Annotated in this window: 108 protein-coding genes, 1 tRNA gene and 2 pseudogenes; 48 read left to right on the top strand and 63 right to left on the bottom strand. The window is 62.9% G+C overall.

Features of this window, described 5'->3' with window-relative positions; translation table 11 throughout:
- The 13 genes from IG122_RS22535 to IG122_RS22595 form a co-directional block, all read right to left on the bottom strand.
- Window positions 1-1,251 (bottom strand): phage major capsid protein (locus IG122_RS22535; RefSeq protein WP_193188826.1); only part of this gene is annotated, 1,251 nt, incomplete at its 3' end.
- A gap of 8 nt (window positions 1,252-1,259) precedes the next feature.
- Window positions 1,260-2,180: a head maturation protease, ClpP-related gene (locus IG122_RS22540; RefSeq protein WP_226893872.1), complete on the bottom strand. Its 921-nt coding sequence runs from the start codon at window positions 2,178-2,180 to the stop codon at window positions 1,260-1,262.
- 13 nt (window positions 2,181-2,193) lie between these two features.
- Complete coding sequence (locus IG122_RS22545; protein ID WP_193188827.1) at window positions 2,194-3,444, bottom strand: phage portal protein; 1,251 nt, start codon at window positions 3,442-3,444, stop codon at window positions 2,194-2,196.
- A complete protein-coding gene (locus IG122_RS22550) occupies window positions 3,444-3,626 on the bottom strand; it encodes a hypothetical protein (RefSeq protein ID WP_193188828.1) in 183 nt (60 codons plus the stop codon). The genes IG122_RS22545 and IG122_RS22550 overlap by 1 nt, the downstream gene beginning before the upstream one ends.
- Window positions 3,626-5,290 carry a terminase large subunit gene (locus IG122_RS22555; RefSeq protein ID WP_193188829.1) on the bottom strand — a complete coding sequence of 555 codons (1,665 nt, stop codon included), beginning with the start codon at window positions 5,288-5,290 and terminating at the stop codon, window positions 3,626-3,628. Before IG122_RS22555 ends, IG122_RS22550 begins: the two co-directional genes overlap by 1 nt.
- Window positions 5,287-5,676: a hypothetical protein gene (locus IG122_RS22560; protein WP_193188830.1), complete on the bottom strand. Its 390-nt coding sequence runs from the start codon at window positions 5,674-5,676 to the stop codon at window positions 5,287-5,289. Before IG122_RS22560 ends, IG122_RS22555 begins: the two co-directional genes overlap by 4 nt.
- Window positions 5,677-5,798: 122 nt before the next feature.
- On the bottom strand, window positions 5,799-6,128 hold the full coding sequence (locus IG122_RS24520; protein ID WP_319024955.1) for an HNH endonuclease signature motif containing protein: 330 nt from the start codon (window positions 6,126-6,128) through the stop codon (window positions 5,799-5,801).
- Complete coding sequence (locus tag IG122_RS22570; protein ID WP_193188831.1) at window positions 6,125-6,460, bottom strand: hypothetical protein; 336 nt, start codon at window positions 6,458-6,460, stop codon at window positions 6,125-6,127. Before IG122_RS22570 ends, IG122_RS24520 begins: the two co-directional genes overlap by 4 nt.
- Before the next feature lie 587 nt (window positions 6,461-7,047).
- The gene (locus IG122_RS22575) at window positions 7,048-7,245 is read right to left on the bottom strand and encodes a hypothetical protein (protein ID WP_193188832.1); all 198 of its coding nucleotides are present in this window, start codon (window positions 7,243-7,245) and stop codon (window positions 7,048-7,050) included.
- Entirely contained in the window at window positions 7,238-7,795 is a 558-nt protein-coding gene (locus IG122_RS22580; RefSeq protein ID WP_193188833.1) for a hypothetical protein, read from the bottom strand. The genes IG122_RS22575 and IG122_RS22580 overlap by 8 nt, the downstream gene beginning before the upstream one ends.
- Before the next feature lie 10 nt (window positions 7,796-7,805).
- Window positions 7,806-8,834 (bottom strand): DUF1376 domain-containing protein, encoded by a 1,029-nt coding sequence (locus IG122_RS22585; protein WP_193188834.1) that lies wholly within the window; start codon window positions 8,832-8,834, stop codon window positions 7,806-7,808.
- 30 nt (window positions 8,835-8,864) lie between these two features.
- Complete coding sequence (locus IG122_RS22590; RefSeq protein ID WP_193188835.1) at window positions 8,865-9,284, bottom strand: hypothetical protein; 420 nt, start codon at window positions 9,282-9,284, stop codon at window positions 8,865-8,867.
- Window positions 9,284-9,553: a hypothetical protein gene (locus IG122_RS22595; RefSeq protein WP_193188836.1), complete on the bottom strand. Its 270-nt coding sequence runs from the start codon at window positions 9,551-9,553 to the stop codon at window positions 9,284-9,286. The genes IG122_RS22590 and IG122_RS22595 overlap by 1 nt, the downstream gene beginning before the upstream one ends.
- Before the next feature lie 98 nt (window positions 9,554-9,651).
- Here IG122_RS22595 and IG122_RS22600 point away from each other — a divergent pair, with 98 nt between their 5' ends.
- Entirely contained in the window at window positions 9,652-9,918 is a 267-nt protein-coding gene (locus tag IG122_RS22600; RefSeq protein ID WP_193188837.1) for a hypothetical protein, read from the top strand.
- Between the two features lie 203 nt (window positions 9,919-10,121).
- On the opposite strand, the gene IG122_RS22605 is transcribed toward IG122_RS22600, so the two are convergent.
- The 18 genes from IG122_RS22605 to IG122_RS22690 all read right to left on the bottom strand — a co-directional run bounded on the left by IG122_RS22605 (window position 10,122) and on the right by IG122_RS22690 (window position 22,459).
- Window positions 10,122-11,156: a DNA cytosine methyltransferase gene (locus tag IG122_RS22605; RefSeq protein WP_193188838.1), complete on the bottom strand. Its 1,035-nt coding sequence runs from the start codon at window positions 11,154-11,156 to the stop codon at window positions 10,122-10,124.
- 65 nt (window positions 11,157-11,221) lie between these two features.
- On the bottom strand, window positions 11,222-11,608 hold the full coding sequence (locus IG122_RS22610) for a hypothetical protein (RefSeq protein ID WP_193188839.1): 387 nt from the start codon (window positions 11,606-11,608) through the stop codon (window positions 11,222-11,224).
- A 2-nt stretch (window positions 11,609-11,610) separates the two neighbouring features.
- Window positions 11,611-12,324, bottom strand: coding sequence for a methyltransferase (locus IG122_RS22615; RefSeq protein WP_193188840.1), 714 nt, complete (start codon window positions 12,322-12,324; stop codon window positions 11,611-11,613).
- Complete coding sequence (locus IG122_RS22620; protein ID WP_226893873.1) at window positions 12,321-15,104, bottom strand: DNA methyltransferase; 2,784 nt, start codon at window positions 15,102-15,104, stop codon at window positions 12,321-12,323. The genes IG122_RS22615 and IG122_RS22620 overlap by 4 nt, the downstream gene beginning before the upstream one ends.
- Window positions 15,101-15,511 (bottom strand): GcrA family cell cycle regulator, encoded by a 411-nt coding sequence (locus IG122_RS22625; RefSeq protein ID WP_193188841.1) that lies wholly within the window; start codon window positions 15,509-15,511, stop codon window positions 15,101-15,103. The genes IG122_RS22620 and IG122_RS22625 overlap by 4 nt, the downstream gene beginning before the upstream one ends.
- Entirely contained in the window at window positions 15,508-16,746 is a 1,239-nt protein-coding gene (locus tag IG122_RS22630) for a phage Gp37/Gp68 family protein (RefSeq protein ID WP_193188842.1), read from the bottom strand. Before IG122_RS22630 ends, IG122_RS22625 begins: the two co-directional genes overlap by 4 nt.
- The gene (locus IG122_RS22635) at window positions 16,743-17,105 is read right to left on the bottom strand and encodes a hypothetical protein (protein ID WP_193188843.1); all 363 of its coding nucleotides are present in this window, start codon (window positions 17,103-17,105) and stop codon (window positions 16,743-16,745) included. The genes IG122_RS22630 and IG122_RS22635 overlap by 4 nt, the downstream gene beginning before the upstream one ends.
- Window positions 17,102-17,338 carry a hypothetical protein gene (locus IG122_RS22640; protein WP_193188844.1) on the bottom strand — a complete coding sequence of 79 codons (237 nt, stop codon included), beginning with the start codon at window positions 17,336-17,338 and terminating at the stop codon, window positions 17,102-17,104. Before IG122_RS22640 ends, IG122_RS22635 begins: the two co-directional genes overlap by 4 nt.
- Window positions 17,335-18,279 (bottom strand): ATP-binding protein, encoded by a 945-nt coding sequence (locus IG122_RS22645; protein WP_193188845.1) that lies wholly within the window; start codon window positions 18,277-18,279, stop codon window positions 17,335-17,337. Before IG122_RS22645 ends, IG122_RS22640 begins: the two co-directional genes overlap by 4 nt.
- A complete protein-coding gene (locus IG122_RS24525) occupies window positions 18,279-18,944 on the bottom strand; it encodes a DUF2312 domain-containing protein (RefSeq protein WP_319024956.1) in 666 nt (221 codons plus the stop codon). Before IG122_RS24525 ends, IG122_RS22645 begins: the two co-directional genes overlap by 1 nt.
- Window positions 18,945-19,142: 198 nt before the next feature.
- Complete coding sequence (locus IG122_RS22655) at window positions 19,143-19,448, bottom strand: hypothetical protein (protein WP_193188846.1); 306 nt, start codon at window positions 19,446-19,448, stop codon at window positions 19,143-19,145.
- A gap of 112 nt (window positions 19,449-19,560) precedes the next feature.
- A complete protein-coding gene (locus IG122_RS22660) occupies window positions 19,561-20,034 on the bottom strand; it encodes a hypothetical protein (protein ID WP_226893874.1) in 474 nt (157 codons plus the stop codon).
- 140 nt (window positions 20,035-20,174) lie between these two features.
- Entirely contained in the window at window positions 20,175-20,474 is a 300-nt protein-coding gene (locus IG122_RS22665; RefSeq protein WP_193188847.1) for a hypothetical protein, read from the bottom strand.
- Between the two features lie 223 nt (window positions 20,475-20,697).
- Complete coding sequence (locus tag IG122_RS22670) at window positions 20,698-20,943, bottom strand: hypothetical protein (protein WP_193188848.1); 246 nt, start codon at window positions 20,941-20,943, stop codon at window positions 20,698-20,700.
- Complete coding sequence (locus tag IG122_RS22675; RefSeq protein WP_193188849.1) at window positions 20,940-21,353, bottom strand: ASCH domain-containing protein; 414 nt, start codon at window positions 21,351-21,353, stop codon at window positions 20,940-20,942. The genes IG122_RS22670 and IG122_RS22675 overlap by 4 nt, the downstream gene beginning before the upstream one ends.
- Window positions 21,350-21,793 (bottom strand): hypothetical protein, encoded by a 444-nt coding sequence (locus tag IG122_RS22680; RefSeq protein WP_193188850.1) that lies wholly within the window; start codon window positions 21,791-21,793, stop codon window positions 21,350-21,352. Before IG122_RS22680 ends, IG122_RS22675 begins: the two co-directional genes overlap by 4 nt.
- On the bottom strand, window positions 21,786-22,103 hold the full coding sequence (locus IG122_RS22685) for a hypothetical protein (protein ID WP_193188851.1): 318 nt from the start codon (window positions 22,101-22,103) through the stop codon (window positions 21,786-21,788). The genes IG122_RS22680 and IG122_RS22685 overlap by 8 nt, the downstream gene beginning before the upstream one ends.
- Window positions 22,103-22,459, bottom strand: a complete 357-nt coding sequence (locus tag IG122_RS22690) for a hypothetical protein (RefSeq protein WP_193188852.1) — start codon at window positions 22,457-22,459, stop codon at window positions 22,103-22,105. The genes IG122_RS22685 and IG122_RS22690 overlap by 1 nt, the downstream gene beginning before the upstream one ends.
- 77 nt (window positions 22,460-22,536) lie before the next feature.
- On the opposite strand from IG122_RS22690, the gene IG122_RS22695 reads away from it, so the two are divergent.
- A complete protein-coding gene (locus IG122_RS22695) occupies window positions 22,537-22,899 on the top strand; it encodes a hypothetical protein (protein WP_193188853.1) in 363 nt (120 codons plus the stop codon).
- Here IG122_RS22695 and IG122_RS22700 read toward each other — a convergent pair.
- The 3 genes from IG122_RS22700 to IG122_RS22710 are packed head-to-tail and all read right to left on the bottom strand — an operon-like array spanning window position 22,883 to window position 24,005.
- Window positions 22,883-23,470, bottom strand: a complete 588-nt coding sequence (locus IG122_RS22700; protein WP_193188854.1) for a hypothetical protein — start codon at window positions 23,468-23,470, stop codon at window positions 22,883-22,885. The genes IG122_RS22695 and IG122_RS22700 overlap by 17 nt on opposite strands.
- Window positions 23,471-23,510: 40 nt before the next feature.
- Window positions 23,511-23,750, bottom strand: coding sequence for a hypothetical protein (locus IG122_RS22705; protein ID WP_193188855.1), 240 nt, complete (start codon window positions 23,748-23,750; stop codon window positions 23,511-23,513).
- Window positions 23,751-23,789: 39 nt separating this feature from the next.
- Window positions 23,790-24,005: a hypothetical protein gene (locus IG122_RS22710; protein WP_193188856.1), complete on the bottom strand. Its 216-nt coding sequence runs from the start codon at window positions 24,003-24,005 to the stop codon at window positions 23,790-23,792.
- Window positions 24,006-24,067: 62 nt separating this feature from the next.
- Between IG122_RS22710 and IG122_RS22715 the strand changes: the two genes are divergently transcribed.
- Window positions 24,068-24,424, top strand: a complete 357-nt coding sequence (locus IG122_RS22715) for a helix-turn-helix domain-containing protein (protein WP_193188857.1) — start codon at window positions 24,068-24,070, stop codon at window positions 24,422-24,424.
- A gap of 49 nt (window positions 24,425-24,473) precedes the next feature.
- On the opposite strand, the gene IG122_RS22720 is transcribed toward IG122_RS22715, so the two are convergent.
- Window positions 24,474-24,614 (bottom strand): hypothetical protein, encoded by a 141-nt coding sequence (locus tag IG122_RS22720; RefSeq protein ID WP_193188858.1) that lies wholly within the window; start codon window positions 24,612-24,614, stop codon window positions 24,474-24,476.
- A 423-nt stretch (window positions 24,615-25,037) separates the two neighbouring features.
- Window positions 25,038-25,895, bottom strand: a complete 858-nt coding sequence (locus IG122_RS22725; protein WP_193188859.1) for a hypothetical protein — start codon at window positions 25,893-25,895, stop codon at window positions 25,038-25,040.
- A gap of 505 nt (window positions 25,896-26,400) precedes the next feature.
- On the opposite strand from IG122_RS22725, the gene IG122_RS22730 reads away from it, so the two are divergent.
- From IG122_RS22730 to IG122_RS22810, 17 genes and pseudogenes are all read left to right on the top strand, one after another.
- Window positions 26,401-26,625 (top strand): hypothetical protein, encoded by a 225-nt coding sequence (locus IG122_RS22730; RefSeq protein ID WP_193188860.1) that lies wholly within the window; start codon window positions 26,401-26,403, stop codon window positions 26,623-26,625.
- A complete protein-coding gene (locus tag IG122_RS22735) occupies window positions 26,622-26,957 on the top strand; it encodes a hypothetical protein (protein ID WP_193188861.1) in 336 nt (111 codons plus the stop codon). Before IG122_RS22730 ends, IG122_RS22735 begins: the two co-directional genes overlap by 4 nt.
- Window positions 26,957-27,241, top strand: coding sequence for a hypothetical protein (locus IG122_RS22740; RefSeq protein WP_193188862.1), 285 nt, complete (start codon window positions 26,957-26,959; stop codon window positions 27,239-27,241). Before IG122_RS22735 ends, IG122_RS22740 begins: the two co-directional genes overlap by 1 nt.
- A 1-nt stretch (window position 27,242) precedes the next feature.
- Window positions 27,243-27,491, top strand: a complete 249-nt coding sequence (locus IG122_RS22745; RefSeq protein WP_193188863.1) for a hypothetical protein — start codon at window positions 27,243-27,245, stop codon at window positions 27,489-27,491.
- Window positions 27,488-27,796 (top strand): hypothetical protein, encoded by a 309-nt coding sequence (locus IG122_RS22750; protein WP_193188864.1) that lies wholly within the window; start codon window positions 27,488-27,490, stop codon window positions 27,794-27,796. The genes IG122_RS22745 and IG122_RS22750 overlap by 4 nt, the downstream gene beginning before the upstream one ends.
- Window positions 27,790-28,149, top strand: a complete 360-nt coding sequence (locus IG122_RS22755; protein WP_193188865.1) for a GNAT family protein — start codon at window positions 27,790-27,792, stop codon at window positions 28,147-28,149. The genes IG122_RS22750 and IG122_RS22755 overlap by 7 nt, the downstream gene beginning before the upstream one ends.
- Window positions 28,150-28,158: 9 nt before the next feature.
- Entirely contained in the window at window positions 28,159-28,398 is a 240-nt protein-coding gene (locus IG122_RS22760; protein WP_193188866.1) for a hypothetical protein, read from the top strand.
- Window positions 28,395-28,976, top strand: coding sequence for a hypothetical protein (locus tag IG122_RS22765; RefSeq protein ID WP_193188867.1), 582 nt, complete (start codon window positions 28,395-28,397; stop codon window positions 28,974-28,976). The genes IG122_RS22760 and IG122_RS22765 overlap by 4 nt, the downstream gene beginning before the upstream one ends.
- The gene (locus IG122_RS22770; protein ID WP_193188868.1) at window positions 28,973-29,383 is read left to right on the top strand and encodes a hypothetical protein; all 411 of its coding nucleotides are present in this window, start codon (window positions 28,973-28,975) and stop codon (window positions 29,381-29,383) included. Before IG122_RS22765 ends, IG122_RS22770 begins: the two co-directional genes overlap by 4 nt.
- The gene (locus IG122_RS24220) at window positions 29,383-30,006 is read left to right on the top strand and encodes a hypothetical protein (RefSeq protein WP_226893875.1); all 624 of its coding nucleotides are present in this window, start codon (window positions 29,383-29,385) and stop codon (window positions 30,004-30,006) included. The genes IG122_RS22770 and IG122_RS24220 overlap by 1 nt, the downstream gene beginning before the upstream one ends.
- The gene (locus IG122_RS22780) at window positions 29,999-30,454 is read left to right on the top strand and encodes a hypothetical protein (RefSeq protein WP_193188869.1); all 456 of its coding nucleotides are present in this window, start codon (window positions 29,999-30,001) and stop codon (window positions 30,452-30,454) included. Before IG122_RS24220 ends, IG122_RS22780 begins: the two co-directional genes overlap by 8 nt.
- 27 nt (window positions 30,455-30,481) lie before the next feature.
- Window positions 30,482-30,787 (top strand): hypothetical protein, encoded by a 306-nt coding sequence (locus tag IG122_RS22785; protein ID WP_193188870.1) that lies wholly within the window; start codon window positions 30,482-30,484, stop codon window positions 30,785-30,787.
- Between the two features lie 187 nt (window positions 30,788-30,974).
- Window positions 30,975-31,421 carry a hypothetical protein gene (locus IG122_RS22790; protein WP_193188871.1) on the top strand — a complete coding sequence of 149 codons (447 nt, stop codon included), beginning with the start codon at window positions 30,975-30,977 and terminating at the stop codon, window positions 31,419-31,421.
- The gene (locus IG122_RS22795; RefSeq protein WP_193188872.1) at window positions 31,421-31,990 is read left to right on the top strand and encodes a DUF4326 domain-containing protein; all 570 of its coding nucleotides are present in this window, start codon (window positions 31,421-31,423) and stop codon (window positions 31,988-31,990) included. Before IG122_RS22790 ends, IG122_RS22795 begins: the two co-directional genes overlap by 1 nt.
- On the top strand, window positions 31,990-32,280 hold the full coding sequence (locus IG122_RS22800; RefSeq protein WP_193188873.1) for a DUF4031 domain-containing protein: 291 nt from the start codon (window positions 31,990-31,992) through the stop codon (window positions 32,278-32,280). Before IG122_RS22795 ends, IG122_RS22800 begins: the two co-directional genes overlap by 1 nt.
- A gap of 1,143 nt (window positions 32,281-33,423) precedes the next feature.
- Window positions 33,424-33,756: pseudogene (locus IG122_RS24580) on the top strand (hypothetical protein); the annotation flags it as partial.
- A gap of 151 nt (window positions 33,757-33,907) precedes the next feature.
- Window positions 33,908-34,007, top strand: a tRNA-Thr gene (locus IG122_RS22810).
- On the opposite strand, the gene IG122_RS24230 is transcribed toward IG122_RS22810, so the two are convergent.
- The 10 genes from IG122_RS24230 to IG122_RS22860 all read right to left on the bottom strand — a co-directional run bounded on the left by IG122_RS24230 (window position 33,986) and on the right by IG122_RS22860 (window position 47,134).
- The gene (locus IG122_RS24230; protein WP_319024959.1) at window positions 33,986-34,231 is read right to left on the bottom strand and encodes a mechanosensitive ion channel domain-containing protein; all 246 of its coding nucleotides are present in this window, start codon (window positions 34,229-34,231) and stop codon (window positions 33,986-33,988) included. The two genes, IG122_RS22810 and IG122_RS24230, sit on opposite strands and share 22 nt — an antisense overlap.
- Before the next feature lie 248 nt (window positions 34,232-34,479).
- Entirely contained in the window at window positions 34,480-34,905 is a 426-nt protein-coding gene (locus IG122_RS22820) for a universal stress protein (RefSeq protein WP_193188874.1), read from the bottom strand.
- A 12-nt stretch (window positions 34,906-34,917) separates the two neighbouring features.
- Window positions 34,918-37,530: a TRAP transporter permease gene (locus IG122_RS22825; RefSeq protein ID WP_193188875.1), complete on the bottom strand. Its 2,613-nt coding sequence runs from the start codon at window positions 37,528-37,530 to the stop codon at window positions 34,918-34,920.
- A 112-nt stretch (window positions 37,531-37,642) separates the two neighbouring features.
- Window positions 37,643-38,620, bottom strand: a complete 978-nt coding sequence (locus IG122_RS22830) for a TAXI family TRAP transporter solute-binding subunit (RefSeq protein WP_193188876.1) — start codon at window positions 38,618-38,620, stop codon at window positions 37,643-37,645.
- A gap of 122 nt (window positions 38,621-38,742) precedes the next feature.
- Window positions 38,743-39,726 (bottom strand): C45 family peptidase, encoded by a 984-nt coding sequence (locus IG122_RS22835; protein WP_319024957.1) that lies wholly within the window; start codon window positions 39,724-39,726, stop codon window positions 38,743-38,745.
- Between the two features lie 35 nt (window positions 39,727-39,761).
- The gene (locus IG122_RS22840; protein ID WP_193188877.1) at window positions 39,762-41,282 is read right to left on the bottom strand and encodes a biotin carboxylase; all 1,521 of its coding nucleotides are present in this window, start codon (window positions 41,280-41,282) and stop codon (window positions 39,762-39,764) included.
- A gap of 66 nt (window positions 41,283-41,348) precedes the next feature.
- A complete protein-coding gene (locus IG122_RS22845; protein WP_193188878.1) occupies window positions 41,349-44,090 on the bottom strand; it encodes an aminotransferase class I/II-fold pyridoxal phosphate-dependent enzyme in 2,742 nt (913 codons plus the stop codon).
- Between the two features lie 29 nt (window positions 44,091-44,119).
- The gene (locus IG122_RS22850; protein ID WP_193188879.1) at window positions 44,120-45,073 is read right to left on the bottom strand and encodes a carbon-nitrogen hydrolase family protein; all 954 of its coding nucleotides are present in this window, start codon (window positions 45,071-45,073) and stop codon (window positions 44,120-44,122) included.
- Between the two features lie 107 nt (window positions 45,074-45,180).
- A complete protein-coding gene (gene gabT / locus IG122_RS22855; RefSeq protein ID WP_193188880.1) occupies window positions 45,181-46,485 on the bottom strand; it encodes a 4-aminobutyrate--2-oxoglutarate transaminase in 1,305 nt (434 codons plus the stop codon).
- Window positions 46,486-46,567: 82 nt separating this feature from the next.
- The gene (locus IG122_RS22860; protein ID WP_193188881.1) at window positions 46,568-47,134 is read right to left on the bottom strand and encodes a VOC family protein; all 567 of its coding nucleotides are present in this window, start codon (window positions 47,132-47,134) and stop codon (window positions 46,568-46,570) included.
- Between the two features lie 171 nt (window positions 47,135-47,305).
- On the opposite strand from IG122_RS22860, the gene IG122_RS22865 reads away from it, so the two are divergent.
- Together IG122_RS22865 and IG122_RS22870 are read left to right on the top strand one after the other, a co-directional pair.
- A complete protein-coding gene (locus IG122_RS22865; protein WP_193188882.1) occupies window positions 47,306-47,737 on the top strand; it encodes a hypothetical protein in 432 nt (143 codons plus the stop codon).
- 349 nt (window positions 47,738-48,086) lie between these two features.
- Window positions 48,087-51,395 (top strand): transglutaminase family protein, encoded by a 3,309-nt coding sequence (locus tag IG122_RS22870; protein WP_193188883.1) that lies wholly within the window; start codon window positions 48,087-48,089, stop codon window positions 51,393-51,395.
- 25 nt (window positions 51,396-51,420) lie between these two features.
- On the opposite strand, the gene IG122_RS22875 is transcribed toward IG122_RS22870, so the two are convergent.
- Both IG122_RS22875 and IG122_RS24235 read right to left on the bottom strand, forming a co-directional pair.
- Window positions 51,421-52,209: a zinc-binding metallopeptidase family protein gene (locus IG122_RS22875; RefSeq protein ID WP_226893882.1), complete on the bottom strand. Its 789-nt coding sequence runs from the start codon at window positions 52,207-52,209 to the stop codon at window positions 51,421-51,423.
- 18 nt (window positions 52,210-52,227) lie between these two features.
- Window positions 52,228-52,470 (bottom strand): annotated as a pseudogene (locus IG122_RS24235) (zinc-ribbon domain-containing protein); the annotation flags it as partial.
- A gap of 638 nt (window positions 52,471-53,108) precedes the next feature.
- Between IG122_RS24235 and IG122_RS22880 the strand changes: the two are divergent.
- The 4 genes from IG122_RS22880 (at window position 53,109) to IG122_RS22895 (ending at window position 59,595) form a co-directional block, all read left to right on the top strand.
- Window positions 53,109-54,752 carry a Hint domain-containing protein gene (locus IG122_RS22880; RefSeq protein ID WP_193188885.1) on the top strand — a complete coding sequence of 548 codons (1,644 nt, stop codon included), beginning with the start codon at window positions 53,109-53,111 and terminating at the stop codon, window positions 54,750-54,752.
- 110 nt (window positions 54,753-54,862) lie between these two features.
- Window positions 54,863-57,259 (top strand): WD40/YVTN/BNR-like repeat-containing protein, encoded by a 2,397-nt coding sequence (locus IG122_RS22885; RefSeq protein WP_193188886.1) that lies wholly within the window; start codon window positions 54,863-54,865, stop codon window positions 57,257-57,259.
- Between the two features lie 95 nt (window positions 57,260-57,354).
- The gene (locus IG122_RS22890; protein WP_193188887.1) at window positions 57,355-58,521 is read left to right on the top strand and encodes an MFS transporter; all 1,167 of its coding nucleotides are present in this window, start codon (window positions 57,355-57,357) and stop codon (window positions 58,519-58,521) included.
- Window positions 58,522-58,536: 15 nt separating this feature from the next.
- Window positions 58,537-59,595, top strand: a complete 1,059-nt coding sequence (locus tag IG122_RS22895) for a TolB-like translocation protein (protein ID WP_193188888.1) — start codon at window positions 58,537-58,539, stop codon at window positions 59,593-59,595.
- A 45-nt stretch (window positions 59,596-59,640) separates the two neighbouring features.
- Here the strand turns inward: IG122_RS22895 and IG122_RS22900 are convergent, their stop codons facing one another.
- Window positions 59,641-61,731, bottom strand: a complete 2,091-nt coding sequence (locus tag IG122_RS22900) for an acetate--CoA ligase family protein (protein ID WP_193188889.1) — start codon at window positions 61,729-61,731, stop codon at window positions 59,641-59,643.
- Window positions 61,732-61,911: 180 nt separating this feature from the next.
- On the opposite strand from IG122_RS22900, the gene IG122_RS24530 reads away from it, so the two are divergent.
- From IG122_RS24530 to IG122_RS22940, 8 genes are all read left to right on the top strand, one after another.
- Entirely contained in the window at window positions 61,912-64,296 is a 2,385-nt protein-coding gene (locus tag IG122_RS24530) for an O-linked N-acetylglucosamine transferase family protein (RefSeq protein WP_193188890.1), read from the top strand.
- Between the two features lie 126 nt (window positions 64,297-64,422).
- Complete coding sequence (locus tag IG122_RS22910; RefSeq protein ID WP_193188891.1) at window positions 64,423-66,009, top strand: HD domain-containing phosphohydrolase; 1,587 nt, start codon at window positions 64,423-64,425, stop codon at window positions 66,007-66,009.
- Between the two features lie 56 nt (window positions 66,010-66,065).
- Window positions 66,066-69,173: a PAS domain-containing sensor histidine kinase gene (locus IG122_RS22915; RefSeq protein ID WP_193188892.1), complete on the top strand. Its 3,108-nt coding sequence runs from the start codon at window positions 66,066-66,068 to the stop codon at window positions 69,171-69,173.
- Between the two features lie 199 nt (window positions 69,174-69,372).
- Window positions 69,373-70,557: an ABC transporter substrate-binding protein gene (locus IG122_RS22920; protein ID WP_193188893.1), complete on the top strand. Its 1,185-nt coding sequence runs from the start codon at window positions 69,373-69,375 to the stop codon at window positions 70,555-70,557.
- Window positions 70,558-70,674: 117 nt separating this feature from the next.
- Window positions 70,675-71,598, top strand: coding sequence for a branched-chain amino acid ABC transporter permease (locus tag IG122_RS22925; protein ID WP_319024958.1), 924 nt, complete (start codon window positions 70,675-70,677; stop codon window positions 71,596-71,598).
- Between the two features lie 3 nt (window positions 71,599-71,601).
- The gene (locus tag IG122_RS22930; RefSeq protein WP_193188894.1) at window positions 71,602-72,576 is read left to right on the top strand and encodes a branched-chain amino acid ABC transporter permease; all 975 of its coding nucleotides are present in this window, start codon (window positions 71,602-71,604) and stop codon (window positions 72,574-72,576) included.
- A complete protein-coding gene (locus tag IG122_RS22935; protein WP_193188895.1) occupies window positions 72,573-73,325 on the top strand; it encodes an ABC transporter ATP-binding protein in 753 nt (250 codons plus the stop codon). Before IG122_RS22930 ends, IG122_RS22935 begins: the two co-directional genes overlap by 4 nt.
- Window positions 73,325-74,026 (top strand): ABC transporter ATP-binding protein, encoded by a 702-nt coding sequence (locus IG122_RS22940; protein WP_193188896.1) that lies wholly within the window; start codon window positions 73,325-73,327, stop codon window positions 74,024-74,026. The genes IG122_RS22935 and IG122_RS22940 overlap by 1 nt, the downstream gene beginning before the upstream one ends.
- A gap of 123 nt (window positions 74,027-74,149) precedes the next feature.
- Here IG122_RS22940 and hemA read toward each other — a convergent pair whose 3' ends face one another.
- Entirely contained in the window at window positions 74,150-75,361 is a 1,212-nt protein-coding gene (hemA, locus tag IG122_RS22945) for a 5-aminolevulinate synthase (RefSeq protein WP_193188897.1), read from the bottom strand.
- 399 nt (window positions 75,362-75,760) lie between these two features.
- On the opposite strand from hemA, the gene leuA reads away from it, so the two are divergent.
- Complete coding sequence (gene leuA, locus IG122_RS22950) at window positions 75,761-77,440, top strand: 2-isopropylmalate synthase (RefSeq protein ID WP_404924883.1); 1,680 nt, start codon at window positions 75,761-75,763, stop codon at window positions 77,438-77,440.
- Window positions 77,441-77,446: 6 nt separating this feature from the next.
- Here the strand turns inward: leuA and IG122_RS22955 are convergent, their stop codons facing one another.
- A complete protein-coding gene (locus tag IG122_RS22955) occupies window positions 77,447-78,829 on the bottom strand; it encodes an SLC13 family permease (RefSeq protein WP_193188898.1) in 1,383 nt (460 codons plus the stop codon).
- A gap of 37 nt (window positions 78,830-78,866) precedes the next feature.
- Here IG122_RS22955 and IG122_RS22960 point away from each other — a divergent pair, with 37 nt between their 5' ends.
- Window positions 78,867-79,757, top strand: coding sequence for a metallophosphoesterase (locus tag IG122_RS22960; protein ID WP_226893876.1), 891 nt, complete (start codon window positions 78,867-78,869; stop codon window positions 79,755-79,757).
- On the opposite strand, the gene IG122_RS24535 is transcribed toward IG122_RS22960, so the two are convergent.
- Complete coding sequence (locus IG122_RS24535; protein ID WP_193188900.1) at window positions 79,754-80,617, bottom strand: DMT family transporter; 864 nt, start codon at window positions 80,615-80,617, stop codon at window positions 79,754-79,756. The two genes, IG122_RS22960 and IG122_RS24535, sit on opposite strands and share 4 nt — an antisense overlap.
- 50 nt (window positions 80,618-80,667) lie before the next feature.
- On the bottom strand, window positions 80,668-81,279 hold the full coding sequence (locus IG122_RS22970; protein WP_193188901.1) for a LysE family translocator: 612 nt from the start codon (window positions 81,277-81,279) through the stop codon (window positions 80,668-80,670).
- 352 nt (window positions 81,280-81,631) lie between these two features.
- Between IG122_RS22970 and IG122_RS22975 the strand changes: the two genes are divergently transcribed.
- Complete coding sequence (locus IG122_RS22975; protein WP_193188902.1) at window positions 81,632-82,060, top strand: hypothetical protein; 429 nt, start codon at window positions 81,632-81,634, stop codon at window positions 82,058-82,060.
- Window positions 82,061-82,146: 86 nt separating this feature from the next.
- On the opposite strand, the gene IG122_RS22980 is transcribed toward IG122_RS22975, so the two are convergent.
- Both IG122_RS22980 and IG122_RS22985 read right to left on the bottom strand, forming a co-directional pair.
- Window positions 82,147-82,608, bottom strand: coding sequence for an Lrp/AsnC family transcriptional regulator (locus tag IG122_RS22980; RefSeq protein WP_193188903.1), 462 nt, complete (start codon window positions 82,606-82,608; stop codon window positions 82,147-82,149).
- Window positions 82,605-83,855, bottom strand: a complete 1,251-nt coding sequence (locus IG122_RS22985; protein WP_193188904.1) for an adenylate/guanylate cyclase domain-containing protein — start codon at window positions 83,853-83,855, stop codon at window positions 82,605-82,607. The genes IG122_RS22980 and IG122_RS22985 overlap by 4 nt, the downstream gene beginning before the upstream one ends.
- An 84-nt stretch (window positions 83,856-83,939) precedes the next feature.
- Here IG122_RS22985 and IG122_RS22990 point away from each other — a divergent pair, with 84 nt between their 5' ends.
- Complete coding sequence (locus tag IG122_RS22990; protein ID WP_193188905.1) at window positions 83,940-86,717, top strand: ATP-dependent DNA helicase; 2,778 nt, start codon at window positions 83,940-83,942, stop codon at window positions 86,715-86,717.
- A 5-nt stretch (window positions 86,718-86,722) separates the two neighbouring features.
- Here the strand turns inward: IG122_RS22990 and IG122_RS22995 are convergent, their stop codons facing one another.
- Entirely contained in the window at window positions 86,723-87,769 is a 1,047-nt protein-coding gene (locus IG122_RS22995) for a PIN domain-containing protein (protein ID WP_193188906.1), read from the bottom strand.
- Between the two features lie 389 nt (window positions 87,770-88,158).
- Between IG122_RS22995 and IG122_RS23000 the strand changes: the two genes are divergently transcribed.
- Entirely contained in the window at window positions 88,159-89,265 is a 1,107-nt protein-coding gene (locus tag IG122_RS23000; RefSeq protein ID WP_193188907.1) for an NAD(P)/FAD-dependent oxidoreductase, read from the top strand.
- A gap of 3 nt (window positions 89,266-89,268) precedes the next feature.
- Here the strand turns inward: IG122_RS23000 and IG122_RS23005 are convergent, their stop codons facing one another.
- The gene (locus IG122_RS23005; RefSeq protein WP_193188908.1) at window positions 89,269-90,480 is read right to left on the bottom strand and encodes a GTP-binding protein; all 1,212 of its coding nucleotides are present in this window, start codon (window positions 90,478-90,480) and stop codon (window positions 89,269-89,271) included.
- Window positions 90,481-90,643: 163 nt separating this feature from the next.
- On the opposite strand from IG122_RS23005, the gene IG122_RS23010 reads away from it, so the two are divergent.
- Window positions 90,644-92,395 carry a flavin-containing monooxygenase gene (locus tag IG122_RS23010; RefSeq protein WP_226893878.1) on the top strand — a complete coding sequence of 584 codons (1,752 nt, stop codon included), beginning with the start codon at window positions 90,644-90,646 and terminating at the stop codon, window positions 92,393-92,395.
- A gap of 58 nt (window positions 92,396-92,453) precedes the next feature.
- Here IG122_RS23010 and IG122_RS24585 read toward each other — a convergent pair whose 3' ends face one another.
- Window positions 92,454-92,594 carry a YHYH domain-containing protein gene (locus IG122_RS24585; protein WP_404924889.1) on the bottom strand — a complete coding sequence of 47 codons (141 nt, stop codon included), beginning with the start codon at window positions 92,592-92,594 and terminating at the stop codon, window positions 92,454-92,456.
- Window positions 92,595-92,904: 310 nt separating this feature from the next.
- On the opposite strand from IG122_RS24585, the gene IG122_RS23020 reads away from it, so the two are divergent.
- Entirely contained in the window at window positions 92,905-93,567 is a 663-nt protein-coding gene (locus IG122_RS23020) for an OmpW/AlkL family protein (RefSeq protein ID WP_193188909.1), read from the top strand.
- Between the two features lie 87 nt (window positions 93,568-93,654).
- On the opposite strand, the gene IG122_RS23025 is transcribed toward IG122_RS23020, so the two are convergent.
- Entirely contained in the window at window positions 93,655-95,259 is a 1,605-nt protein-coding gene (locus IG122_RS23025; RefSeq protein ID WP_193188910.1) for a lysine--tRNA ligase, read from the bottom strand.
- A gap of 203 nt (window positions 95,260-95,462) precedes the next feature.
- On the opposite strand from IG122_RS23025, the gene IG122_RS23030 reads away from it, so the two are divergent.
- Both IG122_RS23030 and IG122_RS23035 read left to right on the top strand, forming a co-directional pair.
- Window positions 95,463-95,990, top strand: a complete 528-nt coding sequence (locus IG122_RS23030; RefSeq protein ID WP_193188911.1) for a PAS domain-containing protein — start codon at window positions 95,463-95,465, stop codon at window positions 95,988-95,990.
- Between the two features lie 125 nt (window positions 95,991-96,115).
- A complete protein-coding gene (locus tag IG122_RS23035; protein ID WP_193188912.1) occupies window positions 96,116-97,294 on the top strand; it encodes a multidrug effflux MFS transporter in 1,179 nt (392 codons plus the stop codon).
- 12 nt (window positions 97,295-97,306) lie between these two features.
- On the opposite strand, the gene IG122_RS23040 is transcribed toward IG122_RS23035, so the two are convergent.
- Window positions 97,307-97,729 (bottom strand): hypothetical protein, encoded by a 423-nt coding sequence (locus IG122_RS23040; protein ID WP_193188913.1) that lies wholly within the window; start codon window positions 97,727-97,729, stop codon window positions 97,307-97,309.
- A 215-nt stretch (window positions 97,730-97,944) separates the two neighbouring features.
- Between IG122_RS23040 and rpmI the strand changes: the two genes are divergently transcribed.
- From rpmI to pheT, 4 genes are all read left to right on the top strand, one after another.
- A complete protein-coding gene (gene rpmI / locus IG122_RS23045) occupies window positions 97,945-98,142 on the top strand; it encodes a 50S ribosomal protein L35 (RefSeq protein WP_193188914.1) in 198 nt (65 codons plus the stop codon).
- Window positions 98,143-98,157: 15 nt separating this feature from the next.
- Window positions 98,158-98,523 carry a 50S ribosomal protein L20 gene (rplT, locus tag IG122_RS23050; RefSeq protein WP_193188915.1) on the top strand — a complete coding sequence of 122 codons (366 nt, stop codon included), beginning with the start codon at window positions 98,158-98,160 and terminating at the stop codon, window positions 98,521-98,523.
- A gap of 135 nt (window positions 98,524-98,658) precedes the next feature.
- The gene (pheS, locus tag IG122_RS23055) at window positions 98,659-99,735 is read left to right on the top strand and encodes a phenylalanine--tRNA ligase subunit alpha (RefSeq protein ID WP_193188916.1); all 1,077 of its coding nucleotides are present in this window, start codon (window positions 98,659-98,661) and stop codon (window positions 99,733-99,735) included.
- Window positions 99,732-102,128, top strand: a complete 2,397-nt coding sequence (gene pheT / locus IG122_RS23060) for a phenylalanine--tRNA ligase subunit beta (protein ID WP_193188917.1) — start codon at window positions 99,732-99,734, stop codon at window positions 102,126-102,128. The genes pheS and pheT overlap by 4 nt, the downstream gene beginning before the upstream one ends.
- Before the next feature lie 160 nt (window positions 102,129-102,288).
- Here the strand turns inward: pheT and IG122_RS23065 are convergent, their stop codons facing one another.
- The 3 genes from IG122_RS23065 to IG122_RS23075 form a co-directional block, all read right to left on the bottom strand.
- Entirely contained in the window at window positions 102,289-102,786 is a 498-nt protein-coding gene (locus tag IG122_RS23065) for a hypothetical protein (RefSeq protein WP_193188918.1), read from the bottom strand.
- 180 nt (window positions 102,787-102,966) lie between these two features.
- Window positions 102,967-103,491: a hypothetical protein gene (locus tag IG122_RS23070; RefSeq protein ID WP_226893879.1), complete on the bottom strand. Its 525-nt coding sequence runs from the start codon at window positions 103,489-103,491 to the stop codon at window positions 102,967-102,969.
- A gap of 317 nt (window positions 103,492-103,808) precedes the next feature.
- Window positions 103,809-104,414 (bottom strand): hypothetical protein, encoded by a 606-nt coding sequence (locus IG122_RS23075; RefSeq protein WP_193188920.1) that lies wholly within the window; start codon window positions 104,412-104,414, stop codon window positions 103,809-103,811.
- 439 nt (window positions 104,415-104,853) lie between these two features.
- Here IG122_RS23075 and IG122_RS23080 point away from each other — a divergent pair, with 439 nt between their 5' ends.
- On the top strand, window positions 104,854-105,759 hold the full coding sequence (locus IG122_RS23080) for a tyrosine-type recombinase/integrase (protein WP_193188921.1): 906 nt from the start codon (window positions 104,854-104,856) through the stop codon (window positions 105,757-105,759).
- Window positions 105,760-105,845 lie beyond the last annotated feature (86 nt).

Genomic DNA, 105,845 nt, shown 5'->3' on the forward strand with positions numbered 1-105,845 from the left:
CCCCAGAACGACATGGCTCCGACCCGCCTCCTGGGGGATGCCTCCCGGCGGAGGCCCCCCCCCGCGGGTGCGGCGGCGGCCGCGGAACACCACCAGGCCGTTGTCGGCGCCCGTGGTGTAGTCGACCTGGAACATGATCAGGACGCGGTCCACGATCACATATCCCTTGCGGAAGTCGCCGTAGGTGACGGGGAAAGTGTTGGCCGCGATGTCCGGCAGGTCGGGCATCTCGGCATAGGGCGAATCCAGAATGGTGTTCGGCTTTCCGGCGGCCAGGCCCGACTGCCAGAGATAGTTGTTGTCGGAGCCCTTCAGCTTGCGGATCGCGCCGAGTGTCTTCCTGTTCAGACCCCAAGTGGCGTTCCGGCTGTAACCGGTCTTGAGGTCGTAGCACATCGTGATAAGACCGTCGGCCGTGATCTGGGACGCGTGTCCGCCGGCGGTGAATGCAATGTCGGCGTTCGTGAGGATACCCTCGGCCTGATTGCTGCCGCCGGTGCCGGAAATGTACTCCGCGCCTTCCTTCACCGAGAACTGCTCCACGGCGTCTTCCCGGAGCTCGGCCAGCAGATCGTAGTCCTGATCCTCGAGCATCTGCTGCGCGATCTCGACGCGCGCGAAGAGCTCCGGCGCGTTGACCTCGAACATGCCGTAGCTCGGATCTCCGGTGTTGTTCCGCTGTTGGGTTTCACCCACACGCGTCGCGGATCCGTTACCGGTCTTCCGCGGCTGCTTCAGGCTGGACCCGCCGATGGTCCGAACCGTTGCCAGAGCCCGCATAGGAGTGGTCTCGATCAGGTCCTTGATGATCTCCTTCTGGAGGTCCGGCGGCGCCGCGAGATAGCCGGCCCCACTGTCATCGCTCTTCGTCAGCGCGTTCTTGCGCTTCTTCAGGGCCTCCCGGTCTTCCGGCGAGCGGTCATCATCCGGACGGCGAATTGCGCGGTCGAATGCCGCGCGATACTCCGCGTCGGCGTTGTCGTTCGCACCGCCCGGCATGCCGGGCCGGTTGGCCGCGGCTTCGATACGATCCATCTGTTCCTGAAAATCCTTGATTGCCTTGGCATTTGCCTCGGCAAGCGTAATCGCCTGGTTCAGACCTTCGTGCTTGTTGAGCGTCTCGTTGATGCGCTCGAGTTTCTCTTCGAGAAGCGCGTCCCGGCGCTTCTCGTTCGCGTCGTTGGCCGCGTGCAGTTCCTTGACCGCAGATTCGACCTCCTGGATGACTTCCTTCGGTGCTTTATCGGGCATTTCAAACCTCACTTGTTGAGCGTGGATCGGATGGTTGCAGCCAGCTGAGAAAGCCCTTCAAGGGCCTCTTGATCCTCTCCCTCGTCACGCAGGGTGTCGGTCGGCTGTTGGCCCGCACCGTCACGATGCGGGCCGGTGATGCGCATGACGGCGGACGCGAGCCGCTTCGCATGCGCGTTGGAGAAACCTTCCCCCTCTCGGAGAAGGCGCTCGATTTCACGGACGGCAGGATCCGATGCCCCTTCGGGCAGGAGTTCCTTGGGTGTCCGCTGAAAATAGGCGAGGAGGGCAGAGCCCGCGGCGGCCTTGGCCTTCTTTTTCGAAGGCACGAGGACGTCGGCAAATCCGTGATCTACGGCGTCCTTGCCCTTGAACCAGGTCTCGGCGGCAACCCACGCCTCGAGTTCTCCGCGGTCCTGTTCCGTGCGAGCCTCGTAAGTGTCGATGATCGCGGATTCCAACGTGTCGAGAATATCCGCCTCGAGCCGCATGGTATCGGAATCACCAATGACGCCAGACCACGGCTTGTGGATCATGATATGTGCGCTTTCGGCGATCCTGATCTCGTCGCCGGCCATAGCAATTACGGACGCGATAGAGGCGGCCAGGCTGTCGATGTGGACAATCACCTTGGCCTTGTGGCGAGCCAGCGCGTTGTAGATCGCGATACCGCCGAAAACGAGCCCGCCCGGGCTATTGATCCGGACATTGATCGTTTCAACGTCGAGCGCGGCGATTTCCTTCGCCAGCACCTCCGCGTCAACGCCGCCCCACCAGCCGCCGATATCGCCATAGATGTAGATTTCAGCGGAGTTTTCATCCTGCTCACCCTCGGCAAGCCGAATGATGCCCGGCCCGAGCGCTGCAGGCGCACGGTTTGCCGCCCGCCCCGCCATTGCCGGGGCGACTTCGATAAGTCGTTTCGCCATAGCTTTTTCCTGATCAGTTAGGGGAGGGCCGCCGCGGCGGCTCAACGCCCGGATCCTCGCCGCCGCTAAGGCTCTTGGAGCCTTTTTCGACTGCCATAGTGTTCGACGGAACCCGGTAGATGCTTCCTTCGTCATAGGGGTTGCGATCGAGCAGTTCCCGAACTTCGTTCGAGTTGATGGCGCCCATGGACCAGATCTTCCAGAGGAACTCGGCGCGGTCCTTCGCTGCGCCCCGCATCAGGCCGTCGGCGTTGAACTTTGTGTAGAAGCCCGCCTGCCGGTCTTCTTTGGTCAGAAGATTCACGTCAGCCGACTGCTCGATGCGTTCGTAATGCGGCGCCAAACCGTGAACGACATGTGCTATGAACATCTGTTCCGCCGACGCATAGGTTGCGGTCTTTTCTGTGACCCCTATCATCATCGGAATCACCCCCAGTCCCCGAGCCACCTCCTCGACCTGAAACCTCCGGGTCTCAAGGTGTTGAGCATCGACACCCGACATTGACTGTTGCAGCCACTTTGCCGCGTGATCGAGTACCAGAGGCGCACCGCGGTTTGGACCGCTGATGCTCTTCTTGATCCAGGCCTCGAGCTTCTTGTGCTGCTCTTCGTCAAGCGTACCGTCGACGGAATATGTCCCGGACGCCCATGCGCCGTTTGCATGCAGATCGGCGTGCGCGGCCTCGGTCGCGAGTGAAAGCCCAATTGCCTCACGGGCCAACTTGACCGCGTCCATTCCGAGCCAGCTATTCCAGGACGGCCCGCGGATATGCCAGATGGCCTCCTGCGGAAATTCTTCCTGTTTGCCGTCCGCGCCTTGAACCAGATATCGCAGGCGCCCTGAGACCTCGCGTTTCACCGTCACATTGCCGGGCTCTAACGGAATTAGTTCCATCAGTTTCCGATTGACGACGTTTTTGAACGAGTAGTGGTTTCCCGCCAGCAGCAGGTGCAACATGATCGTTTCACGGTACTCAAAGCTGGTCTGCCACTCGTTCGGGCGCCGGTGCAGCAGGTCAAAAACCGGATGGCCTGTCGCTTCTTTCCGCTCGTCGCCGCTTTTCTGAAACAGCTTGAACGGAACCTGCGCAACGCCGTTGCTGAGAACCCGGACACACGCCAGAACCGCCATTGTTTGAAGGGCGGTCTCGTGTGTCACAACCTGCCCGGATCGTGCGCGGCGGATGAAATCCGGCCAGAATTCCTCCTGAAACGCCACGTTCTTGCGAGCGGGCGAAAACAGCGATGAGAAAATCCCGCGCATCAGCTTGTCCGGCCGACCGAACCGAATAGGCCAAGGCCGGCCGCAAGTGCCCCGCCAACGATCCAACCGGCCGGCGCAAGGAGCTGCCAGGCGCCGAATGCGATCGCCGCGGCGCCTCCGAATACCAGAACGACGTCAAGAGCCCGCCCGGCCATCGAACCGTATCCGCTTTGCTCGTTCATCAGTCCTCACTATCCCAGAATGACCGGCCGCCGCGGGGCTCCGGGTTCATGCTCATGAGTGCGACCGCGTTGAAAGTCGCCATCAGAGGGTCGACCTTTCCCGCGCCGGATTTCTGTTTCGTGATCAGGATGGCGTTACCTTTCGGCTCCTGCCGCGCATTGCCGACGCACCAGTTCATCATTCGCATGCCGGCATGGAGCATGCCGCCGGCAGCGAGTTTCCGTTCCGTGGTCTTGATGGCTCCGGAAAGCTTCCAGCCTTGCGGAATTCCAACAATCTGCTTTTCGTCAAGGCCCAGATCCTCGAGCGCGTCGAGAATTGCCCCGATGCCGGCGGGGTCAACCCCGACCTCCGCCAGCTTTCCGGAGTCCTTCACCAGCGCAACGAGGTCGACAACGTCGGCCACGTCATCGCCGACCGCCTTAACGATGGTCAGGTCTCCGTCCTTCTCGAAGTCCTTGTAGCGCGGCGCTTCTCGCTGCCTTCGCTTGAGCGCCGATGGGTGGGCCCACGCATGGTTCCAGGCGAGCCAGTCGTTCGTCACGGCGCACCGGCCCAAGATGCAGAGACCTAAGAGGTCGTCCAGGCCGCCGCCGTCAATTCCGACCGTAATTACCCGGGCCCGCCGGATGATTTCGGTCAAAGTCAAACTCTGGTTTGCCGAGGCCTCCCAGAATTCCGCGCCGGGCCAGCGGTCCGACTGAAGCCCAAGCCCAATCTCGACATTCAGATGCTTGGCGAGAAAGACGCGGAGTTCTTCCTCCCCGTCGTTCTGAGCCTTGGCGAGTTCCCGCTCAAGAAAGGCCGTATCGACCGAAACGCCGAGGTTCGGGTTTGTGATCCCGAAATTCGCGGGGTCCAGGTGTGCGTCCGAGTCCAGCATCGCCTGCGGAAACTCGTAGATCACCGGCAAGCTGACCGGATCATCGATTTTCCCGTCCCGGACGTTACGGTGATAATCGAGCTTCTGCTTGAACACGCCCGCCGGCGGATCGTCCGACTGCGTCGACAGAAACATCAGGAAGCCTTCGGGCCGGGACGCCAGCCCGCCGGTTGCCTCTCTGAGCATCTTCGCCGCGGCGGCACGCTTGCCGAAGAGCCACAACTCGTCAACCAGGACGCCCGTTGCTTTCTTCCCGGAAACCGTCTCGCTGTCCGCTGCTACAACCTTCAACTGTGTCCCGGTTTGCCGGTGCGTGATCGTCCTGATGTGATCCTGCACGTGCATGATTTCGGCGAGCTCTTCATCGAGCGCCACCATGCCGCTTGCCGGGCTGAATGCGTTGTCCGCGACTTCCTTTGTCGGCGCCAGTATCAGGAACTCGGCGAACATTCGCCAATTGCGAATGATGGCCGTCATCATGATGCCGGCCGCCAGGGTCGACTTGATGTTCTTCTTCGAGACCAGGAGGAAGAACTCTTGGATCTTGCGTCGACCGGTCTCTGCGTCGTACGCCCCGAAAATCGCCGCTACCAGGTCAAACACCCAAGGCTTGCACGCTTCACCGAAAGTCGGCTGCCCGGGGGCGTCGGCGATCCTCAGGGACTTGAACACCTTGAGCGCCTCTTCCGCCTCGTTCGGGAAAAGCGGCTCAATTGGAACGAGCGAACGCCCCTCCCGGATCCTCGTTTCCCAATCGGGGCAGGCCGTGGACCACTTCACCCGGTGTTATCCACGACTTTGCGGAGCCCCGGCGGGCCGGCGGGAACGGCAAAACGTCCGGAACTGGACGCCGCGTTCGCCCTGTCCGCGGCCTGTTGTTTCTTGCCCGGCTTGTTGTCCGCCGTACGGGTATGGACGAAAGGTGCCGCGGCGATCGCCGCCCGCATTTTCTGGTCCGCGTTCGCGCTCGGGTCGTTGATGACCTTAATCAGGTAGTCGACAGGCATCAGCTGCTCGTCGGTCGCTTCCGTTTCCGGCGCAGCCGTCGGCTTCTCCGAAGGCTTGTTTGGCTTGGTCGATTTCGCCTTCTTCGCAGCTTTCTTTTCCGGCGAGGTGCGGGAGCCTTTGGGGCGCCCGGCCCCCGGCCTGTAACCGCCTCTAGCCATTGAAGTTTTCACCCCTCGGTTTGATTTCCGGAAATCAAAGAAAAAATCAAACGCAGAAATTTTTTCTGCGCGTGAGACCCCTAGCGGTAACGACCCCCAAAAACCGTAGAGATTTACCCCCCTTACCCCTTCATCCGGGCCGCGCGGGCCTTGATGGTCTTCCTCGTGTGGCAGCGCCCGCAGCGCAGCATCACGTTTGCCTTGTCGAGCGGAGCGCCGCCGTCCTTCAGTTCAACGATGTGATCGCCGAACACCCGGACTCGACCGCCCGCCTCGTCAAGTGTCCGCCCGCATTCCTCGCACTTCCGGCCGCGCTCGCGGATGATCGCGGCCATCAGCCGCCGCCATTCCGGCGACGCGTAGAAAGGATCCGCCTTCTTGGGCTCCGGAGCGGCGGTACGGCGAAGGTCGCGCGTTGTTACCCGCTCCCGAAGCCGAGCGAGCCGGCTCACAGGCGCGTGTCGCCGTCGCCCTCCGGCTCCGGAACGTCATCGCGGGAAAGCCCGGCAGCCGGAACCGGCAGCCCGGCCCGGATCAAGCGTTTGATCTCCTCGATGTCTTCTTTCGTGACGAAACCTTCGATTTCGAGCAGTTCGGCGACTTCGGCGTTGAAGAACGGCGCCAAACTGTTGCCGGCGACCTCGAGGTCGAGCGTCTCGCCGTCCCGGTCGACAGGATGGATATCGAACCGCACCTCGCCGCCCGGGCCGCGCTGTAACCGCAGGCGATGGTCAATGCAGCCGTTGCGCTCGGCATCGGTCAGATAGGTCTCGAAGGTCTTCATGGCGTGTCCTTTCGCGCCTATGCCGCCGTGTCAACCAGCAGCGTTTCCATCACCGTTTCGATAAACGCCTGTGCTTGCGGCCCGACGAGCGCGTTGCCGTAGCCTCTGAGCATCCCCGCGCGGGACTTTCCTTCATAGGGGCTGCCCGATCCCAGGCGGAAGTCAGCCCCATCAACCAGCGGCTGTGAGCCGGGCCCTCCGGAGGGAAGGCGGGGCCGGTTATCCGTTGAGCGGTGCCGCCGCTCGGCTTTGGGTGCGCTAACACCCGGGCCCCCGCCGGCGGGGGATTCTATAGGGGGGATACGCGCGAAGCGGAGGCAACCCGCGTTTGACCTAACGGACGGTGTGGGATTCCAACCCACGGACCCCGCACCATTGCCGCCTGCGCCAGCGGTGAGAGGCCTTGCGTCAGGTCACCGTTCAGCCACTCCGGCAACCGTCCGCTAGGTCAAAGAAGCGAACAAAAAAACCCGCCTCTGGAGCCCGGGCGGGTTTTCTCTCACACTTCGCGACAGTGCTTTTTTTGTACCGAACGACTTTATGATGCGCAAGTTATTTTTACGCCCACAATATGTTGAAACGGCGGGCTACCAGGAGTGTTTCGCGACAATGTGCCGGTGATGGCAGCGCGGCTGAAGGCGGGCGATAAGAGCCTGATCGGCAAGATGACGGTCTAAAGCCTCGCGAATGACCGCCTCGCCCCACGCGTTGACGATCTCGTCAAAGAACCGATCCAACAGTATCTCATGCTTCCGAAGTGCTTCGTCCAGATCCGCGTCATTCATCGTTTCGCTCTTTCGGAAGCCCCCAATAGTCCGCCGCCTTGTTCAGAGCCCCCCTGAGTTCGCTCAACGCGTGCCCGCCGGAAACGCGTATGCCTTCCTTCTCGAAAGCGACCCCGGCGAAATCCCCGTGCCCGCAAACGCCGATGATCGCCGCCCGTTGCTTGGCTGTTTCCATGCGCTCAAGGATCTGGTTCACCACGGAATGGGCGAGGGCGCGGCTTTCCCCATCGCTCGGTGCGCCGCGCTCTCCGGAAATCAGGTCCTTGTAGGCCGCCGTGACCTGCGTTCCGACCGCGAATTCATAGAGACCGCGAAAGCGTATACCGGCGGCGAACTCGCGTTCGTTGACCTGCGCCCGTTTCCGGTAGATATCGAGCGGGTGTTCGTAGTTGACCCGCGCCACCACCTCGACGTCCTTGCCCGCCTTCGGCTTGATCGCCACCGGCTGAACGCCGCCGTGGTGCTTCCGTTCCGGCGTTCCAAAGTCCTTTGTGATTGCCAGAAACTCCTGGCCCTTTTTCGGCGGCCTGCCGACATTCCGTGCCATCATCGTCACCCCCTCAATGCGTGGTCACAGGTTCAAAACCGAATTCCCGCTGGATATGCGGCGGCACATCGCATCCGGGCTTGCCCGGAGCGGCGCCCCCCCATATCCACCGCTTGCCGTTTTTGAAGTCGCCGACCAGCGAGCGCCACATTCCCTCGGTGCGCCCGTTGATGCGTTCTCCACCGCCGGTACCGGAGGGCGCCGCGCCCTCCCGCCGGCCGGGTGCTTTGTCACACCAGGAGCGGAACCGGCCGTTCCAGTCCGGGCTTATGGCGCGGCCGCCGCAGGCGCCGCGGATGTGGTTGGTGAACTTCTCGACTTCCCGGTCCGGGTCCAGACCGAGGCGCCTGGCATAGGCCACCGCCTCGGCGTCCGGCTTCCACCCTTCCGGCAATTCTTCGCCCCGTGTTTTTCTCCCCCTCGCCTTTCGCGGGGGGGATAAAGGGGGGGAAGGTTCTGTAGGGTTAGGTATAGTAAGGGCGTCACCGGGCGTCACCGTGACGTCACCGTGACCGTCACGTGATGCCGACGCGTGACGGTCTGGTGACGCGGAATCGCCGCCTCCTGCGCTATTCCCGCCCGCCGCCGCGGCCTCCGCTTCCCGTTTGAGCTTTTCCCGGTACCGGCGCGAGCTGTTGCGGCTCAGCGTCCGCTTGGATTCGGTGACGGATTGGAACGACAGGGCCTCCTTCACCTTTTCGCAGATCACCGGATGATAGAGGCGCCCGCCGGGCCCCTTCATAAAGCCATGGAGTGCCTTTTCGCGGACCTTGAGCCATTCGCCCACCGCGCGCCCGTACCCGGCGAGGGAGGCCAATACGGCGTCGTCGTCAGGGAGGGACGCGGCCGGGACCTGATGCCAGGCCTCGCACCACAGAAACATGGCCGCCCGGAACTCGTCCCCGGTCGCCGTGATGGCAAAGTCTGATTTGAGGAGGCGCTGCGTGTCCAATGCCATCCAGGCAAGGTCCCGCAGATCCACGTCCGCCATGGCCTCGAACAGATCCTCGTCGGTGTCATGTTGACGCTTGTTTTCCGGCATAGTCTTTCCCCGCTGTCGATAGCCTGTTTTTCAGGTTGATTGAGTGGTCCGCCCGCGATGCCCGCCGGGCCCGTTCCCGCACCGCCATTCGGCGATATCGGCATAGACCGCGTCCCGGACCGCGTTGTCGCCGGTGAGGATCCTGACCGCTTCCATAACGTCGAGCTGGCATTGTTCGGCGTCGTAGGACGCCCCGTGCTTGTTCGCGGCCATGAGCCCGTCCGCTTCCGATTGCCAGTACCGGCAGAGCGCCCGGGCGACGTCTTCGATGGTGCTGTCTTCCGGCACCCCGGCCGGGAACTTGGCGCCCACCGCCTTCTCGTGAGCCTCCCGGCGAAACCGGGCGGTGTGCTCGGAATGCTGCACCCGGCCGCGCGCGATCGCCGCGCCGTCCGGCCATTGCCACATGCCCTGAAGCGCGCCGGGCAGGTGTTTCCCGCGCGCCGCCATCAGGATCCCCCTCCTGCTTCCATTTGAGTGCGCAAGCGAGCCCGGCCGGCCTTCCACCGCTTGCTGAATTCGGCATAAAGGCGGGGCCCCAGATTTCGGCGCATACCGTCGAGGATCGTCCGTCGCGCCTCTTCCGCAGCGCGGATATCGTCGGGGCGCCGCGGACCTGGGGCGTCCAAATACCCCTCTGCATATCCGAGCATTTCCACCGCCGTTGCGGCGAAAGCGGCCACGATCGGCGCGCGCAGGCCCTCGTCCAGATCCAGCATCAGGCAACCCCCTTGACTGCGTCTTCTTTATGTCCTATATTTAGGACATATACGGGATGGGGAATGGCCCCGCCCGATACGGCCACGGAGGGCCGGACATGACTCAGATCACGAAGAACGAAGAGCTTTTCATTCAGGTCGAGGGCCGCAGTTGGTCCGTCGCCTCTCTTTCCGAAGCCTCGGAGAAGTTCTGCGCCGTGCGCGACCGCATGGGCGTCGGCGCCAGCGAGATGCCGCCCGCGCTGCTCGTCAATGAGCGCGGCGAAATGCGGTTTTCGATCTCCTACAACGGCAAGGTCTGGCCCCACGGACCGCGCGACTGGAAGCCGGGTTCCGTTCCGGCATATGACCCTTATGCAAACTGACCTGCTGACCAGAGCCGGATTGGCCCTGTATGGCGAGAGGTGGCAATCTCCTCTCGCCCGAGACCTGAGAATTTCCGACCGCACCATGAGGCGATGGGTAGCGGGCGCGGGCGTGCCTGACAGCGTCGCGACCGAGCTGCAGGCGATGCTACGCGCCAGAGCGGAGAACATCGCGGCAATATCCGAAGAGCTTGCGGCGTTGATCACGGCAGCACCTCCATCACCGCCTCGATGAAGGCTTGCGCCTGTTCGGAGTCGAGCGCGTTGCCGTATCCCCGGAGCATTTCCGCGCGGTTTTTGCCTTCAAAGGGGCTGCCAGATCCCAACTTGAAGGCAGACCCATTAACCAACGGGAATGTGCCGGGTTCAACTGGTCGCCACTTTCCATCCCGGCAGAAGAGCCAGTCAGCATCTGACCAGAAACCGTTAACCGGGCCGGGCAGGCTGTTTCCGTAACGAGGCCCAGATTCGAGAGGCGCGACTTGTCCTTGTCCCCCTGATCGTTCTGGTATTCGCCGCGGTCGCTGTCCATTCTCGTCGGAGATTGCCAGCCCGCCAGCAATTCCACCGTCTTCCGGCTGCGCTCCGATCCGTCCGGGTTTGTCCCGGTCAGCGCCATGCCGGCCGTGTCCTTCCAGTCCCGCGCCGACGCCGTCGACCAGCCGCTCAATCCCAAGTCGGGCGAATATCCGGTCGAGTTCTTCGGCTGCTCCGGGGAAGAGGTATTCGAACGCAGCAGCGACGAAATATTGCCTTTGGCGGATGTGGGGGGCTCCGACGCTCGCAGCGCAGATATCAGTCGACCAGCAGGCGTGCGCCTGTGCTTCCAGGTCATCACATACAAGGTCGATCCACGCGAGGCCGTCCGGAGACGCAACCTGTTCACCAAGGAGCGGTATATGTCGGCCCTTTCCGTGGCGAAGCTGGTATTCGAAATACGGCCATAGGTGCCGCTCGTCAGCAAACCCATCTCCTTTGCCTGCGCCGGAGAAAGGCTGGCAGGGGCAGGATGCGGTCCAGACGGGGCGATCGTCGGGCCATCCGGCGCGTCGGAGGGCGTAGGGCCAGACCCCGATTCCGGCGAAGGCGTGGACTTGATCGTATCCAGCAAGTTCATCTGGCCGAATGTCCTTGATGTCTCGCTCATAGACTTCTCCCGGAGTGATCTCGCCCGCGGCGATGAGATTGCGCAGCCATTGGGCCGCGTAGGGGTGATTTTCGATGTAGGCGGCGGTCATTCATTCGGTCTCACCGAAGGGCGCCAGGCCCGGTGCACCACCGCCCGCGTAATCGAGCGGGCGGCTCATGTACGCACTCCTGGGTAGCTGATCAGAGGTTGTTTCCGTTGAGCCAGAACAGCATTTGCGGCTTCAACGATGAGCCGCGCCGAACTTGGGCGCCCGTCTAGCGTCGGCCCCCCGTCTTTGCCCTTCGCGACGCGGTTGCCGATGACCGCCACCGCACGGCTCAACGGGTTCCGGCCGGTATCCCGGTCGGCAGCGGAGGAATCCTCTCGTTTCTTCTCTTTGTGTGGGCTCTTGGTCCCCTTGGCGCCAACGATACGCTCTACGGTTTGGCGATCGACGCCGTAGATCTTGGCAACGGCCGAGGCATTCCGCAGCCGGCCGTAGCCCGCCAGAATGGCTTGTTTGGTGCTGTCCGAAACGCGGTTTCCTGTGTTCCTTTTCAAGGTCAGTCCTCCTTGATCAATCCGGATTTCTCAGGGGGTTGTTCGCTCGGGTCGTAATCGCCCGGGCATTCGAGGTCCCGCCGGCAGGGCGGAATCCAGTCGAACTTCGTCTCAGCCGGACGCGGCGGCGGAAACCAGACGATCCAGCAATAGGCGGTCGCGGTACTCGGCTTCTTCTTGCGCCCGGCTTCGGCGTCCCAATAGGGGAGCGCCGGATCCCGGCAGCGGTCTTTCGCCATGATGACCCGCTCGGCGAACTGCAGGATCACCGACGGAGGGCTGACCTTGAAAAGGCCCTCGAAACGCCCGCCCCCTTCGAGAAACGCGGTACGGGCGAGCGCCGCCACGCCGACGCTTTCGAACGAGAGCGCCCGTGTGATGAATTCCAGCCCAAGCCGGAAAGGAAAATTGAAGAATATCCAGTCTTCGCCGCGCGGCTCCGCGCCCGGGAAGAGGAAGTCTTCAACTTCCGCGCCGGCGCCGTGATCGAAAACGTCGGAAGCCCGAACCTCCCGGAAATATTCGCGAAGCGGACGGACCATGTGCCCGCGCCCGCTGCACGGGTCCCAGGCTGTCATGGAAGGGCCAATCTGACCGTGCCGGTTCAGCCATCGAACCACCGCCCGCGTTGCCCATGGCGGCGTCGGGAAGAATTCGAGGCTGTCGTTCGGCTCGTGCCGCTGCGCCATGACGGCGGAAGACGTGTTCTGGCTCATGCCGCGCGTCCCCCCACCGCCGCTTCCGCCTCGATCACGTCGAACAGGCCCGGCGTCTGGACCTTGCGTTCCATGGCCTGCAGGTAGCTCACGCCGTCCAGGAAATACTGGTGGTGCAATTCCACCGCCCGGCCGCGGCGCCCGAGCTTGAGCGCCCTCACCGGAACGGTCGCGATCCCGCCGAACGGATCGAACACGAGCTCACCCTTGGCGGAGTACCGCTCTATGAGCCGGTCCACGATATCGAACTGGAGCGGACAGACGTGCATTTCGCGGCCCTTGGCGGCCTGCGCGCCGTTCAGCGTCCGCATGCGGTTCACGTCGTGCCAGACGTCCGGGTCCGCGCTGCCCGGGGCGAGCGACATGAAGGACGAGGGCAGGGCCCCGCGCGCTTCGAGCGCTTCGCCGATCCGGACATGCGCCTCGTAGTCGTAGACCCCTTTGAGGCTCCACTCGGTAAAGGCCTTGGCGAGAGCGTCGGGACCGAGCCGGGCGAGTTCGTCCGGCGTCATCAGCCGTTCGCCGCTGGACCGCCAGAAGGCGTGGGCGTCGACCTGCCACCGGGCAAGGCTGTAATCCTCCGCCGACTTCGCCACCCGCTGGTCCGCGTACCCTTTCGAGAGGTCGCTTTGCGGCTTCGCGAAGAGCAGGACGTATTCCGGCGACCCGACGCCCATCTTCGTGGCGTCCTTGCGCATCTCGGTATAGCCGAGGCGGTAGGTCTGGTTGTTTTCCCGCACCACGTCGGTGATCACCGTGATCATCCCCATGAAGAGGAATCCGTGGCGCTGATAGTGAAAGATCGCCTCGGCGTGGAACGGGCTCACGGTCGGCCGGCCGTAGCCGGTGACGTTCCCGAACAGGATCCGGTCCTTGACGTGGATGCAGGCAATCCGGCCGGGCTTCATGACCCGGAGCAGTTCCGGCGTCAGGTGGTCCATTTGGCCCCAGAAATGCCCGTTGTCGTCGGTGTGACCGAAATCGTTGTAGGACGCGACGTACTCGTAATGGTTCGAGAACGGAATCGAGGTCACCACCAGGTCGACGCTATTCGTGTCCATCGCCTTGGTTTCCTCGACGCAGTCGTTGTTAGCGAAGAGCCAGGCGTCGCCGGCGGCTTCGATGCGATCGACGCCGATGGAGCGGCTGAGAACTTCGGCCATGGCCAACTGATTGAGGCCGTACTTGCGGACGATCTCCGTCATCTTCTCCACCATCCTTTCGTGGTCGGACCATTTGCGCTGTAGATCCCGCCAGGTTTCCCGTTCCGCTTCCGTGAAGATCACGTGCACCTCGACGGGGTGCCGCTGCAGGAACCGCTGGATCCGGTGAATGGACTGGATGAAATCGTTGAACTTGTGCCCGATGCCGACGAACACGGCCTTGTGGCAGTGCCGCTGCAGGTTGGTGCCGCTGCCGGCGATGATCGGTTTCGCGGAGAGGTACTGGCTTCGGCCGTCCGAGAAATCGGCGATTGCCGTTTCCCGATCCTCGAGGTCCTGCGAGCCGTAGACGCTGACGGCGGACGGGACCGCCTTTGCGATCGCATGCCGCTCCGCCTCGAGGTCGTGCCAGAGAATGAAATGATCCGCCGGCGCGGCCTCAAGGATCCGCACCATCTCGGCAACCCGGGCGGGGATGCTTTCGCGCTTCACTCGCGCCGCGTCGACCACCCCCACCGCCGCGTCCTCGATCAGGCGGCCTTGCCCGTCCCGTTCGAACTCGTAGCGGATCACGTCGCGGGTGACCTCGTGTTCCACCACCGAGAGCGGCGGAAGGTCGTATCCCTCGTCGCTGAAGCCGAGGTCGGAGGGTTTCGCGACGAAGGCGGCCCAACTGGCGAGCCAGAGCCAGAACTCTTGTTCCTTGTGCGGGAACAGCGTCAGCTTGTTTGCCTTCTTGCTGTCGCGCTTGAAGAAGCGGGTGAGGGCCTGCCCGGTATCCATCACCCCGAGGTAGCCGGCGTAATGCACCAGTTCCTTGTACCGGTTCGGCGCGGGTGTCGCGGTCGCGACGAAACGGAACGGGACAGCGTCGAAGAGCGGCAGGAAGGTCTGGAAGGTCTTTGACCCGTAGGACCGGAGCACGCTCGCTTCGTCCAGGGAGGTCACCACGAAGTCGGCCGGGTCGAGCTTGCCCTCGCGCACTGTCTCGTAGTTCGTGAGATAAAGCCCACCGTCCCGGGCCTGCTCGATCGAGCGAATGAAGGTGATATGGCAAAGCCGGTCCGGCCGCCATTCCCGCCATTTGCGCAGCGCTTCCCGCTGCTCGTCGGTGATGTCCGGGTGATTGCCGGTGCGCAGCAGTTCGGCGTCGCGAAGGAACTCCGCCCGCACACCGAGCGGCGCGACGATCAGGCCGCGCCCGCCGAGATATTCGGAAACGATCCGGATGATTTCCAGCTGGATAAGGCTCTTGCCGAGCCCGAAGGCGGCGAAGATCGCGCGGCGGCCGCCCTTGACCGCCCAGATGACCAGCGCGACCTGGTGCGGCTTCAGGATCGGGTTGACGTCTTCCGGGCCAATATCGAAGCCGTGAAAGTCCGCCATGCGGATCTTGGCCTCAAGGAATGCCCTGTAGGGATCCTCGGACGGCCCCGGCGGCGGTACCGTGAGGCCGCGGCGAAGCCGGAAGGTCCGCCAGATGTCCTCATTCCGGTGCAGGAAGCCGATGACGGCATCCTTTGACTTGCCGATTTCGGCGCCTATGGCCGCCGTCGAGAGGGTCGTTTCCGCCGCGAAGCGCGCCACAGCCGCCCGCATTTCGTGGTTCCAGGTCATGACGGCATCCAGTTCGAGAAACCGCCGGACGCGCGCGCCTGGTGCGCATTGCAGTAGGGTTTACCGGCCATCGTCTTGTGGCCGCAGAAATGCATGAATTCGGCGTCGGTGCGCTCAATCCAGAGCGGCCACCGGCATTGGTTCCGCCCGAGGCGCGATAGGTGCCCGGGGCCGTGTTCGACCTTCGTGGAAACAGCTTCATGGCGGCAGGGCGGCGCGGCGATACCGCGGCTTGCGCTGAATGCCTTCTTGAGGTCCGGCGTCCGATGGATCTTCCCGATGACCTGGTTGCGGGTGAGGCCGAGGCGGCCGGCGATCCGGGCGGCGGGAAGTTTGCCTTCCGTCACCAGCTGGCGCAGGCCTTCGACCTTGTCGGGCGTCCAGATGTTCTTCGCGGCCGCCGTCATGACGCACCTGCGGAATCGGTGCGCGGGAATTCGGACCATTCCCGGCCGTCGAGAAGGCGCCCGGCGGCGTGCTTTCCGACCTTCTGGAATATGGCGTGGTCCTCACCGGCGGCGACGAAAGAGAGCCCGTCGTTCCACCCCGGGGCGTTTTCCATGTCGGACGGGAACAGCGTGTGCCGGTCCACCGATTGACTCGCCTGGGAACCCCACATCGGGCCGCCCTCCGGCTCCCGCGGCAGCCACTCGCCCCATTGCTTGAAAAAGAACGGGGTTCCGGCGTCGTCGCATTGGTCGCAGAGCGAGCGCGCCCAATCCGGGTGCATAGGACTGGCGTCGGGGCCTGATTCCCCACCGCAGATGACCCAATCGATTTTCCGGTCAGGTTGATCAAATATCCCGGTGATGGACTGGTGACCGTCGTGTGCGAGACCGTTCAGCGCGTTGAAATGCAGATGCGTACCGTCCCGCTCTCCGTCATCAATACGGGTCAGGTCGACCAGCCCCTGCATTGGCTCGACCGAGACGAGACGCACCGCCGCCGGCGTCGCGAGGAGGTCCAGAACGCGGATGGCGCGAGGCTGGTCCTCGACGCTGACCCCGAGCCAGACGTTCGGCAGCGGCCATACATCCGGCCGGGGGAACATGACGCCCGGGACATTCGGGGTCGGTCCGTGGATCAGGGCGGAGGCCGTCGGTGCCCAATGGGACGGATAGGCCACTTCCTCTTCGCCCATGCGCTCCAATATGCGGTAGCCGATGCGTTCCGCCGCGGCGGACTTGTGCGCCCACCGGTCGCCGATATAAGCGCGCATGCGGTCGGCGCGCTTGGTGAGGATGATGAAGGTGTGTTGCGGGCAAAGCGCCATGACCGCGAACACACGGTCGATCCAGTCGTCTTGCATGCCCTCGTAGAACAGGTCGGACATGCTGTTGACGAAGACGGTGCAGGGCTTCTTCCACCGCAGCGGTTCGTCAAGTTTGTGTTCCGGCGCGAGAGCGACCTCGCCTGTCCAGACCGGCCCGCCCTTGCTCATTTCGGTCAAGCCGCAATAGTGGGCGAGCGGGCCCGGTTCCCCGGTCTTGCGCTCGTGCGCGTCGGCCATGGCCTGAAGCCGGTAGGCCATATCCATCGCGTAGCAGTTCGTGCAGCCCGGGGAGATCACGGAACAACCCGCAACAGGGTTCCAGGTCTTCGGCGCGGTGCCGGGGCGATGCGTCCATTCGATCTTCGTCATGGGGTGCCTCCGGAGGTTTCCGTCGGTGACGCCACCGCCCGGTCGACAAGGTCGAGATAAACGTCTTCGACCGAGCTGGAACGGAAAATGGCGAAACAGCGCTGGCAGGCGTCGCAAGCGGCCCGCTTGTGGGCGGGCGCGGCGCGCTCGACCCAGAACCCGAAAAGCCCGGCCGGGGCGCCTCCGACCCGTGCGGCAAGCGTGAGGAGGCGGGTTGCAATGGCCATGCGGAACTGGCCCGGGCGGTTTTTCAGATCGAGAAATTCGAAGCCCGCGGGAACGTGGGCGTGAAATTCGTATCGGTACTTGGCCCCCACCTCCGGCGTTGGGGGAAGGTTCAGGCGCTCGTTGATGTTCACGGCTTCGCCCCTCCGCTGATCAGCTGGTATCCGTCGGAAAGGCGAGCGTGGACCTCGATCGCCCGGCGCTGCACCGCTTCGGTGACCGGGGAGGCCATGAAGGCACCGACCAGGTGGAAGTCATCGACCACCGCCTCCCGGCCATCGCCGACTTGCGCGTCAACTTTGTTCAGCATCGAGAGGCATTCGCGCTCGAGCGCGCGCACGGTCAGGCTCGGCGTGTTGGACTTCATGGCTTCCTCCGTAGCTCGAGCACGTTGCCGGTACCGGGCGCCGTATCGGGCTCCGGCTCTTCGGTGATTTCGTCGGCGCGGGGCAGCGGCCACGGCAGGTGGTCCACCGCGCTGTCCTTTTCGCCGAGGCTCCAGAGCCGGGGCTTTCCGATGTCCGGGTGAGGCTGGATCGAGGCGAGCAGGCGCCCGATGACGTCCCGCTTACCCATGGGCCAGCCGACCTTCGGCCCGACCACCGTCTGGCGTTTCAGGTTTTCGCAGAAAGACCGGATGAGGGCGGGCGAGGCGGTCTCCAAGGCTTCCGCCAGCGCGGCCAGCGGCCCCTTCGGGAGGCCGAACGGCTCCAGGTAGCGCGCAAGGATCCGTTCGCGCTCGAACTGGCCCGGAAGGTCGAGGTTGATGTGAATATCGAACCGCCGCCAGATGGCCTGGTCGATGTGTTCCCCGAAGTTGGTCGCGGCGATAAGAATGCCCTCGTGGCGTTCCACGCGCTGAAGGAGGGTGTTGACGAAACTGTTACGCTCTTCGTCCGCGCCCTGTTCTGCGCGCTTGCGCTGGATCGCAATGGCGTCGAATTCATCGAAGAAAAGGGCAACCGGTTCCCCTTCCGCTTCCAGGGCGTCGAAGAGGTCGCCGATATTGCGCGCCGTGGAGCCCACATACTTGTCGATGATCCGCTCCGGACTGACCGCAAGCATCGGCATCCCGAGGCGCGCGGCCAGATGGTGCGCCAGCGTTGTCTTGCCGACACCCGGCGGGCCGTCGAAAAGCGCGCGCTGCCGCGGCTTCACGCCGATCGCTTCGAGCTCCTCACCGGCCCAGATTTCGGTCAGCCATTCGATAAGCGCCGCGCGGACAGGTTTCGCGAGGATGGGCTCAAGCGCTTCGCTCGGTTCCAGCAGCCGGCCGAAATCGGATAATTGTGGCGTTTGGCCCCGCATCACTCGCCCCCGTCGGGACCCATGCCGTCGGAGCCGGTTTCGGCGCGCCAGCCTTCATCGAACTTGCCGCGCCGGGAATCCCCGGCCGGGAACGGGTTGTCGATCACCGGCCGGTTGCCCCGGGCATATTCCTTGCCGAGCTCGAAGGCGCCGGAATCGTCAACGTCCGGGACGTCCTTCTTCCGCCGAACGCTCGGCGTCGGTGCCGGATCATCGCGCACCGGGCGGGGGGCGACCTCTTCGACCTGCACCGCCTGGTCCTTGTCCCGCCAGAGGCGGAAGGGCTTTCCGCCCATGTTGACGGTGATGTCGCCGGCCTCGAACGGCGGAACCAGATCTTTCATCGCTTCGATGACCTGCTCGCGCACGGCCGTATCGATCGACGCGAGGCCCGCGAACTTGAACAGCGGCAGGTTGGATTCCATGCCGAGGGCGTGCAGGTAGGTGGCCAGCAGCCCTTCGGCTTCCTTCCGGTCTTCCGGCTTCATCTTCCGGATCTTGACCACGGCCTTGATGATGTTCGGCGCGAAACCGTTGCCCTTGGCCTCGGCGTAGACATCCTTGATGTCCGCCGCGATGGCCTCTTTTTCTTCGATCAGGCGTTCGATGCGCTCGACATAGGAGCGCAGCTGGTCAGCCGCGACTGTGTTGTGTCCGATGGTCACGATGCGTCTCCTCGGGGTCCGTGACACCGCCCCGAACGAGGCGGGGCTTGCACGGCCTTAAACTCCGCTCCGGACTGGCTACCGGCGACGGAGTGCGAAGAGACTGAAAAGGCGGGATTATTGAGAAACCGGCGGGCGGGTCACTTTCTGCGGCCCCGGCGCCCGCCGGACCCCTCACGAAAAGCAGTCCTTCAAGCGTCAGGCCTTGGTTGCGGTGACGCGCGCGACCTCCGGCGCGGCGGACGCGGTCACGACATAGGCGTGCCGGTAGGTGACGGCCGAACCGAGGCCCTGGACGCTCGCCGAATTCAGAGCCGCGACGGTCACCGCCGCGGCGTCGTCTTCGGCCGGTCGTTCCACCGCAGCCAGGTCGAGCAGGTCGAAGGTGAGGAGGCTTCCGATTTCCACCCGCTCATGCGGCGCCGGACTGAACCCGCCGATAAGCGGGACGATCAGCAGCGCGAAGGCGGCGGCAAAGCCGATGCCGAGAAGGACTTTTTTCATTTCCCATTCTCCTTGGTTGACGTTGAGTTTCCCCATCTCCCGAGAGTCTTCGGGTACCCCTTAAGCCCCACCGGCCGAAGCCGCGCGGGGCCGTCGGGACACGGTGCGCCGGTCAGTCGGTGCCCGCCGCCTCCATGGCAGTTTCCAGCGCCCGTTCGGCGCGCTTGCGGTCATAAAAGTCGCGGGATGTCTTTCCGGGATTGAGCGTGTCCAGTAGATCATCCACCGACACGCATATCTCGGTTGCCATGAGAGCCATAAGTTCCGGCTCCTCACCGTCGCGGGTGAGGATGATGCAGCGCTTCCCGCGCCCGCAAAACCAGCCCGCCTCGAGGTGCGCGGAACGCCCGCACGGCAGGAGCAACACGCATGTATCCGCCCACTCCATTCCGCGCATGTCGGACTGGTATCCCCGCGCGGCGATTGGGCTCGTCAGCAGTTGCTGGCGATATTCTTCCGCCGTCCAGAATTTCCAATTCGGATCAAGCTCAGACCATGCGAATCCGGGAACTCCATTGAACGGGTTACGGAAGTCATAGACCTCGTGACCGGCCATCCGCAGGACCTCGACCAGGCGGGGCTGCATCTCGTTTCGCCAAGAGGACGCTAGATAGATTCGGGCCATTTCAGGGTTTACCTCTTCGTTTTGGTCTGCGGGGCGGCGGGTGTCTAATCTGCCGCCCCGCAGGAACGCTGACCCGGCTAACCGCGCCAGCAGCCACACCTTCAGGCGGCAGCCGCCGCCGATGTTCCGGCCAGAAGCCGTTCCGCGATCCGTGCCGCTTCCTCGCCGAACTCGCGCCGCGGCGGCGAATAGGACAGCTTCACGCCGTCCCAATAGTGGATACCCGGCTTCTCGAACTTGCCCGGCTCGGCCCAATAGCAGGCGACGCCGTCAATAATTCCGAGATGCTTCATCTGTACGCCGCCGGGGCCGGTGATCAGGTCGACCGGTACCGGCGATTCCGCCACGGGGATCTTCTCAAAGCGCCCGAGCTGATGCGGTGACTGGATGTAACGCGGCATGCAACTCTCCCTCTGTTCGTGTGTCGGCAGGAACGGCCGGCGCGTGACCCGGAGCGCCGATAGTGACCAGTGCGACTGTCTTGGCACGGACTCCGCCGGTATATCTGGTGGCGCCCTGTCACCCCGCCCCGGAACCAAGGCGGGCCGACCAGCCGTTCCTACCGCTTAAGGCCCGCGCCGGGTTTCCACCGGACCGCGAGCCTGTTGCGACGAGGCGGGGCGCCTAAATGCGCTTGATCGCCTCCGAAATGATCCACCACATACCGATGGCGCAAAGAACGACCGCCAGTGGATACGCCGCGACAACCGACAGGCCCATTTCCATCAGGGACGCCGTGAGGCCCGGCGAGGCCCCCAGGACCCCGGATACGAACAGGGACACCCGGCAAAACACGGGAACGGCCGCTCGGCGTGTCAGATAGGGCCTCATAGCCACCACCAGGCGCGCCGGGTATGCGTGCGCGTTCATGCTTCCCCCTTCGCCACCGGCAGGGGCAGCGCGTCGCAAACGTCTTGCGGGACATGGAAGAGGCCCTGGTGGCCGCGCGCCGGCACCGCCGCCGGGAAGGCTTCGGCGTTCGTCAGGACGAAACCGCGCGGCCCGACGAACCACGGGCTGAGAAAGTTCCGCACGCAGTCGGAGAGGATCGCCCGGCCGACATAGCCGCCACGGCGCTTGAGAGCCGCGGTGATAAGCGCCTCCGCATCGGCGGCCGGGAGCATCCGGCGGATGAAGGCCGCCCCGTCGTCGCTCCAGGTCAGCCCGGCATGGATCAGCAGCGGCCCGCGATAGGAGGTCGGCCAGCTGCGGTTTTCCACCGGCTTGTGGCCGTATGCGATCGCATCGGCCCACGGCTGATGAATGGTCAGCGCCTTCATGCCGGATCCTCCGGCGCGTCGTCGCCGGGCGCCCACCGGTACCGCCAGAGCCCGAACAGGCCCACAGGCGCGAGCCCGAGGAAGAAAAGCGGGTCCGTGAGGATCCCGAGGAAGGAAAACAGAAACAGCCCGGTAACCACCGCCGCATAGTCCAGCGCCTTCAGCCAGGCGGGGCTCCCCGTAAAGGGCGACCCGGCGCCGGTTCTCGCAAAAGGCGGCGCCGGGTCGAAGTTGAACAGGGAGGATTCGGGCCTCGGAAGCCCAGGAAACCCCACCGACGGGGGGCGCCCTTCGGCCGGATGCTGGGGCCGGCCTGATCGCGCGTAAACATCCTCGCGCGAATTCACGTAATTGCAGAACGGGACCGCGTTCCCCGCGTCGCCGTCGCGCGCCGCAAGGTCCGGGTTTCCGGTGATCGGGAAGGGGAGGATTTCAGCCACGCGAACCTCCGCGTATAAGCTTGCGCTGCGCGCCGTACTCGCCGCGCAACCCATTGATGTCCCGGCGCACGGCCCGGAGTTCCTGAAGAATTTCGTCGGCCTTCGAGACGTCGCGGACTTCGCCGGACCCGGGGCGGACCGCCGGGCGGGCGCCAAGCGGGTACTTGGCCCAGATAGGCTTCGGATCTCCGACGGCATATTGCGCCTTCCACACGAAGCCCCGCTCCACCGGCGGGGAGCCTTTCATGGCCGGATGCAGCTTCGTCAGCGCCCGGCGGAGGAGGAAGGCGAGGAGGGATTCCGTGCTCATCACCGGCCCCTCCGCCCGTATGCGCCGAGGTCCTGCCGCCGCTGATAGGCTTCGCAGATCGCGGCGGGGGCCGAATGCACGGTGCTATTGAAAACCGGATCGGGCGTCGCCACTTGCGGTTTCGTGACAGAAGAACAGGACCCCCCGTCTAGCACCGCGGCCGCCCGCATTTTCGCCGGGTCGCCGCAGCGCTCCACCACCTCAAGCAGGCTTTTGCGCGCATCGCGCGCCGTCCCGACGCCACCGGCGTTGTGGGACCGCCGTTCGTACCGGCGGGCGGCGCGGGCGACCTCGAGGAGCATTTCGAGCTCGCCGCGCGGGATCATGACGACGTCGTTTGTCATGCGGTCAGCCATGACAACCTCCGGCTTTCGCGATCGATCCGCCACCGCTACCATCGCGTGCGGATGGATTGGAGCGGAGGGGACGGACGATGCCCAGAAACGAACTGGCCGACGAATTTGCGGATCTCGCGGAGCGGGTTTCGGAAGTCGAGAAAAGAGCGGAACACTTGTCCGATTGCCTGAAGGCCGCGATGGAGGAGAGCCGACAATTGCGCGCACGAACTTCGGCGGCGGAGGCTCTGCTCTCGCGGGTTATCTGCGATATCGCGCTCGGCGACGCTCTTTCCTCGTCCCGCGCGCTGATCGAAGTACCGCAGGAAATCACGAACCTCGTGCGCGGGTACGCGGTGACGGAAGAGAATTCCAAGGCGGCCCTGGATGCGGCCACCGATATTGTGGGCGCCGCACGGGCGCTCTTCGAGGCGGTAGAGGACATCAGAAATTCCCCCTGAAAAGGTCGGAGACCCATTCGGAAATCTTCGCCCAGCCCCGGAGCTGTCTCCGGCGGGCGCGCTCCAGTTTCCTTCGGAGATGGAACTTCCGGGCTGTTTCCATCCGGTCGTCCCAGCGTTTGAGGTCGTGGATTGCCTCTTCGACCTCTTTCGAGAACGCCCGCTCCTGCCGTTCCTGGAGTTCGGCGATCTTCTGTTGGTTGGTGCGCGCCCCCTCGCGGGCGCCGCTACCGGTGCCATCGGACACAAGCCCTTTCGCGGCGGCGATGAGCTGTGCCGTTTCCCCCGTTTCGGCCCATTTCGCGGAGGTCGTGAGCAGCGCCGCCAGATGGCGCGCCGCCAGCGGAGAGAAAGTGAACCCGCTGCCCTGCCCTCCCATGTGCAGCATGATCGTGACGCCTTCGGCGCTGTCCCCGATCATGATTCCGGAGGGGGGAAGGTCCACAGCGCTCTGCAGCACGCCGTCATCCAGCAGCATCCACCGGCCGTCGCGGACGGGGCGCACTGTCGAGGCCTGCAAAGCTTCCTGCGGCGAACGCAGAACGACGGGCATGTCATGTTTTTCGCTCATGCGGACCTCCGGACTGGCGCGTAGGGGATCTCGCGCGAGATCAGTCGAAATGCGTCCAGACGGCATGGGCCAGATTGGCCGCCGCGAGGACGAGTGCGGCCGGGCCGATGCTGCCGGGCCCGTGCAGCCAGATCAGCACTCCGCCCACGATCACGCAGCAGAGCCCGAAGAGCAGGTAGGCCGCGAGGATGCGCCCGCTCCGGTCCGCCAGCAGATCCTCCACCGTGTCCCGGGCGTTGCAGATCGCGTCCCGGAAGGTTTCGGCCACCGTGTTCCACATGGCGAACTCCAATGCTGAGGGGGGCGAGTGCAGAGAGCGTCATGCGGCGTCCCTCGCTTCCAGAACGTTCGTTTCGGGATCGAAGTCGTATCCGCGGTCGCTCATGTCCCGAGCGATTCGGTGATGCAGATATTCGGGGAAACGATCGTTTCGTATCCAATTGGAGATCGAAGACAAATACTTCTGGCCGTAGCGCTCTCGAACCGCTTCGCGCCCCCCAAGAATATCAATGACTTTTGCGATCACCGTTTCCATGGGAATGGACGATATTCAAATGAATTGAATTTTTCAAGATTGTTTTTTCTGAAACTGACATCGTGCTGAAAATTCAACACATTTGGACCATGAGCAAAAAATCAAACCGCAATAGCCAGAAGCCCGGAGGCGACAATGCGTCGTTCGAGGCCATCTCGCGCCGGCTTAAGGTGTTGATGGCCGCTCACGGGATTCACAAGCAAAACGAGTTTGCCCGCATAATCGGCGAAGAACCGCCGAAAATTAACAATTACCTCAACGCAAATGCGCGACCGGCGTTGAATACGGCCATTAAAATCCGTGAGACCTTCGGTGTTACCCTCGACTGGATCTATCTGGGCGACCTTGGCGGATTGCCGTTCACAAAATCCCAGATTTTGAGCGAAGCGGAGAACAAACTCCCGGAACCGGAAAGGTAGTTGCTCGAATAGCCGGTTCGGAGTTATTGACCGTTGAATGGTTAACAGGTCACGGTTCGTCGGCATTCACGGTGCCGCCCTTAGAGAGCAGGTTCGCTTTCTGCTGCAGGCTTCCGGCCTTGATTTCACCTTTTCGGACGACATGGACCGGTTCGTGTCCCTGATGGACGGGTGGGAGGCATTCGTTCATCCGAAGTTCAGGGCCGCCCACTACGAGCAAGCCGGCTCAAGATTTCTGGCTATTCACCCCTCGAGTGAACCGAACGATGTCCTTGGTGTCATCGCCTGGAACGTGTTCGAGACCCACGACTATGAGACCGAATTGAGGGACGGAAAGGCATGGGTCCGGGATCCGTGGGCTCACGGTTGGGAGCCCATGAAAGTCAGGCTCCCGGTCAAGCTTTCCGGACGCCTTCATTTCAGGGGCGGCCTTCGGGTGATAAGGACTGGCATGCGCTTGTCTTGGTATCTAACGACGCTGCACGAATCGTATTTCACCGAAGACCGGGCGGATTACATTGTGGCGCACGCCACTCCGGAGATTATGAAATCAGGACTGCCGGATTGGCTCTATAGCTATCGGCATTCGCACGAGCTTCCGCGCCACCGCCTGTCATGGGAAGGACGATGGAACAACTTGACGCTGCTCTGGTCCTCTCAGCATGAGGTCGCCTACAACGTCGAGGTAAAGACCATGTGGCTGCGGAGCCGTGGTGATGATGATCTTGTTCACACCGTCGACGTCTTTGAGGCACTGCATAAAGCGGATGAATGACCGTCTCTGATCGGAGCGAGGGCTTCGCTCGATGATACAGAACTGAGGCAGCTTTGTTCGCTCGGCGCAGAGATAATCCCGCGCCATGCTTTCGACATAAAGAGGGTCCGGATTTTGGTTGACCCTCATACCGGTCAAATCCTGCCCTCCCAAATAGCCCGTTGATCTGTCCCATATCTCCGCAAACCAATCTTCCGGCGGGCCATCGGCGACGAATAAGTGCGTGGCGCAGTTCGGTGCGAGAGCCTTAAGAATCGCGACGGTCTCGCGGAGGTTGTCGCCGTTCCTTCTGTCACGGAGGTAACTGGCCGCCGGCCCAAGCTGAAGCGGCTCGATCGCCGCGACAGCTTCTGGCCGCATGACTATCTTATTGAGATATGCAGCGCGCCTTTGTTGCTTGTCGACCGCAATGGCGCGCCTGCGGACTTCGCCAACATCGACCGGCAGCATGAACCGCTTCTGGTGCGGCAAGGGGTCCCCGGTGAACAGGGCCTCATCGCACTTAAGAGTTGTTTTCAGGGACGGCTTCCAGCCGGGCTTTCTAACACCCCGAACCGACCCCTCCGACAGCCCTGCCATATCCGCCAGGTCGCGCGGGGAAAGTTCGCGGCGTTCGACTTCCGCCTGAATGTCCTGCGCCATCTCTGCCAAAATCGCGTCAAGCTGATGCCGCCTATTCGATCTTTGATTAACCAATGATATCTCCATTGACACCACGGCGTGTGTAGATAACTATGACCTTATCGATCAGTTTTCGCAATTAATTCAATTATTGAATGCGTAAAAAAATACGCACAGGGAGAAGATAGTGCCGGACAAGGATATTTCCCGAACGTGCCCCGCGTGCGCCTGCCAGCTTCGCCCCAAGATTGAGAAAATCATTCAAGCCATGGATGCCGAGCCCCTCGACGTCATAACAGTGTCCCAACATGCGATCCTCTCCAAGTACCGCTCCCTTCTCGTTGAATCCTTAAGCGAATAATCCGATAATTCAAATTACTTGAATTTTTCTGTTGCACATTTCAAATCATTTGAATATTTTTCCCTCGTGAGCGCCTAGAGCGCCCCGTGAAGCGGCGGACGTCACCCGCCGCGCGGCAACACCAGAGGGAAGGCAACGGGCCGGGACGTGCGCGGATTTGGCAAAACGTCAGATCCCTTGGCAAAGGCGCAGCGCCCCGGTCCACCAGCCTGCGAAAGCATGAAGTCAGAACTTCTCGAACTCTTCCGCCGCGAACTGGTCACGTGCCGGGATTGCGTCCGGGATGACGTCCCACTGACCCGGGCCCACCGCCTTTTCCTCGATTGCGCCGCCGGCCGCCGCTCCAGGAACGACATCACCGACGGCGCGCGGGATCTGCTGCAGATGCTGCGCGCCAAACACCCGGCCGCCACCGCGCAGGCTGGAATGGGGGCGCAGTCATGAGCGCAGGGAAGACGATAAAGCAACTGACCACCGCCTATGCCTTGGCGAGCGCACGAAAGAAATCTCGTGTCACCGTGCAAACGGAAGACCTTGGCGCCGCCCTCTCCTCCATTAAGCGCAACGACGCGCTCAAGGCAGCTGTCGATGAATTTCTCGAGCTATTCGACAAAAACAAAAACGTCACCCGGTTCGCGTCGATGGACGATATCGAGGAAATGGCGAACAGCGAGGTTTTGCTGATCGAGAAAATGCGCGTCGGACTGAACGAGGCCTTGTGGCTGAACGCGCCACAATCGGATAACTCCGCGCGGGCCGGATCCGGGGGCGCGTGATGGATTCCATCCTTTCAGAAGATTTCTATGAACGCCTTGAGCTTGCCATCGAAGGGCAAGGCAAACGGATTATCGAGGCATCGAGGCTCGCGCTCGACTGGATGCCCCTTGCGAGCGTTCTCGATTTACCGGGTTTCCGAATTTACGAACGCGTTGCCATACGCATGAGCAACGGAGACACGCTCTATGAAGCCGCAGCGGGGGAATATTGCCTGCGTTGGCGGTTGGCGCTGCGCAACCCGGGCAACCCGTCTTTCCGCCCTCCCCACCTGTTGGGGATGTGAGATGACCGCCTTCATCCCCACCGCCGAGGGCTGGTACTTCGCGAAATGGCGCGTCGCCACTGACGGCACGCGCGACGGCGACGAGTTGACCCCATCGGACAGCATCGACTGCGTCCAGGTCGTGCTGAACACCGTCGACCCAACGAGCCGCGACAGGTTCCGCGCCTTCGTTGTCGGAGTAGAGCGAAGCCAGTCCCTTGACGGCTTCGTCTGGATCGGCCCGGTGCCGATGCCGGGAGGCGGCCAATGACCGGCGGCCCTAGACGTCGCGCCGAACTGAAGCGGGCCCAGAGCGCCGCGTGGCGCCTCCAGTCGAAACTCGGCACCGCGCAAACTGCGGAGCGGGCAGGCAACGGCGAAACCCGCCTCCGTGATTTCACGGAAGGGTTCCGCGACGCCACCGCCGGAATCTACGGCAACCGAAAGCCGGGCGAGTGCCCGGCCGACCCGGAACGCGCCGCGGCATGGCGGCGGGGCCATAGCGCCGCGACGGACCTGCACCGCGAAATGGAAGCCGCCGCCACCGCCAAAATGAAGGAGCAACCTCGATGCTGACACAGGAAACCGACGCCGCTACGGAGGCTGCCGCAGCGGCAGCGTGGGCGGAGATCTCCGACAACGGCGCCAGCATCCTTACCCGGGCCACCGGTCAAAGGATCCAGCCTGAAACGCCCATTCACATGGTTCGCACGCTTCTGACCGGCTTCGAGCTTGCGGCGCTGTCCCGCTTCCGCAAATACGCGAGCACCGGCGAATGCCGCTATGCGGCCGCCATGCTGGTCGCTCTCGGCTTCGGGCCGGACCTGCAGCGCACGCGCCCGGGCAAGGCGCTGCTGAAGACACTCGACAGCTACGGCATCGACAATGTGCTGCGGCGGGACATCGCCAACGCCTGGCTCGAGGTCTAGGCGGCCGCAATGACAGATACCGCCACCCCCACCGGCCCCGTCGCCGTGATCGGCCCCGGGACCCGCCACAAGCGCCGCTGCGCGCTCTGCGGACGGCCGGGAGCGCCCGACCGCGACGTCGCGGCGAGGGAAGGCGGGGAGGGCGCCATATGCGGCGGCTGCGCGTCCGAGGCCCTGATCGCCGTCGCCGGCCACGCCGCCCGGCTCGAGGCCGACCGTATCAACCGGAACATCGGGAGTTCGTCATGAGCATTGAGGATTACGCCTATTTCATCGCCAAGGGCCGCTCCCTGGAAGCCGCGCGCGCGGCCTTCGGGATACTTGAGGCGTTCTATGCGAAGGCGAACGCGCTGCGCGACCGTATTGGCGCCAGCGGCTACTGCACGAAACACCACCGCCTTTACGCCTTCAGCTTCGACGGACCGGCGCCGGAGGGTTACCGCAAGGTCTGGAGCGACGGCGGCAAGGCCTATTACGCACCGCTGCGGAAAACAGATTGGGGCCGGAAGCTGGTGCGGGAGATGAGGGCGGCCTCGAAGGGCGAATTCTTCAACCTGATCGGGCAGACGGTCCCGCACGAGGCGCGCGCGGTCATCCGGCCCGAAGGGAACGGTTTCCTGATGCTCCAGGTCGGCGCCCAACGGCTCTGCGATGAGATCATCATTTTCGTGCCGCTGAACGCCACAGGCGAGCCCGGCGGGGCGCCGGCGGACGCCGAACCTATTGCGCTCTCCCGGTATTACGAGATGCAGCACGATCACCAGCTGGCCGCGCAGGCGAGGATCCGCGACGAGGCCGAAGGCACGGCCGCGGCGGGTGCGGCATGAGCGCGCCGATGTCGGACTTCGACAAGATGACGAAGGTCACCCTGCCGCGCATGCGATCGATAGCGGACTCCCTTCCGGTCAACCGCCGGATCCTCGGCTGCATGCAGTACCTGGTGCACGGCTACAACCCTTGGGGCGTCCGGATGATGGACCACCGGAACGTGCCGTCGCTTTCCGACTGCGGCGAGGACGTCGACCACGAGAACTGGATCCTCTGCTGCGGCTACTGGCTGACCGGCCTCGAGCGCAAGAAACTGTTCTTCGGGAAGGTCATCAGGCGCGGCCGCGAAGACGGACACGGCCGCGACACGATGATCGCAGGCGAGAACCTCGGAGCCTTTCTCAGCGTCGCATGGGAGCGCGTGACGGTCGGTACGGAAGCGATACCGGACGAGGAGGGCGTGTGATGAACATCGACGGCTTTGACCTTGTGAAAACCTGCAGCGCCAACCCGGAGCAATACGACGTGTTTCTCGGGAAAAACCAGGTGGGCTACCTCCGGCTCCGACATGGCGAGTTCCGCGCCGACTTCGGCGAGTGCGGCGGCGAAACCGTCTATACGGCGAAGCCCAAGGGCGACGGTGTGTTCGAAGACGACGAGCGCGCGGATTACCTGAGTGCCGCTATCGCCGCCATTCGAGCAAAGGTAATCGACCGTATCTTCGACGGCGAAGACGTAATTGTGCCGGACGCGCCCACCACATCGGCAGAGACCGGATGCTATGTGATCTGGTCGAACGAACACCGCGCCTGGTGGGGTCCGAACCGGTCGGGCTACCGCGCCAAGCTTGAAGATGCCGGCCGCTACACGCGCGATGAAGCCGTGAGGATCTGCACCCACGCGCGCGGCGGCAGGCAGTTCAACCACAATCCTTCCGAAGTCCCGTTGCTCGAATCCGACGCCGCCGAGTTCTGGAGCGATGACACGGAGGAGTGGTTGCGCGCGCGGCAGCAATCTGACAGCGAGCGAGAGCGGGTTCGCGACTTGCTTTACATGGGCGTTCCGGCCGAGGAGCGTGGCGATGTGTAACGCTCCCACCGCCCCGGCGCGCGAATATCAGGTGCTGGTCCGCTTCAAGAACGGCGAGCATACGACCACCCAGGTCGGCCGGTCCCGCGAGATGGCTATCTGCCGCGCGTGGCGGGATTACCGCGAGGTCGACGAGGACATCACCTATCTGGATTTCAAGCGGCGGTGCCGGGCCTTCCTGCTACCCGCGCGGCGGCCCGACGACGCCTATGACTACGTGCGCGGCTACTACGGCCTCGAGGTTTCGCCGGGCGACCGAATCCGCGCCTGCGGCATGACCGGAACCGTCGTTCACCCGAAATCCCACCGGCATTACGTCCACTTCATCGAAGACGGCAAGGATTTCAGCGTCCCGGTCCACCCGGACGACGTGATCGTGATCGGCAAAGCCGCGGGGGATCATCGTCACGATGATCATCAGGATGATGTCGAAGCGATTCCTTTCTGATCCCCCGCCAATGGAGAAAGAACCCTCATGAGCAATATCGAGATGCAAACCGCGATGGATATCGCGCTGGCCTACCGCGAGGTCGAGACGGCCGAAAAGCTGCTGGCGGAAATCACCGAGGCTGTGAGCAAGCGTGAGGTGCCGGACATCCGCTATGCGTTCGGCCGGATTCGAGATGGGCTGACACTCGGAGTTCCTCACGGCAACAACGGGCACCAGCTTTTTAACGTCCCCTGGAAACTGGCGAAGCCGATCATCGAGGCTCACATCGCGGAAAAGAAAGCCGCGATCGCAGCGCTGTCGGAAAAGGCCCGGGCCGAACTGGCCACTTAGGCCCGGCCACAGATGCCCCCATGGACCCGCGGACAGGCGAAATCGATGGAGTACCGGTCTACGGCCGCAGCGCGGAAGACTATCTCGGAATCTCCTTGGTGGTCCCGGTACCCCGCCCGGCAAAACGAGCCCGCCGGGGGCGGCCAAGAAAATCCGCCCCGCCGCCGGAGCCGGAACGGCCGGGCGGATGCGCGAACTGCAAATTTACCGGCCGTTCGTGCGGCCTCAGGGAAAACATCCCCTGCAGCCACTGCCGGAAAGACGCATTCGTGGCATGGGGGCGCCGGCGGATCGCCGAGAGCCTGAAGAGGAGACCGAAGTGAGCGAGAATGAGACATTCGAATCCTGGGCCATCGTGGAACTGATGGGCCACCGGAAAATCGGCGGGAAGGTCGGAGAGCAGACCATCGCCGGGGCGAACCTATTGCGCGTCGACATCTACGAAGGCGAAGGGGAGAGCCCGAAGATGACGCAGTTCTACGGCGGCGGGGCGATCTATTGCCTTACACCGTGCGCGGAACACCTCGCACGGGCGTTCGGCGATCGCTACAACGCCGCCGCCCCGGTGACCGAATACGATCTGCCGCGCCTTACGCGCCGCGATCGCCATGATGATGGTGAGGGTGAGGACTGATGCAGCCCCGCCCTAAGAGGATTCAGCGGCAGCGCACGAAGGGTTGGAAGATGCCCGAGGGCGCGGTCTATGTCGGTCGGCCGACGAAATGGGGCAACCCGTACCGGCACGATGACCCGGTCGTCGCGGCGCAGGCCTACCGCGACGTGATCACGGATCCGGACGCCGCCACCGAAGAGCCGCCGGTACCGGGCTTGCGCTGCGCTGGCCTCGCCATGGACCACCACCGGGTGGCTGAAATCAGGGTGGAGGCTGCCCGCGACCTGCGCGGCAAGGACCTGGTCTGCTGGTGCCCGACGGACCGGCCGTGTCATGCGGACGTCCTGCTCGAGGTCGCCAACGGTTGGGAGCCCGGCTCGGTCGGCCCAATTGCCACCGCCGGAGAAAAGACGCCCCTGTGGGCGAAGTGCCGCGCTTGTGCGCACTGCTGGCCGATCGCCTACCTGCCCATGAGCATGGCGACATTTGGGAGGATCGCTAAGAAAGGTTTTGCCTGCCCCGCGTGCGGTGACGATCAGCCTGTCGTCGCGAAGCAGAAGAACGGCGAACTGAAGGAAGAGGTCGCCTGATGCCAGTTTATCTGGACACGGCCCGGAACCGGTTTCGCCGCATGATCATGTGCCACATGATCGCGGACACGCTGGACGAGCTGCACGCGATGGCGGAGCGGATCGGCATGCGCCGCGAATGGTTCCAGCCGCGGTCCTTCCCGCATTACGACGTTTGCCTGACCAGACGCGCGGTTGCGATCAAGCACGGCGCCACCGTTCTGGAGCGGCGGGATTTCGTCGCTGCCATGCAACGGATCCGGGCCGCCGGCGGCACCAGAGATGATAGCAACCCCGGAACTTTCAGATGATCCGCGATAACGACATAAAGGCGCCCGACGGCTATCTCCTCGGAGGACTCCGGCGCGTCCGGAAAGACGGGACCGTACTATTCCAGCGCGGATGGTGGAAGGTTCCGGACGAATGGATTGGCGAGAAAGTTTGGGTGCACGAAGCGTGTCCGGACCGTTTCTCGCATGCCGACTTCAATGTGAGCGCGATAGGAGTGACGATGCTTGAGGTGGCCCCTCCTGATCGCCCCTTCTACTCGGCACAACGAGCGGGTGAAACGGTCTTATGCGATAGAACCGAAAGACCGGATGCCAAGCCGACGTTCCGGCGGCCTTCCACCAAAGCATGGCTTGCGCGCCAATGACGGAATCCCTTGTTCAGCCCATGACCGCGGAAGAGGCGCGCCGGCATCTCCGGCTCGGCAAGGACTCGTTCAAAACGCTGATCACTGAATTTCCGTTCTACTGCCTTCCGGACCCGAATTCCGACCGCAACAAGCGGTTCTTTCCGGAAGATATCGAAGCTCTCGTGGAGGCAATGCGATGCCGCTCAAGGTCGTCAAAGTCAGGAAGTCAAGGAACCTCTACCTCCGCGGGACCGTCCGGGGCCTCAACGTCTTCGAAACTACAGGCACTGACCGACCCGAAATCGCGGAAGAGATCAGGATCCAGAGGGAGAACGAGCTCCTTACGCAATCGGTCCACGGCAAGCGCAGCACCGTAAGCTTCATGCAGGGCGCGCTGTCATACCTCGAAGAAGGTGGAAGCCCCCGGTTCCTCGGCAGGCTGGACGAAGAGACCGGCAAGTGGAGCGGCCTGATCGGGTACTTCCACAACACGCTGATGACCAACATCGACCAGAAGGCGCTCGACAAGGCCGCCCGGGAGCTGTACCCCACCGCCGCGCCGGAAACGCTCAACCGGCAGGCCTATACCCCTTTCATTGCGGTCTGGAACCATTGCGCCGGAAACGACTGGTGCGAGAAGCGCGACTGGCGCCGGCCGCGCAAGGCGAAGGGAACGCGCAACCGGCCGGAGCGCCGGCGGACGGGATCGTTTCCGGTCCCCTATCAGAGGGCGGCGGAGTTCGTCACGGCCATGTGGCCGCTCGACGCAATGAACATGACCATCCTGTTCTATACCGGCATGCGGCCGATCGAGCTGATGACGCTTGAGCGGCACCAGGTGAACCATGACGGCCGCTGGATCACCCTACCGGCGTCGAAGACGGGCGAGCCGCGCGGGGTGCCGATCGCCCATATGATCGCGCCCATCCTGAAGGCGCTGACCGACACGTTCGACGGAATCATCATCAACCGGTTCAATCAGGCCACCGGCCGGATCGAGCCTTATCCGGATTTCGAGGACGCGGGCGGACAATTCGGGTCCGCTCTGAAATACGCGCGCCGGAAAACGGGGATCACGGACATATCGCCCTATACGGCCCGGCACAGCGTTTCCACCTTCCTGGTCGCCGCCGGCGTGCACGCCCATATCAAGGATCAGATCCTCGGGCACGCCGCCACCGAGATGAGCCGCGTCTATACCGACGTTCCGCAGGAAAACCTCATTCAGGCGATCGACAGACTACCCACGCCGCCCCTCTGGAAGGGTGCGGAAATCGTGGAAAATCCGGGGAGAGTGCTACAGCGAGTTCTAAATCTGGCACAATCTCAACACCTTAAGCCCCGCGCTCTGCGTCCTTGGTAAGGGAGAGGTCGAGTGTTCAAATCACTCCGGCAGCACCATTTTCCCCATAGAAATCAATAAAGTGCGGTTGCCGGCGTATGAGCGCGCGCGGCTTGTGCACGTCAGCCCCGTAGTCGATCCCGATCGGAACCTTCTGCCGCACCAGCTGATTTGAGAAGGACCAGTCCTCGACCCGCTGGGAGATCAGCTCCTCGTTCGGGATAAGGTGTTCGGTCCCGTCACGTGTGATGACCGTGACATAGCGCGCACCGAGCGTGTTGATCCAACCGAAGGTGTCTCAGATCGCGATCACGTCCCCCGGCTTGACCGAGCGGTCGAGCAGACGCTCGAGAAGGGGAGCGAGAAAGTGGCCGCGACGAAGGCGGTGACGATCGTCACCGCCTGCAGGAAATTGCCGACCGAGAGGACGTTGACGTCGATCCAGTCGACGCTTCTGTCCAGCCAGTCGGCCAGTTGTTAGGTGGTAACGAGGTTGTCCAGGTCCACGGACTCCCTCTCCCTCTGCCGCCGCTATCTCACGACGAGAACGGACCTCTTGGTGTGCGTGACCACGTAGCTCGTCGCAGGACTGATGAAGACATCGGTCAGTTCAGGACGATGGGGCGCCATGATGATCAGATCGCAGTCGAGCGTATCGGCCGCCTTGATGATCTCTTCCCGGATCACGCCATGGGCGACATGACTCTTCCCCCGGATGTTTTCCGGCACATTCTGCATCGCGAACTCGTGAAGATGTGCCGCGGCATGCTCCAGGGCCTTCTTCTCGAAATCCTCCGGCAGGTACATGCTGAGCGCCGGCATCCCGATATTCGGGACGACCGCCACGAGATGCAGGACCCCATCGAACTTCTGGACGAGCTCGAGGGCGACCGGAAGGGCCTTCTGCCAGGAGCTGTCGTGCTCAAGATCGACCGGGAGCAGGACTGATTTATACATTGCGGGCTTCTCCTAGGCTTGATTCTCGGCCATGCGGCCGTTCGTATCCGTTTGTGCCCGCCGACGCTGGATCATCACCAGACCCCCCAGCAGGATGAGCGCGGGGATGTACATCAGGTACTTTGACGGTTGGTCCACAGGCTGGAGCACAACCGCGATCTCCTGATCCCAGTCGAGCCCCATCTCTTTGGCGGCGGAGCCGAAAGCGACGTCGTCGATCAGCACCTTGTCGCCGTCCTGACGCAGGGTCAGCCCGGCATCCGCGATGCGTTCCTCGCCGGTCGCGGCCCCGCTGACAGGCAGCAGCACCACCCAGCTTCGCGGATTTCCGACCTCGTCCACGCCGTTTATGCGCAGACGCATCTTCTCGCCTTCCGGGGTTTCCGCGAAGGCCTGAGCGAGCTCCGTGACCGGACGGTCGACCGTCGGCGGAGAGATCATGTCCATCCAGAAACCGGGCCGGAAGAAGGTGAAGGCCAGAAGAAGCAGCAGCGCCGTCTCCCAAGCCTTGTTCCTGGCGAAGAACCAGCCTTGCGTTCCTGCGGCGAAGAGCAGCATCGCCACGGTCGCGACGACGAAGATGAACAGGCCGTGGATGAAGTCGACGCCGATCAGCAGCAGTTCGGTATTGAAGATGAAGAGGAACGGCAGCGCCGCGGTTCTGAGGGAATAGAAGAACGCCACGAAGCCGGTCTTGATCGGATCGCCGCCGGAGACGGCGGCTGCCGCGAAGGAGGCAAGGCCGACCGGCGGGGTCACGTCGGCCATGATGCCGAAATAGAACACAAACAGATGCACCGCGATCAGCGGCACGATCAGCCCGCTCTGCTCCCCGAGGGTCACGATAACCGGGGCGAGCAGTGCCGAAACGACGATGTAGTTGGCCGTCGTCGGCAGGCCCATGCCCAGGATCAGCGAGAGGATCGCGGTCAGGAACAGGATTGCCAGCAGATTGCCGCCCGAGAGCACCTCGACGACATCGGCAAGGGCCGAGCCCACGCCGGTCTGGCTGACCACGCCGACGATGATGCCGGCCGTTGCCGTCGCGATACCGATGCCGATCATGTTGCGGGCACCGGTCACAAGTCCGTCCAGCAGTTCCTTCCAGCCGCGGCGAACCTGCCCGGCGATGTCTTCCTGGCCTCGGAAATAGGCATAGAGCGGGCGCTGCGTCACGAGGATGAACATCATCAGCACGGAGCCCCAGAATGCCGAAAGGCCCGGAGACAGCTGCTCGACCATGAGACACCAGACGAGCACGATGACCGGCAGCAGGAAATGCAGCCCGGACTTGATGGTCGGCGCCGGCTCGGGGAGACGTACCACCGGTTCGTTCGGATCGTCCATCTTCAGATCGGGGAACTTCGCCGCAAAGCGGACCAGCAGGACATAGACCACACCGATAAGCGCGACGATCACGACCGTGGCGAAACCTCCGAGAACCGGGCGCATCCAGCCGAGACCGTAATAGACCGCGAGAGAGAGGCCGGAGATAACCGCGACGCCGAAGACGAAACCGATCAGGCGCTGCAGCCAGGGCTTCGGCTCGACGGCGCGCGGAAGGCCTTCCATGCCGAGCTTCATGGCTTCCAGGTGCACGATATAGACCAGCGCGATGTAGCTGATCACGGCCGGCAGGAAGGCGTGTTTGACGACATCGAAATAGGGGATGCCGACATACTCGACCATAAGGAAGGCAGCCGCGCCCATGACCGGCGGCATGATCTGCCCGTTGACCGAAGATGCGACCTCGACCGCTCCGGCCTTTTCGGCGGAGAAACCGACACGTTTCATGAGCGGGATCGTGAAGGTGCCCGTCGTCACCACGTTTGCGATCGAGGAGCCCGAGATGAGGCCGGTCATTGCCGAGGCGACGACGGCGGCCTTCGCCGGACCGCCCCGCAGGTGGCCCATCAGGGAAAACGCGACCTGGATGAAGTAGTTTCCGGCCCCGGCCGTATCGAGAAGGGCGCCGAACAGCACGAAAAGAAAGACGAAACTCGTCGAGACGCCGAGTGCGATACCGAACACGCCCTCGGTGGTGATCCAGTGGTGGTTGACCACTTCGGCAAGCGAGTTGCCCTTATGCGCGATGATGCCCGGCATGTAAGGGCCGAGGAACGTGTAAACGAGAAAGATCGTGGCAACGATCGCAAGCGCGGGTCCGAGCGCGCGGCGCGTCGCCTCAAGCAGCAGCAGGACGCCGACTATGGCGACGACGATGTCCTGCTGGATCGGCGCGCCGACCCGGTCCGCGATGTCCCGGTAGAAGACGAAGAGGTAGGACGCGGAAGCCGCCCCCAGCAGGGCAAAGACGATATCTATGATCGGGATGTGATCGCGCGGAGAGCGTGCGAAAGCCGGATAGGCGAGAAATGCAAGCAGGATCGCGAAGGCGAGATGGATGGAGCGCGCTTCCGTGTCATTGAACACGCCGAAATGGAGTGCGAACGGCAGCGGGGACGCGAACCAGAGCTGAAAGAGGGACCATGCGAGAGCAATGCAATAGAGCACAGCCGATGTCTTGGGGCCGGGATTTCGGCCTCCCGTGTCGCTGGATGCGACGAGTTCATCCAGGTCGACCTGACCCGACGGGGTGCCGTTTTCGTTGTTGGTCTGGCTCATGCTTCGCCTCCGTGACCGATACGGTCGGTCGCCCGACTCTCTTTCAACCAGGTGTGAGAAAGAGCGTTCCTCCACCGCCCGGGTGGAGGAACGCTCTGTCGTTCACGGACGGCTATTTCAGCCAGCCTTTCTCCTTGTAGTACTTCGCAGCACCATCATGCAGCGGCGCGGAAAGCCCGCCGGAGATCATGTCGGTTTCCTTCAGATTCGCGAAGGCCGGGTGCAGCTTCTTGAAGCGGTCGAAATTGTCGAACACCGCCTTGACGACCTGGTAGACGACATCTTCCGGAACCTTGGCCGAGGAGACGAAGGTCGCCTTCACGCCGAAGGTCTCGACGTCGGAGTCGTTGCCCTTGTACATGCCGCCCGGAACCGTGGCTTTCGCATAGTAGGGATTGTCGGCCACCAGTTTGTCGATTTCGGGACCGGTCACCGGGATCAGGACCGCATCCGTGGTCGTGGTCGCTTCCTGGATCGAGCCGTTCGGATGGCCCGCGGTGAACACGATCGCATCGACCTTGTTGTCGCCGAGCGCGGCGGCCTGTTCGGAGGACTTCAGCTCGGAGGCGAGCGCGAAGACGTCTTCCTTCCAGCCCAGCGCATCCAGCACGACGCCCATGGTCGCCCGCTGGCCGGAGCCCGGGTTGCCGACATTGACCCGCTTGCCCTTCAGGTCCGCAAAGGCGGTGGCACCGGAATCCTTCCGGGCGACGACGGTGAACGGCTCGCCATGAACCGAGAAGACCGCGCGCAGATCCTCGAAGGCGCCGTCATCCGCGAACTTCGAGGTACCGTGATAGGCATGGTACTGCCAGTCCGACTGGGCAACGCCCATGTCCTGATTGCCGGCTTTGATCGCGTTGATGTTGGCGATCGAGCCGCCCGTCGACGGAGCGGTGCACTTGATGCCGTGCGTGGCGGTATTGCGGTTCACCAGCTTGCAGATCGACTGGCCGACGACGAAATAAACGCCGGTCTGGCCGCCAGTGCCGATGGTGATGAATTTTTCGTCGGCCGCCGAGGACGGCCCCGCCGCCAGTACCTGCCCGGCAAGGACAGCGGCGGCGGAAAGTGTGAGAAGTTTTTTCATAACAGTCTCCCTGTTTTCTTTGTGTGAAAAGTCTCCATGAGCCAGCCTCTTTGCGAATTCGCGGGCTGCTTTGGACCATATAAGCATATCAGCGTATTACTTTTCTCCCGATTGTTGCACCTTCACGCGCGCGCCGCACCCATAGGATACTGGATGTGGCGGACGCTTTCGTCCGGTGCGCCGACCCGATGCCTCCAGGTCACGCCTGGCCACCGGTATTCCACCTTGCCCTTGGCGGGCCAGTAAGCCGCCGTATAGAGCGTGCCGAAGCCGAGATCATAGGCCGTCGAGTAGAGCGGCGGCCTCTGGAAAGCCCCGATGAATTTTTCCGCGGGCTCCTGATGCAATGTCAGGCGCTGCAGAAGATAGCGCTCGCGCTCGACGGTTGCCGTGGCGCGCGCGTGCCGGTGCCATTCGACCTGCTTCTGGTGATTGGTCGCGACGGGCGAATCCGTGATCATGGCGCTTCTATCCGGCGACAGATATGCGGTCAGATGCTCTCCGTGCTTGTCGAGGACCGTGACATTGTACGACATGTGACACGGGATCCGCTTGAGCGCCTCGGCCGCGTCCGCAGCCGTCGAGCAGAACTCGAGCAAATAGCGAATGATGATCGGAACGCCGAAGCCGTCCCCGACGATGGTGCGCCCGCCGAACGTCAGCGAGACCGCGAGACCGTCCTCGTTCATCCCGTCGACCAGGCCGAACAGGCCGTCGGTCATGCCAAGCACGTGGCGTCCGTTCCAGCAGCTGTCCAGGATGACCCCGTCCGCCAGGGTCGGCGGATAGTCGTAGTTGCGCACGAGCAACGGCTCGTCGCCCGGCCAGACCGCCTGGGAGCAGCCCGAGAGGTAGGCCGGCGGGCAATAGTAACTGAGAAACCTGGCCGCCAGGTCGCCGCCGCCGGCAAGTTCGACGAGTCTCTCGTAGGTCGGCACGATCTCCGGCATGTAATGCCTCAGCGCTCGCAGGCTCGCGAGATATGTCTGCCGCGCCTCGATCCCCTCCGACAGGAACCAGTTCCTGTAAGCCGGCCAATGATAGTCGAAAAGCGCGCGCCAACGTTCTCCCGCCGTGGGCTCGGCCACGGCCTGGAACGTCAGCACGGCTTCTTTCAGGTCGGGTACCAAACGTAACTCTCTTAGAGGATCTTGAATGCAGGCGCATCCGATGCCGCGGGAAGAGCACTCGGAAGCGGCCGTGCCTTGTACTGGTTCTTGATACCGTCGATCCAGGCCTTGGAATGTTTCGTCAAACGGAACTTATTGTCCATCGCCCGACCTCGCGTGATCAGGATACCGAGATCGGCACCTTCGTAGCGGAAATCGCCAACCCCCTGAATGCGGAGGAAGAATGCCTCCATTTCGCTCTCCACGGCGCGCCGGTGGTAGTCGAACCTGTTATATTCGACGGTTCCGTCCGGGAGCATTCTCCAGATCCCGCTCTCCGGCGCCTGCGTGATGATATCGACATTGTCGTCGGTATGCTTGATCACCATCTGGCACCAGCCGTCGATATTGTCCGGATCGGCCCAGCGATTGTTCAATTCCTCGACGTCGAGATCGAAATCGACGCCGGAGAATTCCAGCAGATGGAAGAGGAAGAGCGGCGCGTCGGCATGCGCGAAGGCCGCGTGGTTGGTCATCGAACTCGCGCCGGTGACGCGCGGGTTGCATTCGCCGAGATAGATCTCGCCGGTATCCTGGTCGATCAGGAAGTCGAGCTCGAAATAGCCGCGATAGCCTTCCTTGACCAGCTGGTTGCCGAAATCGAAGGTATATTTGCGGGCCGCGTCACGGATCTTCTGGTCGAAGGCGCCGGCAAAGATCTCGTTGCCGCACCAACCGCCGCGATAGGGCGTCAGCTCCTTGAAGCCGACCAGTTCGGTCATCAGCGGGCCGACGATCGTTCCCTTCTTGGTCGCGCAGGCCTCGATCGCGGAGCCGCGGCAAGTGATCCGTTTCATGATCTTGATTTCGCCCTTGCCCACGATCTCGTGCTCATGGCGGCGGAAATCGGCCTCGGTCTTGATGAAGAAGGTGGTGTGGCCGGAATCGCCGAAAGCGGATTGCAGGACGAGATCCTTGCCGATCGGCTTGGCGACGTCCTGCAGATGTTCCCAGCTCTTCACTTCGGAAAGCACGTTGGGCACGCTCGGCACGCCGGCCTTGTTGCCGATCCGAACCGTCTCGATCTTGTGGTCGATTTTCTCGCGCAGCTTGGCTTTCGGGAACCAGACCTCGATGCCGAGTTGCTTGCAGATCTTCTCGACCCGCTCGTCGAACATCAGGAACACAGCCTTGGGCTTGCCGCCCTTCGATTTGATGAAATCGATGACTTCCTTGTGCTCGAGCAGGTAGGCGTTGATGTCCTCGATGGACTCGAATTCCGGATGCGGCTGTTCGGTGGGAACGAAGGTATTCGGATGCCGCCCATCATAGCAGTCTATATAATTGATATACCGGAAATTTTTACACCACTCGTCGATCCCGAGCAGGTTGAAGTTGGTGGCGCTGATAAAGAAGATCGGATCGTCGTTCCGGTGGAAATAGCGCCGGACCTCGGAGATGTTCTTGAGGTGCTTCTTCGGCGCCTTCGCGCGCGCCGGCTTCTTGGCGGCGGTCTTCACCGCCGTTTTCTTGCTCGTCGTTTTGGTTGCCATTTGATTAGCTCCCTGCATCCCTGTTCATGCATTTTGGTTTTGTTGTGCTATGGCGCGTTCGCTGGCCTAAAGACGTTTCTCCAGCGCCTCCTCGGTAAACACGCGCAGGCCCAGATCCGGGCGGTATCCGTGGATTTCCTTGACGTCCAGCTTGCGCAGGAACTCGATGATCTCGGCGCTGAGGACCTGTCCGGGGACGAGGATCGGGAATCCCGGCGGGTAGGGAATGACGAAGGTCGCGGAGACGACCTCGCGCCCCCCCTTCATGGCGGCATCCAGGGTCCCGTCGGTCAGTCCGAGATACTCACACTCCTCCTCCGCATAAGCGAGGAAGTAGGCGGACCGCATGTCGCCTTCCGGCGTCGATCCCTCCCTGTCAGGCCGGAAGGCGTCGTGGAACTTCGAGAAATCCGGTAGCGGCGGCAGGTCGTGGGTCAGCGAATGGATCTTGCGCTCATGCGCCTTCCGCTCCGGACCGTTCATGTCCTCGTACTGCTCTTCGAGATCGTTGGCGATCTTGACCAGGACCTCGATCAGATAGGCGATCGAGCTCCGCGTCGTGCCGATATTCGTCATGAACAGCACGGTGTTGCGGGAGGTCTTGTTGATCTGGATCCCGAACTTGTCCATCAGGATCTCGTTCTTGAAACTGTCCCCGTCGAGCCCGGTGCCGCCGACGAAGAGCGTGACCCTGGTCGCGTCGAGACAGAACTCGTCGCCCGCCCAGGCATCCCAGATCTCGTTCCAGCCACGCTCCGGATCGTAATAGCTCTCGATACCGGATTGCCGGTGTGATGCCGGAACCATGTCGCCGACCGTCAGCACCTTGAAATGCTTGTTCAGCAGCGGATGCATCCGGATCCGCTGGCGCAGCACCATGGCGAGCTCGACCTGCTTCTGGACCAGCTCGAAACCTTCCAGTTCCACCTGCCGGCGGCCGACATCGAGAGACGCCAGGATCTGGTAGTTCGGCGAGGTCGAGGTATGGGTCATGTAGGCTTCGTGGAACGGCTCCTCGACCTTGGAGCTGAAATCCTGGTCATGCACATGGATCATCGATCCCTGACGCAGGGAGGTCAGCGTCTTGTGCGTGGATTGGGTGGTGTAGACCCTGATGCGGACCTTGTCCGGGTCGGGGTAGAGATGTTTGGACAGGTGCGCGCCGATATCGTCCGGATCGAGCTTCGAGAGCTGCTTCTGCTTGGTCGCGTATAGCTTGCGGTACTCGGCCGAGCGGTATTTCTTGCGCAGCGTCTCGGCGGCATGCATGCCGGTGCGTGTCCGGTAGGTCGGCCCAAAGCGGGCAAAACCGAACCAGGCCTCGTCCCAGAGGAAGACGAGGTCCGGCTTGATCGCCAGACATTCCTCCATGAAGCGCTCGACATTGTAGATGATGCCGTCGAACGTGCAGTTCGTCAGCAGCAGCATTTTCACCCGGTCCAGCTTGCCGGCCGCGCGAAGCTCCAGCAGGGTCTTCTTGATTTCCCGGAGCGGAACCGCGCCGTACATCGAGTATTGGTGCAGCGGATAGGAGTCGAGATAGATCACTTCTGCGCCGGTCAGAACCATTCCGTAGTGATGGGACTTGTGGCAGTCGCGGTCGACCAGAACGATGTCGCCGGGGCGGACGAGCGCCTGGACGACAATCTTGTTGCAAGTCGAGGTCCCGTTGGTCGCGAAGTAAGTTTGGCGTGAACCGAAGGCTCTCGATGCCAGCTCCTGGGCCTTCTTGATTGGCCCATGCGGCTCAAGCAGAGAATCCAGGCCGCCCGAGGTCGCGGAGGTTTCCGCCATGAAGATGTTCATGCCGTAGAATTCGCCCATGTCCTTGATCCAGTGGGACTTGACGATCGATTTGCCGCGGGAAATCGGCAGCGCGTGGAACACGCCGGTCGGCTGCTGCGAGTAGTGTTTCAGAGCAGTAAAGAAGGGCGTCTGGTAGCGCGCGTCGATGCCGCGCAGGATATTGGTGTGCAGCTCCAGGAAATCTTCGCGGTTGTAGAACACCCGGCGGCAGGCCTCGCCGACCCGCCCGGCGATATCCTCGACCGCCTGATCGGTGACCAGGAAGAGATCGAGTTCCGGTCGGACGCTATGGATCACGTCGGCTAAGACGACGCCGTAATCCTGCGGTTCGAGATCGTCGATATCGCCGATCTGCGCCGAGTTCAGGATCCGCTGCAGGACGGGCATGTTGTGGTTGGAGTGCAGGCGGAAGCCGAAGCGGATCACGACCGACTGGATCGCCTGGTTGAACAGGATGGCGATCAGTGCGTCCTCGAAGCTGTGCACGAAGACCGGCTCGTAGGTGAAGCTGTCCTCGTCACGGCGCAGGTCGATGAGATCCTGGCGCTGTTGGCGCTGCTGCCCGGGGCTCAGGTCGTCGACGATCAGGACTTCGAAATAGGGCCGGCGGCGGGCCCGCTCTTCCGGTTCCTCGTCCTCCTCGTCATCCGATGCGGGATCGAGTTGGGCGGAGAGATTGACGTGCTTTCGCCGGTAGCTCTCGCTCATCAGGGAGCCGACAATCTGCCGGACGAGAGCGAACAGCGTCTCGAAATCCTCCTCCTGGAGCAGGCCCGAGATCTGATTGAAGGCATGGCGCCCCGGGAAGGCGAAATACTCTTCCATCGGGGCCAGCAGGTGGAGCAGTTCCCCGACCTGCTCGACATCTTTTTCGCGTCCGCGGCCTTCGGCGAGCCGCTGGCAGAGATTCTTCAGTTTGTTCCAGGTGTCCGCTCGGAACGAGGAAGCGTTGTAGTACTGGCTAAGTGAGTGTTTTGCTGTGACCGCCTTCGCTTTTGCCATGTGCTATCGGACACGATCTGTGCCGCCCCTTACTTTGTTAGAGTTTTTAATTCGTTGGCCGGTGGGTATTCATTCTCCTGACCCGGTGCCTCAAAGAAACTGGATGGCGCGGGCACGCCGATGCCGTCCCGGGTCCCCTGCGCCGGCATCGACAGCGGACCGAGACTATTGAGGTAACGATTGTCGAAATGGTCGGTATAGACCGGGAAATTGCTGTTCCGGTCGCGGAAACTTTTCAGGGTCTGTCCGAGACCGCGCAATCCCGTCGCGCGCTGCCGTCTGACCATGTCGAGATCGACCTCGATCGGTATGATCTCTTCCTGGCCTGCGGCCTGGTAGATCACGTTTCCCGACGGCCCCACGACGCAGGACCGTCCGGTTCCACCGGCTCCAAGTCCATTGATATCAAATACATAACATTGGAACATCGCGGCGGTGGAGCGTGCGATGGACAGCTCGATATCGCGGTCGATGGTCCCGGTCAGCACCGGGTGCAGCAGGACCTCCGCCCCCATGGAGGCCAGCTGCCGGGTGGTTTCCGGGAACCAGATATCGTAGCAGATCGACAGGCCGAAGCGACCGACGTCCGGAACGTCGAAGACCAGGAACTGGTCGCCGCCGGTCACGCCGTGCTCATAGGGCGCGAAGGGGAACATCTTCCGGTACCGTCCGACGATTTCCCCGTGCGGGTTGATCACAACGGATTCATTGTAAAGCCGTTCTCCGTCATGGACGAAGAGCGACCCTGGAATGATCCAGATATTGTGTTCCCGCGCCTTTTCCTGGAAGGACCAGAGCACGGCATCCAGGTCGGCCGGATGGTTCGAGGGCAGCGGCCCGTACGGCGCAAGCTCGCTGAACAGCAGCATCTGCACCCAAGGGAACCGCGCCATCGCGAGGTCGACCTTGTGAGTCATCGCAGACACGTTTTCATGTGTCGCGGCAACATGCATCTGGACGCCGGCGATGGCGAACGGTGTCATATGTCCAAGCTCCGGCTTTTAATTAAAATCGAGCATTTACCAGCAGTGGTTTCATGGCAACGGATTCTCCTCACCATAGTCCATGCCGTCGGAAAGCCGGACCGCCGCTATTCGGCGGCGGCACGACCCGCCGACAGCTCGGTGAGGGACTTCTCGATCATGTCCATACCCTCGTCGATCAGCCTGTCTTCCGCGGTTAGCGGAACCAGAATGCGGATCGTGTTGCCGTAGACTCCGCAGGACAGCAGAACGAGTCCGTTGTCGAGCGCACGGGCGCAGAGCGCCTTCGCGGCATCCGCGTCCGGCTCGTTGCCACCCCGCGATTTCACCAGCTCGAACGCGATCATCCCGCCGAGATTGCGGATATCTCCGATCGGGAGCACGTCATTGCGCTCGGCAATGCGATTGATCCGCCCGGTGATGCGCTTGCCGATCTCGGTGCTGCGTTCCAGCAATTTGCCTTTTTCGATGGCCTCGAGAACGCCGAGCGCCGCGGCGCAGCCGACCGGGCTGCCGCCGTAAGTGCCGCCGAGACCGCCGGGCTCCGGCGCATCCATGATTTCGGCCTTGCCGATCACGCCCGCGAGCGGGAAGCCGCCGGCGAGGCTCTTCGCGGTGGTGATCAGGTCAGGCTCGACGCCGGAATGCTCGATCGCGAAGAGCTTGCCGGTCCGCCCGAACCCGGTCTGGATCTCGTCGGCGATCAGGACGATGCCATGGGCGTCGCACACCTCGCGCAACCGCTGGATCAGTTCCTTCGGCGCGATGTAGAAGCCGCCTTCGCCCTGCACCGGCTCGATAATGATGGCCGCGACGCGCGACGGATCGATGTCCGCCTTGAAGAGGCGGTCCATCGCATCGAAGGTGTCCTCGACGGTGACGCCGTGCGGCGGCATCGGGAACGGCAGGTGATAGATCTCGCCCGGGAAGGGACCGAACCCCTTCTTGTAGGGAACGACCTTGCCGGTCAGGCCCATGGTCATGTGGGTCCGGCCGTGAAAGCCGCCGCTGAAGGCGATCACGCCCGGGCGTCCGGTATGGGCGCGGGCGATCTTGACCGCGTTCTCCACGGCTTCCGCACCGGTCGTCACGAAGAGCGTCTTCTTCGGGCTTTTGCCGGGAGCGAGTTCGTTGAGACGCTCCGCCAACTCGACATAGGCGGTGTAGGGAACGACCTGGTAGCAAGTGTGCGTAAAGCGGGCGAGCTGCTCGTTTACCCGCTCCATGACGATGGGGTTGCGGTGGCCCGTGTTGAGCACGGCGATGCCACCCGCAAAATCGATGAAGCGTCGACCTTCAACGTCCCAGATTTCGGCGTTTTCGGCACGGTCGGCATAAATCGCCGTCCCGACGCCGACGCCACGCGGTGTTGCGGCGATCCGGCGATCGTTGAGAGACTTGTTGCTGGTCATGGTCGTTCTCCTGGATGAAGAAACTCGGTAATTTTCGATGTCCGGCGGTGCGCACTCCGCGCATGCCGGATGCTTTTTTGGATCAGGCGGCCTGCGTATCCGCCCCGAGGGCCTGAGGCTGCTGGGTCATCACCTGCTCGAACGTCTGATCGACGTTGTCGGCGCGCGGTTCGTGGACGGAAAAACCGGTCGTCTGCGAAGTCTTCTCCACGGAACCGGAGGCCGGAATCTGCGCGATCCGGCGCGACACGCTCCACACGTGGCCGAACGGATCGATGAGCTTACCATAACGCTCGCCCCAGGGCATATCGGCCAACGGGACGAGAATCCCGGAGCCAGCGGCGACCGCCCGCTGCCAGATCTCGTCCGCATCGGCGAGATAGAGATGCATGCCGACGGCGGTGCCGCCGAAGCCGAGCGGGGAGAAGATGCCGAAGGCAGGCATTTCGTCCATCACCCGGATGACGGAAGTGCCGATCTTCAGTTCGGCCTGCAGCACGAGGCCGGTATCCTCGGCGACGGTGCGGGACAGCACGATCGCGCCGAGGACGTCTTCGTAGTAGGCGAGCGCGGCTTGCGCGTTGCGCACGACGAGCTGGGGCGTAACGGTCCGGTAGCCTTTGGGGATCGGGGCAACTTTCCTGGTCATGAGTCTGATCCTGTTTCGAGAGGGGGGATTGATTTGTCGGCGCCGCCGGGCGCCGTACGCTCTGCCGCAATTGATCTCGGTGAAAAAATGCGTGGCATCAATCCTCGACACCATTTATCATGATGTACAACATGGCGAATGATGTGGCCGGATAAATCGAAAGTCAACACTATGCTTCAAGATGTCGCTCTCGGTGTAACGACCACGATCACCCAGGCGGATATCCCCGTCCTGCGGGCAGAAGGTCGCCTCGGCGAATATGCCGTCGTTTACCGTGCCTATCGCCAGCAACAGGGCGGTGGCTTCGGCGATCAGTCCAAGCACCCGTTCGCCTGGGGCGTTCTGGTCTATGTCGACACCCAACTAGCCCGGGTTTACAGCGCGCGCGGCCTTCCGAGGGAGTGGACCGACCTCACTCGCCTCGAGAAATGGATGCGCGAACAAGGTTTCTGGTACTGGTGGATGCGCAACGACCTTGAGCCCTTGTCCCTGGGGTCGGGTGAAGACGAGGACGAAGCGGAAGATGCATCCGCGGCCGACGCACCGCCGGAACCGCTTCCGGGCGATCTCGGCCATCCGCCGGCGATGGGAGAAACAGCTTAGGCTGGTCCCGGAACTTCTTCAGTCAACCGCAAACCTGTCGGCAATAATCGCTTTCGATCGGTTGTGGCGCGGTTCGGATCCGGCGGCGGTCGGTAACCGAGCTTCTCCCTATCGTGCGGCTTCGCCCAGATTCAGCGGCAAACGCTATCCCGCGTCGAAATCCCTCGCTTTGCCTGTCAAAGACATTACGATTTTCGCAACCATGCATATGGTTGGGAAAAAATCGGCTCGACAGGCCCGGGCGCACTGGTGCCGGGAATACCGGTCGGTAAGATGGTGGGACGGCCGCTTCGGAGGAACAAGACCGGGCCGGTTCCGTCCATCGTCGTGAGTGTGCCTGAGGGAAAATATGTCGATCAAAGCCGCCATTTATCATCTGACACACTACAAATACGACCGTCCGGTGGTGCTCGGTCCGCAGATCATTCGGCTTCGGCCCGCCCCACACAGCCGGACGCGGGTGATCTCGCACGCGCTGAAGGTCAGTCCGTCCGGTCATTTCGTGAACCACCAGCAGGATCCCTACGGCAACTGGCTTGCCCGCTTCGTTTTTCCCGAACCGGTCACCGAGCTGAAGATCGAGGTCGACCTGACCGCCGACATGACCGTCTACAATCCCTTCGACTTCTTCGTCGAGGAAACTGCCGAAAAATGGCCCTTCGCCTATGGTGAGGATATCGAGCCGGATCTGGTCATCTACCGGACGCCGGAGCCGGTCGGACCGCTCCTGCAGACGTTCCTCGATACGATAGACCGGAATGAGACAGGCACCGTCGACCTGGCGGTTGGGCTGAACACCCGGCTGTCTCAGGAAATCGACTACGTGATCCGGATGGAGCCGGGGGTGCAGACGCCCGAAGAGACGCTGGGCGTCTGCAAGGGGTCCTGCCGGGATACCAGCTGGCTTCTGGTGCAGATCCTGCGCAACCTCGGCTTTGCGGCGCGCTTCGTCTCCGGCTACCTGATCCAGCTCAAGCCCGACCTGGTCTCGCTCGACGGGCCCGCCGGGACGGACAAGGACTTCACCGACCTGCATGCCTGGGCCGAGGCCTATATCCCCGGCGCCGGATGGATCGGCCTCGATCCGACGTCGGGGCTTCTGACCGGTGAGAGCCATATCCCGCTGGCCGCCACCCCGCATTACCGCAACGCCGCGCCGATCACCGGCATGGCGAGCGCGGCCAATGTCGATTTCGCCTTCGACATGCAGGTCAGCCGGGTGGCGGAGCACCCGCGGATCACCAAGCCGTTCTCGGACGAGTCCTGGGCGGCACTTGACGCGCTTGGCAAATCGGTCGATGCCGCGCTCAAGGCGGGCGACGTGCGTTTGACCATGGGCGGCGAGCCGACCTTCGTGTCGATCGACGATTTCGAGTCCGACGAGTGGAACACCTCGGCCGTCGGTCCGACCAAGCGCGCGCTGGCCGACAGTCTGATCCGCCGCCTGCGCGACGAGTTCGCGCCAAACGGGTTCCTGCATTACGGCCAGGGCAAATGGTATCCCGGAGAGACCCTTCCACGCTGGACCTTCTCGCTCTACTGGCGGCGCGACGGCAAGCCGGTCTGGTCGGACGCGGGATTGATTGCCGAGGAAGGCACAGAGACCGGCGCGAAGCCGGAGCAGGCGGAGGCCCTGCTGCAGGGGATCGCCGAAGAGCTCGGCGTGGCGGAGGAGTTCGTGGTGCCGGCTTACGAGGATCCGGCGCTCTGGGTCGTGAAGGAAGGCAATCTTCCGGAGAACGTCACGCCGCAGGATTCCAAGCTGGAGGATCCCGAGGAACGCAACCGCATTGCCCGGGTATTCTCCCGCGGGCTGACAAAGCCGTCCGGCTATGTCCTGCCTGTCCAGCGCTGGCAGTCGAAGGCGACCGGCACGAAATGGCGCTCGGAGAAATGGAAGACACGGCGCGGCACGATTTACCTTGTGCCGGGCGACAGTCCGGTCGGCTACCGTCTGCCGCTCGGCACCCTGCCGCACGTGCCGGCGGCGGATTATCCCTATGTCTATCCGATGGATCCCTCCATGCCGCGGGGGCCTTTGCCCGATCCGGCGGAGCGCGAGCAGATGCGGGCGTCTTTCGTCGCTGCCGAACCGGTGCAGGAACGTGTCGAGCAGGAGGTTGGCGATTTGTCGGGCGCCGTGCGTACGGCGCTTTCGATCGAGCTGCGCGATGGCAGGCTCTGTATCTTCATGCCGCCGGTGGAGGAACTCGAAGATTATCTCGAGTTGATCGCCGCGGCGGAGAAGGCCGCGAAATCGCTGGGGGTTGCGGTGCATATCGAAGGCTATGCCCCGCCGCACGATCCGCGCCTCAACGTGATCCGCGTCGCTCCCGATCCGGGCGTGATCGAGGTGAACATCCATCCCGCGTCAAGCTGGGACGAGTGCGTCGCGATCACCGAGGCTGTTTACGAGGCCGCGCGGCAGACCCGGCTCGGCGCCGACAAGTTCATGATCGACGGCAGGCATACCGGCACCGGTGGCGGCAACCACGTGGTCGTCGGCGGGGCGACGCCGCTCGATAGCCCCTTCATCCGCCGCCCCGATCTGCTGAAGAGCATCATCCTCTACTGGCAGCGTCATCCGAGCCTGTCCTATCTCTTCTCCGGCCTCTTCATCGGCCCGACCAGCCAGGCACCGCGGGTCGACGAGGCGCGTCATGACAGCCTCTACGAGCTCGAGATCGCCCTTGCGCAGATCCCGAAGGCGGAGGAGGCGGAGCGGGTGGTGCCCTGGCTCACCGACCGGCTGCTACGCAACATTCTGACGGACGTGACCGGCAATACGCACCGGGCCGAAATCTGCATCGACAAGATGTATTCGCCCGACGGTCCGACCGGGCGCCTCGGTCTAATCGAGTTCCGCGGTTTCGAGATGCCGCCGAACCCGCGCATGAGCCTGGCGCAGCAGCTCTTGATCCGCGCCATCATCGCCCGGCTATGGGCGGTCCCGCTCGAGGGCAATCCGGTCCGCTGGGGCACGACCTTGCATGACCGCTTCATGCTGCCGCATTTCGTCTGGGAGGATTTTGGCGAGGTCCTCGGCGACCTGGCGGACCACGGCTTCCCGCTCCGGTCCGAATGGTACGAGGCCCAGGCCGAGTTCCGCTTCCCGTTCTGCGGCGAGGTCAGTTACGAGGGCGTGGACCTGGAAATCCGGCAGGCGCTGGAGCCGTGGCTGGTGCTGGGCGAAACCGGGGCGATCGGCGGCACCGTGCGCTATACAGACAGCTCCACCGAGCGGCTGCAGGTCAAGCTCACCGCTGCCGATGCCTCACGCTACCGGGTGGTCTGCAACGGCCGCGCGGTGCCTTTACAGAAGACGGCGGAGAACGGTGTCGGTGTGGGAGGCGTGCGCTACAAGGCCTGGCAGCCGGCGAGTGCGATGCATCCGGTGCTGCCGGTCGACGCGCCGCTGGTCTTCGACATCTACGACACCTGGACGGGGCGGGCGCTCGGGGGCTGCAAGTACCATGTGGCCCATCCCGGTGGGCGGAACTACGAGACCTTCCCCGTGAACGGTCACGAAGCCGAGGCGCGGCGGCTGGCGCGATTCGAGGCGCACAGCCACAGCCCGGGGCACTACGAGCCGCAGGTGGACAGGCCGCATCCGGAATTTCCGTTCACGCTCGACCTGCGACGTCCGCCAGGCCCGTGAGGCGCCGCCCAATTTCACAGGGTTTTCAGGCGGCGGGCGTGGCCCTGTTCGCCGAGATCAGCTCATGGACGAATTTCAGCTTCTCGAGAATCGCCGGCGTCAGCACGAATGGATAATAGTCCTGGTTGCCGAGCGAGCGGTTCATCGCGTTCATTGCCACGGTGAGCGGAACCCAGTGATCGATCAGTTCCTGGACCTCCGCGACATGAAAGGGATCCTCGAGCTGGACCAGTGGCGGCTCGTCTGCACGGAGCGGCTGCGGGTTGATCCCGTAGGCGTAAGCCGTTTCCAGTCCGTCGACCATGTGGAAGTAATGCGCCCAGGTCTCGGCGAAATCCTCCCATGGATGGGCCGCTGCGTAGGCGCTCACATAGGAGATCTGCCATCCCGGCATCGGACCGTTGACGTAATGGGCCTTTAGTGCTTCCGCATAGTCGTTGCTCTCGTCCCCGAAACAGGCGCGGAACGCCTCGGTCGCGGGTTTCTCCCCGATCAGCTTGGTCCAGTAATAATGCCCGAGCTCATGCCGGAAATGGCCGAGCACTGTCCTGTAGGGCTCGTCCATCTCGGCCCGGGTTTGCTCGCGGACGATATCGTCCGCCTCGGCGATATTGATCGTGATGCGGCCGTTCGCATGCCCGGTCATGATCCGCTCGGCCGTGCCGTCGGGGCCGATCTCGTCGTTGAGGAACGCGAAGTGCAGAGATCCGGATGATCCTTCCGGTCCGCTCTCCATCGGCAGTTTGAACTTGATCATCGCGTAGAACAGACGCCGCTTGGAACGTTCCAGCCGGGACCAACGGGAGACGTTCATCTCGACGGAAAGATCCGGTATCAGTGTTGTATGGCGGCAGCTGAGGCAGAGCTCGTGATCGTCACTCTCGGAAAGCCAGTTGCAGCCGATCAGGTCGCGGTTTGCGCAGGGCCTGGCGCCGGCGGCTCCATCGTTGTCGAGAGGTAGTGCCAGAATGCGGTCTTCCGGCGGCAGATACCCCAGCAGGGACGAACACCATACGCATTGGCTATTGCTGAAATGAACTTCATTTCCGCAGCTGGGACACAAGAAACGGCGCAATGTGGTTCATCTCTCCGGAGCCGCGGATGTCTTCCCCGGCCGCATTAGATTGGGATATGCGCTCGTGCGCGATGAGGATTGTCAGGGCTGGTTTAGGGTCAATGCAAGTCCGTTCGGTAGCAGGCCGAGACGACCGGGGTAATTACCAATCGACGGCGAACCGCATCAAGGTTTTGCTGATGACACCAAGCGGCCGCGTGCGCGGATTACCTCACAGCTCATCGGTGCCGCGAGTTCGGTCCTGTCTGCAATCCGGATCTTGATTGCCCCCGCAACCGGCTCGCGCAGGCAGGTCGGATCGTAATCTTTTCGAACAATCAATAATTGTTATTTTTAAAAAATAGGTGAAGCCGCATGCGACTGTAGTCACAGAGTTTGTCGGTTGACGTCATCCGAAGCGCGGATTTACTGTCGTAATTTTGTATGCAATTGAAAGTAAACTAAAAATTCAAAACCCATTAAATATTAATGTCATACGATTGAGTTCCGGCCTTTCCCTCTTTCTCTGCTTCATTCCTGTTTTCAAAAAAATGCAAGTTCACCGGCTGTATGTGTGTCGTCATGTATGCAATGAATAATTGTATTAATTGCAGTACGAGCGGACATCCCGTCCGCGGGACGGATCCAGGGAGGAAAGCATGGCGAGCGCAATAGACAGAGTCCTAGCAAAGAGTCCCGAACGCGAGCAGGTCGCGCTCGATGTGACGGATGGGGCGGTCCTTGAGTTCCTGCAGGACAGCTACGCCCGGGCGGGCCTCGGGCCGGAACGAGCACCCGGACTTCACAGGAAATTGCAGGAGCAGCACGAACTCGACCCGAAGGAACTCGCGGCTGCGGAGAAGAAGGCCACTGCACCGACCGCGACGATGAAAGCGCTGGACGATGACGGCTGGGAAAGCGGTGCGGTCGATGGCGGCGTCGGAAAGACGTCAAGCGGCGGATACGCTACATCGACGGGGTTTGTCACCTTCGTCGGCGGTGTTTCGTCCGCCTACAGCGTAATTCAGGTGATCGCCCCGACAGAAAACAACAAGGTTCTGGCCAGCGGGCAGAATGCGGGTTTTGACGGCGCGACGACGGTGCCGTTGATGACCAACGCAACCGGCGCGCAGCCGATGCAGAACGATGTGAAGGTCAATATCATCTACTCCTATCAGGTGGTTCCCGGCGCGCCGCTGCAGCACAAGAGCTACCAGACGACCGTGAACGCGCTGGGCGGTTTCGAGAAACCCACCGTCGATCAGCCCAAGCAGACAGCCGCGCATGTCGGGAACTCGGCCATCAAGATCGGTCTCGGCCGCGGCCCGATCGGTCAGAACAAGGCCGATGTCGATTACTGGTTCTGGCAGGGGACCAACGACACAACCTACGCCGTCCCGTTTGTCGGGAACGTCAATTTTCCGCAGAACGTCGACACACCGCTTACGGTCGGGACGAACTTCTTTCCGGAATTCACGCTGACGCGCACCGACGGCGGCTACAAGAAGCTCATGGGGCAAGGCCTGACCAACGCCGTCAATGGCTTCTCGGTGAGCGGTCAGACGCTGAGCTGGCGCCTGCCGGCGACGAACGAAGCCGCTACTACCAATCCGATCGTCTTCGGCGCCTTGAACTGGCAGACCGAGAGCAACGTCTTCCTGACCGCCCAGTTTCCGGCCACGCTCGCCGACGGCACCCTCGGCTTCGCCGCTGTCGTCAGTACCGACCAGACGCCGCCGGAGACAATCGGCACCGCTTACATCAAGCCGATCTGGTTCGTGTATCATTGCGTCGCGCCAGGCACGCTTGTGACCCTGGACGATGGTACGACCGCGAAGATCGAAGACATCTCGGTCGGACGCAAGGTGCGGGTCGGTGCGGACGGCCGAGCGCTGCCGGTCCTCGCCAACGCGGTTGCGCCACACCGGGGCGAGGCGTTTCGCCTGAAGACGAGTGCGGGCCGGGAACTGACCATGAGCTTCGGTCACCTCGTGCTGACGCCGTTCGGTCCGCTGCGGGCGCAGGATCTGGTCACCGGCGGCGAGGTCCTGACGGAAAAGGGAACCGAGAAGATCGTCTCGATCGAAGAGATCTTCTACGACGGGCTTTTCTACAATCTCGAGATCGACGACCCGGAGGCCGACGGCGGCTCGACGCTTTTTGCGAACGGCGTGCAGATCGGAGACATGCGCATGCAGGCCGATCACCGGCGGAGTCCGTATCGCGATGTGAAGGCATCGCTTTCGAGGATCGATCCCGACTTTCATCAGGACTTCCTCAACCACCTCAGCTTAGCACTGTAACGCTCCAGAGCGGCCGGTCCGCTCATGCGGACCGGCCGGGCCGGGTCCTCCACCCTGAAGGCGGTTGTTGAACGCCCGGCCAGAAAAGCCATCCCAAGGAGGAACGAGTCATGGCCACGCGTGTCGAAAATCAGGTTGCCGAGTCGACTGGGATCGCCGTCGAGCGGCTGCAGGAAATCAAGAGGCGGCGGTCCCTCGATGACGAGGTGCTGCCGGAGGTGCCGCCCGAGGCCCTTATCAGATTGAACGAACGGCTCGAGCTGCCGGATATGCCGCTGGCGCGCGAGGATTACCTCGCATTGCGCTACCGGGATGCCGAGGGCCGACTGCCGGAACCGAAACAGATCTGGCAAGCGAAGAGCGAGGCAATGGAGCTTCGCAATCTCGTGGAGCCGCGCATGGTTGCCGGCATCCCGACGGGGCCCGCGATGGCGGACATCTCCGAAGAGGGGATCGCAATGGCCAAGGCTGCGAAACCCGTCTGGAAAGAGGCCGGGCCGGGCAATATCGGCGGCCGCACGCGCTCGATCGTACCGCATCCGACGACGCCCGACCTGCTCTATGCAGGCAGCGTCGGGGGCGGGGTCTGGAGGAGCGTCGACAATGGTCAGTCGTGGCACCCGCTTGGCGACGGCATGGCCAATATGGCGGTCTGCAGCATGGCTGTTGCGCCGGACGGCGCGCTCTTCGCCGGAACCGGAGAAGGTTTCGGCAATGCGGACGCCCTGCGCGGTGCGGGGATCTTCATCAGCCCCGGCGGTACCAGATGGTTCCAGCTGCAGAGCACGCTCACGACGGATTTCCAGTGGGTCAACCGGCTTGCGATCCTGAACGATCCCAGCGGCTATGTCATACTCGCGGCGACGCTGTCCGGAATGATGCGCAGTTCGGACCAGGGGCAGACCTGGACCAAGCAGCTGGTCGCCAGTCTGACCGATGCAAAAGCGCATCCGACGGACCCGTCGAAGGCGGTCGCGGCAACCAATAACGGCCGCGCCTACTATACCGACGACGGCGGCCTCACCTGGACGCGCGCGCAACCCAACCCGAATTGGGGAGCGGGACGTGTCGAACTTGCCTATGCGACGGCCAATCCGGACATCGTCTACGCATCGGTCAACCAGAACAGCGGCGAAATCTGGAAGTCGACCGACGGCGGGCAGACCTTCACCAAGCGTGCGAGCCATACCAGCGGTGGCGCTGCGGCCAATTATCTTGGCGGGCAAGGCTGGTACGACAACGTGATCTGGGCCGGCGTGCCGAACGATCCGGATTTCGTCATGGTCGGCGGAATCGATCTCTGGCGATCGACGGATGGCGGCGACACCCTGACGCGGATCAGTTCATGGTGGCTCTGGAACAGCGGATCCGTCCATGCCGACCACCACGTCATAGTGCCGTCGCGCGGCTTCGACGGCGTCAACAACAAGGCGGTTTATTTCGGCAATGACGGCGGGATCTATCGGGCCGACAATGTCCTGACGGCCGGGACTCCAACGACCACAACCGGGTGGAGCAAGCTCAACAATGAGTACGCCGTCACCCAGTTCTACTACGGTGCGGGCAACAACGGTTCGGGCCAGATCGTGGCGGGCGCGCAGGACAACGGCACGCTGACGACGACGACGGCGACGGGGCAGAACTGGTACAACCTGTTCGGTGGCGACGGGGGAGCCTGCGGCGCCGATCAGAACGACAACAAGACGTTCTACGGCGAATATGTCTACCTCCAGATTTTCCGTTCGACCGATACGGCGAATTCCGGAAGCTATATCTGGGGTCAGGGCAAGCCGGCTCCGTACCTGCTGAGCGATGCCGGGTCCGGCGCCACGTCGCTCTTCATCTCTCCCTTCAAGGTCGATCCGAACCAGACCCAGCGTATTCTGGCCGGCGGGACGTCGCTGTGGCGGACGAACGACGCGAAGGCAGCGATCACCGGGGCCACCGGTCCGAGCTGGGAGAACATCAAGGCCAGTTCCGCGGCTTCCGGGAGGATCAGCGCGATCGCGATCGCTCCCTCCTCGTCGGACGTGGTGATGGTCGGGTACCAGTGGGGGCAGGTCTGGCATTCGACGAATGCCACGAACGCCACGCCGACCTGGACGAGAAACGGTCCGTCCGGTGTGCCATATTGCACCTCGGTGTGCGTCGATCCGACAAACACGGATATCCGCTACGCGACCTTCGGCGGATATGGCGGCAGCTCGGTCTGGCGCTATTCGAGCGCAAACACGCCAAACTGGAATAACATCACGCCGCAAAATTTCCGGGTTCCGGTACACAGTATCGCGGTGCATCCGGCGCACAACAACTGGCTCTATATCGGAACCGATTCCGGTCTCTGGGTCAGCGACGACAGCGGTGCGACCTGGGAGGCCGGAAATGCGGCACCCACCAATTGTGCCATCTTCGACTTGTTCTGGATGGGTGAGACCCTGGTCATCGTGACCCACGGCCGCGGCGTCTTCACGGTCGACCTGAGCGCGACCCCGGACCCGTCGGTCTGAGCGAAAGCGATACCGACCAGCGGAGCGGGAGCCGGCATGCGCGGCCGGCCCCCGCGCCGAGGCATGGCGGTTAACCGGAGCGCTGGAGTGTCCTCATGCTGAAGAACCTGTTCCTCCTGCTCGGTGCCGACGCGCTGGTGCGGTCCGCGTACCAGATGGGCAAATCCCCGGTGCTGCCGGTCTTCGCGGCAGCGCTTGGTGCCGATGAGGTCTTTCTCGGCATCATCGTCTCGGTATCGGTGATGACCGGTATGGCGACGAAGCCGGTTTTCGGCTTTCTCTCCGACCGGTGGGGGCGCTGGATCTGGATGGTCGTCGGCGTTTCGATCTTCAGCGGCGTCCCGGTCCTCTACTGGTTCGTGACCTCGCCGAGCGAACTTTTCGCGATCCGCTCTCTCCACGGCTTCGCCACCGCCATCTTCGGGCCCGTGACGCTGGCCTACGTCGGCAGCATGGCGCCGTACCGGAAGGCAAACTGGTTCGGCTGGTTCAGTCTCGGACGCGGCGCCGGTTACGTCATCGGCCCGGTCGCCGGAGGGTTCCTGCTGTCGGTTCTCTCTCCGCAGGCGATCTACACACTCGTCGGGTTCATCAGCCTGGCCGCGTTCATTCCGCTTGCGATGATCGACAAGGGCGCGAAACCGGAGCGTCGCCCTCGGTTCCGGCTGCATGTCCGCCGGGCCCTGTCGACGGTGGCACGCTCGCCGGCGATCTGGTTTCTTGCCGCATACGAGACCTTCTATTTTGTCGCTTTCTATGCCTTGAAAGCGTTCCTGCCGGTCTATGCCCTCTCTGCGGGCATGGACATCGCGATGGTCGGGCTGTTCTTCGGCCTGCAGGAACTTGTGTCGCTTTCCTTCCGCCCGATTGCCGGCATCGTCGGGGACAGGATTGGCTACATGCGGGCGATCATGACCGGGCTTGCTCTGGTCAGCGCAGCACTGTTCCTGCTGAGCCAGACCGATGCGGGCGCAATTCTGTTCGCGGCCGCCGTGTTGATCGGCATCGGGTCCGGATTGATCCAGCCGGCGACGCAGGCTCTGCTCTCCAACCAGGTCGGCAGCGACGATCAGGGATCGGCCTTCGGTGTGTTCGGAGCGATACGGAACGGCGGAAAGGTGCTCGGTCCGGTGCTGGGCGGGGTGCTCATTTCCGTCTATGGCTTCCACGGGACGCTGGTGCTCTTCTCGGGTATGCTGACCGTCGTGATCGCGTTGGCCGCTTTTGCCGGAGTCCGGAAAATGGCCGCGCGGAAATCGTGACCGAATTCTGAGCCGATGGTTGAACCCGAACATATTCCCGCAGGCGTGTGCGACCGGGACGGAAAGCTCGGCGCTCTCGAAAGGGATGACGGCAGCGTCGATATCGTCGATCTGCAAACCGGCGAGCGGCTGTCGCATATCGTCGGGCTCAGTCATGCCCTGCTGATCGACGGGGGCTTTCTATACGGCGGCTGGGCCGATCCGGGCACGCCCCACACTTTCGTTCTGAAGAAGATCGATCTCGGTGCAAAAGCGCTTCCGGTCGTCGCGTCTCACGAGATTTCGCTGCCGGCCTGGGTCGATGCGCAGGCAAAGGACGAGACCCGCTTCCGGATCCGGGTGGCAATGGAGGACGGGCGCTTCGTCATCTGGTGGCGCGGCAGGGACGTCTATGAAGGCGGGGCACCGCCCCCGGCGTTCCTGGAGCAGCAGATTGCGTCCAACCAGTCGGCCGAATGCCTGACTTTCGATGCGGAGACACTGGAGGAGATATCCCGGTTTCCAGAGGACGGCTTCGCAGAAGAGGATCGCGCGAAAGAGGCGGGCGCACGGCTGACACGGACCGCCAACGCGAACGTCTATCGACGCGGTGGCGCTTATGAAAATGCCCCCTGGGGGGATCGCTCCGAACGGCGGGCTCTGTTTCTGGCCGAGGGGGCTGGGGCGCCGAGACTGATGATACGCAGGCTCAAGGGAGACGAGCCGACGCCCGAAGCGGATCGCGATGCGGTCTCGCTGCCGGCCGCGTCAGGCCCGGATACCGTCCCGGAACTGTCGTTGGATGGGCGTCATTTGGCGGTCGCATCCGGGCAATCGGCCCGCTGGCATGTCTATTCCGTCTCGAAGGGTACGGAGCTCGGCAGTCTGGAGCGGTCTTCGGAGCCGGTCTCTTTCCGCGTTCTCGGGGAGCGGATGCTCTGGCTGGAAGAGAGCGAGCCGAGCATGGACGCCGAGGGGCAAACCGTGCGAGAGCGGGCGATCCATGCGGTCTCGCTTGCCGACGGCCAACGTCTCTGGACCTATCCGTTGCCGCCGAAAAAGCTGCCTGAAGGTTTCGGGTTTCTCCCGCCCTGAATGTGGGTGGAGGCGAAATCTGCCCTGCCGCCGGTGCGGATACCGTCAGGTCCGGATCAAGGCGTCCAGCATGACGACCCCTTTGCCGTCCTCCAGGACCAGCACGGGGTTCGCTTCAGCCTCTTCGATCCGCATGTCTGCGGCGAGTAGGGAGAGCGCGCTGACGGCTTCGGCGAGAGCTTCGAGGTCGCCTTTCGGACGGCCGCGGAATCCCCGCAGAAGCTCGAAACCCTTGACGTCGTCAAGCATCTTGCGGGCCTCTTCGAGATTGACCGGCGCCGGGCGCACGGCGCTGTCCCGGTAGATCTCGGTCATGACGCCGCCCATGGCGACGGTGACGACCGGACCGGCGACCGGATCCCTGGAGAGACCGATAAGCGCCTCGCCGAGGCCTTTTGCGAGCTCCTGAACCAGGATGCTGGACAGCCGGAAGCCGGGATGGAAGCGCTCCGCCGACGCCCGCATCGCGGCAATTGCCGCCTCGAGTTCCGACTTGTCCGCAATCCCGACCCGGATCGCGCCGGCTTCCGTCTTGTGCGGCAGGTCCGGTGAGACAAGTTTCGCAACGACGGGATAGGCGAAGGGAAGGTCATCCGGGACCGGCGCGTCGGGGGCCAGAACGAGCTGCGCGGGCCCGCGCAGCCCAAGGGTCTGGAAGGCAGCGGCCGAGGTGACTTCGTCGGCCGTGCCCGACGCGAGCCTGTCGATCAGATCCGAAGCATCTTGCGGCAGGCCTGTCCCCGGAGCCGTTGCCGGTGCCGCACCCTGCATGAGCATCGCCACGGTTTCGGCGCAGCTCTCGACCGTCCGGAAGGTCGGCACGCCGCCGGCCTCGAGCAGACGCATGCTGTCCGGGGCGTGCGGCAGGGGAAAGGCGAGCACGGGCGCTGCGTCTTCCGGCGCCTCGGCCACGGCGTCGACGATGGGTTTCACCGCCAGTTCGGGGTCGAACTGGGCCGAGGACCCGATGGCGACGATCAACACGCCGGTTTGAGGGTCGCGGATCAGCGTCGAGACCGCTTCTTTCATCACCTCGTAGCGCGCGCCGGCCAGGGTCACGTCGACCAGTTTGCCGTGGCCGCTCGGAATGCCTTTTTCGGCGAAATGCGCTTTCGCGGCGGTACTGGCGCCCGCAATCTCGACGCCGCGGGCGCTCAGCTGATCGACCACCATGGCCCCGCCTCCGCCTGTCGTGGCGATGACGGTCGCGGTCTTCGGACGGTTCGGCTGCAGGCGGGCCTTGGCGAGCGCCCCCGGCGCCTCCAGCAGGGTTTCGAGCTGTTCCGCCTTGCGGATGCCGATGCTGCGGAGGAGGGCGTCGACCGCTTCCGCCGACCCTGTCAGCGCGCCGGTATGGGAGACGGAGAGCGCCTGGCCTTCTTCCGACTTGCCGATCATGTAGGCGACCACAGGCTTGCCCGCCGCATGCGCCTTCGCGGCGAATGCGGCCAGAGCCCCCCGGTTCCGGATCGTCTCCATGAACAGCAGGAAGCCGTCGATTCCGTCATGGTCGACCAGGATCTCGCCGATCTCGCCGATCCCGGCCGCGGCCTCGTTGCCGACGGATACGAAGGTGGAGAACGCGATATCGCGCGCCGCGCCCCGGCTGAGCAGGGTGCCGATCACGCTGCCGCTCTGGGAGATCACCGCCAGCCGGCCGCGTCCGATCTCCGCCGCGCCGAAAGCGGCATTGGTGGTCGCGGCAAAGCCCGACGCCGTATGCACCACTCCCATGGAGTTGGGGCCTATCAGCAGCATCCCGGCATCTTCGGCGATGCGGCGCACCTCCTGCTGCCGGCGTTCGCCCTCTTCCCCGGCCTCGGCGAAACCGTCTGCGAGGATCGCAACGATTTTGACGCCGGCCGTCGCGCAGTCTTTCAGGGCCTCGATCGCGGGGTCTGCATCGAGCAGAATATAGGCGAAATCAATCGGTTCCGGGATGGCTGAGACGGACGGCCAGGCCTTCTCTCCGAGCACCGTGTCGCGTGCAGGATTGACCGGATAGATCCGGCCCGCAAAGCCATGCCGTTTCAGAAACCGCATTGGCCGCGCCGTGAGTTTCGTCTCCGTATTCGAAGCGCCAACGATCGCGATGGATGCCGGGGAAACGAGGGCGTCGAGCAGGGCGGCGGGCATGGGGAGACGGTCCGTGTGAGCTGCAATCGGGAAAGGCGGGTCAGGCGAACAGATCATGCCGCGCGGCGGGGCAATCTGACAAGTCGCGGTCCCGCAAGGCAAAAAGCTTCTGCAATCTTCATCCCGGCACGGTAAAAGCTAGATGCGTGAAAACGTGCCTGAACGAAGGGACAATCTCGAGTGGATCTACAGGCGCTAGTAAACGACGCCTTCGCACGGCACCAGTCGGGCCGGCTCGACGAGGCACTCCGCCTCTACCGTACGGTTCTCGCCGTGCACCCGCCGATCGCGCTCGTGCTCTCTCTTGCCGGTGATGCGGCGACCACGTCCGGCGATGCCGCATCCGGCAGGGCCTTGCTACGCCGGGCCCTCGCCCTGGAGCCGCACAAGAGCTCGTTCCGCCAGCTCCTCGCTTTCGCAGAGGCCTCGCTCGGGAACATCGTTGCGGCCGAAGACAATTATGCTGCCGCCGTCGAGTTCGATCCCGGCAATCTCTCCGCAATGAGCGACTGGGCCAACCTGATCCGTGTCCGTCATCCGGAGAAAGCGCGTGCCCTTGTGCGCAAATGCGTTCTGGCCGACCCTGGGAGCGCGTCTCAGTTGAGGCATCTGGCCGAACTCACTGTGCCCGGAAACCGCAAGTCCGGCCTGCGCATGCTATCCAAAGTCACGATCCTGAAGCCGTCCGACGAGACCGCCTGGAGAGGGATAGGTCTTGTCGAACTCGCTGAACAGGCTGGTGGGGCGGCAACGCGCTCCCTGAAGAGAAGCCTTGTCCTCGCGCCGGCGGATGCAGCGGCGTATACCAGGCTTGCGGGCGCCGACGGGGACGCGCAGACCGCTCCGGAGCTTATGAATATTCTGCGATGGGCTTTGACCCTCGATCATCGGAATGCCGAAGCCTGGCTGTCGCTTTCGAACATCTTGCACGGGGTGGACCGCAAGGAGGAGGCCGGTCTCGGTTTCCGCCGGGCGATCCTGCTCCACCCGGGTCACCCTATCGCCGTTGGCAATAGCCTCGTTCTGGCGGCGGAGATCCATACCTCCAGCAGCGCCGAGATCCGCGCCGGTTACAGGCGGGCCCGCTGCATCAATCCGGTCCAGGTCTCGACACTCGTCAACTACACCAAGTTTCTTGTCGAGCAGGGCGCTCTTGGCGAGGCGATCGAGGCCGCACGGAGTGCGATGGTCGCCGGGGACGCGGATCTGGACATGTTCATAGGGCTCGCCAACGGACATCGCCAATCTCGCCAACACGCAGCGGCCGAGCTTTGTCTCAGACGGGCGGCAACGGTTTTCCCCGATGCCGGAAATGTTCAGTCCGGTCTGATCATGGGGCATAATTATGAAACAGGCGTCAGCGCGGAGTCCCTCTATCGGCGGCATAGGGACTGGGCCGAACGGTGCGCACCGGCGGAAGAACCGCTGTCTTACGACGTCGATCTCCGTCCAGATCGCCAACTCCATCTCGGGTTCCTCTCCCCCGATCTGAAGCGCCATCCCGTCGGGTTTTTCATGATGCCGATACTCAGGTATCTCGACCGCACGGGGTTCCGCATTTCCATATATTCGGATCTCGCTAAGGAAGATCTTTTCACCGAAGAATTGCGCCGCCATGCCGAGGCCTGGCACGACACGAGCCGGGTTCCGGATTCCGAGCTGCGGCAGCGGATCATGGATGACCGAGTCGATATCCTCTTCGATCTGGCGGGACATTCTGCCGGGAACCGGATGCGGCTGTTCGCCCGGAGAGCGGCCCCTTTGCAGATGACCTGGATGGGGTATGTCGGGACGACCGGATTGACGACGATGGATTACCTCGTCACGGACCGGTTTCAGACCGCGCCGGGAACCGAGCAGTTCTACTCCGAGAAATGGCTGGTTCTGCCTGACGACTATATCTGCTTCTTTCCCCCGCCCACCGCACCGCGCGTTGCTCCCGCGCCGGTCCTGACGAACGGGTTTGTGACCTTCGGAAGCTTCAATAACCCGGCGAAACTGACGGATGAAACGCTGGCGCTCTGGTGCGACGTGCTTGAGGCGGTTCCGGCTGCCCGGCTGCTGTTGTCCTACCGCGGCTTCGACGATCCGGGCATTCAAGCCGGAATTCGGGGGTTTCTCGCAGCGCGGGGCATCTCGCCCGAGCTGGTTTCTTTCGAAACCAACCGGTTCCACGAGGAATTTCTCGGTGGCTACGGCGAAATTGATATCGCTCTCGACACGCTGCCTTATTCCGGCGGCCTGACGACCTGCGAGGCGCTCTGGATGGGGGTTCCGGTCGTGACGCTCGCCACGCAGGACCATTTCGCCGGCCGACATTCGCTCAGTCATTTGAGCAACGCCGGATTTTCGAGCTGGGCCGCCCGCAGCCGGGAGGATTTCGTGGGGCTGTCGAAGGCCCTTGCCTCGGATCACCACCGCCTGGGGCAGATCCGCCTCTCTCTCCGTAACGCAGTTGCCGCATCCCCGCTCTGCGATGGCCAGCGCTATGCGCGCAATGTCGAGGTGCGGCTGAAGGACGCTTGGGCGGGTATTTGTGCTGCAACCGATCGCGTGGCTCGTTAATCGTTAGTTCAGTTTTAGCATGTATTTCTGCAGGCAACGCTTTCCCGAGCGGCGCATTCGGGTGGCGGAACATTGAGGGGAAGCCCGTATCGTGTTTTTTTGGGGCGGGCGGTGCTTGGTATCGAGATGTCTGAAGAAGATCTGAATATTCTCGACTTCATCGTTGACGATACAACTGTGTCTGCCAGTTGCGCGGAGCCTTGGAAAGTTCTCATCGTCGATGACGACCATGACGTCGCAGCGACCACGTCGCTTGTGCTGCGCGATGTCGAGGTCGAGGGGCGTCCGCTCAATCTGCTGTCGGCATATTCCGCGGCGGAAGCGAAGAGACTCTTATCCGAGCATCCGGACGTCGGGCTTGCGCTGATCGACGTGGTCATGGAGACACCCAATGCCGGTCTCGACCTTATCCGCTATATCCGCGAGGACATGGGCAACAAGCTGATCCGCCTCGTCGTCCGCACCGGCCAGCCCGGCCATGCTCCGGAACAGAGCGTGATCACCGACTACGATATCAGCGATTACAAGGAAAAGACCGAGCTGAGCGCGCAGAAACTTTTCTCGCTGGCCTATGCCGGCTTGCGTTCCTATCAGCAATTTCTGGCGATGGAACAGAGCCGGCGCGGACTGATGAAGGTCCTGCAGGCCTCCACCGCACTTTTCGAGCAACCGACCCTGGACGGCTTCGCCGACGGTATTCTGGAAAACCTCGAATCCCTTGCGAACATGCACCGTGGCGCGGGAGGCAAGATCGGATCGTCGGCGGTCCTCGCGGTGGCTAACGAGAACAGCGGTTCGGCTGAAAACTATGACGTAGTCGCGGGGCACGGAGCCGGCGCGGGTGCGCGCAACCTCGCAGAAATGGGGTTGGGCGCGACCGACAAGCGATTGATCCGAGAGCTCGCAAAGCGTGGACCGGGGATTCATACCAGCCGCAGCGAGGATGCGCTTCTCGCCGGTATCGTCGGCCGCGGCGGCCAGACCAGCCTGCTCTTCCTTCCCGAACTGCAGAATCTCGACGGTCCGGACGCACAGATCGTCGAAGTGTTCATCGGACAGGTTCTGACCGCGTTCGAAAATCTGCGTCTGCACGACCAGACGGAGCGGGCGCAGCGCGAAATCGTGCTGCGTCTCGGCGAGGCGGTCGAGACCCGGTCCGGAGAAACCGGACGGCATGTGTCGCGCGTGGCGCTTTATGCGCGGGAGATCGCGGACAAGATCGGCCTTTCCACCGAACGCTCGGAACTCCTGTTCAGGGCGGCTCCGCTGCACGATATCGGCAAGATCGGAATTCCGGACGCCATTCTCTGCAAGCCGGGAAAACTCGACCCGGACGAATGGGAGGCGATGAAGGAGCACACGACGATCGGGTACGAAATGCTTCGGACCTCGGATATGCCGATCCTGCGGCTCGCGGCTCGTATCGCTCTCGAGCATCATGAGAAATGGGCCGGTGGCGGCTATCCGAACAATCTGGAAGGCGAGGACATTTCGGTGGAAGGCCGGATCGTCGGGCTGGTCGACGTGTTCGATGCCCTGACATCGGAGCGGGTCTACAAGAAAGCGTGGCCGGTCGAGCGCGCGGTCAAGCTGATACGCGACGAGCGGGGCAAGCATTTCGATCCTCGGGTCGTCGATGCCTTCATGGACAACTTGGCCGCAATGATCGATATCAGAACGACATATGCAGACGAAGAGCTGGCACGCGCCTGACGGCCAAAGTACCTAGTGCCGGAGTGAGGCTCTGAATGGGCAACCAGGCGGCTTCCATGCGATATCGACCTGAGATCGAGGACTATTTCTTCGAATGGCGGTGCGACCATCGTGGTGCCCTGACCCATCTTTCCGGCAACTTCCGGGCCCTGACCGGACTTGATCCATCGAAACTGATCGGTCGCGCGCCGCCCGGGATGATCGAGGCGATGCGGTCGGCGGCGGGCCGGAACTTACCGTTCCGAGGCCTGCATGTGACGTTCTCTGACGGCGGCGCGACCAGGACAATTCTTCTGAATGGCGGCCTTGCTGATCCTGCCCGTTCGGGAGTGGGCGAGTTTCACGGCTACGGGTTCTGTCCCGACAAGGCCGAGTCTGAGACGGACGAGGACGAGGTCGATCTTTCCGGCTGTGGGATCGACCGGTCGACGATTCTCGATCGTGCCCAGAAACTCGGCAAGATCGGCTATTCGATCATGGAGCAAAGGACGGGAGACGTCGTTTTCCACGGACCGATGCGGGAGATCCTGGGCATTCCGGATGGCCGTATCTCGCTCGAGGAGATCAGGGCTCGTCTCTTGCCGGAAGACGTTGCGGTTTACGACGCCGCGCGGCAGGAAGCCTTCGAGACGGGCCGGCCGGTGCTCGCCGAACTCCGCTATGGTAGGGACCGGACGGATTGCAAACATGTGCGTCTGCAGTTCGAGCCGGTTATCTCCAGCGACGGCTCGGTCGGATCGCTCTTCACCGTTCATCAGGACATCACCGAACACCGCTCGGCCGAGAAGGCCCTGGTGCGCGCACAGGAACTTGGGCGCATGGGCCATTGGCGGCGATATGAAACCGGCGAAGAACCCTATTGGTCCGACACGCTGCTTGAGATTTTTGGCGTTAAGGAGTTGCGCGATCGGGGTGAACTTCCTCAGAGATTTGCCTCTCGGCTCATACATCCAGACGATCGTCCGGATTACATCGCCTTGCGAGATGCGGCGGCGAGGGCCGGTCAGGACTATGAAGCGGTCGTTCGGGTAACCCGTCCCGATGGCAAGATGGTCTGGGTGGAGATCAGGGGGCACCCGATCGTCGACAGTGAAGGGAATTTGTTCGGAACGCTTGGCACGGTTCAAGACGTCACTACGTTCAAGCAGCTGGAACAGGAGATCCTGCAGAGAGATCAATGGTTCAAGCGTGCGCAGAGGCTCGGCGGCCTGGGTCACTGGGCTTTCGATCCCGAAGAAAGGCGGATCTATTTTTCGGAACAGTCGCAAATCACATTTGGCTGTCCCGGCAGCGAGTACCTGACCTTTCGGGAAGCGATTGATCGAATCCATCCGGACGATCACGTCGTTTTCGAGCGAATGCGCGAAAAAGTCGCGAAAGGCGAGCCAGGGTTTGAATTCGAACTCCGTGTGATACGGAAGGGCGGATCGATGGCTCATCTCCGGATATCCGCCGAATTTGACTTTGCAGATGACGGCCGCCTGAAACGCACCTTCGGTGTGATGTCGGACGTGACCCGGCTCGTCGAGGCCGAAGCGGCCCGCCGCGATGCCGAAGCCGTCATGACGGACATTTTCGAGAATGCGGACTCCGGAATTCTCGTTCGAGACCTGTCAGGCCGGTTCATCCGGGTCAATACTCGTGCGGCGATCCAGCTCGGTCTACGGATGGACGACATCCTCGGCCATACGGTCGACGAGGTGCTTGCCCAGAGCGATCGCATGGAATCCGCCAAGCAACTCAACGATGCGGCTCTGAGGGTGACCGCCACACGCGGCTCGGTCACCTACGATTATAGTTTCGTGCCGAAAGCGGGAGGGCCTTCGACACAAATCCGTGTGGTGAATTTCGCCATTTCAGGGCGTGACGGCGCGATCCTAGCCATTGCGAGCATGCGATACGACATCACCGAATTCGTTCAGGCCCAGACGGCTCTGAAAGGCCTCAACGAGAGCCTCGAACAAACCATCCGGACGCGTACCAAGGAGTTGCGCGAAAGCGAGGAGCGGTTCCGCAATATTGCGTCGGCATCGGCCGACTGGCTCTGGGAACTCGACGCGGATCTCAAGATGGTTTGGTGCTCGGAGAACTTCTTCGAGATAACCGAGCGCAAGGCCGAGGAGTACCTGGGCAAACCGCTCCTCTCCCTCGTCTCGGATCAGGAGCGCTTTGTCGACCAGCGCGAAGCCTGGGACTCGTTTGAGGAAAAGGTAGGGTCGCGCAGCCCGGTCCGCGGCCTCGAGATTGAGCGGCAATATCCGTCGGGAAACCGCACGATCCGCATCAATGCCAAGCCAATTTGGATAGACGGCGTCTTTGCCGGATACCAGGGCTCGACAACGGACATTACCGAACTGAAGCAAGCGCAGAACCGATTGATCGAAACGGAACGCCTCGCGTCGCTGGGCGGCCTTGTCGCGGGGATATCCCATGAAATCAATACGCCGGTCGGGGCCAGCTATACAGTTGTCACGAAACTGACGCGCTCGCTCCTCGAACTTAGCACGGCCTACGAGACGCGAAGTATCAGCCAGTCTCTGTTCGCGCGGGTCATGACGGAGCTGCAGGAAGGGCTCGGGATCATCCAGCGCGGGCTGGAGCGGACCTCCGAACTGATTTCTCATTTCAAGCAGGTCGCGGTCGACCAGACCAGCCATAAGCGCAGGTCGTTCGAGCTGGCCGACCTGACACGGGACATCGTGGCGACGATGGAGGCGACGATATCCGGGCGCGACATCGCGATCGTCGCGAGCGTGCCCGAGGGTATCGAACTTGATTCCTATCCCGGGCCTCTCGGGCAGGTAATGATCAACCTGATCCAGAACTCGGTCCTTCATGCCTTCGATCAGGACGTCGGGATCTCCTCCCGGATCGACGTCACGGCCTCTCTCGAAGACGCCGGCTCGCTGTCCCTCACCGTCTCTGACAACGGGAAAGGAATGTCCGCGAAAGTCGTGCGCCGGGTGTTTGAGCCGTTCTTCACCACGCGGTTCGGGAGCGGCGGGAGCGGGCTCGGCATGCATCTGGTCTATTCGATCGTGCACACCGTTCTCGGAGGCGACGTGTCGGTTTCCTCCGAGCCTGGGAAAGGCACGAAGGTGGTTATTTCGATACCGCTCGTCGCGCCCGAGGTCTCTGAACAAGAGACTCAAGCCGACGCTTAATTATTTTAAGCTTCAAATAATTTTTGCCCGCGATTAGTCTTCAAAAATGCGATCCGTCATTTTCGGAAGCCTCTCGGCGTTCCGAGGATCGGGATTGCCAAGAACGCAAGTATAATGCAACTTCGTACCAAGGTGTGCACTATGTTGCATATCGGGGGCAGTGGCATCCGTGCCGCATCACTCTGGGAGGCTTAGTAGAATGTACAAAAAGATAACGGCCCTTGCGGCCCTGGGAGCGTTGCTGGCGGCGCCGGCGATGGCGGCCGACAAGGTCAAGATCGGGTTCGTCACCACCATCACCACGCCGGCAGGCGTGATCGGCCAGGACATGGTCGATGCGGTCAATCTCGCGATGGACGATATCGGCGGCAAGATGGGCGGTCTCGATGTCGAACTCATCATTGAGGACGATGCCTTCAATCCGCCGGTCGGCAAGCAGAAGGTCGACAAGCTGGTGAAGCAGGACGATGTCGATTTCGTCGCCGGCTTCATTTGGTCCCACGTCCTGCTGGCCTCGAAGAAGTCGGCGCTGGATGCGGGCAAGTTCCTGATCAGCTCGAATGCCGGTCCGTCGCAACTCGCCGGCGACCAGTGCGACAAGAACTTCTTCTCCGCCTCCTGGCAGAACGACCAGACGCCGATGGCGATGGGCGAGGTTCTGAACCAGAACGGCGTCAAGTCCGTCTACGTGATGGCGCCGAACTACGCCGCCGGCAAGAACATGATCGCCGGTGTCGAGCGGACCTTCAAAGGCAAGGTCGTCGGCCGGGATCTCACCAAGTGGGGCAAGGACGCTCAGCTCGATTTCTCCGCCGAACTCGCCAAGGCGAAGGCCTCGGGCGCCGATGCGCTCTGGGTGTTCTATCCGGGCAAGGCCGGCGGCGCACTGATCAAGCAGTACGAGCAGGCCGGCCTGCTCGGACAGCTGCCGCTCTATACGGTCTTCACCGTGGACTCGATCGCCCTGCCGAAACTGCAGGAAGGCAACCTGAAAGGCGTGATGGGCTCGCTCAATACCCAGCACTGGGGCCCGGATCTCGACAATCCGCAGAACAAGAAGTTCGTCGAGGGCTTCAAGAAGAAGTACGGCCGTTATCCGTCCTTCTACGCGGCTCAGTCCTACGACACGATCTTCATGATCAAGAGCGCGGTCGAAGCGGTGAACGGCAATCTGGACGACATGGACGGCATGCGGGCCGCGATGAAGAAGGCCGATTTCCCGTCGACCCGCGGCAAGTTCACCTTCGGGAACAACCATTTCCCGATCCAGAACTTCTATCTGCGTGAAGTCGTGACGGATGCGGACGGCGTCTGGACCACCAAGGTCGTCAAGACGGTCCTTGAGAACCATCAGGATCCGTATGCAGGTGAGTGCAAGATGTAATCACCCCCGTGGGTGATGCGGGAACCGGCGGAGCGCTTGGCTCCGCCGGTTTCAGTTTCAAGTTGAGGACACGGGCAGCGCAAGACTGCCGTCAAATAAGAGAACAGGGGCATCCTGGTGGACTGGGGACTATTCACGATACAGATGCTGAACGGGCTTCAGCTGGGGGTGCTGCTGTTTCTGCTTGCCGCCGGTCTGACCCTTGTCTTCGGCATCATGGACTTCGTCAATCTGGCGCACGGCTCGCTCTACATGATGGGCGCCTACTTCTGCGCCACGCTGACTCAACTGACGGATTCTTTCCTGCTCGGCGTGGTTCTGGCGCTGCCGCTCACGGCCTTGCTCGGCTGGCTGGTCGAGCTGATCGTGGTCCGGGCGCTCTATACCCATGACCATCTGGACCATGTCCTCGCGACCTTCGGGCTGATCCTCTGTTTCGATACCGCGGTCGACTACATCTGGGGCCCGACCGGGATGGCGATTCCGCTTCCGGATTTCCTCAACGGTCAGGTGACGCTGTTCGGCGGGTTGGACTTCCCCGTCTTCCGCCTGGTCATCATCTTTTCCGGGTTGCTCGTGGCCGCGCTGCTCTATTTCATGGTCGCACACACCCGCCTTGGCATGCTGATCCGGGCCGGTGCCTCGAACCGGACCATGGTGATGGCGCTCGGGGTCGATATCGGCAAGCTCTTCGCGCTGGTCTTTGCCGTCGGGGCGGCGTTCGCCGGGTTCGCCGGCATGCTGATCGCGCCGATCACCGAAGCCAGCATCGGCATGGGTAACGACATCATCATCGTCGCCTTCGTCGTGATCATCATCGGCGGCATCGGTTCCATCAAGGGCGCCTTCGTGGCCGCCATGATCGTCGGCCTGATCGACACGATGGGCCGCTCCTTCCTCGACCAGCTGCTGAAAGTCTTCATGACGGCGCAGAACGCGGAAACCTCCGCGCCCGCGCTCTCGGCCATGGCGATCTACATCCTGATGGCTGTTGTCCTTGCTTTCCGGCCCCAGGGCCTGTTCCCACCAAAGGTGCGCTGAGCCATGACCTCTCTGTTTCGCACCGGGCTTCCCGCCTATGCCATGGTTGCCGGGCTGCTGTTTCTGGCCGGGCTCCCCGTTCTTGCCGTGTGGGCCGACAACATCTTCCTGATCGACCTTTACCTGCGGCTGATGATTCTCGCGATCGCCGCGGTCAGCCTGAACCTGATCCTCGGTTATGGCGGTATGGTCAGCTTTGGGCACGCGGCCTATCTCGTGATCGGCGCCTATGCCGTCGGCATTCCGGCCTATTACGGGATCTATGACGGTTTCCTGCAGTTCGCCATCGCGATCCTTGCCTCGGCGGCGATCGCCCTCGTCACGGGTGCGATAGCGCTCAGGACCAAGGGCGTCTATTTCATCATGATCACCATGGCCTTCGCGCAGATGGTGTTCTTCACCTTCGTCTCGATCGAGGAATATGGCGGTGACGACGGGCTGGTCATCGACGCGCGCAGCGAGTTCGCCGGCCTCCTCGATATCAACGACAACTTCACGCTCTACTACTTCGTGCTCGCCTCGCTCATCCTGGCGCTCGGCCTCGTGCACCGGATCGTGCATTCGCGCTTCGGCATGGTGATCTCGGGCTCCAAGGGCAATGACCGCAGGATGCAGGCGATCGGATTTCCGACCTACCGCTATCGTCTCGCCAGCTATGTAATCTCCGGCGCCATCTGTGGCTATGCGGGGGCGCTGCTCGGCAATTTCACGAACTTCATCACGCCGGAAATGGGTGACTGGGTGCGCTCGGGTGAGCTCATCTTCATGGTCGTGCTCGGGGGCGCCGGCAGTCTTTTCGGGCCGGTGCTCGGCACCGCGGTTTTCGTCCTGCTGGAAGAATATCTCTCGCGCCTCACCCAGTATTGGCACTTTCCCTTCGGCGCGATGCTGATCCTCGTCGTGATCTTCACCCGCGGCGGCATCAACGGGATGTTCCGCTGGCTCGGCGAGCGGATCGGAATGGGAGCGCGGTCATGAGCGGCGCCTTCCTTGAGGTCCGGAACCTCTACAAGAATTATGGCGGCATAGCCGCGACCGATCATGTCGACCTGGACGTCAGGGAGTCCGAACTCCACGCGATCATCGGGCCGAACGGCGCCGGCAAGACGACGCTGATCTCGCAGCTCTCCGGCGAGGTGCCGCCGGACGGCGGCAGGATCCGTTTCGCGGGCAGGGACATCACCTCGGCCCCGGCCTACAGGCGCTCTCTGCTCGGTCTTGCGCGCTCCTTCCAGATCACCAGCCTGATGCTGGACATGACGGTGCTGGAGAATGTCGCGCTCGCGGTGCAGGCCCATGCGGGGCATTCCTTCCGCTTCTGGAAACCCGCCCGCTCCGAGCGCGAACTGGTGGAGCCGGCCTTGGCGGCGTTGAGATCCGTCGGCCTTGCCGACCGGGCGCACGATGTCGCGCGGGCGATGTCCCATGGTGAGCACCGGCAGCTGGAGATCGCCATGGCGCTCGCGACCCGGCCGACCCTGATGCTGCTGGACGAGCCGATGGCCGGAATGGGCGTCGAGGAGAGCCAGCGCATGGTGGAAATCCTCCGCAGCCTGAAGGGCGAAAAGACGATGCTGCTGATCGAGCATGACATGGACGCTGTTTTCACCCTGGCGGATCGGATCTCGGTGCTGGTCTACGGGCGCGTGATCGCCACGGGGACGCCGGAGCAAATTCGCAATGACGAGGCCGTGCGTCAGGCCTATCTCGGCGACGAGGTGGCGTGATGCTGAGAGTCGAAACAATCGAGACCTTCTACGGCGCCAGTCAGGCCCTTTTCGGCATGAGCCTCGAGGTCGGCGCCAACGAGGTGGTGACGCTCATGGGCCGCAACGGCATGGGCAAGACCACGACGGTCAATTCGATCATGGGCATCGTCCGCCCGGCGTCCGGCCGCATCACCTTCGAGGATGACGAGATCACCGACGCACCGGCGCACCGCATCGCCCGGCACGGGCTCGGCCTCGTGCCGGAAGGGCGGCAGGTGTTCCCGAACCTTTCGGTGCGCGAGAACCTCGTGGCCACGGCCGCGAACCGCTTCGGCGCGCGCGATCCCTGGACGGTCGAGCGGGTACTCGCCATGTTCCCGGAGCTGGAGGCGCGCATCACCTCGATGGCGAACCTGCTGTCCGGCGGCGAACAGCAGATGCTGGCGATCGGCCGCGCGCTGATGACCAATCCGAAGCTCCTGATCCTCGACGAGGCGACCGAAGGGCTGGCGCCGCTGATCCGCAAAGAAATCTGGCATTGCCTGGAGCGTCTGAAGCAGCAAGGCCAGGCGATCCTCGTGATCGACAAGAATATCGACGACCTGAAACGCATCGCCGACCGGCATTACATCGTTGAAAAGGGCCAGGTCGTCTGGTCGGGATCGAGTGCGGAGCTCGAGACCAATGCCGAGCTGGTACAGGAAAAGCTCGGGGTCTGATCCCGCTCCCAATTCGTCATCCCGGCCCCCGAGCCGGGACCTTTCAGATCGAAGGTCTCGGCGATATCGTCGCTGGGTCCCGGGTCAAGCCCGGGATGGCGATCTTTTTGGGGCCAGAACGGGCTAGGCCCGCTTCCTGATTCCCGCTTCCGCGAACATCGGCACCAGGATATCCACCAGTTCCTCGATCATCGCGTCCGTGTGCTTCGGCGTCGGGGTGAAGCGCAGGCGCTCGGTCCCCTTGTCGACGGTCGGATAGTTGATCGCGGTCACGTAGATGTTGTGGTCATAGAGCAGCCGGTTGGAGAAATCCCGCGCTTTGGCCGGGTCGCCGACCAGCAGCGGCACGATATGGCTTTCGGATGGCATGACCGGCAGGCCGGCATCGGCGAAGGCCTGCTTCAGCCGGGCTGCCTGACGCTGCTGCATCGCCCGTTCCTGCCCGCTCACCTTTAGGTGCCGGATGCTGGCCGCGGCGGCGGCCGCGGTGATCGGGGGCAGGGAGGTGGTGAAGATGAAGCCCGGGGCGACGCTGCGGATATAGTCCAGCACATGCGCCGGGCCGGCGAGATAGCCGCCATGCACGCCGACCGCCTTGCCGAGCGTGCCTTCGATCAGGTCGACCTTGTCGAGCACGCCGTCCCGCTCCGCGATTCCGGCGCCGCGCGGACCGTACATGCCGACCGCATGCACCTCGTCGAGATAGGTGATGGCATTGAACGCGTGCGCCAGATCGCAAATCTCCTCGATCCTGCCGATATCGCCGTCCATCGAATAGACGCTCTCGAAGGCGACCATCTTGTGACTTTCGGGATCGGCCGCTTCCAGCAGCTCGCGCAGATGCTCCAGGTCGTTATGACGGAAGATGTGCCTGCGTGCCGTGCCCTTGCGGATGCCCTGGATCATCGAGGCATGGTTCTTCTGGTCGGAGAAGACGTCCATGTTGGGCGCGGCGCTGAGCAGGGTCGAAAGGCTCGCCTCGTTGGCGATGTAGCCCGAGGTGAAGAGGAGGGCGGCTTCCTTCCGGTGCCAGTCCGCGAGCTCCGCCTCGAGCTCGACATGATAATGGCTGGTACCGGAAATGTTCCGCGTACCGCCCGCGCCGACGCCGGTCTGGTCGACCGCCTCGTGCACCGCGTTCACCAGCACGTCGCTGCCGCCCATCGCCAGATAGTCGTTCGAGCACCAGACGAGGACCTGCTCTACGCGGCCGTCGCGGTAGTGCTTGTAGTACGGATACTTGTCCGCCTGCTTTTCCAGATCTGCGAACACGCGATAGCGGTCCTCTGCCTTGATCCGGTTCAGCTTGTCCTGGCAGATGTCAAAGAGGTTCACGGCCTCTCTCTCCCGTTTATTGTGCGGTTTCGTTATCTCGCGTTTTTCGGCCCGGATTAATGATCCAGGTCAATCCGCACGCTCACAGCTTGACTGATACACCAGAGTCTGACTAGTTTCGCGCGTTATGTTGACGCACACGGAACTCGGCCTCGCGCTGCGACTTACGATCCCGGCTCTCTAGAGAGACCGGGTCACGTCGCTCGTGTATGCTTGAACCGTGCTGATGCGCTGGGGATGGGCTCCCATCCCGACATCACATTTTCAAGACAAATCATAGCCTTCACGCCTCGTTTCGAGGTAGAGGTTCGGCATCGGGCGCATTCAGGAACGAATTTTGAATGTAACCGCGAGCAGGCGCAGCCGTGGAATGCGCGCCGCTCCGAGGGAGTTGAAGTGATGAACCAGATGCATATCGAAAAATATCAGGCCTATCCGCAGGTCAATCTGCCGGACCGTACCTGGCCGTCGAAAGTGATCGACCATGCGCCGGCATGGTGCAGCGTCGACCTGCGCGACGGCAACCAGGCGCTGGTCGACCCGATGGACAGCGCGCGCAAGCACCGCATGTTCAAGACCCTGGTCGAGATGGGCTTCAAGGAGATCGAGGTCGGCTTTCCGAGCGCCTCGGATACCGATTTCAATTTCGTCCGCGAGATCATCGAGGGCGGCCTGATCCCCGATGACGTGACGATCCAGGTCCTGACCCAGGCGCGCGAACACCTGATCGAGCGCACGATCGAGAGCCTGATGGGCGCCAAGAGCGTCATCGTCCATCTTTACAACTCGACCTCCGAACTGCAGCGCCGCGTCGTCTTCCAGCAGGACCGCGAAGGCGTGAAGCAGATCGCGGTCGAGGGTGCGAAGATGGTCAAGGACCGTCTCGCCCGGCTGGAAGAGGCCGGCACCAAGGTGCGCCTGCAATATTCCCCGGAAAGCTTCACCGGCACCGAGCTGGATTATGCGCTGGAGGTCTGCGAGGCGGTGATGGATGTCTGGCAGCCGACGCCGGAAAATCCTGTCATCATCAACCTGCCCTCGACGGTCGAGATGTCGACGCCGAACATCTATGCGGACCAGATCGAGTGGATGCACCGGCACTTCACCCGCCGGGATTCGATCATCCTCTCCGTCCATCCGCACAACGACCGGGGCACTGGCGTCGCGGCGACGGAACTGGCCGTCATGGCCGGTGCCGACCGGGTGGAAGGCACCCTGTTCGGCAACGGTGAGCGGACCGGCAACGTCGATATCGTCACCCTCGGCCTGAACCTCTTCACCCAGGGTGTCGATCCGGAGCTGGATTTCTCCAACATCAACGAGCTGATGGAAGTGGCGGAATACTGCAACCAGCTGCCGATCCATCCGCGCCATCCCTATGCGGGCGAACTGGTGCACACGGCCTTCTCAGGCTCGCACCAGGATGCGATCAACAAGGGGATGCAGGCGATCCGCAAGAGCAACGATCCGCATTGGGAAGTGCCCTACCTGCCGATCGACCCGCAGGATATCGGCCGTGATTACGAAGCGATCATTCGTGTGAACAGTCAGTCCGGGAAGGGCGGTGTCGCCTATCTGCTCGAGACCGACCACAAGATCAAGATGCCGAAACCGGCGCAGGCCGATTTCAGCCAGGTGGTGCAGAAGATCGCCGACGCCACCGGCAAGGAGATCAACAGCGAGACGATTTGGAGCACCTTCATGGCCGAGTATATCGACCAGCCGGAGGGCGTCTTCAAACTGGTCTCCTTCTCCTCCAGCCCGATCGAGGGCTCGAACGAGCGCGAGCACATCACGGCGGTGGTCACACATAACGGCGAGCGGCGCACGATCGAGGCGGACGGCAACGGTCCGATCTCGGCCTTCGTGAACGCGATGCGCCGCGAGTTCGGTCTCAACTTCCGGCTCAAGGACTATACCGAGCACACCCGCTCGGTCGGCTCCCGTGCCGAGGCGGCGGCCTACATCGAGCTGACCGTGCCGGACGACAAGGGCCGCAGCGTCTTCGGGGTCGGGATCGATACCTCGATCACCATGGCGCCGATCCGTGCCGTGATGAGCGCCGTCAACCGGATCTGACGCCGCTCAGACCAACACCCAGCCGAGCGCGGTCAGCAGCATGACCGCGCCGGCATTCATCCAGAGTCCGGCCTTTGCCATGTCGGCGACCTTTAAACCGCCCGCGCCGAAGACGATGGCGTTCGGCGGCGTCGCTACCGGCATCATGAAGGCGCAGCTCGCCGCCAGCGTGACCGGCGCCAGCATCGCCAGCAGCGGCAGGCCGAGCGCTTCGGCGAGTTCCGCCGTGATCGGCAGGAAAGCGGCGGCCGAGGCCGTGTTGCTCGCAAGCTCGGTCGCGAAGAGCACGATGCCCGCGCCGAAGCCGGCGGCGAGTCCTTCCGGCAGATAGCCGACCAAGGTCGAGAGACTCCCGGCGAGCGCGGCCGCGAGCCCGCTGTCGGTAATGGCGCCCGCCAGCGACAGTCCGCCTCCGAACAGGAGCAGAATGCCCCAATGGATCGCGCGTGCCTCGTCCCAGGTCAGCAGCGCGCGTTTCTCCGGCCCGGCCGGAACGGCGAACAGCAGCAATCCTGCCGCAAGCGCGATCGTCGTGTCGCTCACCGCTGGGAAGTACTCCCCGATGAACGGCCGGAAGATCCAGGCGAGCGCGGCGGCGGCGAGCAGCAGGGCGACCCGTTTCTCGCGCGTGCTCATCGGTCCCGGATGCGGCAGCGTCTCCGTCTGCAGCGCTTCGAGCGGACCGAAGGCGAACCGGGTCAGGACAAGCCAGGCGAGGGCCAGCATCGCGGCCGAGACCGGCAGACCGATGGCCAGCCAGGTCGCGAAACCGAGCGGCATGCCGTAATTGCTGTCGAGGAACGCCGCCAGCATCGCGTTCGGCGGGGTTCCGATCAGGGTTGCCAGCCCGCCGATGGAACAACCGTAGGCGACCGCGAGGAGCAAAGCCTTGCGCAGCCGCGACGGCGCCCCGTCCAGCACAGATTGCGCGACCGGCAGCAGCATGATCGCACTCGCCGTGTTGCTGATCCACATCGAGGGCAGGGCTCCGGCCAGCAGGAAGCCGGCAACGAGCTGCCGGCTGCCGGTGCCCGTCCGGTGCAGGATCGCGGCGGAGAGCCGGGCATGCAGGCCGGAAGCGGTGATCGCCGCGCCGAGAAGGAAGCCGCCGAGAAAGAGAAACACGACCGGATGCGCATAAGGTGCCGCTGCCTGATGCAGGTCCGCGACGCCGAGCAACGGGAAGAGCAGGATCGGCAGCAGTGCCGTCGCCGGAAGGGGAAGCGCTTCGCCGATCCACCAGACGGCCATCAGCGCCGCGACGGCGACGGTGCGCCAGGCCGGGAGAGAGAGGTCGCCTGGCGGCGGCAGCAGAAGCAGGAGCGCGAACAGCGCGAGGCCAAGCAGCAAAGGGCGCGGACTGACGATATTGGGATCTGATTGCTGCATTGCGGCCATTTGGTCCCTAGACAGAGAATAGTCATTGTTGCCCAATGGACTGGCGAGCGCCGCCGGTCCGGATGCCGGCGCCGATGATAACCTGCAGGAGCGGCTCCTGAACCCGCAATCTGATATTCAGCGCTATGAATGGCGCCAAGTCCCGCGTCCCGTCGCCAACGGCCACATGGTGATCGCCATCGGCGACGTGCATGGACGGGCGGATCTGCTGACCGCGCTCCTCGAGGCCGTCGCGGAGGATGTCGCGCGCCTGAAGCCGGAGCAGGTGACGGCGATCATGCTCGGCGACCTGATCGACAGGGGCCCCAGCAGTCTCGAGGTTCTGGGACTCGCGATGGGTGGCCTCGGTGCCTTCACGAAGCGGCCGGTGAAGGATGTCTGTCTGGTCGGAAACCACGATTACTGGCTTCGGCAGGCGGTCGACGGAAGTCTCGAGGACGAAGACCTGCGTTTCTGGGGCGCCAATGGCGGCGAGGCGACCTGGCGCAGTTTCGGCATCACCCGTGTCGTCGGCGCGCGGGACATGATCATGCAGACCCGCCGGCGCCTCCCGGACCCGGTGCTGGACTTCGTCATGTCGATGTCCGTCACCTACCGGGTCGACGATTATCTCTTCGTCCATGCCGGTATCGATCCGCGCCAGCCGCTGAACAACCAGACCCTGAAGACGCTCTGCTGGATCCGCGACCCCTTCCTGAATCCCGAAGTCTGGCCGTTCGAGCTGACCGTGGTGCACGGTCACACGGTGGAGTGGAACCATGGCGAGCCGCTGGTGCACGGGCACCGGATCGGCATCGATACCGGCGCGGTGAATACCGGCGTGCTGACCGCGCTGGAGATCAATTCGGGGCAGATGCGCTTCGTCCAGGCCTGGGACGAGCGCGCACTCGAGGAGGAGCGGCGCCGGCACCACGGCTAACGCCGCAGCACCAGCACGTTTCCCGTCAGGATCATCGCCGTCCCCGCGATCATCAGCGGGCCGAGCACGACATTCTCGAACAGGATCGACATTGCCAGCGCGACGACCGGGACGGTGGTGAAGGTATAGGCGGCGCGGCCGGGGCCGACCCTGGCCACCAGGGCAAAGAAGATCAGGAAGGCGCCGGCGGAGGCGACAATGCCGAGATAGGTGAGGGATCCGAGATACCGCAGCGTCGGCTCGATGGTGATCTCCATGCCGCCCGCGAGCGCGATCGCGAGGCAGATCCCCGCACCGCCGATCCCGCCCCAGAAATTGGCGCTATAGGCGGAGATCCCGCGTCGATGGTTGCGGGCGCCGATGATGGTGCCGATCGCGGTCCCGAGGGCGGCGCCGAGCGCCCAGAGCATGCCGCGGATCACCTCGCTCCCGGCCTCGAGCCTGGCGAGGTCCGGGGCGACGATGAGGGCGAGCCCCGCCATGCCGATCACCATGCCGGCGAGCGCGCGGAGACTGATGGTCTCGCGGAACAGCAGGAAGGAGATGATGGTCGCGAAAATCGGCGAGGTGGAGAGCGCGAGTGTCGCGACGCCGCTCGGGATGTAATGGGTCGAGGTGTAGAAGCAGATGAAATTGAGCGCGAAGAAGGTCGCGGCGTGGGCCGCGATCCAGGGCACATCCTGCCGGTCCAAGCGCAGCCGGGTGCGTGTCGCGAGGATAACGACAAGCATGAAACCCGCCAACAGCAGCATGCGGTAGGCGACGGAGACCGGGGCCGGAACAGGTCCGGCCTGAAGCGTCGTGACATAGGCCCCCGTGCCCCAGATCAGGGCGGAGAGCGCGAAGAGAATGAAATGCACGGGACCCGTCCAATCGGCGGCAGATAGGTCAGTAATCCTATCCTATTGCCTCAACGGGGTATCACGGCAAGGGCAACCGAGACCAGCAGTAGGATCGCCATGGTGACGTTGAAGGCCCGTCCGACCTTCGGCGAGCGGATCAGGTTGGCGAAGATCCCGCCGAACACGAGCCAGGTTCCGTTCACGAACAGCATCACGCAGGTGAGGATCGCCAGCTTGGTCAGCGTGTCGCGGATCGGGTCGGTCTCGATCAGGATGTTGCCGGCATAGAGCGCGGTGAAGACCGTAAAGGCTTTCACATTGGTCAGCGCGACGATGATCCCGGCACCGAAGCCCGGCGGATCCAGGTCGTCGGTTCCATGCATGCCGGGCGGCGGTGCGGTCGCGATCCGGTAGGCGAGATAAAGCATGTAGAGCACGGCGGCCATGACAAGCACCGGACCGACGCCGGGCAGGGCGAGCAGGAGGCCGGTTACGCCGCTGGCGGTGAGGCAGAGCACGGTGAAGACGCCGACATAGATGCCGAAGAGGAACGGCAGCCCGGCCCTGATGCCGAAAGCGGCTCCGTTCGCGGTGATCGCGACGATGGCCGGCCCCGGACTGCCCATCAGCGGAAAAGCCATGGCGAGCAGCGCTAGCACGCTGTCGAGCGTCGGAAACATGAGGGGCAGCCCTCCCAAGCCGCAGTATTTTTTGGTATTCTGTCCATTCAGGCACACATGAGAGAAGTGCGGCCGGCCGCAAGACACTCACGCCGGTTTGCATTCAGTGCCCGGCGCAGGCCGGATCTCGATAGTTCGGCCGGGCCCCATGTCCCGGCCCTTTGCGAACAATTGTGCGGCCCGTTGGGAGCCGCCAAGGTCAGCGGAGTTCATTTTGATCGTCTTAAACCTGCTTCGGCGGGCAACCTCGGTTCTTACCTTTTCAGCTTCAGCGTTCCTGTTCATCCATGCGACCGCCCCGGCTTCGGCGGAGGACGCGTCGGGATACGACGCCATTTCTCTGGCCGAGAGATTGTGTATTCAGCTTCCGGCTCACGATCTGGAGAAGATCTCCGCCGCCGTCGACGAGATTGCCGGCCGCCATGTCAAACCCGAAGTCACGCCGGACGCGACGCGCTGGACGATGTTCGGGCCGGAAGGCAGAAAACTGGTCCTGCTCCGCGATTCACGCCCGGGGCGGCTGAAATGCGCTTTTCAGGCCGAGCGCGTGGATTTCGGTGCCGCCGAAAAATGGCTCGATCATGTCTCCGCCGGCTTCGCCGCCGGGGTCAAAGGCAAGCGGCAGGAGATCGAGAGCAAAACCGAGCCCGGCAAGGGATCGGCTGCGATGACCATCGTCAAGACCGAGCTCGGCCCGATGTTCTTCGGTATCTGGAGCACGCCGGACGGCGGCGCGGTGACCAGCATGGGGCCGCTCAAGGAATTCATGGCGAAGAAGTGAGCGCGACCCTCTCTCCCGCCCGTCATCCCGGCGCAGGCCGGGACCCAGGGGAACGAGGTCTGCACTCTACGATCTCGGGCTAAAGATTAAACCGGCAGCACCGCGCTTTCCTTCGGCGATTTCAGCGCGATCACGGTCTGGCTGCGGGTCACCCCCGGCAGCAGCTTGATGCGGTTGGAGATCACGTCCTCCAGCGCGTCATTCGAGCGGGTCCGGATCTTCAGGAGATAGGACCAGTCGCCGGTCACATGGTGGCATTCGAGCACTTCCGGCATCGCCAGCACGGCCTCGAGGAAGGACTCGTTGTGCGCGCTCCAGTCGATCAGGACCGAGACATAGGCGAGCACCTCGAGCCCGACCGCTGCCGGCTCCAGCATGGCGCCATAGCCGCGGATCGCGCCCGCGGCCTGCAGCTTCTTCAGTCGCTCGTTCACGGCGGAGACGGAGAGCCCGGCATGGGCGCCGATCTCGGCATAGCCGGCGCGGCCGTGGCGCTGGATATAGTCGAGGATCGCGCGGTCGGTCTCGTCGAGGCGGGGATCGGTCATTCGGGTGCTTTCAGAGGATCGGCGGGGGCGTAAAGCGCGCGTTCGCCCTTCACCCCGCGCAGCTCGGTTCGAGTCAGCAGCCGGGTTTTTCCCGGCAGCAGGCTGGCGATGGTTTCGGAGAGGATGATATCGGTGCCGAGCGAGCGGCAGAGGCTTTCCATCCGGCTCGCCTCGTTCACCGCCGGGCCGATCACGGTGAAGTCGAGCCGGTTACGCGAGCCGACATTGCCGAACATGACCTCGCCCAGATGCAGCGCCACATTGAGCCCCATGGCGGGGCGCTCCAGGTCGGCCTCCGTTTCGGCGAGTTCGTCGACCGCCGCGAGCGCCGCACTTGCCGCCTCCAGCGCCTTCCCGGCGGTCTCCGCCTCCCGGCCGCGCTCCAGCGGGAAAATCGCGAGGAAACCGTCGCCGAGGAATTTCAGCACCTGGCCGCCGGCCTCATGGACCGGTTCCAGCATGACGTCGAAGTAGCGGTTGAGGGCGGAAACCATCGCCTCCTTGGAGACGATCTCGCTGACGCTGGTGAAGTCCGTCAGGTCCGCGATCATCAGGGCGGCGTTGATGCTCTCGGCCATGCCACGCCGGATCTCGCCCTTGAGGATCCGTCCGCCGACCAGCGGGCCGACATAGGCATCCAGCAAATTGCGGGCGATCTCCTGGTCGAGATGGGCCTGGATCGCCGAGGTGAGGGCCGGGACGATTGCGTCGATGAAGGCGATATCTTTGTCGGAAAAGCCGCCCGGATGGCGGCTCGACCAGCGCAGGATTGCGCCGCAGCTCCGCTCGCCCTCCCGGATCAGGCGCAGGGCCTCGGGACCGCCGAACATGCAGGCGTAGTAGTCGGTGAATCCCTCGTCGCGGAAGTCGGCGAGCGCGGGGAAGTCCAGTTCCGTTTCCGGTCCGGTCAGCCGGCGGCGCATCCTCATGGTGCCGGTCGCCATCATGTGGCGCAGCGGGCTCGCCTTCCACTCCGCCGATTCGTCCTTCGAATAGGCGATTTCGTGGCGCAGACCCACCTCCGGCCGGTTGTCCGCGCGGTCCCAGTCGAACATCAGCGAGCCGGTTTCCGGATGCAGCGTGTACATCGCCACCCGGCAGCGGTCGAGCGGTACACCGGCCGCGACCAGGCGTTCCGCGGTCGCCGCGACAAGCTGTTCGTTCGGCGCTTTCTCCCACGACTGGTGGACCAGCCACTGGATCAGCTCCATCGCTCTCGGATCCGTCACCGGCCTGTTCTCGTACATCCGTCTTCCTCGCCTCGCCCGGCGACAGAATGCAGGCTCCACGCACTTCTGGCAAACCCGCCGCCGCCTTGATAAAGGGTTGGGATGACCGTCCCCGAACGCCAGATCCGTCTGCCCGACCTGCCGAGCCTCGTGCTCGCGCCCCGCGTCGCGGTCTGGCTCGGCCCGGACGGCGATCTGGAAGAGATCTCGCACGAGGAGGCGGCGCATCGCCTGCGCGCCGGGCCCTGCCTTGTCGCCCATTCCCGATCGATCGTCCGCCGCCTCCGGCTGGACGGCTTCGCGGCGGTGGACGTGCTCGAACTCTTCGCCTTCGTACGCCCCGCCGCGTTCTGCCTGCCGACCCCGCGCGGGCTCGCCCAGGCGCTGATGCTTGCCCCGCCCAAGGACCACGAGGACGAGGCGCTGGTGCTGCGCGACGCCGCTACGACACTGCTTGCCGAACTCGCCGAGCGGGAGCGCGACCCGAGCGCGCGGCCGATCGCCGAGACCATGCGCAATTGCGGCTGGGCCTGGGGCGAGGCGGTGCTGCATGCGCTCGGCGCCGGAGAGCTTCCGCCGCCGGGCCCGGTCCGGCCGAGCGGGCTGCAGGTCTGGCGGCGGCTGGAGGAATGGTCGGAGCACGCGCCGGAACCGCCCGCCGGCAACAGGCCGGTGACGGAGGACGAGGCGCGGGGGCGCCTGAAGCAGTTGCTCGGCAGCGATGCCGAGGCGCGGCCGAGCCAGGCGGACTATGCCTCCGCTGCGGCCTTCGCCTTCACGCCAAGGGACGAGGAGCGGCGCCCGAACGTGGTGCTGGCGGAAGCGGGCACCGGCGTCGGCAAGACCCTCGGCTATATCGCGCCCGCGAGCGTCTGGGCGGAGAAGAACGAAGGCGCGGTCTGGGTCTCGACCTATACCCGCAACCTGCAGCACCAGATCGACGGCGAGCTCGACCGGCTCTATCCCGATCCGGTGCGCAAGGCGTTGAAGGCGGTGGTGCGCAAGGGGCGGGAAAACTATCTCTGCCTGCTCAATCTGGAAGAGGCGGTGAACACGCTGCCGACGATGCCGCAATACGGCACCGCGCTCGGCCTGATGGCACGCTGGGCCGAGGCGACGCGGGACGGCGACGTGCAGGGCGGCGACTTCCCGGCCTGGCTCGCCGACCTGCTCGGCCGCGGGCGGACGGTCGGGCTCGCGGACCGGCGCGGCGAATGCATCTATTCCGCCTGCCCGCACTATTCGAAATGCTACATCGAGAAATCGATCCGCCGCGCCCGGCGGGCCGAGATCGTGGTCGCGAACCATGCGCTGGTGATGATCCAGGCGGCGCTCGGCGGGATCGACGACGGCGCGCTGCCGACGCGCTACGTGTTCGACGAGGGCCATCATGTGTTCGACGCGGCGGACAGCGCCTTCTCCGCCCACCTGACGGCGATCGAGACGGTGGAGCTGCGGCGCTGGCTGATCGGTGCCGAGGGGCGGCGCTCCGGCCGCGCCCGTGGCCTGAAGAAACGGGTCGAGGACCTGATCGCCGACGATGAGGACGCGCTGGAGGCGCTCGAAGCCGCGCTCCACGCCGCCCGCGTGCTGCCGGGCGAGGGCTGGATGACCCGGATCGCGGAGGGCGAGACACGCGGCGAGACGGAGCGTTTCCTCGCGCTGGTCCGGTCCCAGGTCTATGCCCGCACCGATCATCCCGACAGCCCCTATTCGATGCAGACCGAGACCCATCCGCCCGTAGAGGGCCTGCTGGAGGCCGCCGAGGCGCTCGACGCGGCGCTGGCCCGGATCCTGACGCCGATCAAGCAGCTGAAGAAACGCCTGGAGGACCGGCTGGACGAGGATGCGGACGAGCTGGAAAGCGCGATCAGGCTGCGCATCGAGGCGGTCGCCCGCTCCCTGCAGCGGCGCGGCGAGATGACCCTTAGCGCCTGGCGCGACATGCTGAAGGCGCTGGCGCACGAGACGCCGGAGGCGTTCGTCGACTGGTTCGAGATCGAGCGCGGCGACGGACGGGACATGGATATCGGCCTGCACCGGCACTGGATCGATCCGGGCCGGCCCTTCGCCGAGACCGTGGTGAAGCAGGCCCAGGGCGTGCTGATGACGTCGGCCACCCTGCGCGACGGCACGGGAGAGGAGTTTCGCGACTGGCAGGCGGCGGAGGAGCGGACGGGGGCGGTCTGGCTCGAGGCACCTGCGGTGCATGCGGCCGTCGCCTCGCCCTTCGATTATCCGGCGCAGACCCGTGTCTTCATCGTCAACGACGTGCGCAAGGACGACATGGCGCAGGTCGCTTCGGCCTACCGGGAGCTCTTCCTCGCCTCCGGCGGCGGCGCGCTCGGCCTGTTCACCGCGATCCAGCGCCTGCGCGAGGTGCACCGGCGGATCGGCGGGGATATCGACGAAGCGGACCTGCCGCTCTATGCCCAGCATGTCGACGGGCTCGATCTCACCACCCTGATCGACATCTTCCGGGCCGAGGAAAACGCCTGTTTGCTCGGCACGGACGCGGTGCGCGACGGGGTCGACGTGCCAGGCAACTCGCTCCGCCTGATCGTCTTCGACCGCGTCCCCTGGCCGCGCCCGGACATCCTCTACAAGGCCCGGCGCTCGGCCTTCGGCGGCGGCTCCTATACCGACATGCTGACGCGGCTGAAGCTGAAGCAGGCCTTCGGGCGGCTGGTGCGCCGGGCGGACGACCGCGGCGTCTTCGTGCTGCTCGACCCGATGATGCCGACGCGGCTGCTCGGTGCCTTCCCCGAGGGCGTCGAGGTCAGGCGTTGCGGCCTCGCGGAAGCGGTTGCCGAGACCCATGGCTTTTTTAACTCAACTAGCGAATTTAGAGTGGCGTGTGACGATATTTTTAAAGATTAGAATTCTTATATATCTAAAAATTTGTCATCAATAACTGTAATTATGAGCATATCTGTTATTTCGAAATCATCAATAGTTAACGGAATGTTGGACTTGTCTAATGATATAGTCATAGAAAAGCTCGGGTAAATATCTGTTATTGATGTTTCTATTTTATAATCGCGAGAGGGTGTGATCATTTTTTGTTTTTTGTATTCGCTTTCGTCGATTGTATGAGAATGGTTTACCTCAATAATTATTTTGCAGTTTCCGCAAACTAGTGCGCTTTGATCTGATTTATTCCTAAAAGCGGTAAAATTTGTTGGGTTGAAATTTTTTACTTTGATCGAAATTATGTTTTGTTCATCTATATCCATTATGAATAGCGGAATTCCTTCGAGAGTTTCTTCTATTTTATTAAGAAAATCAGGGTTATTTATTAATTTATCTAGAGAAATGTCAATTTTCTCCATTCCTGAATGAGAGAAATATTCTGCGACGCTTTTGTTTAATGAGATAAATTCAGATTCCTCGCATGCGTGTTCAAAGTCATGATCTTTCGAGATTATTGTGATTGGCCCTAGGCTATCTGCCGCGGCGAAAAGAGATTCAAATATAAATGCGTCAGGAAATTGATCTTTTTTATTTGAAAAAGAGAAAAAACCGGATTTCATAGAGTAGTTTTTAAGAATTTTTGCTGCATTAATGTTATCCGTTTCGAGGATATGTATTCCGATTTGGTCAAAGTGATTTTCAATTTTTGAAGAATACTCCTTAAATTTTTGAACATACAATAATGAAAGGTCAATTTCAGGGATTTTGATTCCCAAAACAAAATCGGCTTTGTTTCTTGTTTTAAGGTTGGTCAATGGTTGTATGTCGTCAACATCTCGCTCTGCGTGGTGTTTGGCTACCTCTCTTATCGTATGTTCGGTGGAAATTAGCCTTATGATTTCAGCTCTCGAAAGGTTTACGAGCGCTGTCAATTCCGGGCCACTTGGAGGCATTCCCATGGATATCAACACATTAGCATCAAGAAAGATTTGTGGAGTAAATTTCAGTTTTCGTGCCAAGGAGTTTTTGTCCTGTTTGGAGCGTAATTTTATAGATCAAGCTAAACATAATGTTGAAATTGCCGAATCCATTCAATGTTATCTCTAATCCGTTCGCGGCATAAAACCGCAAATTCGATCGGAGTCCTGACACCAATATCATCAGATTTCGGATTTTGGGATTGATTGCCGAGACCCGTGGCTTTTTCGGGACGGCACCCGTTCCGGCAGAGCCGATTGACGCCGACGAGGTGCCGTTTTAACGGGTTAAATATCAACAAAAGGGTCGTCATCCCCACGCAAGTGGGGACCCAGGGAAGACGGTCTCGGCTCTACGATCTCTGGGTCCCCGCTTTCGCGGGAATGACGACCTGAAATAAGCGTTGGATTGCGCAAGGTGGAGGATTGAGGTGGCGGAACCGGTAGATGCGGTGGTGGTCGGAGCGGGCGTTGTCGGGCTCGCGGCGGCGCGGGCGCTGGCGATGGCCGGGCGCGACGTCATCGTGCTGGAGCAGCACGACCTGATCGGCTCCGAGACCAGCTCGCGCCACTCCGAGGTGATCCATGCCGGGATCTACTATCCGCCCGGCAGCCTCAAGGCCGAGGTCTGCGTCCGCGGCAAGCACCTGCTCTACGATTTCGTCGAGAGCCACGGCGTTCCCTACAAAAAGCTCGGCAAGCTGATCGTCGCCACCTCCGAGGACCAGATCCCGGCCCTGCAGCAGATCAAGGAACGGGCGGAGAAGAACGGCGTCCACGATCTCGAATTCCTCTCCCACAACGAGGTCACCGCGCGCGAACCGGAGCTGCGCTGCGTCACCGCGCTCTGGTCGCCCTCGACGGGAGTGATCGACAGCCACGCCTATATGCTGGCCCTGCAGGGCGACCTTGAGGAGCATGGCGGCATGATCGCCTTCATGGCCCCGCTCGAGGGCGGCAAGGTCACGGAGGACGGGATCGAGCTGCATGTCGGCGGGCTGCACGGCCTGACCATGAGGGCGAAGACGGTGGTGGTCGCGGGCGGCCTGCACAGCCAGACCATCATGCGTCACATCGAGGGCTTCCCGGCGGCGTCGATCCCGCCGCAGTATTTCTGCAAGGGGAACTACTACCAGCTGACCGGCTGCTCCGCCCCGTTCAAGAGCCTGATCTATCCGGCTCCGGAAGCGGCCGGGCTCGGGGTGCATCTGACGCTCGATCTCGGCGGCCAGGCGCGCTTCGGCCCGGACGTGGAGTGGATCGACGAGATCGACTATGACGTCGACCCGCGCCGCTCCGACAGTTTCTACGCCGCCGTGCGCAAATACTGGCCGGGCCTGCCGGACGACAGCCTGACCCCTGCCTATGCCGGCATCCGCCCTAAGATCCAGGCGCCGGGCGAGACCGCCGCCGACTATATGATCCAGGGACCGGCCGAACATGGCGTCGCAGGCCTTGTGAACCTCTACGGCATCGAGTCCCCCGGTCTCACCTCCTCGCTGGCGATCGCGGAGAAGGTGATGGAGAAGCTCGCCTGAGGATCAGGCGGCGTCCGCCTTTTCCCAGCGCGGGAACGGATCCGGCAGGGCGGCTAGCGCGCGGAGGTCTTCGCACTGTTCTTCCGGCACCAGACAGGCGTCGAGCTGGTCCTTCAGCATCGGCCAGTCGATCCCGGCGCCGATGAAAACGATCTCCTGGCGCCGGTCTCCGAAGGGCTCCGCCCAATTGTCCCGGACATAACCGCGGAACTGCGCGTGTTCCGGCCAGCGTTCCTTGGGCACCGCCGCCCACCAGGTGCCGAGCGGGCTGGTGCTGGAGAGCGCACCGGCAAGAGAGAATTCGGCAACCCAGTCCGGCCGGGTCGCGATCCAGAAATGCCCCTTGGCGCGGATCACGCCGGGAAGGGGGCCGTTCAGCAGCTCGTGGATCTCCGCCGGGTCGAACGGCCGCCGCGCCCGATAGACGAAGGAAGCGATGCCGTATTCCTCTGTTTCCGGCACATGGTCACCGAACCCGTAAAGCTCCTTCAGCCAGAGCGGATGCTCGTGCGCTTTCTCGAAATCGAAGCGGCCGGTATCGAGGATCGCGTCGGCCGGGACCTCGGCGAAGTCGGTCTCGATGATCTCGGCGTCGCCGTTGAGACTGCGCACGATCTGCCGCGCCGCGCGGAGACCCTCCGAACCGGCATCGCCCGACTTGTTGATAATGACGAGGTCGGCGAACTCGATCTGGTCGGTCAGGAGATGGACGAGGGTGCGGTCGTCCTCCTCGCCAAGGGTCTCGCCCCGGTCGGCGAGCGCATCGTGGCTGGCGAAGTCTTTCGGCAGGTTCACCGCGTCGACCACCGTCACCATGCTGTCGAGCCGGGCGAGGTCGGAGAGGCTGCGGCCCTCCTCGTCGCGGAACTCGAAGGTCGCGGCGACGGGCAGCGGTTCGGCGATGCCGGTCGACTCGATCAGCAGATAGTCGAACCGGCCCTCCTCGCAGAGCCGGCGCACCTCGACCAGGAGATCGTCGCGCAGGGTGCAGCAGATGCAGCCGTTCGACATCTCCACCAGCGTCTCGTCCGTGTGGCTGAGTTCGGCCCCGCCGGCCCGCACCAGGTCGGCGTCGATGTTCACCTCCGACATGTCGTTGACGATGACGGCGACACGGCGGCCCTCGCGGTTGTTGAGGATGCGGTTCAAGAGGGTGGTCTTGCCGGCGCCGAGGAAACCGGAAAGCACGGTCACGGGAAGGCGTTTGTCGGCCACGGAGATTCTCCATTTATGTAATGTTATAATATAACGCTTACAGCAGGCAGACGGCCCTACGCAACCCGACTCTCTCCGAGGCGTGAAATCGCTATCCACCCGCGTTTACAGCTTTTCCGGCGAGTCCTAGTCTTTCGGGAAAAGAGTAACGGGAGGATGTCAGATGAACCTGATGGCAGACCGTGCCGTCGCGGCGGCGCTGGAAGACTGGCTGGCCGGTTTCAACGCGGCGCTGGCGGCGGGCAATGTCGCGAAGCTGGAAACGCTCTTCGAGGCGGAGAGCTACTGGCGCGACGTCCTGATCCTTTCCGGGCGCCAGCGGACGGTCTCCGGCGGCCTCGCGATCGCGGAACGGCTGACCGCGGAGGCACCCCATGAGGGTCTCGGTCCGCTCTCCGTCGCCGAGGGACACGAGCCGCCGCGCATCGTCGAGCGTGCGGGCTCGAACGTGATCGAGGCGATCCTCTCCTTCGAGACGGAGAAGGGCGTCGGGCTCGGCCTCGTGCGCCTGAAATATCCCGCCGACATGCCGCGGGCCTGGGTTTTCGCGACCACGCTGGAGGATCTGAAGGGCTACGAGGAGTCGCGTATCTTCGAGGAGAAGGACGATCCCGCCTTCAATCCGAAGTTTCACGGGCCGAACTGGGCGGACAAGCGCGCGACCGAACGGGCCTACAAGGATCGCGACCCGGAAGTGCTGATCGTCGGCGGCGGCCATGCAGGCCTGACGGCGGCGGCCCGGCTCGCCCGGCTCGACGTGGACACGCTGGTGGTCGACCGGATGAAGCGGGTCGGGGACAACTGGCGCCTGCGCTACCACGGGCTGCGGCTGCACAACTACATCCACAGCAACCACCTGCCCTACATGCGCTTTCCCGAGGGCTGGCCGACCTATATCCCGAAGGACCGCATCGCCAACTGGCTCGAATCCTACGTCGATGCGATGGACATCAATTTCTGGACCGAGACCAGCTTCGAGGGCGCGGAGTGGGACGAAAAGGCCGGGTGCTGGATCGCCCGCCTGAAACTCGCCGACGGCTCCGAGCGGATCATGCGGCCGCGCCATATCGTCATGGCGACCAGCGTCAGCGGCGCGCCGAACATTCCGGAAATTCCGACCCTCGACCGCTTCAAGGGGCCGGTGCTGCATTCGAGCCAGTTCACCGCCGGCAAGGACTGGAAAGGCAAGCGCGTCTACATTTTCGGCACCGGGACCAGCGCGCACGACATCGCCCAGGACCTCGAAGGCAACGACGCGGATGTCACCATCATCCAGCGCAGCCCGACCCTGATCGTGAATATCGAGCCGAGCGCGCAGCTCTATGACGGGATCTACTGGGGCGAGGGGCCGAGCCACGAGGACCGCGACCTGATCAATGTCGCGACGCCGTTCCCGGTCGTCCGCGTCGCCCACAAGATCATCACCGACAAAGTGAAGGAGATCGACAGGCCGCTGCTCGACGGGCTGGAGAAGGTCGGCTTCCGGCTCGATTTCGGCGAGGGCGGTACCGGCTGGCCGCTGAAATACCGCACCCGCGGCGGCGGCTACTATTTCAATGTCGGCGCCTCGGACCTGATGGCGGCGGGCCGCATCGGCCTGATCCAGTATGCGGATATCGCGCAGTTCGAGGCGGCCGGCCTCAGGATGAAGGACGGAACGCTGCGCGGGGCCGACCTGATCGTGCTCGCGACCGGCTACAAGGGGCAGGACCACATGACCCGCGTGCTGTTCGGCGATGCGGTGGCGGACCGGGTCGGCAAGGTGTGGGACATCGACCCGGAGATCCAGGAGCTCAACAACATGTGGACCCCGACCCCGCAGCCGGGCCTCTGGTATACCGGCGGCAGCTTCGCGCAGGGGCGGATCTATTCGAAGTATCTGGCGCGGGCGATCAAGGCGGAGCTCGTGGGGTAATCTGCCAAATCGCTTCCGCAACGAGTTCCTATTTGGTGCGCTCAGCCAGGTTGCTGCTTCAGTGGCAGTGATACCCGCCCGTCTTGCGGTTGTGGTGGCATCCGCTACTGTCGGTCCCGCCGCTGTGGGCTGAAGCGACTTCGCTGAAGAACATGAGGGCTGCGGTCAATAAAATGAACTGAATGGTTTTCCGTCTCATTTGACTCTCCAGAGCGACAATCGAGAATAATTTTCTACTCAAGGGAGAATTTGTCAATCCTATTGCAGTTTTTGCTCCGGGCGCCTTCGCAGTTCCGAGGAAACCGGCCGGAGGTTGTTTATCCGCCTGAGCGCTTTGAGGTGGGACCTTATCGTCACTTTCTGAGACCGAGATTTAATTGATTTTGATCAGTAAATAACCGTTCAAAAACAATAAGATAAATCGTCGTGCCATTGATCTGCGTCAAAGCGACGGGACGCATTCGAGAGCAGTTTGCAGCGCAGCAATTCTGCAACATGAGGACAGATCAATGAAACTCTCGGGGAAATGGACGGCTCTGGCCGCCGCCGTCGCCGTGTTTGGTTCGGTCGTGGCCGTCAGCGGCCCGGCGCTCGCCCAGTCCGACGAATTCAAACCCAAGTCGGCCGGCGACTTCGTCATCCGCGCCCGCGGCATCGCGATGATGCCGGATGAATCCACCTCCTCCAGCGACCTGACGGTCGGCAAGGGCGAGCTGACCGACGATTACGTGCCGGAAGTCGATTTCTCCTATTTCGTCACGGACAACATCGCGCTCGAACTGATCGCGGCGACGACCAAGCACGATCTCGACTGGAAGAACCCGAATGTCGATCTCGGCTCCGTCCGCCTGCTGCCGCCGACCCTGACGCTGCAGTACCACTTCATGCCGAAGGAGCGTTTCAGCCCCTATCTCGGCGCGGGCATCAACTACACGTTCTTCTATGACGAGAAGCCGGGTACGGCGCAGTCGATCTCCTACGACGACGGCTTCGGCTACGCGCTCCAGGCCGGCTTCGACTACGCGATCACCGGCGCCTGGTCGCTGAACTTCGACGTGAAGAAGGTGTTCCTCGACACCACGATCACGACCAATCTCGGCGCGGGTCCGATCAATGTCGACGCGGATCTCGATCCGTGGGTCTTCGGTATCGGCATTGGCTACCGCTTCTGATCCGGGAGCATACGTTTAATAGAAACGGGCCTGTCCCCGGGGGCAGGGGCGCCTTCTTTTTTGGCGGGTTGGGGGTTTTGGGCGCGATCAGGCCGCGAGGTTCTCGCCCTTGAGCGCCTTCTCGATCAGCTGGATCGTCTCTTCGACGCCGTAGAGCGCGATGAAGCTGCCAAAACGCGGGCCCTGGTCCTGGCCGAGCAGGACCTGGTAGAGCGCCTTGAACCAGTCGCGCAGGTTCTCGAAGTCGTGCCGTTTGCCGACCTCGTAGACCTGGGTCTGGATCGCCTCGCCGTCGGCATCCGCCGGCAGCGCCTTCAGCTCGGTCACAAGATCCTCGAACGCGGCGCGCTCGGGCTCGGTCGGGGCGCGGTACTGCTTCGCCGGACGGGCGAAGTCCTGATAATAGTTCACCGCATAGCCCGCGAGCCTGTCCAGCGTCGGATGGCTTTCCGGCGTCGCGCCCGGCGCGTAGCGGGCGATGAAGCCCCAGAGCACCGACTTGTCCTCGGCATGGCAGACGGATGCCAGGTTCAGCAGCAGGCCGAAGCTGAGCGGGACCTGTTCATTGTTGCCGCGACCCTTGCCCTGGGTGATGTGCCAGGTCGGGTTCTCGACCTTCTTCGCGTCGTCGGTCTCGGTCTCGAGGCTGTCGAGGAACTGGAAATACTCGTCCGTGTTCTTCGGGATGACGTCGAAATAGAGCCTCTTCGCGCGCTTCGGGTGCTGGAACATGAAGAGCGAGAGGCTTTCCGGCGAACCGTAGCGCAGCCATTCCTCGACCGAGAGTCCGTTGCCTTTGGACTTGGAGATCTTTTCGCCGTTCTCGTCGAGGAAGAGTTCGTAGTTGAAGCCTTCCGGCGGCGGCGTGCCGAGGGCGCGGCAGATCTTCGAGCTCTGCTTGACGCTGTCGATCAGGTCCTTGCCGGACATCTCGTAATCGACGCCGAGCGCGTGCCAGCGCATCGCCCAGTCGGCCTTCCACTGCAGCTTGCAGTTCCCGCCGGTGACGGGCACCTCGACCTTGGCACCGCTCTCCGGGTCCTCGTAGACCACGGTGCCGGCATCGACATTGCGCTCGAGGATCGGCACCTGCAGAACATTGCCAGTCGTCGGACAGACCGGCAGGAAGGGCGAGTAGGTCGCCTGCCGCTCGGCCCCGAGGGTCGGCAGCATGATGGCCATGATCTCGTCATAGTGCTGCAGGGTCTCCAGCAGCGCCTTGTCGAACATGCCGCTGTTGTAGCACTCGGTCGAGGACATGAATTCGTACTCGAAGCCGAAGCTGTCGAGGAAGGATTGCAGCCGCGCGTTGTTGTGCGCGCCGAAGCTCTCATGCGTGCCGAACGGGTCTGGAACCTTGGTCAGCGGCTTGTTCAGATACTGCTTCAGCATCTCCTGGTTCGGCAGGTTGGTCGGCACCTTGCGGAAGCCGTCCATGTCGTCGGAGAAGGCGATCAGCCGGGTCGGCACGTCCGGGCGCAGCAGCTCGAACGCGCGCCGCACCATGGTGGTGCGAAACACCTCGCCGAAGGTGCCGATATGGGGCAGGCCGGAGGGGCCGTAGCCGGTTTCCAGGATCACGTGACCTTTCTCCGGTTTCTTGCCCCCGAGCCGCGCGGCGATTTTACGCGCTTCCTCGAACGGCCAGGCGCGGGCGTTCTCGGCGATCTCGGTGGAAATACGGGAGGTCATGGATCGTGTCCTTGATGTTGTTTTTGTGCGGCGGAAGCTAGGGCCCGGCGGAGCGGAGGTCAACGATTCCGAATCGCGGTTTTCGATAAAGAGAATCTGTTCGCTTCATTGAAGTGCAGCAATTTTCCCATAACTTGATAAACTAACGGGTCTGGTTTGAAGATTTCGCCATAACTTGAGATTGACAGAGGGCACGGCTGCCTTTGATCGACCCAAGTGACATCAAGGTCTGGTACCCGGAAACGGGGCAGGGAAAAGCGGATCATGAACGGTCCGTGTCCTTCCTTTCCTATTGCCTGCAGAAAAAGCCGAAAGGCAACTTCGCGGACCGCAAGGATTTCTCGGGCGAGACGCTGAGGCCCTGGCTCGGCAACATCATGGTTCTGGAATACGACCGGGAACGGGACGATTTCCGCTACCGGCTCTATGGCAGCGAGATCGCGGCGAGGTCGGGTTTCGATATGACCGGAAAGTGGGTTTCAGATTTCCGTTCGGAGATAGGGGACATCTTCCGTTCCCAATATCACACGGCCGTGCGTGAGAGGCGGCTGATCGTCAGCCGCAATCCTTATCTGCATTCGCGCGCGCCTTGTGATTGGGAACGGATCATCTGCCCGGTCGCAAGCGAGGATCGGATCCAACTCGTCGTCTCGAACCACATGGTCGAGTTGACGGGGCCGGTGCGCGAAGCCCGGCTGGAGAAGCTGCGCGCCGGCGAGCGGGGCGCCTGAACGATCAAGGCGTTGGAGCCGGACCGCACAAAGAGCGGTCGTAACACCTATTTCCATTCTGTATAAGCATGCGCGCCGGCGCCCGGCCGGTGTCACTATATTTTCTCGGACGCAAGGAACGTCACATGACGCTTGGCCTCTGGCGCGCCGCGCTCGTGCTTGGGTTGCTCTCCCTCGTCGCGCCCTTCGCGATCGACATGTATCTGCCGGCGATGCCAGAGATCGTCGCCGATTTCGGCGTGGGCGAGGCGGAGATCCAGGCGACGATCACCTCCTATTTCATCGCCTTCGGCATTGCGCAGATGATCTACGGCCCCTGGGCGGACCAGGCCGGGCGCAAGATCCCGACAATTGTCGGGCTTCTCGTCTTCCTCGCGGGCTCGGCCGGGGCGGCGCTTTCGGGCTCGGCGACCGAACTGGTCCTCTGGCGTTTCCTGCAAGGGCTCGGCGGAGCGGCGCTGATGGTGCTGCCGCGGGCGATCATCCGCGACATGTATACGGGCGCGGCGGCGACCAGACTGATGGCGCTGATCATGCTGGTGATCTCCATCTCGCCGATGCTGGCGCCTCTGACCGGCAGCCTCGTGATCCCGATCGGCGGCTGGCGGGCGATCTTCGCCATCATCTGCGCCGCTGCCGTCGTCAGTCTCCTGATCACCCTGACGATGCTGCCGGAGACGCTGCCCCGAAGTGAGCGCATTCCGCTCAACGTGCGGGCGCTGGTCCGCGGCATGGGCGGGCTGCTGCGCGACCGCAATTTCATGGCCTATACCTTCATCGGCGCTTTCGGCATCTCCGCTTTCTTCGTCTTCATCGCCTCGGCCGCCTTTGTCTATCGCGGCCAGTACGGTCTCGCTCCGACCGAGTTCGCCATGGCCTTCGCGGTCAATGCCGTCGGCTTCATCGGCGCCTCGCAGGCGGCGGGTCCGCTGGCGGAGCGCTTCCCGTTGCGCAGCGTGATCCGTGGCGGCACCGCTTTCTTCGCCGGGGCTGCTTTGCTGCTATTCGCCTGCACCCTTGCCTTCGAAGTGCCGCTCTTCCTGCTGATCGGGCTGTTGCTTTCCGCCTTCGCGGGGTTCGGGCTGGTCTTCCCGACCACCATGGTGATGGCGCTGGAGGAGCATGGCGACAATGCGGGCCTCGCCTCGTCCTTCGGCGGTACCTTGCAGATGCTGACCGGCGGGCTGGTCGTGGTCGTGACGGGCCCGTTCTTCGACGGAACGGCGGTTCCGCTCGCAGGGGCAATCGCGACCTGCGCCGTGACCGCCTTCGCGCTCACATTCGCGATCCGTACCCGTTTCTAGTTCGTTGCCCCGTCAGGCCACGGCCTTCGCCGCGAGCATTTCGTCCAGTTTTGCGGCCACGATGGCGCGGTCGGGGCCATTTTCACCGAAGATGAGAATTTCGAAACCGGACGTGTCGACGGGCAGTTCCAGCCCTTCGCGGACAAGCACCAGGGTCGGCACGCCGATACCGTGGGCAATGCCGAGCTCGTAATAGACATGCGGGCTCTGCGTGGTCACGACGGCGAGCATGACAGCGGATCTCTCGATCGCGCTCCAGATCGCCGACGACAGCCGGTCTCCATACTCGATGCTGTCCGAGCGGATGACGAGAAGACCTGTGTCGTGGATTGCAGGCTCGACCAAGCTGTCCCGCAGCTCATAGGAAAGCGGGTCGTGTGAGGTCACAATGAAACAGAGGCGTTGTCCGCCACTCGATCGGTCTTGGGTGTTCATGGCTTCACCACCAGAGTACGAGGGAGCGGTCCCGACCCCGAATATCTCACATCGGCGTCCCGCGGACAATTTTCCGCGCCGAGAGACCGCTTGATTCTCCCGCCGCCGCTCTGTATAAACCCGCCTCCCCACGTGCGAACGCGGGGCAGCGCCGCGTCATGGCTTGTAGGGCATGCCTGGCCGGCAAGGGAAAACCGCCAAAAACGGAGATCGAAATGCCCAAGATGAAGACCAAGAGCGGCGCCAAGAAGCGGTTCCGGCTCACCGGCAGCGGCAAGGTGCGGGGCAACGTCGCCTTCAAGCGTCACCAGCTGTCCAACAAATCCCAGAAGATGAAGCGCAAGGCCCGGGGGACGATGATCCTCTCCGACGCCGATGCACGCATCGTCAAACAGTTCCTTCCGTACGCTTAAGAGAGGGCAGCAGAGATGGCACGTGTAAAACGGGGCGTCACGGCTCACGCCCGCCACAAGAAGGTTACGGACAAGACCAAGGGGTATTACGGTCGCCGGAAGAACGTCTTCCGCGTTGCCGTGCAGGCGATGGAGAAGGCGGCCCAGTACGCCTATCGCGACCGCCGCACCCGCAAGCGCGATTTCCGCGCGCTCTGGATCCAGCGCATCAACGCCGGTGTCCGCGCTCATGGCCTGACCTATTCCAAGTTCATGAACGGTCTGAAGAAGGCCGGTGTCGAGCTCGACCGCAAGGTGCTCTCGGATCTCGCGATCCACGAGCCGGCGGCGTTTAAGAGCCTGGTCGATCAAGCCCAGGCCGCGCTCGCAAAAGCCGACTAATTCGGGGCGCCGGACATGTCCGGCAACCCATCGGTAAAAGAGTTGAAAAGGGGTCTGGCCTTTGCCGGGCCCCTTTTGCTTTAAGGAACCCGCGCCGGATCGGAGCAGTCTCGCAAGCGAGGTAAGAAGAGGATCATGCAGGACGTCGAAACACTGAGAGCGGAACTCGCCGCCGCCGTCGAAGGCGCTGGCGATCTGGCCGCGCTGGAAGAGCTTCGGGTCAGTGCGCTCGGCAAGAAGGGCCGCATCACCGGGCTGATGAAGCAGCTCGGCGGGCTCGATCCCGAGCAGCGCAAGGAAACCGGTCAGGCGCTGAACCGTCTGAAGGACGAGATCCAAGGCGCCATCGAGGCGCGCAAGACCGCCTTCGAGGATTCCGAGCTGAACGCGCGGCTCGCGGCCGAAAGGATTGACGTCTCGCTGCCGCCGCGTCCGGAAGAGGCGGGCCGTGTGCATCCGCTGACCCAGACCACCGAGGAGCTGGTCGCGATCTTCGCCGAGATGGGCTTCTCCGTCGCCGAGGGCCCGCATATCGAGAGCGATTACTATAACTTCACCGCGCTCAACATCCCGCCGGAGCATCCCGCCCGGCAGGAGCACGATACCTTCTACCTGCCGCCGGACGAGAGCGGCACGCCGCGCGTGCTGCGCACCCATACCTCGCCGGTGCAGATCCGCACCATGGAAAGTAAGACCCCGCCGATCCGCGTGATTTGCCCAGGCCGCACCTTCCGCTCCGACCATGACGCGACGCACTCGCCGATGTTCCATCAGGTCGAGGGGCTGGTGATCGACAAGGCCACCCATATGGGCCACCTGAAGGGTTGCCTGATCGATTTCTGCCGCGCTTTCTTCGGCGTCGACGATCTGCCGGTCCGCTTCCGCCCGTCCTATTTCCCCTTCACCGAACCCTCGGCCGAGGTCGATATCGGCTGCACCCGCAAGGGCGGCGAGTTCAAGATCGGCGCCGGTGACGACTGGCTGGAGATCCTCGGCTGCGGCATGGTGCATCCGAAGGTGCTGCAATATTGCGGCATCGACCCGAACGAGTATCAGGGCTTCGCCTTCGGCATGGGGATCGAGCGTATCGCCATGCTGAAATACGGCATTCCGGACCTGCGCCCCTTCTATGACAGCGATATGCGCTGGCTGAAGCATTACGGCTTCATGCCGTTCGATGTTCCGTCTCTGGCCGGAGGCCTCAACCGATGAAATTCACGCTGTCCTGGCTGAAAGAGCATCTCGAGACGGAAGCCAGCCTAGAGGAGATCTGCGACGCCCTGCCGATGCTGGGTCTTGAGGTCGAGGAACTGATCAATCCGGCGGAGAAGCTGGAGCCCTTCACCATCGCCTACGTGGTCGAGGCGGTGCAGCACCCGAATGCCGACCGGCTGCGCGTCTGCAAGGTCGATACCGGCAAGGAGATCATCCAGGTGGTCTGCGGCGCGCCGAACGCGCGCACCGGCATGAAGGGCGTCTTCGCGCCCTCCGGCAGCCATATCCCGGGTACCGGCGTGGACCTGAAGAAGGGTGTCATCCGCGGCGAGGAGAGCAACGGCATGCTTTGCTCCGAACGCGAGATGGGGCTCTCCGAGGATCATGACGGCATCATCGACCTTCCCGAAGACGCGCCGGTCGGGGCTTCCTTCGCGGAATATGCCGGGCTCGACGATCCGGTGATCGACATCGCCATCACCCCGGACCGGGCCGACTGTCTCGGAGTCCGCGGCATCGCCCGCGACCTCGCCGCCGCCGGTCTCGGCAAGCTGAAGCCGCTCGACATCCCCGAGGTGAAAGGCACCTTCACCAGTCCCATCCAGTGGGACGTGGACGTGCCGGAGCCGTCGCTGGTTCCTTACGTCGTCGGCCGCTATTTCAAGGGCGTGAAGAACGGTCCGAGCCCGAAATGGATGCAGGACCGGCTGACCGCGATCGGCCTGCGCCCGATCTCCGGCCTCGTCGACATCACCAACTACATGATGATGGATGTCGGCCGGCCGCTGCATGCCTATGACGCGGACAAGGTTTCGGGAGGCGCCATCCGGATCCGGCTATCGAAAGCGGGCGAGAGCTACGAGGCGCTCAACGAGAAGGTCTATACCTTCGAGGACGGCATGCTGGTGCTCGGCGACGAGCACGGCATCGACGACATGGCCGGCATCATGGGCGGCGAACGCACCGGTTGCACCGACGAGACGGTGAACATGTATCTCGAGGTCGCGATCTTCGATCCGATCTCGGTCGCGATGACCGGGCGCAAGCAGAATGTGCTGAGCGACGCGCGCTACCGGTTCGAGCGCGGCCTCGATCCGACGGGCCCGACCTGGGGCGTGCATCTCGCCTCGAAGCTGGTGCAGGAGATCTGCGGCGGCGAGATGAGCGAGCTCGTGGTGCACGGCCAGGAAGAGGACTGGAAGCGCACCATCACGCTGCGCCATTCCCGCATCCGTTCCCTCGGCGGTATCGACATTCCCGAGGAGACGGCGAAGCGGATCCTGACCGATCTCGGCTTCGAGGTCTCCGGCAGCGGCGAGAGCATCAGCGCCGTCGTGCCGCCGTGGCGCCGCGATGTCGAGGGGGAGGCCTGCCTGGTCGAGGAGATCCTCCGGATCAACGGCTATGACGAGATCCCGGTGGTCTCGATGGAAACCGGCCATGTGGTTCCGGAGCCGGCGCTCTCCAAGGAGCAGGTCCGCGAGGGCCGGGCGAAGCGCGTGCTCTCTTCCCGCGGCATGCTGGAGGCGGTGACCTTCTCCTTCCTCTCGCGCTCCGAGGCCGAGCTGTTCGGTGGCGGCGCGGCGGAACTGACGCTGGTCAACCCGATCTCCAGCGAGCTCGACGTAATGCGTCCGTCGATCCTGCCGAACCTGCTCGCGGCCGCGGCGCGGAACGCGAATGTGGGCAACGGCGACGCGACGCTCTTCGAGGTCGGCCCGCAATATGCGGACGCGACACCGAAGGGCCAGTCCAAGGTGATCGCGGGCATCCGTGTCGGCCGCACCGGCCCGAAGGACTGGGCCGCTTCGACCCGGCCGGTGGATGCCTTCGACGCAAAGGCGGACGTCGTCGCGCTGCTCGAGGCGCTGGATGCGCCGGCGGGCAATCTTCAGGTCTCGACCGATGCGCCGGACTGGTATCACCCGGGTCGCTCCGGTGCGCTCCGCCTCGGCCCGAACGTGCTGGCCTTCTTCGGCGAGCTGCATCCGAAGGTGCTGAGAGAGATGGATGTGAGGGGCCCGGCGGTGGCCTTCGAGGTCTTCCTCGAGAAGGTGCCGGTGCCGAAATCCAAGGGTGCGGCGAAGAGTTTCCTCAAGCTCTCCCCGTTCCAGCCGCTGACCCGCGACTTCGCCTTCGTGGTGGAGAAGGACGTGCCGGCGGACAAGCTGGTGCGTGCCGCGGCCGGAGCGGACAAGGCGTTGATCTCCGGCGTGCGTCTGTTCGACGAGTATCAGGGCAAGGGGCTTGGGGAGAACGAGAAGTCGCTCGCCATCCAGGTCACCCTGCAGCCGGTCGACGCGACCCTGACGGACGAGCAGATCGAGGCCGTCGGCCAGAAGATCGTCGCCCAGGTCGAGAAGGCCGTCGGGGGCCGGATCCGGGGGTAGGACGGATCGAGGTATCAGAACGGGCCGGGCATTTGCCCGGCCTTTATTATTTGGTCACGTCATCCCGGCCGAAGAGCCGGGACCTTGTCGAACGAAGAGTTGCACCTTTTGAAAGGTCCCGGAGCAGGTCCGGGATGACGTCCATGTAGAGGTTGGTTCTTCAGACCGACGCCTGCAGCTCCATGGCGGAATAATCCGGTTTCGCCCGGGTCGGACCCTTGGCGCGGACACCGCCGGAGAAAAGAGCGGTCTCCAGCATGCGCTCGCATTTGCGCAGGAATTCCTTCGGGGCTTTGTAACGGATCGCGCCGGCGAGCTGCGCGCGGGCTTCGCGGATCTTCATCGCGCGCCGCTCGATCTCGTCTTCGAGGCCGGCCTCGATCGCGGCCCTCGCGGCGACGGAGGTCGCCTTCATGAAGGCCTGCAACATCAGCGCGTCGATCGCGGCGTTGGTTTCCTCGGTATAATCTTTTGGCAGTTTCGCGTTCCGGATCGCTTCCTTGAGGCTTTTGGCCGAAGCTTCGCAGCGGTCCATGTGACCGTGCTCGGCGCGCTGTTTGATCCGGGATAGGGCACCATTGACCGCTGGCGCCAGTGCGTGAATCCGGCTGAGCGCCGCGTCGTCCTCGACCGTTCTGGTCTCCGTCTGTCCGAACATCTGCATCCCTCCAACTTTCTGTTGATGGTGCATGGTTAACGATACGTAAATATTAAAATGCTTTTTATATAATTACCAGAGAAAAATGGAGACGTGTCTGGCATTCGAAACACGGGTCGGCACACAGCCTGGACGGTCAGGTTTCCCCCGTCGCGTCTCGACCGGAATCCAGCGGGCCGATCACGCTTCGGAAGGGGTGCCCGTAGACGCTTCCGTCTCGTCCCCATCTGTCGGCGTGTCGAGCGGCTTGGCCTTGGTCGGGCCCTTTGCCTTCACGCCGCCGGTGAGCAAGGCGGTCTCGATCATGCGTTCGCATTTTAGCTGAAACTCGCGCGGCGCCTTGTATTTCATAGCGCCTCGGAGATTTTCCCGTGCTTCCCGGATGCAATCCGCCCGGGAATCTTGGTCGTCTTTCATCGCTGCGTCGATCGCGGCCTTCGCCGCGATGTCGGTCGCTTTCATGAACGCGTGCAGCATGAGGGCATCAATGGCGCGGCGGCTTTCGTCGCAGAATTTCCGCGGAAGTTTCGGATTCTTGAGCACCTCCGCCAAGCGACCGGTCGCAGCCTCGCAACGTACCGTCGCGCCGATGTCGGCGAGCTTGTTGAGCCGCATAATCGCGCTCTCGATCGAGAGTGTCATTTCGATTATCCGGCGTTTTTCTGTTTCATCCCCAGGATCTATTTTTTGGTCAAATCCAACCATGAGTCAGCCCATGTGTTGTTTTGAGGTTTGTCTTCCGTATTTCAATTTATATTGTAGCAGAATTTCAAAAATAGTCCAGATCGGCGAAGAATTTATTTGCTGTATGCAAGTAAGACTTGAAAGTGACGCGCTTTGTTGATGGATGTTCGATTCCAGGCGGGTTGCGGGCCGAACCGGTCCACGATTACCGGTGGCGCCGCAACGGACCATGGTGGCAAACCGGGATGCCTGCCGGCGCGGCGCGGTTTCGGCGAAATGGCCGCAAGAAGAGGATAGAAGCAGCCGGGCAATTCGCGGCGACGTGGAAGGGCGTCGCGCTAGGCGCCGACCGGCTTCTCGTAATCGTGCAGTGGCTTGACCTTGGATTCCCCGGCCTTCACCGGTTCCTTCGCCTTGTTCGGAGGAGGCGGGGCGGTGTCGGCCGGCTTCGCCTTGTTTTCGACCTTCGGCGCAGTATCGAGCGGCTTGGCCTTGGTCGGGCCTTTCGCCTTTACGCCGCCGGACATCAAGGCAACCTCCAGCATGCGCTCGCACTGCAGCTTGAAATCCTGCGGCGCCTTGTACTTCATCGCGCCGGAAAGCTTTTCACGCGCCTCCTTGATCTTGGCGGAGCGGGTCTCAAGATCGTCCGCCTTGCCGGCATCGATCGCCGCCTTGGACGCGAGTGCCGTCGCCTTCATGAAGGCATGCAGCATCAGCCGGTCGACGCCGTCGCGTGCCTGCTTGGCATAGTCTTTCGGAAGCTTCGGATTCTTCAGCGCTTCGGTGAGACGCTTGGCGCCGGCCTCGCAGCGGTCGGTCAGACCCGCTTCGGCCTGCTTCTTCATCTGAACAAGCGCGCCTTCGATCGACACCTTCATGGCTTCGATCCGGCGCTGTTCAGCTTCCTCCTCGGCGGTCTTTTCTTTCCCGAACCCGAACATCTACAGCTCCTCGCCTAAAATGATGACGGAATCGCATATTGTTTCATCAATATGATAGTGGATTTATTAAGAAAAGCTATAGAAAAGGATTGTAAGTCATTGAGCCTTTTTGCCAATTTTAAATCGCATTTAAGCTATTGTTGCGCGAATATTGGCAAATGAATGGTTAATTTTTGACGTCGGGGAGTGTTAGGGGTTGGCGCGCGGTGTCCGTCAAATACCGTCTGCTCGCCGCGGCCGGGAATTTTCCGCTCGCACATGACCTTCGGCGGACGCGCAACGGTTCCACTCGATGGAGAAACCGCGTTGGTAGCAGGGAAAGGCGCGTTGGACCGCCTTATGCCCGGTGGCGTGCCCTAATTCCCTGATTCCAAACCGACTTCCCGCCCGGATAGTACTTGCGTATTCTCGCGGTCCTTTGGGATTGGGGGGGGGTAGAATGAAACTCTCGCATGCCTGCGAGCGCTTTCTAGAGCATTGTCGTCTGGAGAAGGGCCTCAGCGAACACACGCTCCGGGCCTATCGCACCGATCTCGCGGAGTTCAGGAAGTGGCTGCGCGAAGATCCCGCGCTGACCGAAGTCGCGCCCGAACGGCTGCAGGCCTTTCTTGCCCATATGCGCGATGCGAGAGGGCTGAAATCGACGACGGTAAAGCGCAGGTTCGCGGCACTGAAGGTGCTGTACGCCTATTTCGAACGTCAGGAAATCGTCGACGATAACCCGTTTCGCCGCTTTCAGCTCGCGCTTCGTCTCGGCCGGAGGTTGCCGCGCAATCTCAGCAAGGGGGAGCTCGGGGAGCTGACGGCGGATATTGCGGTGTCCGTTGCGAAGCGGCCGAAATCCGCCGAGGCACACAAGCGCGCAACGGTGGATCTCGCGATAGGCCTGATCCTGGTTACCGGCATTCGCGTCGGCGAACTCTGCGCCATAGAGCTTCCCGACATCGATCTTGAGGACGCATCGATCCGGATCCGCGGGAAGGGCAACCGCGAACGCAGGGTGTTCCTCGTCGGCGAGGAGATCTGCGCCGGCGTCGCCGCTTATCTGAAAGAGCGGGAGGCGCGGCCTCTGGCCCTGGGACACGCGGTTTTCCTTGTAAATGCCCGCGGCGGCCCGGCAGCACCGGGCCATATCCGTTCCCTCCTGAAAGAGAAGGCAGACGCGCTCGGACTGCCGAGACGGATTACTCCGCACATGCTCCGCCATACCGCAGCGACCGAGTATCTGGAGAAGGGGGTCGATATCCGCTACGTGCAGCGGCTCCTGGGACACGCCTCGATCGCAACGACGGAGATTTACGCGGCGGCCACGGACGAGGGGTTGAGGAGAGCTTTGATGCGATAACTAGGAATTATTCATGCCATTTGTTCTTTCCGTTGGCGTAAGTCTTCCCGATTATTCCGCGAGTAATTCATATGTAAAAAACTTGT

It is taken from the genome of Nisaea sediminum (assembly GCF_014904705.1).
Taxonomy (GTDB): domain Bacteria; phylum Pseudomonadota; class Alphaproteobacteria; order Thalassobaculales; family Thalassobaculaceae; genus Nisaea; species Nisaea sediminum.

Coding starts and splice junctions, on each gene's coding strand:
- IG122_RS22540 (WP_226893872.1), bottom strand. CDS start 2,180: ATGGCGAAACGACTTATCGAAGTCGCCCCGGCAATGGCGGGGCGGGCG.
- IG122_RS22545 (WP_193188827.1), bottom strand. CDS start 3,444: ATGCGCGGGATTTTCTCATCGCTGTTTTCGCCCGCTCGCAAGAACGTG.
- IG122_RS22550 (WP_193188828.1), bottom strand. CDS start 3,626: ATGAACGAGCAAAGCGGATACGGTTCGATGGCCGGGCGGGCTCTTGAC.
- IG122_RS22560 (WP_193188830.1), bottom strand. CDS start 5,676: ATGGCTAGAGGCGGTTACAGGCCGGGGGCCGGGCGCCCCAAAGGCTCC.
- IG122_RS22570 (WP_193188831.1), bottom strand. CDS start 6,460: ATGAAGACCTTCGAGACCTATCTGACCGATGCCGAGCGCAACGGCTGC.
- IG122_RS22575 (WP_193188832.1), bottom strand. CDS start 7,245: ATGAATGACGCGGATCTGGACGAAGCACTTCGGAAGCATGAGATACTG.
- IG122_RS22580 (WP_193188833.1), bottom strand. CDS start 7,795: ATGATGGCACGGAATGTCGGCAGGCCGCCGAAAAAGGGCCAGGAGTTT.
- IG122_RS22585 (WP_193188834.1), bottom strand. CDS start 8,834: ATGCCGGAAAACAAGCGTCAACATGACACCGACGAGGATCTGTTCGAG.
- IG122_RS22590 (WP_193188835.1), bottom strand. CDS start 9,284: ATGGCGGCGCGCGGGAAACACCTGCCCGGCGCGCTTCAGGGCATGTGG.
- IG122_RS22595 (WP_193188836.1), bottom strand. CDS start 9,553: ATGCTGGATCTGGACGAGGGCCTGCGCGCGCCGATCGTGGCCGCTTTC.
- IG122_RS22600 (WP_193188837.1), top strand. CDS start 9,652: ATGACTCAGATCACGAAGAACGAAGAGCTTTTCATTCAGGTCGAGGGC.
- IG122_RS22605 (WP_193188838.1), bottom strand. CDS start 11,156: ATGACCGCCGCCTACATCGAAAATCACCCCTACGCGGCCCAATGGCTG.
- IG122_RS22615 (WP_193188840.1), bottom strand. CDS start 12,324: ATGAGCCAGAACACGTCTTCCGCCGTCATGGCGCAGCGGCACGAGCCG.
- IG122_RS22620 (WP_226893873.1), bottom strand. CDS start 15,104: ATGACCTGGAACCACGAAATGCGGGCGGCTGTGGCGCGCTTCGCGGCG.
- IG122_RS22625 (WP_193188841.1), bottom strand. CDS start 15,511: ATGACGGCGGCCGCGAAGAACATCTGGACGCCCGACAAGGTCGAAGGC.
- IG122_RS22630 (WP_193188842.1), bottom strand. CDS start 16,746: ATGACGAAGATCGAATGGACGCATCGCCCCGGCACCGCGCCGAAGACC.
- IG122_RS22640 (WP_193188844.1), bottom strand. CDS start 17,338: ATGAAGTCCAACACGCCGAGCCTGACCGTGCGCGCGCTCGAGCGCGAA.
- IG122_RS22645 (WP_193188845.1), bottom strand. CDS start 18,279: ATGCGGGGCCAAACGCCACAATTATCCGATTTCGGCCGGCTGCTGGAA.
- IG122_RS22655 (WP_193188846.1), bottom strand. CDS start 19,448: ATGAAAAAAGTCCTTCTCGGCATCGGCTTTGCCGCCGCCTTCGCGCTG.
- IG122_RS22660 (WP_226893874.1), bottom strand. CDS start 20,034: ATGCAGCCCCGCCTGGTCGAGGTCCTGCGGATGGCCGGTCACGAGGTC.
- IG122_RS22665 (WP_193188847.1), bottom strand. CDS start 20,474: ATGCCGCGTTACATCCAGTCACCGCATCAGCTCGGGCGCTTTGAGAAG.
- IG122_RS22670 (WP_193188848.1), bottom strand. CDS start 20,943: ATGAACGCGCACGCATACCCGGCGCGCCTGGTGGTGGCTATGAGGCCC.
- IG122_RS22675 (WP_193188849.1), bottom strand. CDS start 21,353: ATGAAGGCGCTGACCATTCATCAGCCGTGGGCCGATGCGATCGCATAC.
- IG122_RS22685 (WP_193188851.1), bottom strand. CDS start 22,103: ATGAGCACGGAATCCCTCCTCGCCTTCCTCCTCCGCCGGGCGCTGACG.
- IG122_RS22690 (WP_193188852.1), bottom strand. CDS start 22,459: ATGGCTGACCGCATGACAAACGACGTCGTCATGATCCCGCGCGGCGAG.
- IG122_RS22695 (WP_193188853.1), top strand. CDS start 22,537: ATGCCCAGAAACGAACTGGCCGACGAATTTGCGGATCTCGCGGAGCGG.
- IG122_RS22700 (WP_193188854.1), bottom strand. CDS start 23,470: ATGAGCGAAAAACATGACATGCCCGTCGTTCTGCGTTCGCCGCAGGAA.
- IG122_RS22705 (WP_193188855.1), bottom strand. CDS start 23,750: ATGTGGAACACGGTGGCCGAAACCTTCCGGGACGCGATCTGCAACGCC.
- IG122_RS22710 (WP_193188856.1), bottom strand. CDS start 24,005: ATGGAAACGGTGATCGCAAAAGTCATTGATATTCTTGGGGGGCGCGAA.
- IG122_RS22720 (WP_193188858.1), bottom strand. CDS start 24,614: ATGAACGAATGCCTCCCACCCGTCCATCAGGGACACGAACCGGTCCAT.
- IG122_RS22730 (WP_193188860.1), top strand. CDS start 26,401: ATGAAGTCAGAACTTCTCGAACTCTTCCGCCGCGAACTGGTCACGTGC.
- IG122_RS22735 (WP_193188861.1), top strand. CDS start 26,622: ATGAGCGCAGGGAAGACGATAAAGCAACTGACCACCGCCTATGCCTTG.
- IG122_RS22740 (WP_193188862.1), top strand. CDS start 26,957: ATGGATTCCATCCTTTCAGAAGATTTCTATGAACGCCTTGAGCTTGCC.
- IG122_RS22745 (WP_193188863.1), top strand. CDS start 27,243: ATGACCGCCTTCATCCCCACCGCCGAGGGCTGGTACTTCGCGAAATGG.
- IG122_RS22750 (WP_193188864.1), top strand. CDS start 27,488: ATGACCGGCGGCCCTAGACGTCGCGCCGAACTGAAGCGGGCCCAGAGC.
- IG122_RS22755 (WP_193188865.1), top strand. CDS start 27,790: ATGCTGACACAGGAAACCGACGCCGCTACGGAGGCTGCCGCAGCGGCA.
- IG122_RS22760 (WP_193188866.1), top strand. CDS start 28,159: ATGACAGATACCGCCACCCCCACCGGCCCCGTCGCCGTGATCGGCCCC.
- IG122_RS22765 (WP_193188867.1), top strand. CDS start 28,395: ATGAGCATTGAGGATTACGCCTATTTCATCGCCAAGGGCCGCTCCCTG.
- IG122_RS22770 (WP_193188868.1), top strand. CDS start 28,973: ATGAGCGCGCCGATGTCGGACTTCGACAAGATGACGAAGGTCACCCTG.
- IG122_RS24220 (WP_226893875.1), top strand. CDS start 29,383: ATGAACATCGACGGCTTTGACCTTGTGAAAACCTGCAGCGCCAACCCG.
- IG122_RS22780 (WP_193188869.1), top strand. CDS start 29,999: ATGTGTAACGCTCCCACCGCCCCGGCGCGCGAATATCAGGTGCTGGTC.
- IG122_RS22785 (WP_193188870.1), top strand. CDS start 30,482: ATGAGCAATATCGAGATGCAAACCGCGATGGATATCGCGCTGGCCTAC.
- IG122_RS22790 (WP_193188871.1), top strand. CDS start 30,975: ATGCGCGAACTGCAAATTTACCGGCCGTTCGTGCGGCCTCAGGGAAAA.
- IG122_RS22795 (WP_193188872.1), top strand. CDS start 31,421: ATGCAGCCCCGCCCTAAGAGGATTCAGCGGCAGCGCACGAAGGGTTGG.
- IG122_RS22800 (WP_193188873.1), top strand. CDS start 31,990: ATGCCAGTTTATCTGGACACGGCCCGGAACCGGTTTCGCCGCATGATC.
- IG122_RS22820 (WP_193188874.1), bottom strand. CDS start 34,905: ATGTATAAATCAGTCCTGCTCCCGGTCGATCTTGAGCACGACAGCTCC.
- IG122_RS22825 (WP_193188875.1), bottom strand. CDS start 37,530: ATGAGCCAGACCAACAACGAAAACGGCACCCCGTCGGGTCAGGTCGAC.
- IG122_RS22830 (WP_193188876.1), bottom strand. CDS start 38,620: ATGAAAAAACTTCTCACACTTTCCGCCGCCGCTGTCCTTGCCGGGCAG.
- IG122_RS22840 (WP_193188877.1), bottom strand. CDS start 41,282: ATGGCAACCAAAACGACGAGCAAGAAAACGGCGGTGAAGACCGCCGCC.
- IG122_RS22845 (WP_193188878.1), bottom strand. CDS start 44,090: ATGGCAAAAGCGAAGGCGGTCACAGCAAAACACTCACTTAGCCAGTAC.
- IG122_RS22850 (WP_193188879.1), bottom strand. CDS start 45,073: ATGACACCGTTCGCCATCGCCGGCGTCCAGATGCATGTTGCCGCGACA.
- gabT (WP_193188880.1), bottom strand. CDS start 46,485: ATGACCAGCAACAAGTCTCTCAACGATCGCCGGATCGCCGCAACACCG.
- IG122_RS22860 (WP_193188881.1), bottom strand. CDS start 47,134: ATGACCAGGAAAGTTGCCCCGATCCCCAAAGGCTACCGGACCGTTACG.
- IG122_RS22865 (WP_193188882.1), top strand. CDS start 47,306: ATGCTTCAAGATGTCGCTCTCGGTGTAACGACCACGATCACCCAGGCG.
- IG122_RS22870 (WP_193188883.1), top strand. CDS start 48,087: ATGTCGATCAAAGCCGCCATTTATCATCTGACACACTACAAATACGAC.
- IG122_RS22875 (WP_226893882.1), bottom strand. CDS start 52,209: ATGAACGTCTCCCGTTGGTCCCGGCTGGAACGTTCCAAGCGGCGTCTG.
- IG122_RS22880 (WP_193188885.1), top strand. CDS start 53,109: ATGGCGAGCGCAATAGACAGAGTCCTAGCAAAGAGTCCCGAACGCGAG.
- IG122_RS22885 (WP_193188886.1), top strand. CDS start 54,863: ATGGCCACGCGTGTCGAAAATCAGGTTGCCGAGTCGACTGGGATCGCC.
- IG122_RS22890 (WP_193188887.1), top strand. CDS start 57,355: ATGCTGAAGAACCTGTTCCTCCTGCTCGGTGCCGACGCGCTGGTGCGG.
- IG122_RS22895 (WP_193188888.1), top strand. CDS start 58,537: ATGGTTGAACCCGAACATATTCCCGCAGGCGTGTGCGACCGGGACGGA.
- IG122_RS22900 (WP_193188889.1), bottom strand. CDS start 61,731: ATGCCCGCCGCCCTGCTCGACGCCCTCGTTTCCCCGGCATCCATCGCG.
- IG122_RS22910 (WP_193188891.1), top strand. CDS start 64,423: ATGTCTGAAGAAGATCTGAATATTCTCGACTTCATCGTTGACGATACA.
- IG122_RS22915 (WP_193188892.1), top strand. CDS start 66,066: ATGCGATATCGACCTGAGATCGAGGACTATTTCTTCGAATGGCGGTGC.
- IG122_RS22920 (WP_193188893.1), top strand. CDS start 69,373: ATGTACAAAAAGATAACGGCCCTTGCGGCCCTGGGAGCGTTGCTGGCG.
- IG122_RS22930 (WP_193188894.1), top strand. CDS start 71,602: ATGACCTCTCTGTTTCGCACCGGGCTTCCCGCCTATGCCATGGTTGCC.
- IG122_RS22935 (WP_193188895.1), top strand. CDS start 72,573: ATGAGCGGCGCCTTCCTTGAGGTCCGGAACCTCTACAAGAATTATGGC.
- IG122_RS22940 (WP_193188896.1), top strand. CDS start 73,325: ATGCTGAGAGTCGAAACAATCGAGACCTTCTACGGCGCCAGTCAGGCC.
- leuA (WP_404924883.1), top strand. CDS start 75,761: ATGAACCAGATGCATATCGAAAAATATCAGGCCTATCCGCAGGTCAAT.
- IG122_RS22955 (WP_193188898.1), bottom strand. CDS start 78,829: ATGCAGCAATCAGATCCCAATATCGTCAGTCCGCGCCCTTTGCTGCTT.
- IG122_RS22970 (WP_193188901.1), bottom strand. CDS start 81,279: ATGTTTCCGACGCTCGACAGCGTGCTAGCGCTGCTCGCCATGGCTTTT.
- IG122_RS22980 (WP_193188903.1), bottom strand. CDS start 82,608: ATGACCGATCCCCGCCTCGACGAGACCGACCGCGCGATCCTCGACTAT.
- IG122_RS22985 (WP_193188904.1), bottom strand. CDS start 83,855: ATGTACGAGAACAGGCCGGTGACGGATCCGAGAGCGATGGAGCTGATC.
- IG122_RS22990 (WP_193188905.1), top strand. CDS start 83,940: ATGACCGTCCCCGAACGCCAGATCCGTCTGCCCGACCTGCCGAGCCTC.
- IG122_RS23010 (WP_226893878.1), top strand. CDS start 90,644: ATGAACCTGATGGCAGACCGTGCCGTCGCGGCGGCGCTGGAAGACTGG.
- IG122_RS24585 (WP_404924889.1), bottom strand. CDS start 92,594: ATGAGACGGAAAACCATTCAGTTCATTTTATTGACCGCAGCCCTCATG.
- IG122_RS23020 (WP_193188909.1), top strand. CDS start 92,905: ATGAAACTCTCGGGGAAATGGACGGCTCTGGCCGCCGCCGTCGCCGTG.
- IG122_RS23025 (WP_193188910.1), bottom strand. CDS start 95,259: ATGACCTCCCGTATTTCCACCGAGATCGCCGAGAACGCCCGCGCCTGG.
- IG122_RS23035 (WP_193188912.1), top strand. CDS start 96,116: ATGACGCTTGGCCTCTGGCGCGCCGCGCTCGTGCTTGGGTTGCTCTCC.
- IG122_RS23040 (WP_193188913.1), bottom strand. CDS start 97,729: ATGAACACCCAAGACCGATCGAGTGGCGGACAACGCCTCTGTTTCATT.
- rpmI (WP_193188914.1), top strand. CDS start 97,945: ATGCCCAAGATGAAGACCAAGAGCGGCGCCAAGAAGCGGTTCCGGCTC.
- rplT (WP_193188915.1), top strand. CDS start 98,158: ATGGCACGTGTAAAACGGGGCGTCACGGCTCACGCCCGCCACAAGAAG.
- pheS (WP_193188916.1), top strand. CDS start 98,659: ATGCAGGACGTCGAAACACTGAGAGCGGAACTCGCCGCCGCCGTCGAA.
- pheT (WP_193188917.1), top strand. CDS start 99,732: ATGAAATTCACGCTGTCCTGGCTGAAAGAGCATCTCGAGACGGAAGCC.
- IG122_RS23065 (WP_193188918.1), bottom strand. CDS start 102,786: ATGTTCGGACAGACGGAGACCAGAACGGTCGAGGACGACGCGGCGCTC.
- IG122_RS23070 (WP_226893879.1), bottom strand. CDS start 103,491: ATGGTTGGATTTGACCAAAAAATAGATCCTGGGGATGAAACAGAAAAA.
- IG122_RS23075 (WP_193188920.1), bottom strand. CDS start 104,414: ATGTTCGGGTTCGGGAAAGAAAAGACCGCCGAGGAGGAAGCTGAACAG.
- IG122_RS23080 (WP_193188921.1), top strand. CDS start 104,854: ATGAAACTCTCGCATGCCTGCGAGCGCTTTCTAGAGCATTGTCGTCTG.